This is a genomic window from Paenibacillus sp. J5C2022, from assembly GCF_025567625.1.
GTDB lineage: Bacteria > Bacillota > Bacilli > Paenibacillales > Paenibacillaceae > Pristimantibacillus.
Window position 1 is genome coordinate 1 of record NZ_JAOQJC010000009.1, and the last position, 115,343, is coordinate 115,343.

Genomic DNA, 115,343 nt, shown 5'->3' on the forward strand with positions numbered 1-115,343 from the left:
TTTATTATTATTTAAAGTTGAACATAAGCTGTCGCAGCTTTTGACCAATTACTCTCCACAGTGGTAGTATTAACTTGATAGTTTACTCCAATCGCTGCCGGTTGTCCCCAAGTTCAAGATGCATTTCCAGAATAGGTTGTTCTCGTTTTCGTTTTATCATACGTATGCGTATACTTTACAGCAGTAGATGTATTGACATTGCTCTGCAGTTTGTTAACAATCACCCAACTTGATGTGAAAAAACCAAAATTATCTTTTAATGAAAATAAAACCGTTCCGTCTAATCTGTTAGACACATCTTGAAGCCAATTAGAATTACTATCCAAAGTCATGCTTGCAACGTATTGAAACACTGATGGGTCCCAACTTATACCGACCACATCATAAGAGGCTGGATACTCTTCCCCCCATGCTGTTCCAGGAGCAGATCCTTCAGCTCTTTCTTGTTCAGCATAAATAGCATATTTTCCTGCATAGGTGCCTTGCTCTAAATAATCAACCCAATTAGTAACAGTGTGATAACCTGGATTGAGAGCCAGAATTGAGAATTGGTCCGGACTAACCTCATTACCATAGCGATCAACAGTTACCGTTTCTTTTGAGATTGTCTGAATTCCATGTTGCGATTTGAAGCTAATTACTTCATCATCGGTGGCTCCAGCTTCTCTAAGATCATCAACTGCTTGGTAGATTTCTTCAATTGTTAATTCAGCCGAAGGGGTCGCACTCATTTGTTGTCCGACAATTACTAATTATACATAAATTATCCAAATGTGTACATTGCTACTATGTTGCAGTTTCATTACAATTCATTACAATCATTTTCGTAACATCTATCCTGAATTACGAAAGCAACGCCTCATAAAAAATAGAAAATTGTCCAAATATTCGGTAGAGTGGTAATTGACTAGAACAACAACAACATCACCCGTTTGGAACATGTAATATCTGTTTATCACAACGCTGAAAGCCCTTCAGAAAAAAACGAACTACTTCGTTCCATATTGGACAAAGTTGTATACTCCAAGGAAAAAGAAGGTAGATGAGGCAATGTTCAAGACAAATTCAATTTAGTGCTATACCCGAAAACCCTTGATACTGCGGCAATTTCTAATTACTGATACCTATAGAGAACTAAGGAATCAGTTCATTTTAGTTATGGGTAATATTTAATCTATATATCAATCATTCTCCTGGAACCCCAGTTTGAGATCTACTAATAACACAATTCTGCTTTGAAACCGAACCTATAAGTTTGACTGGGTTTCGGTTTTTTGCAATTCACTCACTCACTATAGAATCATGATTTCCTCAATCATATTCCCCCACAAATCTGCCTTCTGTATATGAAAATACTCGATGTTGCAACGCGAGACGATAATTAATAACTAAAGCATTTTGTGAAGTGCTCCTTCGATGGCTGTTCAACCTTGATCATTTTCACTTCAAAAATTAGTTTACTGAATAAACGTTCTTCAATAACGCCTTGATTACACGCAACTCTATTATCACTTATTTACATATAAAATATTTTTTCAACAATTTCATTCTTATTTCCATTATTAGAGTTTATCATTGTGGGTGAATAAATCTATTCACCCACATTCAAAATAGGTAGGCCTCTTACTCATTCGCGTTCGATTACTTGCCGCTTTCGCCGAGTTCTTGCACATCTCGGCCGGTTGCTGTGTCCTCACTGCCCCTCCAGTAGAACTCCTCGTTCTGTTCATACACGGCTTTCCAGTCCGCAGGCAGTTTGAAATCGCTTAAATTTTTTACGTTCTTGACGGGAGACAGCAGGGTTGCCTCTCCGTTCGCATTCGTAAGCGCGCTGCCGAGCCTCAAACTGGAGATGAAGAACGAAATCGACTGTCCCTCGATTCCTGTACCGTTGCTGTCCGTCAGTCTTGCCTTTAATGCGATTCCCCCCTGCTTCAGGTGCAACTCCGGCTTTACAAGCTGAAGAACGGTGCTTCCATAAATACGGAAGGTTGCCTCGGCCGCCGACGCATTGCCGGCATAATCCTCCGCATACACTCGCAAGCGGTAGGCGCCATTGGCAGTAATCGGGGAAGCGCCGATCCATTCCGCTTCATTGAGGAGAAAAGAGCGAAGCTTAAGTCCGCTCCCCGCATCTGTCACCTCAATGACAGGCATCGCCTGATCCGTGTAATCTCCGCCGTCTTCCACCCCTGTAATACTAATCAGCGGCTCGTCTAGATCGGGCGGCTGCAGCTCCATAGGCTTGAATAAGGAGGCTTGCTTGCTTGATCCGATCCCGCTTCCCCACTCTACGTAACCTCTGCGCAAGCCGCTGTCATTCTCGTTTACAACTATGGAGAGACTGAGCAATCCGTCGTCAGGAACAATCGGTCCGAGCTCCTCCCACGGCAACGCTAATTGATAGAGCGTATCCTTGTTCTCCTCGTCTCTGACAATCGTCACATCGCCGCTCTCCACGGGACCGGTTACATGCCCCTGCGGAGCAAGCCATCTGTACAGCACCGTGCCTTGATCCGTTAACGACATTCCGTATTCATACCACTGGGATTCCTCCCCCGGCATACCTGCGGAGACGGCGAATTGAATGCTGTCGCCCGCCCATATTCTATCATCTTGATTCGGCTGCGAGTACACGTCATCATGCACGCGCGCGTACAAGTAGAATTGTTCATCGTCGTAAGCTACCCACAGTTTGCCGCTGAAATCTTCTGCATCCCCTTGATCCGCTATGCGCGAATGCACATCCGCTACCAGATCAATGCTCGCCAGACCTTCGATATCGGACATCGTCTCCAAGCTGCGATAAGGCAATTGTACTCTGTCCGCGGCCGGCACATGCTGCACTGTGCCGCTTGTCGTCAGGATGGCTCCATCCCCCATCTGCAGAGTGAATTGATACGGCAACAGCGAATCCTGCGGAACTTCTGCAAGCAGGAAGTTGATCTCCATCTCGCCTCCGCCCTCGATGCTGTCGTCATAATCGATGGAGCCGGTTGCCGTTCCGATCTCCCAGTCCATATGGGTAAGTGTGCGCTCCAGCTCTCTCTCGTTCTTCAGCGTGATGGCGATCACATCCTCGCCGCCGCGCAGCACATGCTTCGACGACACATTCTCGGAGTCGAGTACAGCGACCTTGGCCGTCAATCTTCCGACTGCCACTCCGTTCACGGTTAACAGTGAGCTCGCCTGCCACTCCCCTGGCTGGGCCTTCGCCTGGAATTCGACTTCATAGGAGCCTGCCGCCGGGATATTCACGGATCTTATTTCGCCCTGGAAGCTTGTCGAAGCGACCACCTCGTCCTCCAGACTATTCACTTGAAGCGTCAGCCGAATCGGATCGCGGGTAAGGACGGTTGCGTCCGATAAGGAGAAGGGGCTGCCGCCCGCGACCGCATCGAGATTTCCCTGCACGAATTGCGGTTCCCCGCTCAGGTTCAGATAGATCTTCCCGTTCCAAGGCGAATATATCTGGGTACGCCCCATCATGTCGGTCACCGCGAGCGGCTCCCCGCTGGAGAGAACGACATCCCTCTTCTGCAGCGACCAGAGAACATGCAGAGGTTCGCCATCCTTCGTATAGCTGTAATGATAGATGCCATCTTGCTCGCTGTGCGCCACCGGCTCTGCGCCCGCAAGCTGCCTGGTCAACGTGGACAAGGCGACATAACCGGGCTTCGGCGTATACGCTCCCAGCGCGTCTCCCGTATGGTGAACGATGCCGAAGTTATCTTCATTCGACAGCTTATCGGTTCCCGAATTCATCAGGTTGTACCAATAGATTTGCTCCACGCCTTCGAAGATGCTGATTAAATAGCTGCGTATCAAATAAGCCGCCTGCGTCATCTCGTCCACGCCCGTCGGATTGTTATGGGTCGGCCAGCCGATCTCCGAGAAGCGGATGGGCACCTGCTTTCCATTGCCGTACGTCTCGATCAAACTCTGTAAACCTTCTATTTCTGCAATCAGTCCTTCCGGGGTGTCCGGATACCGATATGGATGGACGGACAAGCTGTCCATGTAGGCAAGGCCGCCCAGCTGGAACAGCTCTTCCAGCCAATCGAGCGGAACGCCCGCTGTTGCGCCTCCGACAACCTCGAAATCCGGATGAGACGATTTGATGGCTTCATAGCTCTTCTTCAGAAGTTCGAAGTAGACCTCCGCTCTGGAGGCAGCGGGTCCCGATCCGCCGAAATAGGGCAGATTGAATTCGTTCCAAATCTCCCCCTCGTGAAGCTGCGAACCGAATTTCTGCAACATCGCCATCACATAATTCGCATAGGCAAGATGCGCTTCCTCGGTGTAAGGCGTTAAGCCGCTGTCGTAATAGGGATTGCCGAAGGCGAATACAAGAAAGGGATTGAGTCCGAACTCCTGAAAAGATTGCATGGGCAGCGATGTCTTGGGCGTGAAGGTGTATTGCCCTTGATTCAGCTCCACCTCCGACCAGTAGAAGGAATCCCGCACATTGCTGACGCCTGTCGAGCTTAGAAGCGGAATCATCTCCTTGTTCCAATTGATGCCGAAATGCGTCTGAATGCCGAACGGAGAATCTCCCGCTGCGCCGGAATCGAATTCTGGAAGCACCGCGAAAGTTGTGTCCATCTTCTTAATGGCGTCTCCCCCTTCCAAAGCCGTTAGATGCAGCTTGTAATAGCCATCCTCCGGTACGGTAACTGCAATCTGCTGCGAACCGCCGGATATTGCCGCATCGCCCTCGGCCGCAATATCGCCCCACGCATTCTCCGCACTCCAATGCACGGCATCGCCTCGGGTTAGAACCTTGAACAGAGCGGTCCGATTTCCGGTGAATACATTGCCGACCTGCTGCTGAGAAATCTCCAGATCGGGCGGAGTGACGAGCGCGTGAAGATTGTCAAAGCGTATCGTCCCCTCTTTATTGCTGGTTTTCATCGAAGCGCCTGTCAGCTTGATCGTTATTTTCTTCAACGGCCCATGCCATACCCCGTCATTGCTGCCGCCCCATTTCGTATAGCCCGTTCCCGACGTGAAGGAATCCACTGTTACTTTCTGCCACTCGGAGGAAGCGGCAAGCTGAATGGTCTGTTGATGATTCTGATTCGAATGATCAAGCAGCACGATATCGAACTTGGAGACATCCTCTGTCTTTACCCAGAAGGATATCACATTCGCGTCAACTGGGAGGATCCGCTTGAACAAGTATTTCTCCAGAGTGGCATAGCTGTAGCGATACCAGGAATTCACCCCGAAATTCAGCTGCAGCTTGCCCGACTGATTGCCGGACTGCGCATCCTCGGCGTCTCTCGTGAATTCGCCGTTGCCAAGCGATCCGCCGCTGCCAATCAAGAAATCCCAGGTTTCGTTCGTGCTTTCGAAGTCGCCGAGCGTAATCTCGGCATCCCCCGTTCCATCGGCATGCGCAATAGGCAACGAAGCTTTCGCAGCCCGCGGCAAGGACATGAGGCCAAGCAGCAAGCATACGCTAAGCAATAGACTGAATAGCGCTTTCCACTTTATGTTCATATCAAACGCTCCTTTCCCTTATTCGTTCATTGTCTCAGCAAAAAAACGCGTACGAAGGGTGCACTCGTCTCCGATGGGTAGAGTGTCCTGTACGCGTCCATTGCATCAATATGCTGTTTCAAATAAGATCCGTTTATGCTTATTTCAAATACCCCAGCTCCTTCAATTGAGCTTCTGCCGCGTCGACCAGCATATGGTTTTTGAAGGTTTCGTCGAGTGTCTTCAAGAAATCATCGTATTCGCCAAGCGGTCTCTTGCCGTAGACGAACTTGGTCACTTCCTCCTGCGCGAATTTGTCGGCATCCACTCCGCTGAAGCCCTCCGGAATGGAGATGAAGGAATTGTAGATTTCGATGCGTGGCTGGTTGATGCCGGTATCGATCTCAGCTCCTTGCTTCGCGAATTTCACCTTGAGATAGGTCAGCTCCGGCCGGCCGATGATCTGATAAGGCCATACATAGCCTGCTTCCTTGCCCATCAGCTCCGTCGCGACGACCTTATCTCCATCCAACGTATAATGTCTGTCCTCGATCCCGAATTGCACCAGCCTCAGACCTTCATCCGAGCCGATATAATTGATCAGTTTCAACACAGCCTCCAGCTTCTCTGGATTCTTCTCCAGCGACTTCGGCAAAGTAACATATCCGCTCGTGCGGCCGATATCGTTGTTGCCTGCGAACTGGGTGCCGTCAGGCCCCTTCAGTGCGCCAAGCTGCACCCACTCCGCATTCGGATTCGCCGACTTCATCGCGGTGATCTTATCATCCTTGGCCATCTGCGACCAGTCCGTGAAGACGATGCCGGAGAAGCCTTGGTAGATGCGATCATAGTTCTTGTTCACCAGCAGATCGGGATCGACAACTCCCGCGTCGAAGAACTTCTTCACGAATTCCAGCGCGTCCTTCGTGCGAGAATCGTAGAGTCCGTTGATCAATTGATTATTTTCGATCGAGAACGTGTTCCACGCTCCCGTCGATCCGAATGCCGAGAAGATGCCCTGGAAGTTGCCGACTACTCCCGCGCCTCCAATGCCGGACACGCCATACGTATCCTTCTTCCCGTTCCCGTCCGGATCATCCTCGCGAAATGCAATAGCCGTCTGCAGCAATTGCTCGGCAGTCGTCGGAACCTCGAGCTTCAGGTGGTCGAGCCAATCCTTGCGGACCCAGAAGTTGGACGCGGTCGGGTTAGGCTCCTTCACGATCGCGTACACCTTGCCGTCGATCGTGCCCTTCTTCACATTGTTCTCCCCCACGAACGCAATCGCATTCGATAGCTGATCGAGATACGGCGTCAAATCCAGAAGCAAATTGCTGTCCTCGTATTGCTCGAACATGCTCTTGTCGGGCAGCTCCATCACATCGGGGAAGTTGGCCGCCGCGACGCGTGTATTGAGCTGGTTCTTCATATCGTCCTTATTCGCGGGCAGGCTTAGATTCATATTCACATTCGTCGCTTTCAGGATTTCATCTTTGACGAAATCTTCTTCCGGCAGCGTCGCCCCCGAACCGACCTTGAACACTTCCACTTCGACCGGCTTAGGCGCCTCCGTTTCTACGGGAGCGGCAGTGCTATTCCCGTCGCTCGGCTGGTTCGTCTCAGCCGGTGTCGTTGCGCTTCCGTTGCTCGTGCCCGAATTTCCATTCGAGCATGCCGCTAAAGCAGTCATCAATACCGTAACAAGCAGCAGCAACGTCAACCTTTTCAACCCATGCCTCTTTTCCATAGCTTCACCCCTCGTTTTTAGTTAACGATAACATTGCCCCTGGCTCATCCCTTGATTGAACCCAGCAGCATACCCTTGGTAAGATGCTTCTGGAAGAAGGGATAGACGAGCACGATCGGAAGGCTCGCCGTCACGACCGCCGCCATCTGCAGCGTCGCCGTTGGAAGCGTCACATCCACATTCGTCTCCACGGAGGAGGCCGAGATAAGCATATTGCGCACCACCAGCTGCAGCGGGAACAGATCTGTATTCTGGATATACAGGACCCCGAGGAAGAACTGATTCCAATGCCCCACCAGATAAAACAATCCAATCGTCACCAACGACGGAATCGACAGCGGCATGACTAGCCTTAGCAGTATGACCCCCTCTCCGGCGCCGTCCATGCGGGCCGATTCGAACAATTCCTCCGGCAGACCTTCCAGGAAGGTCTTCATGACGAGGATATTGAATGCCCAGATCAGGCTTGGAATGATCATCGCCCAGATCGTGTTCAACAGATAGGTTTCTTTGACGATCAGATAGGTTGGAATGAGTCCTCCGTTGAACAGCATGGTGAACACGACGAACAGCAGCAGGGACGTTCGCCCCGGAAGCTTCTTGCGGCTGAGCGGATATGCCATGAGCAGCGTCAGCGCAAGATTCATCGCCGTTCCCGCAATGGAGAGAAACAGCGTAACGCCGAATGCTCTCGGGATAATCGGACGATCGAACAGTTGGCGATAGGCATCCATCGTGAATTCATGCGGTATTAGCACAAATCCCCCATTGCGAACCACCTCGGAATAAGGCGTCAGTGACACGCTGATCACATACATGAACGGCAGCAGCGTGAGCAGTCCCACAGTCAGCAGTATCGCGTATACCACAACATCGAATGTCGTAAACCTCGCCTTCACCATATGCCACCGCCTCCCCAGCGCTTCGCCGCTCCGTTGGCGCTCAGAATCAGGAACATGCCGATCAGCGATTTGAACAATCCGACTGCGGTCGCGAGACCGAAATTCAGCTGCTCCAGCCCCGTTCGATAGACCCATGTATCGATAATATCCGCCACCTGATACACCTGAATGTTGTACATCACATAGATCTGCTCGAAGCCCGCATCCATCATATGACCAAGCCTCAGAATCAGCAGCAAAATAATGACATGGCGAATGCCCGGAAGCGTAATATGCCAGATCTGCCTCAGTCGTCCCGCACCGTCAACGTGCGCTGCTTCGTATAGAGTCGTATCGATAGAAGACATCGCCGCAAGATAGATGATTGCTCCCCAGCCGATATTTTGCCATATGTCGCTTCCTGCCAGCACGCTTCTGAACCATTCATTGGAAGTAAGGAACGGAATCGTATGGCCGGTCAGCTTCAGCAGCATGCGGTTGACGATCCCGCTGCTTTCCGAGAACATGGCGATGCTGATGCCGTAGATGATCACCCAGGAGAAAAAATGCGGCATATAGCTGAGCGTTTGCACCCAGCGCTTGAACCATTGCAGGCGGCATTCATGAAGCAGGATCGCCATCAGGATCGGAGGAAGCATGCCGAATATAAGTTTATAGAGGCTGATCAACAGGGTGTTAGTGAGCAATTGGCTGAAATAGGGGGATTCGAAGAAAAACTGAAAATATTTATACCAAGGATCGGCCCATGGACTTTGGAAGATGCCGGAAGCGAGATCGTAGTTTTTAAAGGCAAGCAGTGCGCCGTACATCGGCAGGTATCGGTAAATGACGAACCAGATGATGCCGGGGAGCAGCATCAGATAGAGCGCCTTCATTTGCCATGCTGCATGCAGACGCCGCTGCTTCCTATGGATATACGTCCGCATATGAACCTGCGGCAGCGTTGGCAGCTGCATCCGCGTCCGAGTTTTCTTCTGCGTCTGCGTCACTTTCACGTTTACACCCCCTTCGTCTGCTTTAACTATACCAAGAACGAAGGCGAGGGTTTACGAACATAATTATGGATTTGCTTGCACATTTTTATGGGGGTGGAAATGAAGTGGTGACAACAGCGATCGGAGGATTGATGCACCAATGATGATAAGACAGTAAGTGCCCGCTTACCCTCCTTGCCTCTTCCGAAAGTCACCCGGGGTCTGCCCATACTCGCGCTTGAACAAGCGAATAAAATAATGATCCGAGCCCAATCCCACCTTAGCCGCAACCTTATTCATTCCAAAATCCGTTTCCTTTAGCAGTACCTTCGCATGCTCGAGCCTGATTTTTTGCAGCAACCGATTGAAATTTTCCCCCGTCTTCTTCTTGAACAACGCACTGAAATAATGCTCCTCCATAGCCGCACGCTTCGCCATCGACTTCAGCGTAATGTCCTCCGCGTAATGCAGCTGCATATAGTGGAGCACCTCATTGACCTGAGGATGATTCGTCGAATAAGGCTTGTGCAGCTCATGCTGTTCGAGCTGACTGACCAGCCGTTTCTTGAGACTGTCATTCATCAGATCCTCAGACACTTTCTTGAGCGAAGCCCGCAGCTTATCAATGTCCATCGACAGCTTGAGAATATAACTGCTTGCTCCATATTCCAAAGCTTGCTGAGCGTATTCAAATTCATTCATGCAGGTAAGCATGATAAATTTGGCAGCGCTGCCTTCCTCCCGCGCCTGCTTCAGCAGGTGAATTCCGTCCATCCGGGGCATCACGATATCCGTAATGACGAGATCGGGCCTTTCCCTGCGAATGAGTTCCAAAGCTGGAATGCCGTCGGAAGCGACGCCAACCAGTTGAAAGCCTTCTTCCTCCCAAGGGATAAGCTTAATGATTGCATCCCGCACATAATCCTCATCTTCGACCACAATGACGGACCAAGTCATCTTAACCACTTCCTTTCCGATAAGGCGGCGCGATCAGAAGCGGAATCTCGACCGTCACGATAGTCCCCGATGCGCTTGATTCGATCGTCAGACATCCCTCTCCTCTGAACAACAGCTCCAATCTCTCTCTCAAATTCGCGAGCCCAATGCCCTTGCGCTTGCGAATTACCTTCAGGCTGGCAGACTCGGCTAGACCGATGCCGGTATCGGCTACTTCGAGTCGAAGCGACTCCCCTTGACGATAGGCTCGAATCCGAATCGTGCCTGCTCCTGCAAGAGGAACAATACCATGCTGTACAGCATTCTCCACAAGCGGCTGAAGACTGAACTTCGGAACAAGCGCATATTCGATCTCGCGTTCCACCGTGGTCTCATCATGAATTTTGTCCAGGTAACGATATTGCTGCAAGCGGAGATACGAATGGGCGAGCTCCAGCTCAGATTCCAGATGAACCAATTCCACGTCCATTTGCAGACTTGCCTCCAGAAGATGACCAAGACGAATACAGATGTCCGCAATCTCCGGTTGTTCTCTCGACATGGCCATCCACTTCATCGTATTCAGCGTGTTCAGAAGCAAATGCGGATTCATCTGAGATAACAGCAACTGGAATTGCGCCGCTTCCTTCTGCCTTTCTTGCGCCTTGAGCTGCTCAATCAGCGTCTGGCTATTGCCGGTCATCGTATTGAATGTTCTAGCCAGGAACAGCACTTCGCCATCAAGCCCCTTCTCATCCAATTGCACCTGAAAGGTCCTGTCGACCAGTTGTCCCATCTTCTTCTGCAGAAGGGCAAGCGGACGGGTAATACGAAGGAGAAGAAGATATGTAATGAAGGTGAAGAACAAGCAGCAGGCCAGTAATTGCAGCCAAGAGTTCCTCTCCTGCTCCTTCATATCTCCAAGAAACAGTCCCATCGGGAATTGGCTGACGATACGCCATTGCAGCAACGGATCATGAATATAATTAATGAGCACGGATGATTCCTGGTCCAGATAAGGCTTCTCCGCAGGCAATTCCCCACTCATAATCCTCGATAGCAAGGCGCTTCTAATGGGAAAGTAAGGCTTCGTCTGAGCCAGTACCTCACCATCGTCAATTACGATAAAGTTCTGCAAGGCGCCGATCGAGCTTGACAGGGAAGTATACCAATCCCCGAATCGGAACAAGATGCGATAATAGCCGGCAAGTTGCCCTTCTTCTGTCAGCAGCTGATTCATATACACGATTTGGAATTGGCCGTTCTTCCTCTGCACTGTCCAATGCATGAATGGCGTAGAATCAAGATTATTCCGGATTTCGCAATCTTCCGCCTGCGGGTCGCTATCCGACAAGTAGAGGCAACGCCCTTCAATATCGAACAGCTCTCCTTCAATCCAGTCGCCATTAGGCTTGCTGTCCTCGCGAATCAGAGCCATTCTGCTCTCGAATCTTGATACGGCAAGAGCTCTTGCTTCTTCGATCAGAGAATTCTCTTCATCCCCATCTGTTGCCGCTTGGTTAATCCGCCTACTCTCCTGCTGCGCCTTCCCTCCTATCGTGAACAGCGCATTAATCGCTTCATAATCCTCCTCCCAACCGAAGGTTGCCGAGAAAATGTTCCCGCGAATGTCCAACAAGGTTGTTTTGAGCAAATTAAGCTGCTGAAGGTTCTGGAAGGAAGTATTCGCGACGAAGGTGTCCTTCAACCTGGACTGATTATGCGTCTGAAGAATGAAGAGAGGCAGGAGAATAACGACTAAAAAGGCAAGAAACAACTTTGACTTAATGGATTTCGGTCTGATTCCGTTCCAAAGCTTGCGAGCCATGTCTCATCCTCCCTTGCTTTGTTTTATGTATATGCTTGTTCTCGTTTCGAACTTTCCCAATTCCAATCGATCGGTTGCAACCTGACTATCAGCATAACAGCCAAGCCCCTCAGCATATATTGTGTGGAGAAATGATCAGCAGGCGCATCAGAAGCCTCGGCTCTCTGGAATGGAAAGGAGGCAGCACATGTGGGTATATGAGAAGAAACTGCAATATCCGGTACGTGTCAGCAAGTGCGATCCGCTGATGGCGAAATTTCTGCTGGAGCAATATGGCGGCGCAGACGGCGAGCTGGCCGCTGCGCTGCGCTATCTGAATCAGCGGTACACGATTCCGGATAAGGTCATCGGCTTGCTTACCGATATCGGGACGGAGGAATTCGCCCATCTCGAGATGATCGCTACGATGGTATACAAGCTGACAAAGGATGCAACGCCTGAGCAGATGAAAGCTGCGGGACTTGGCGCTCACTTCGCATCCCATGACAGCGCCCTGTTCTACGCGAACGCATCCGGCGTTCCCTGGACGGCATCCTACATACAGGCGAAAGGCGATCCGATCGCCGACCTCTATGAGGATATTGCCGCCGAGGAGAAGGCGCGTGCAACCTATCAATGGCTCATCGACATGACGGACGATGTAGATCTGCAGGACAGCCTCAAGTTTCTGCGCGAGCGCGAGATTGTGCACTCTCTGCGCTTCCGCGAGGCAGTAGAAATATTGAAGGAGCAGCGAGATCAGCGAACTTTCTTCTAACGTGCAATGGCCCCCTCTCACGAGGGGGCCATTGCACGTATGCGCCATTCTGGAAAGCGAACATATATAGTGTAACGTTATCGCTCAACCGATACGCTGAGCGTTCCGCTGGATGTGATGCCTGCATCATTGACAAGCTCTACGCGATATTCGTATGTGCCGACTTCCCGGCCGCTTATCTCCGTCCAGGCTGTCTGAGCGCCCGGCGTGGCTGACGCAAGCGGCTGCTCGTCTATCAGCACATTGTTCTCATACAGACGATACGCAGTCCCGTTTGTACCCCACCACATATTCATGGTGACGCGGTAGTTGCCATCGCCATCCCAATTGTCATGCGACAATACAGGCACTCCGGGCGCTGCATCGGTCACTGTAACAGTGAGCGGATCGCTCGCCGTCACACCGTACCCGTTGATCAGCTCTGCACGATACGTGTAGACGCCGTTCCCCCGGCTGCTGATCGCGGTCTCCGTTGATTGCTCCCCGGGCGAACCGTCGCTCAGCACCTTCGTATCGATCAGCACATCATTCTCGTACAGGCGGTATACAGAGCCATTATTGCCCCACCACATGTTCATCGTCACCGTGTAGTCGCCGTCGCGCAAGCCGGTGTCATGGCCGTTGTTGCCGGACAGTGTCGGCTTGCCCGGCGCACCTGTACTCGCCGCCGTACCGGTCACTTCAATCGTGAGCGGCTCGGCCTGGAGTGAGCCGTATGTCGCGCCGATGACCGTCGTACCCGCTGCCTTGTACATGATTACGCCTCCAGACAACACTTCCGCCACTGAGTTGTCCGAGCTGGAGTAGACGGCATACCCGGTCACATCTTCCCTTATGCCGCCACCGTTCACCACTTTAACCGCGATCTGGCCCGAGCTTCCGGCGTGCAGCGGTGAATCCAATCCGGTTAATTCTACGATCGGCTCTACTTCATAAGTTAGCGGAATTCGAAATGCTGCCCCTTCGGCTACATCGTATACATACCCTTTCGAGTAATCGGATGTGTCCACATAAGACCTGATCAGTGTAGTATCGCCAATTCCAAGGCGATAGCGGTTACTGTCGAGCGCTTCGACTTCCTCAATTTCATATGCGGCGTTGCGTTCGCCGTCATGATCAACATAGATCCATTCGCCGATCAGCTCCTGCGGATTCAGGCCGTTAAGCTCCATCTGCACTTCAATCGAATTGTCCAGTGCCAATTCCTTCGTATAATTCATTACCGTTCCCGACAGCTTGTCCAGAACAGTTCCCGAAGTTTCGCTAATGGGTTTGAGCCACGAACCTTCATGGATATACCGGTAGACGTTCTGACCATTCATTTCCGAATAAACGCCGAACGTTCCCTTGAAGGTCAGCTTATCGTCAATTGTATAAACTGCACTGGAATCAAGTGCGGTAACGATATAGTCGACTCTTCCGTTCAGTAACGTTACTTTTACAGCTTTCACAGCCACTTCGTCTTCTCCGACAATCACACCATCCCGTTCGACCACGGCTGCTTCTATCGATTCTACCAAGCTCTGCCCCTTGTAAGGTTCGATGACTGATGTAAACAAGCTGTTCAACTGTTGACCTTGGCGATGAGCGATCATATAACGCAGCGCTTCAGGATTTCCAGGCCGATTCCGAGGCGGAATTCCGTCAGCCAGCGCAACATCGTCCGCCCCCCCTAACATTGTCAGCCTGAGATGGACGTCTGTAGGCTCGTTCCTGCCATTTCCATACACATTCCACGTATCTTGCACATTCCAATCGATACTGAATCCGTCTCCGGGATTCAGATCGCGCTCGACATTTTTCAAATAATGATAACCGGGACCGGTATAACCAGATCCTGCAACACTGTCGTCTTCCGGACGAACTCCGTATTCCACATCCTCTCCGGCATAAGTGCCTGACAATTGCTGTTGCAGATTCAGCCCTTCCGTTGTTACAGTTCCTTCGGCACCATGGAAGCTGAACCGATGGTCGCTTCCTCCTTTCACCCGAAAGAAATCAACGAGATAGGAATTTTCATCATCCACCTGTATCATCGCACTGGTTCTCTTGTACAATTCCGTTTGCGGATACACATGCGGCGCTTCGACATCGATCAGCTTCACTTTTTCTCCGTCATTGAATTGCTTCGGAACTCCGACAATTTGAGGTTGCTGCATTTGGTCGTCCACTACAACGGTGTTGTGAGAGATCGTGTTTTTAACCCATTCATGAGCATTATAGGCATGCGCTCCTGTTGTCTCCGGGTAACCCAGATCCGGAGACAAGTCCAGATCGTAAGCGATCATGCCCAGATTTAAAGTATCGCGATGCCCATGCCCCGAATTGCGGCCATAATAAAGCCACATATCCCGCAACGTGTTCATTTGCTCGGCTTGATCGCGCTCATCCTGCTCCTCCGGATTCAATAGTACAAGCTCGTAAAGGCCCATCGTATATCCGTTTGACACAGACTGCTTACCGGTACTTTCGAACGTAATCTCATGCTCCCCGGCATCCAGATACATGCTGTGCAAATGCTCCAACTCATACTTGACCCCGTAAAAATCAAGCTCGCTTACTTTCTGACCGTCGAACTTCACATCGAATTGTCCGTATCCCTTCCCTAACGTGGTCCGATACGGCTTGATCATTATTTCATAGTCGTCAGGGTCGGTAATGTGGAATGAAAATGTAATCGCATCTCCGACTTCTGTTGCCAGAAATTCCAGCGCTCCGTTGCCCTCTAATACTCCAATCTCCTTCGTCTTAGCCGTTATTGGCATATGATGAAAAGGATAACGCCGTCCATACTGAACTGTTTCTTTACTGCCGTCCCTTAATGCCGCAAAGCCATACCCGCTCATATTGACGCTTTCCTGACTTAACGGCCCGTACGCATTGATGACTGCCTGAATATCCTCCGCCAGCTTATTGGGGTCTTGCGAATAGATCCCGCCGTTGATTCCGACCAAGCTGTTATTGTTGCGGAAGTACGCTAATTGCGCGTAAATGGGATCGCCGTAATGCTGGAACGCCTTAAGCGCATGATTCATGTTGATCACGATTGAAGGGGTACCGGTCGAAGATGAATCTCCCACGTTTGCCGTATATTTCTCCGCCAGCAATAACGGGTAGAAAGCTGAGAACATTTTGCGAAATTTGACATGCTGATATAAATCGGCGTTGGGATAAAGATCATAACCCGATAAAATATCTGCCGTCTCCAGGTAGGAATTGAGCCATGTCGTATTGTATCCGACCGAAGTTTCATTCCCGGCCCCATCTCGATCGACATCGTTGACGAACGTAACGCCCATATTCCCGCCGGTTACTTTCCCGGACGACAATCCGCCGCTGGCAAAGTTAAAGTCCAGCCATTCCTTCGTCTCTGGCAGCTTATCGTATACAACGGCCGCCAAAGCCAATGCGCTTTGATGCATCCCGTTATTTCCGCGGATTTGCGCTGCTTTTATGGCCGGATACACTTGCTTGACAATGCCGTCCTCGATGTTTTTCCGAATACCCGCTCCGGAAGATTTGAACGGTCCCAGATGATAAGCCTGAGCTTTATTCTGAAGGAAATCAATCGCCACCGGATCGTCCATGACGGGATAAAAGGCATCATAAGCATAGATGAAGTCTTTCACAAGGAAGGTTTCCCAAATACTCCCCAATGCTTTCCCCTTCCCTGTCCCTCCATGCGAATTCGAATACTGGCCGGAATGCTGGGCGATATCCAGGCTGGGATAGACATCGGCAATGCGGTCCAGCATCACCGTTCCCGCCCGGGCATACTTCGTCTCTCCTGTATAAATATAGGCATCGATCAATGATCGTAAAGACTTCTGCACGAAGCTTTTTCCGGTATACCCCCAGATCCCCCAGTGGATGTAATAAGCAATGAATGGAAATCGGTTTCCATCGTCATCGATCCAGCCGAAGCCATCGTCCACTCCCCACGTTTCTCCCATCTCCGGATATAACGTATTCACAAGCAATGATCTATCAGCCAGGGACGGGTCGAAAATGCCATTTTCATTTAAACCGCTTTCATAATAGGCGCCAAAATCATTCGTCGGGAAGCGATAACCGCTGCTGGGATCGGTAATCTTCCATGGATCGTTTACGACATCAATTTTATAGGGATAACCGCCATAGTTGTCAATTTCTCTGCCTGTGACCGGACTGCCCATCTCCCGATTAACCGAGCTGCTTCTTGGCAAGCTTTGCGGTGGGATGATAGACCATAAGCGATCAAGCCCCAGCGCCACATATTGATCCGCTTCCGCAACCGCGTTGTCTCTCATCTGCTGCGCCCAGTCGTGGGCGGCGATGTTGTTGCGTGCGATCTGGATTTTATCCTCTGTAAATATCGTCCGTCTGCTCTTGGCAACCTCTATCTCCCGAACTTCCAGCACCAGTTCCGCACTCAAGCTCTCACCATAATAATCAAGTATGGCGGTCACAGTCGCTGCACCGACAGCTACTGCATGTATATGCCCAGTCGAGGCATCCACCTCTATAATCTGTTCATCGCTGGATAGATACTGGATATCCACGCCGGGGAAATCATCCGTTATCCAGGCACCGATCGCTTCGTCTGTCATCGCCCATATATGAACATCCGTCTCGGAGGAAGGATAGAGCTCTGTCTCCTTCGCTTCGACCATTACTTCACTGAAAGGAAGAGGCTCCTCTTGTCTTTCCAGAACAAACTGGGAGGGACGGAGACGGTATCCGGTGGAACTGGTGGATTCCGGCGACTTCCCGATAACTTCCATCGTCAGAGTATGTGTGCCTTCCGTCAAATGCATCATGCTTAACTGCTGCATCTCCAAGTATCCGGACGGATCGCTATAATAGTCATATTGACCGATCGGCACGCCGTCGATGCGGAACTCGCCTATACCTCCCACCGAAGCCCCGTGTCCATTAGTTTTCATCAAGTATATGCCGGTCTCGGGTACCTCGAAATGAAAATCGCGGCGTTGACCGACAGAAGTGGCCTCAATATTCGCTCCGAACGATTGATAGGATATGTTGGGCGGTCCGCTGCGTTCGCCAATCCACCCCCATCCCGGCAGAGTCGGTCTGTCGTCGAATCCAAGATGGGTGAACGGGTAGACGATGGGTTCCACAGGAGGCTTATATACGTGAAGCAGAAGCTGTACGGCTATCATCTCCCCATTGTAGTCACCGCTAACCGTAATTGTAGCTGGCCCGCTTCCAACGGCCTCGAAGCTGCCCGAACTCGCATTTACAGCAATGACTTGCACATCGTCCGACGAGAATTGGACATTGACTTGCTGCATGTCTACCGACAACATAACGGGAATCCCGTCTGATGTCTGCCCCCATAACTGCATGTCTCCTTGATCTCCCATGAACAGCTCCTCAACGTTCGACTTCAGTGCAAGCTCTTGAACGGCGATCGGCTCCTCTTGTCTTTCCAGAACAAACTGGGAGGGACGGAGACGGTATCCGGTGGAGCTGGTGGATTCCGGCGACTTCCCGATAACCTCCATCGTTAGAGTATGTGTGCCTTCCGTCAAGTACATCATGCTTAACTGCCGCATCTCCAAGTATCCGGACGGATCGCTATAATAGTCATATTGACCGATCGGCACGCCGTCGATGCGGAACTCGCCTATACCTCCCACCGAAGCCCCGTGTCCATTAGTTCTCATCAAGTATAAGCCGCTCTCGGGTACCTCGAAATGAAAATCGCGGCGTTGACCGACAGAAGTGGCCTCAATATTCGCGCCGAACGATTGATAGGATATGTTGGGCGGTCCGCTGCGTTCGCCAACCCATCCCCATCCCGGCAGAGTCGGTCTGCCGTCGAATCCAAGATGGGTGAACGGGTAGACGATGGGCTCCGATATCGTATCAGTGATGGTAGTCTGTTCCTCCAATGCTGTTGCAACAGGTAGGTGAAAGGAAGTAACAAACATAGAGAAAACAATCAGAAAAATGACGATCTTTGATCGGCTAAATTTGCTTTTCAAATCCCGGTTATGAGACATCCCGAGTAGACCTCCTATACAAAATATGATGATTATCGGACGACTGGCACGCTTAGAGTAAGCGCTTACCAAAACAATAGCGCAAATGAATAAGCCGACACGTTATTGGGCAACCGTCACACTTAGCACTGCACTGAAAGTAGTGCCCGCATCACGGTCAAGCGTTATGTGGGCAAGCTCTGAGGGCATCTTACGCAAAATAAGCTCGGTAGGAAACATATATGGTGTTCCAGCCGAATTGCTAATCGTCGTAAATGTAACAGTATGTGTGCCGGCAGTCAGATTTATTTTGTTCAATTCAACAGTAGGGCCAGCTTGACTGGATGCCGCGTAAAAATTGTAATTTCCAATGAATTCATCATTCATCTCTAGTTTGCCAAGACCGCCTGATGATGCCGTAAATCCGCTGAATAATACTTGATATGTGCCGGGTGTCGGCACTGGAATATGAAAGGAGCGATTGTTGTACTCATTCAATGGATTTGTTTCCAGTCTCACGCCATAACTTTGTTTGATCACTCTTGGAACGGTGTCAGACGAAGCGCCAGTCAATACAAATCCTGATGGAGTGCCCGGCGCTCCATCCAACCCCACGTTCTTGAAGTGATACTTGTATTCAATCGTCTCTGCTGCACTTAGCCCGGGATACCAAGCAGCAGAACTCAAAATCAAACTGAAATAAGTGACCATAAAACCAGTTTACTCGGCATGAAAGGTTTCGTCATTGTATCTCCTCCCAACTTTTGGTAATATATTTCTAGAAACAATATCGCACATGAACAACCTCATCGGGTATCGAAGTAACCTACCTTTAATTCGTATTCAAATAGTTTAATGCAGTCTCTGCCAGCAAGCAGGCGCCTATCGGCAGAGCCTCTTCATCAAGGTCGAACAACGGATGATGCAGACCGTGCACGATTCCTCTCTGCTCATTGCGAACCCCCAACCAGAAGAACAAGGAAGGTACTAGCTCCGTATAATAGGAGAAATCTTCGCCTGCTGTTGACGGTTCCGTCATTTGCAGCGCAGCAGTTCCGGGTACATGCTGTACGGCTTCCCTTAAATGCGGGATCAATGACTCATCATTAAGGACGGGACGCGCCCCCGGAATAATGTCCAGATACGAATTCGCGCCGTATGCCTCGCATATACCGGTAATTATTTTTGTAATGGCGCTATGAACCTGCTTACGCACAGCTGCGTCATGTGTCCGAATGGTCCCCTCCATTACAACTTGCGGCGCAATCACATTGCGAGCATGTCCGGCATGGAATTTGCCTATTGTAACAACGGCTGATGCGAGCGGATTCGTCATTCGACTAACGACCTGCTGCAGTGCGGTCACCACTTGGGTGGCAATCGCAATCGAATCGATACCCTGATGCGGATAGGCGGCATGTCCCGCTTTCCCTTCGATCGTCACATTCAGCGCGTCCGAATAGGCATAAGACGGTCCCGGACATACCGCGATCTGGCCGACTGAATAATTCGGAGAAACATGCAGACCGAAAGCGGCCTCAACTTTGGGTTGTTCCAAGACTCCTTCAGCGATTAACGCTTTGGCTCCCCTCAATATCTCCTCCGCAGGCTGAAATACCAGCTTGACATTGCCGCGCGCAATGCCTCGTTGCTTCAGCAATTTGGCGGCTCCCAGCAGCATGGCCGTATGGCCGTCATGACCGCATAAATGGGCGCGGCCTGCGATCGTCGAAGCGTATTCCACCGCCTTGCCGTCTCCAATCGGAAGCGCATCCATATCCGCTCGCAGCATGACAGTCGGCCCTTCTGAAGTTCCTCGCAACAGTGCAACTTTGCCCGTACCAGCCATCGTGATGATGTCGTCGACGCCGATCTCCCGCAGCCTTTCCTCAATGAATGCCGAAGTTCGCCATTCTTCCATACCTAGCTCCGGGTGCTGATGAAGCTCTCGCCTCCAGCGAATAAGATCTTGCGCCAATTCGCGGTTCGTCATTAGCTGCTTAGGTTTATTCAAATTTCGAATCCTCCTCCATCGCTTAGACCTCCTGTATACTCGAGTATACAGGAGATCGTTGCTGTAACTACGGCTTACTACGTCTCTACTTTAGCCTGAAATAAAGAAAGGATGTTAGCCTCAAAATAAATGAATTTATTCAAAAGTAAAGTTTAAATTTAGCGAATTACTTTTCGAGTGAAGAATAATCCGACACGTTATTGGGCAACCGTCACACTTAGCACTGTACTGAAAGTAGTGCCCGCATCATTGACAAGCTCAACGCGATACTCATATGTGCCGACTTCCCGGCCACTTATCTCCGTCCATGCTTTTTGCGCGCCTGGCGTTGCCGCAGTAAGAGGCTGCTCGTCAATTAGCACATTGTTCTCATACAGACGATACGCAGTCCCGTTTGTGCCCCACCACATATTCATGGTGACGCGGTAGTTGCCATCGCCATCCCAATTGTCATGCGATAATACTGGCATACCCGGCGCTGCGTCAGTCACTGTGATACTAATCGGATCGCTCGTCGTCACGCCGTACCCGTTGATCAGCTCTGCACGATACGTGTAGACGCCGTTCCCCCGGCTGCTGATCGCGGTCTCCTCAGTTTGCGCCCCAGGTGAATCGTCGCTTAGCAGCTTCGTATCGATCAGCACATCATTCTCGTACAGGCGGTATACAGAGCCATTATTGCCCCACCACATGTTCATCGTCACCGTGTAGTCGCCGTCGCGCAAGCCGGTGTCATGGCCGTTGTTGCCGGACAGTGTCGGCTTGCCCGGCGCACCTGTACTCGCCGCCGTACCGGTCACTTCAATCGTGAGCGGCTCGGCCTGGAGTGAGCCGTATGTTGCGCCGATGACCGTTGTTCCAGCTTCCTTGTACATGATCACGCCGTCGGCCAGCACTTCTGCCACGCTGTCGTCCGAGCTTGAATAAACGGCATGCCCGCTCACATTTTCCCTGGTGCCGTCTCCATATATCGCTTCCACCGCGATCTGGCCAGAGCTACCCGCGAGCAGCGGTGAATGCAATCCGTTTATTTCAATCGATTTCAAGCCCATATCTGCCAACGAGATATGGTTTTCAATTTGAAAGCTGTGGCTGCCAGACCATTTCGTGAACGGCGTAAACAACAGCTCAGCCGTTCCGTCTTGATGAATGGTGAAGCCGGGATCCATCTGATCCAACTCGATTAATGTATACTCCCCTTGTATTCTAACATCTTTAATCGGATAGCCATGTGTCTTGCCGTCGGGATGAGTAACTACAACAGTCTGACCGATCATATCGGCAGATACAGATGAGGCAGTCAGAAATCCGTTCACGCCGTCCCCATCGGCCAAGCGCAATACTTCCGTAAGTTGGCCTGTAGCAGAACCTGGGCCAATCAATTGCTCGGCCCCTTTCTGCAGCAGTGTTCCACCGAACAATTGCATGTCTATTACGACACCGTCTTTCATCCGAATGAGTCCCATCTTGCCGACCAGCTTCATATCATCCACAATTAATGGTTCATCAGGGTTGAGCGAGCTTAGAATAATGTCAGTGACATTTCCATAAGAAACGGCGACAGCAATATCGCCGGGTTGCCCAGCAGCTGGTTCCAATTTTACAATCTGTTCAATTAGTGGCTGCTCATCTGCGGCGTACGGTTCCATAACATGAACAAAGTTGCTTTGCAGGTTTACGCCTTCGCGTCTCAGCACCATTTTCGGCATAAAGTATTTGACGGCTTCATTGTTGTTATCCATGGATGTACCTAGCGTACGTGTAGCTTTCACCGATGGCGATTTGCCGATAAATAATTGATTGGCGGCACCGGACTCCAGCAATCCAGTAATTTTTAATTTGGCAAGCTGTTCATTGCCTTGCTTTGTAGACAATGTCAACTCATACTGCTCGTCTTCCAGCGTAGTCCGCTGCACATCGCGTACGCCAATATAGCCATAATAATGACCTTCGGCACTTCCTTTGTCATCTTCAATCGTGGCTTCTTGCACATTCACGCCTGCCGGCAGCAAATACGGGCCATACGCAGCGAAGTTCAAATCCGATTCAAACTCGGCATCACGGTTCGCATCGCCTTGCAGCGTATATTCATGGCGATTGCCGCCATAAACCCGGAACAAGTCAAGCACATAGCCGCCTTGATCGTCTAGATCTCCCAGGAATGGTATTAGCCATGGCTCACGGCTGTACTCATCCGTCTGGTTATAAGCAGTCAGCTGGCTTGCTCGCAACAATTGAACACCATCGGAATTATCTATGAATGAATCAATATTTCCGCCATGAATCGCTTGACCGGAAGATGAAGCGTCCATACTGTCGACGACTACGGTATTATGACCCAATGTCGACCTTGTCCACTGCCGATGCAAGCTGTGGGTATATCCGATGTCCGGAAGCAATTCCTGTTCTTTGGCATACAAGCTTAAATTGAGCGCATCATGATGATGATGTCCGTATTTTGTTTGGAATGCTGTATAAAGCTGCATTGGTTCCGCTTGAGCCTCCGGAACTTCTTCACTCGCATTTTCACGCTGCTGCAAGTCTTCCTCGTTCAACAGAGCAAGTTGGATAATGCCCATTTTGTAATTTGTTGAAGCAGGATCTTTCCCTACTCCCTTAAAAGAAATGACATGATTCCCTGCTGTCAGCTGCATATTGCCAAGTTGTTCAAATTCTCCCACACCGCGTTCTTCGCCGGGCGGACTATAAAACTCCACTTCGCTTAGCTCATAGCTGTCAATTGAAGCAGTGTAGCGCCCATAACTGCCGGCCCGAAATGGCTTTAACTCAATCGTATAGTTGTCCGCTTCAGGTACAAAAAATTCATAAGCCACCTCATCGCCCACTGCTATCGATTCCAGCTGCAATGTCCCGCTGTCCGGGAACAGCCGGGAAGCTACGGTTTCCATCACTCTATCCAGATTAGCGAAGTTATACACGATGCCGAATGTTTGATCGGCTTCCACAGGCACAGTTCCTCTCGCCAGTCTGGCCAGACCGGTGGCAGGAAGCAGGAACGAACCAGCGTTCAAATCAGGGCGGTGCGATTTCTCGGCAGCCCAAGTATCGTGTGTAGGAAAATATTTTCCATCAGGATAGATCAGCTTCGTTGGAATTTCAGTTGCCTTCTTTAACGCTGTCAGATTCGCCATTAGATCAAGCTGATCGTATCTCGTCCCTGTTCGCGGAGAGATGTAGCCTTCCGGGTCTGTCCAACCATTCAATTCATTGGCTACAGCATGGATTCCGTTGGTGGATTGATTGTGATAGGATAATGTGGTTTCTTTGAAAAAACCATCAAACAGATAAGTACTCATCACAAAATGTTCAGCCCATTCTACCGCTTCGTGAATATAGCTTGGCTCATTCAGCGCCTTGCCCAGTGCAATCAAACCAAGTGCGTTATTATACTCCATATTGTGATAAAGAAGTGGAAACGTTCTATAAAACTCAACGGAAGGTTCGAACATATCATGGACAATTTTGCTTCTAGCATCTTCATTAATCTCGGCGCTTAATACTTCAAATGCATCGGTTTGATTGACAATGCGATAGGCGTCCGCCAGAAATCCTACATTTAAAAGTTCAGACGCAGCCCACCGATTCCACATACCGCCCCACCAATGATAGGGAGGACCTGATTCGAGAGGCATCAGATTATTTTTCCAAAGATAGTCGTTGGTCGGAACATACCCTTCATAGACTTGAGCGAACCGATACAATAATCGAGCCGCGCCGAGCGGGTCTTCTATCGCGATACGCTTAACTTGTTTAACGGCATATTCTCTTTGTTTATACCACCGATGGGCAGAAACGAAGTATTGATTGCCTTGCGCATCTTCATAGTAGGGATACTCCACCCATTCGCCTAAACGATTTTGCACTCGAATTTGCTTATCCTCCGGGTACAGATCATTAGGATATGTCAAGCTGCTGTGTGACGATGTCAACACATCCGGCTGCTCCGGACTCCAGTTGAATAGATTTGTTGAAGGCTTCAGATGAGGTTGGTCCGGAAGTCCCGAAAATATAAACCCGGTTTGCTCCGGAATCAGTTCCAGCAATGTTTGCACCTCAGCGGAAGGAGAAGTCAATTCCACATGTTCAATCTCATCAGGCGCAAGCGGCAGGTTATATTGAGCGTCGCCCGCCTGTATCAATGCATGTCGATCAAAAGAAACGATGGAACTATAGGCAACAGCCTCTTCATCCTGTGCTTTAATCTGTAACTGGTATAAGCCATTCTTCTTGGGATCAGGATGCTGGAAGCTGATCTCCACGTAACCTTGATTGCTGTTTATTTGTGGTTGCTCTATCGCTTCCCATATACCATTTGGTTCTTTCCACAATAATTGAACAGAATTCGGATTAATGGTCAATTCTTTGAATACAAGCTGTTTTTCATTATAGCCGGTATATTTCAAATGTACTTCTTCCGGCTGCCATGGTTGGGACAAGTCCGGCAGCTGTCCGGTAAAGATTGATCCAAGCCTTCCTTCATTCACGATATCGGCATAGAAATTACTTACATTACTCTCACCGAAATGCACACTTGATGTACGGAACGGAAGCCAGGAGCCCGTTGGTAGCGCATACATTTTATGCTGTGTCAGCAGATTGAAGCGCCATTCCTCACCATGCGTTATTTCTGAAATTCCGAACAATGAAAGCGGAAGGGACAGTTCAACGGTAACGGTATTATGATCTCGTACTATTTTGTGCTGGCTCGAACTTGGAGCAATCGTACTTGCTCCCGCAAAGATGTTGTTATAGTTCGGATCGGACGGTGCTATTTTTACAGGAATTCTAAAAATGGATTCTGCAGAAGAAGAGGGACTTAGAAATAGTTCGAAGTTAGCCAATGTCTCATCCGGATCAAACTGGCTTATTGCAATAAATAGGCGACTTTGATTAAAGGCGAGCTTTACTTCTGCGCTATTGCTGACCGGGACATTATGATAGGCGGTAACAAAGTTCTGCAGACCTTGAACATTGCTCCAAATGTTATCATCAAGTAATCCATCAATTAGCGGCGCTTCTTCAGCTTCAGTGATCAAACCCCATTTCTCTGTATAAATAGCAATATCATCTGTTGTCCGAATAGACAGCGCGGCTTCCTTTACTCCCCCCCTGAATGTTGCTGACACTCTTATTGTAGTGGTGCCTAAGCCTGTACCGCGTATTTTTCCGGTTGCGGAGACAAGGGCAATAGAAGGATCGTCACTACTGAATTGCAATTGTGAATTGTTCAGATTAATCTCCATTCCATCGTCAAGAATTCCTGTTGCTTGCAGGTCTGCTGTTCCCCCAAGCAATACGGTTTCCCTGTTCATCGTTAATTCAACCCTGTCAAGCACTGCATCCTCTGAAGGTACCTTGCGCAAGATAAGCTGGGTAGGATACATATAGGGGGTTGAAGACGACTCGCTAATCGTGGTGAGCTTAAGCGTATGCGTTCCTCCCGTGAGATTTATTGCATTCAATTCAACGATTGGGCCTGCCTGATTGGATTCTGCGTTAAAATCGTAATTTCCTACGAATATATCATCAATTTCCAGTTTGCTTAACCCGCCCACTTTATCCCGAAAGCCGCTGAACGACACCTGATAGGTACCGGATGCCGGCACCGGAATATGAAATGAACGATTGTTGTTTGCATTAAATGGGTGTGTCTCCAGCCGTACGCCATAGCCTGTTTTAATCACTCGAGGACGCGTGGTGGACGGAGCGCCGGTTAATACAAATTGTTCCGGAATACCCGTCTCCCCATCCAAGCCAACATTTTTAAATTCGTACCTATATTCAGCGGACTGCGCCGCGCTCGGTTCGGGACATAAAACAACCATACTAAAAATCAAACTGAAAACAAGCGACCATACAACTGTTTTGTTCCACATGAAGGGTTGAGTCATGGCATTCATTACCTCCCAAATATTGATCTGCGATAGTTCAAACCCCCCGCAAGATGATGCGGGAGGCGTTGCTGTCGAGGCTGCTGCTTACTCAAAATCCTTTACTTCATAACCTGCCGCGCGAATTTGTTCGACGTAACCTTGGAAGTTTTCATGCCCGCCATAGGTGGTCATGATTTCTTTACGATATTGCGGCCAATTGCTGCCTGATTTATCGTCGAATATCATCTTCTGCTGGTACTCATACATCTTGGCCCGGAAATCAGCCAGATTGAAGCCTGCCGGAGGGCTTACGTTAACCCCTTTATAGTGGTTGTCATGAAGATAGGATGCAATTGTAGCGACAATTTCCCGATCGCGATCACTCATGCTTGGCTCGATGATTTCCAAACCTAGCACTTCAGGATCTCCTGCAGTGAAAAATTGGTATACGTCAAGGAAATTCCCTTTATCCATAACATCTTTTTGATAGGCTTCCTGATTCAATGTGATCTTATTTCCATCACGTGTATAATGCTTTCCTTCGAGGCCATACTGAGCCATCAGGAATCCTTCTTCGCTTGCCAGCCAGTCCAATATTTCAACCGTGCGTTTAATTTTCTCCGGTTCATTATCGGCTACAGTTTTGGAGAATAGAAACGGACTTCCCGGCGCTCCTTCTCTCCACATTGGCTTGTCGGGAATCGGGTTGAATGGCACCCATTCCGCCTCAGGAATAACACTTTTCGTTCTGACTTGCAAGCTGTTTGCATTGGAATCAAAGGCAAAGTCTCTTGTATTTCCAACGACAACACCAACCTTACCTTGGGCAGCTTTGTCTACATTTGCCAAGCCCTTGTTCAGGAACCAATCGGGATCAACAATGCCAGCGTCTATCCACTCTAATACTTCATCTACAATTTTACCTACTAATGGATCGGAAGCATTATCGTGAAAAACCTGATCATCCTTGCCTACAAACGAACCGTGGAACAACCCGTTGTTATACCACTGTGGGAAGTCATACGGAAGCCCGGTGCCTCCGGAGGATGCCGAGAAGCCGTAAGTATCGTTTTTGTTATTGCGGTCCGGATCGTCTGTTGTAAAGGCTTTCAACACGCTGGTCAATTCCTCATAAGAGGTTGGTACATCTAGACCAAGATTGTCGAGCCAGTCTTGACGAATATAATAGGAACGGTAAACTTTTCTTGAGAATGGAATAGGCGCTCTTTCAAATACGCCTTCCACCTGATAGCGGTTCAGTTCTTCCTGTGTGACCCACTTGAAATAATTCGGCATTGTTTCAGGAGAAACGAACGGCGTCATGTCCGCGGTCAAACCCTGTATAATATATTCTAGCGATGTGCGTCCATCAATGTAGAACATATCCGGCACATCTTTGCCTGCCAGCAACAGATTCAGCCTGTTCTTGTAATCTGCTCCTGCTGGCATATAAGTCATATTTAAAGTAACATTGAATTTTTCTTCAATCGCCTGCTTGACAAAGTCTTCGCTTGCGTCAGGCAAATTGCTTGTCGCTTGTTTCACGAAAGTGAACCATTCCAATGTCAAATGCTCTTTTTTATCTTCACTGCTTGGCTCTTCGCCAGTCGTCTTGTTCGCTGGAGCGCTGGCGCTTGGCGTTCCGCCTTCCGAACCATTGTTTGCCGGCGCATTCGAGCAAGCACTTAGTAACAGGGCCAGCGTCATCCCTGCCAATAACATCGATTTCCATCTGCTTTTCATTTGTTCTGCCTCCCTTTTGTAAATGAATACACCTGTTTATTATTGCATCTTCCGGCCTTGCTTGTCTCCTTGCCAGGCCTCACCTCCTTAGCATCATGGCAATCGCCATTGCGATATAAATTTGGCAACTATTCTTATCCCTTCACAGACCCAAGTAAGAAGCCTTTCACAAAATACTTCTGCAAGAAGGGGTATACTGCAATAACAGGAACGATGGTTACGACGACGGCAGCCATTTTCATCGTTTCCGGCGGCAGCTGCTGCACTAGAGCCGGATTTTGCACCATCAATTCCTGGCTGACATTTTGCGCTTGCAGCATATTTCTTAAGACAACCTGGATTGGCTTTAAATCCTGATTGTTAATGTACATGATGCCGGCGAAATACGTATTCCAGTGGTTTACGCCATAGAATAGCCCCAATGTTGCCATGATCGGTTTTGAGAGCGGCAGAATAATGCGAAACAGTGTAGTAAATTCGCCGCTGCCATCCACTTTAGCAGCTTCTTCCAGATCATCCGGCAAATTATCGAAAAAGGTTTTCATAATGAGCACATTAAAAGCAGTGATAAGTCCCGGAATGAGCAGCGCCCAAATCGTATCCATCAATCCGGTTGCATTCACAGTCAAATATAGCGGGATTAATCCGCCTGAGAATAACATCGTGAACACGATCAGGAATAATACTATATTTTTTCCTGGCAATTGTTTTCTGGATAGTGGATAAGCGGTTAAAGCAGTTACGATCAAATTGAAGGCTGTGCCTACAATTGTTACAATGACTGTTATTTTCAAAGCTTGGGGCAGCACTTTGCTTGCAAAGATGGCGGCAAAGCCTTCGAAAGTAATCTTCGTAGGAAAAAGCACGAAGCCGCCTTTCTGCAATACGACTTCAATTGGCGTGACGGACATGACAAACACGTAATAGATCGGGAATAATGTGGCCAGTCCGAACAAAGTAAGGAATATATACAAGAATGTATCGATAACGCGATCGCTTTTTGTTTTATGAAGCACGAATGACATGTTACTCCTCCTCTACCATATCCCTGATCCGCTAACTCGTTTGGCCAGTTTATTCGCTCCGATGACCAGAATCAGGCCAATGGCGCCTTTGAATAAACCGACGGCTGTTGCCAGACTGAACTCCAGATTTTCCAGCCCTCGCCGGAATACCCAGGTATCAATAATATCTCCGGTTTCATATACTCTCGCATTGAGGAAGATGTACACTTGTTCGAAGCCGGCGTCCATAATATGACCGATACGGATAATGAGCAGCACGATGAATACATTGCGAATGCCAGGCAGCGTAATATGCCAGATTTGACGCCAGCGGCTTGCTCCGTCCACAACGGAAGCTTCATACAGATGAGGATCGATAGCGGATAGTGAAGCCAAATAAATAATGGCCCCGTACCCGGTGCTTTTCCACAAATCTGTCGATATCAGAATGGTACGGAAATACTCCTTCGCCGTCAGAAAGTCGATCGCTTGACCTCCGCCTTGTGTAATCCAGTTGTTAATGAGCCCGGAGCCTGGAGCCATGAAAGCAAACGCCAAGGCGTACACAATCACCCATGATAAAAAGTGCGGGCCATACGAAATGGTCTGTACCGTTCGCTTGAACCATTGCACGCGAATTTCATTGAGTATAATGGCGAATATAACGTCGGGAAACATGCCGAAGACAATTCTGTATACGCTCAATATAAGCGTGTTTTTAATCGTCCGGGATATTTCCGGAGTAGAGAAGATCGTCTCGAAATGCTTGAAGCCGGCCCATGGGCTGCCCCAAATTCCTTTCATCAAGTTGTAATCTTTAAAAGCAATCATTGCTCCGCCCATCGGCAAATAGTGATAAATAATAAAATACAGCACCCCGGGCAGCAGCATGACATAATACCAGCGTTGACGATAAACCGTTTTCATCAGACGACGCTTTCTAGTCATGTTCGACTTATCAGGTGTAATGGCCGTAGGCGGCACAGTTGTGTTGGACATATGCGCGATAACTCCTCTCTTTCATCCTCTCAATCCATCAATCGATCCATTCTGCCTTCGCAATACTTCCGATGATAATATCTTCGATTTCCGGAATGAATGAAGCGCGGAACTTGTGCGCTTTCGGCGCGCGGTCTGCTTCATAGCCGCCCTCGGCAATCATTTTTCGAGTGGAGATGTAAGTGGACACCCCATTGCTGTAGCCCAATACAATGGTGGTATAGTTCCTCAGTAATTGCTTGATCATTAACGAATACTTTGTCGATATTTCTCCTTCCAGCGCAACCAGCCTTGTCGTGTCATCCAGCTGCCATATCGCGATATACATTGGAAGCCGCTCTTTGGCTGTCCCGGTTTGAATCCAATGGATTAATTGGCGCAAGATATCTTTCTTCACTTCATGAACATCGGGATCATTCAATTCTCTCTCATAATCTGCAATATTCGCTTCCTCGGTATAGAGCAAGACATCCAATAATTTGGTCTGGAAACTGGGTTCTATCGTTCGGAAATCGGCATGAGCGATCATATCGGAAACTTCCAGCGCGAAGGTTTGTCCTGCCAGCTCCATTTCTTCGAACGTACATAGCTTGAATACCGTGCCATCCACACTTGCCACCGGCTTGATTTCTGCACCGCAGCCCTGCAGGAATATGGCTGTGGCCCCTTCATATTGCTTCTCGAGACATACGCACGCGTGACCGACGAATTCAGCGGATATCTCCCGATTATTCATCGATGTCGGATGACAGCCATGGCTGAACAGAATACCGCGCAGCTTGCCCTCTGCATTGATCAGCTTCATCACTGTCAGTTCCTTGTCAATCTCCTCGGCGAAGTTCGGCGCCCATTGAATGCCGTTATCCGTAGGCAGTCTCCTGCTAACCGACAGTTCAGTTGTCCCGACAGCCAGCTGCAACTCGCCCTCTTCCAGCCCCTCGTAACATTTCCGGACAAGACCAACCAGCGTTTCTTTTAACATATGGTAGTAGGCAATATCTTCCGAGTAGTGATCGGGATTGTGAATATCCAGATCAATGCCGACTCCGTTCCCCATACTGTAACGTCCCTTTCGAAGCTCCGGATAATGCTCCCCCGTCGCATAGACCGAACCGTGAGTATGAGAGAAATTAATTAAAATTTGCTCCGCTTTCAGTTCGAATAATGCATACAGCGTTTCTTTAATGCCATGAATAAAGCTTCGATCTCCGCCAAGCATATCCAGCGTCAATAGTAGCAACGGCTGATTGGCTACGAGCAATACGGCTTTCGCATAGATATCATCGTGAACACCTGTACTTTTCTCCGTTCTGTTTCCGAAGCCGGCCATATACACAGGCTCGTTCGGAGTAATCACCATTTTTGAAACAGCGAACTGCATCTTCAGATATCCTCCTCGCAAATCTTGATTAGTTGTCTGGCTTAAGATTAATGGAGTACTTGCTGTCCGTATAGGCAAAAAAAACGCTTTTTTGTCTCAATGGCAGGTTTAAAATTCGTGAAATAGTCAGATTTAAACGATTGTACTCAAAAAAGATTGACACTGATCAGGCCTGTGCCCGACAATAAAACATACATTGCGCCGCAATTGATGTACATTCTACGAGCAGAGGTTGATCGGGACATGAAAAAAAGCTATCTACACGGTCTGTTTATTCAAATCACTTTGTTCACGACGATTATTGTGCTGATTCTAACCTTGTTTCTTTATTTCAGTTTTCGAAATATTCAGCTGGAGTTGCTTAATTCTTCCAACGAAAAGCTGATGAATCATGTATTTGAACATGCCATGCAGGTGAACGCCTATGTTGAAAACTTCGCGGTATACACGACGAACAGCCCTGAAGCGACAGAGCTGATGTATGAGAACGATATCCCCATGATTGAAGTTTTAAATAACATCGAAGTATTGGACGCCTCCTTGTCCAGCACACCATTTCTGGTCTCTGCCTACATTTACAATGGAGAAACGAGCACATATTATACCATTGGACCCAATCCTACCATTCGCCAAGGCTCCTTCTACGATCGGGAAATCGAACAATTGCTGGCCAAGCCGGGTTTTCATGCGTTCACGCCGCTTCCTAGAAAAATGCCCTATACCGAATGGGATTCACAGCAGCTTATTCACACGTACACATATGTGTATCCGAAATACTCCAACAACGGCTCGAAAATTAGAAGCGCTCTCATTCTGAACGTCCAGGTAGAGTGGCTCTTCAATACGTTGCTCTCCTATGCCGAATCGCCTTCCTTGAACGGGAACAATATGATGATTATCGATCCTGCCGGTCAGGTCATCGGGCATTCGGACAACGACTTGTTCCTGCAGGATTTGTCCGACAAGCCATATGTGCAGAGCGTAATGGCATCCGGGCAGCCCTCCGGTTATTTCATGGCCGAAGTGGATGGCGTGCCATCTGTTGTGACGTATGCTTCCTACGAGTATCCGGAATGGAAGATGATTAGCGTTACGCCATATTCCTATGTCGCAAGTGCGATTCAGAAGGTTCGCACCATCACGCTGACCATTACGTCAATCGTTCTGGCCATAGGCTTGCTCGCTACCTTCCTGTTAGCAAGAAGACTGTATTCGCCCATTGCTACATTGCGGAAGCAGGTCGGCGCATTAACCGGCAAGACCAATCCAAGCCTGTCAGACGGCAAGGCAGGCAATGAGCTGGAGTATATTTCTCAATCATTATCTTTTACTCACCATAAGCTGGAATCATTGGAGGCGTTCAAGAAGGAGCATATGTTTCAGATCAATCAAATTTTTTTGAAAAAGATCCTCTCCAGCGAAACCGGTGCAACGAGCGGCCAAGAGAAGCAGTTTAAAGTGTTCAATGTCAATGTCCAGCCGGAGGAACCGCTTGCCGCCATTTTGCTGCGACTGGACCGGTACCATTCCTTCTGCGCCCAATATTCCGAAACGGATCGCTCGTTATTGAAATACGCGCTATTGAACATTTCCAATGAAGTTCTTCGTCCGTATGTTGCGTCCGATGCGGTCGATATGGGAGGAGATCACGTCGTTGTGCTGGTTAATGTGAAGGGACGCGAAGAAAGTGAAAGCGGAGCTTCGGGGGAATTGGATACGCTTACACAACAAATACAGCAGCAATATGAACAATACAGCGGATTAACGATATCCGCTGCAATCACCGAACCGATATCCGATATTCATCAGCTGTCGTCTATGTATAAGCAAGCGCTGCTCATATCCAATTACAGAATGGTGTACGGCCATGGCTGCCTGATCAAGCAAGAAGAGACTGGACAGTTTGTACAGGAGGAGATGAATGCCGACGACAGCCAGATCGAAGAATTGCTGAACGGCGTTAAAACCGCGAACTGGATGATCATTGTGCAGCATGTCAACGCCATAATGAGCCAGTTGTACAAGTATCAGTACAGCAATATGATGTTTTACTTGTCGCTGTTGACCTCCTCCGTCTTCCATACGTTAAATGCGATTGAGCGGAACAGCTCTCTTGATTTCGGGATCGACTTTATTACTTTCCATAACAAGATTCAATCGCTGGAGACATTAGAGGAGATCAAGGAAGAATACCTGGCTTTGTTCAAGCAAATTATCGAGAAAATGCAAAAGCAAAAAAACGAGAAGACAGAGCTCATCGTCTCGAACGCCATGAAATATGTCGAAATCCATTATCGAGACAACAACTTGTCTCCGCAAGTTATTGCCAATTATATTAATCTGACTCCGGCTTACTTGAACAAGCTGTTCCGGGAACATACCGCTGAATCGTTGTCCAATTATATAACCAAAGTACGTATGGACAAGGCGAAGCAGCTGTTGCTGGAAAGCGACTACAACGTGGATGAAATCATAGACAAGGTCGGGTGGGAAAATAAAAAGTACTTCTATACCGTATTTAAAAGAAACCACGGTGTAACGCCATCTGAATACCGTCTCACCGCCAAAGTGAAAACATTAGGCTGATGCAAGCGAGGGAGCGCGGCCGTCCACAGCGAAGCGGCCTGCTCCTTTGACAGGACAGGCCGCTTCGCGGGCTAGAATAGCTTCCCTTGGCGATACAGTGCGGTAGACAACTTCATCACTGCATGCTTGTAGCAATTTTGACGCAGCGTGAGACCATCGGCGAAGTAAGCGGGCAGTATGTTGTTCATGGTGTCTCTCATTTTGTCATATAGCAAGCTGTAAACCTGGTCCTCGCGGTAGAATTGTGTCTCTCGGTCTTGCAACCATTCAAAGTAAGAGACGATAACCCCGCCTGCATTGGCCAGAATGTCGGGAATGACAATGACGTCCCGTTCAGCCAGTGCCTTATCCGCTCCTCCAGTAATTGGCGCATTGGCGCCTTCAACAATGAATCGAGCCTTCACCCCATCAACATTGTCGTCGCGTACTTGATCCTGCAACGCAGCCAGGAACAATACATCGACGTCCAAATGCAGCACAGCTTCCCGCTCCAAAATTTGCGCATCTACGTCTAACGAAGCCAGTTCTTCGGCAGTCCCGGGCAAATCTCCCCAATGCCGGGCCGAATACTGCTGCAGGATGGGAACGGGAAGCCCCTCCGCATTGTACAGCGTGATATTGCGGTCGCTTACAGCGACAACCTTTCCGTTCATACGGGAGCAGCGATGCGCCTCCAAAGCGGCAACTGCACCGACGTTGCCGAAGCCTTGAACAGCTACAGAAAGCTGTCGGGGCAGATCGGCTAATGCAAGCAACGATCTGGCGAAGCGGTTGTCGGTGCCAGCCAGCCATTCACGCTGTTCTTTTGCATATTGATGCAGCATATAGCGGAATGCGAAATATACGCCTTTGCCGGTAGCTTCCTTGCGCCCCAACGACCCGCCACTAATAATACTTTTCCCCGTAAAGCTGCCCAGATAAGGCTTGCCTGGATTGACGCTCTTGTATTCCGCCATCATCCAGTCCATTTCGCGCTCGCTGCTGCCCATATCGGGAGCGGGGATATCCTTGTCCGGGCCCAGCACGTCGTTAAAGTATTGCACATACTTTTTGCAGATCAGATTCAGCTCTTTGGCGGTATAGTCATGAGGATTGATAATAATGCCGCCTTTGCCGCCGCCGAACGGAATATCATGGATCGCGTTCTTTAACGTCATTAGAGCAGCCAGATTCGTTACTTCCGCTTCATTAACCGATTCGTGAAAGCGAACGCCGCCTTTATAAGGACCGAGCGTATCGTTATGCTGAATACGGTAGGCCGGAATGCGTCTTACACGGCCATTCTCAAGCGGGATGCGCAGAAATGCTTTGTGCACTTTGTTGGGAGTAGACAGAATGGCAGCCAATGATTGAAAGACTTGTTCCCTCTGATTGCCGGCAACATCCGGCAGAAAGGCTGGCGTATCGCCAAGCGCTTGCAGTGACTGCCTAATAATTTCATCTGTTTGCGTTTCCATCAACAGGAATATCTCCTTATCGTATGATCGATATCATCGCTCATCTATACGTGCTGACGTTCCAGCCACGCTTCCAGCACACGCAGCGCTTGTCGTTGCTCAGGAGACGTTAAGCCGTAGAAAAATCCGTGCTCCGCTCCTTCGATCAAGACTGTCTCTGCTGCTCCCCCATGGCGTCGAATGCTCTCGCTCATCGCGTAAACATGCGCATGGGGAAAGTATTGCTCGTGTTCAGCCAGCAGGAACAAGAAGGAGGGACAGCCTTGCCCGACGTATGCTATCGGAGAAGCTTCGGCGAAAGCCTCTCCGCGATCGGAATCGGCATAGGAACAGCCGACCGCTTGCTCGATGCAATCCCTGATGCGTTCGTTCATATCCGGCCATTCCTCAAGCGTCCCGGGACCGTTGATCGATACGCATGCATCCGGCTGTCTCCACACAGCATGGCGATCCGTACGCTGCACAGGCAATCTGTCCGGAGGCATCATCGCCAATAATGAGGCCAGATGGGCTCCCGCCGAGCTGCCCAGAACAATAACGCGCTGCACCGGTTGACCCTGGCATTCCAAATCATGAAGAAAAGCCATATACGCCTCGGACGCATCCGAGAGCTGTTGCTTCCAGTCGGCCGCCGGCGCCAGACGATAGCCTGCGCTGCCGCACCAGTATCCGCGTGAAGAGAAGTAAGCCAGATGGCTATGGAATTGATCGCGGCTTCCGCCGTTCCAGCCGCCGCCATGGACGTAGAATAAAGCGGTAGACTTGGCAGCTCCGGATGGCTTGGCGATATCGACTGCCCTTTTCAATACAAGCGGCTCATCTACATACAACGTCGTTAATTCCACTTATCCCCGACTCCTTGTTCATCAAATTAATAGGCCGAAATCACCTTTTTAACGGCATCCGCAATGTCCGTCATATCTTTTTCATCCGCCAGCAAAACATGATGAGGCAGCCAAAACACTTCACTTTCCGCAGCTTCGCTGATCGGACAGAAGTCATGCCTTTCCTTGCCGCTCCATTTCTGAATGCTTCGAATGATCGCTTTGTTCCTGTTTAGCGATACATATCCCGGCGATACTGGAATACCTTCGGCGTGGAACTTTTTAACCACTTCCGATTTCTCGTCTTTCGTTATGCCCGAAGCGATTCTGAACAAATACAAGTGATGAGCGTGTCTCGTTATCCGGGCATCTCTGTTCATCACACTAACGCCGTCGATATCCGCCAGAAGCTCCGTCAGGATGCGGCTATTGCTTTCCCGTTTGCGCATCTGCTCGTCGAGCCGCGTCATTTGCGCCAGCAGAATTGCCGCCTGGAACTCTGTCATTCGCAAATTCCAGCCGATTTCCTCGTGCTGATACCAGCCGCCATTACGAACTCTGCCTACGTTAACTAGCGACCATGCCCGATTGGCTATTGTCTCGTCATTGGTCAGAATGATGCCGCCTTCACCGGCGTTTATATTTTTGCTCGACTGGAAGCTGAACGTTCCGGCATCACCGATCGCCCCTACCGGGGTTCCTTCCCACTCCGCCCCTACTGCTTGAGCAGAGTCTTCAATCAATTTCAATTGATGCTTGTCGGCTATTTCCTTCAGCCTGGTCATATTGGCCGGCGAGCCCGCAATATGCACCGCTACGATCGCTTTTGTCCTTGGCGTAATCGCCGCTTCCACTTTCTCGGGATCAAGCAGCAGCGTATCCCTTTCCACATCGACAAATACCGGTATAGCCCCGAACATAAGAGCAGAGGTTGCAGTGGCAATAAACGTATAAGGCGGCATAATGACTTCATCGCCCGATTCAACGCCTGCCGCCATTAAAGCGATCGTAATCGCGATCGTACCGTTTACAACCGTTATGCCATATTTTGCATTTTGCAGAGCGGCGAATTTCTCTTCCAGCTCCTGCAGCTTGATTCTGCCGGTTCCTCCCCATTTTCCTGATCGCACGACTTCCAGAATCAATTTTTCCTCCAGCTCGTCCCAGTGCGGCCATTCCGGGAATGGCTGCGTTCTTACCGCTGTTCCCCCATTAATCGCTAGCTTATTCATATCCGCTTCCTCCTTCGCTTAATACTGATACGTCTCTACCTTAGCCCGAGAAAAGGGCGGTATGCAGCCTCAAAATAAATGAATTTACTCAAAAATTGAGTTCAAATTTAGCGAATTACTTCCCCTGTGAAGAATAAACCCCAAGCCGTGCAAGCCATTTCAATTGAGGCGTCTAAAACAGGAAAAAGACGCCCGGAGGCGCCTGCGATTGAGATCAACGATATGAAGCAAAATCAAAAGTGAGCCGCCTGCTCAGGCGACTCGCTGCTATTAACGTTAATTGGCTTTTAAACCTCGCATTACTCTCTTTAATGCTTCTTCATAAAGAGCCCGGTTATTTTGAACCCACCGAACTTTACAGGCATCTTCCCGATTGAAGAAGCCTCTTCCCTTTGTTTCGCTTGTGCCATGGAAATCATCAAGCCTTTCAATTCTGGCGCAATAAAATACCATATAGCTGTCCGGATAGGGGTATTTATACTTCTCCGGTTTATGAAACAATCGGATTAATTCATAACCCAGGAGCTGAGGAGATGCAATCAAAGCGCCCGTTTCTTCATAAAGCTCTCTTCTCATAGCTTCTTCCGGGCTTTCCCCATGCTCAATATGACCTCCGGGAATATCCCAGCCTCTTTCATTCAAGTTCGTCAACAATAGCGTATTTTCCTGAAACGCCAGCACGAATGAACTCGTTATTAATTCCTGTTGAGGAAGAAACTCAGACAATACCAATCGCGTTTCATTGGGCAAAGGAAGACCCGCTACATTTTCATGCGATCTTATGACTTGCATTCTTCCGCTCTCTCCTCTTTCAACCCAAGAACAAATCCAGCCCGCTACTGAATTCGCCTTGCTTGCGGTTCCGAAGCACATTGGGATCGTAGATTTTCACCGTGCCGCAATTCAGGCATGATACGAACCAGTAGTGATGATGCTGAATGTCCAGCAACTTGCTTATACCCGGTCCCGTCATGGCTACCTCCTGCACCCTGCACTCCTTATGGTCGCAATCCGAGCAGGAATACTCGCTTTCCAACTGAGCCAGCACATCCGCCGCCTCTTCCTCTTCTGCGGCAGGCACATGCCGGAAGTCATCCGGCTGATCGTTATCGCCGGATTCCAGATGGGATGGGAATACTTCGTGCATGCACTCCGGACAAATATCCTTGTCCAGAATAACCTCGTTCTCGCACCAAGGACATACCACGGTCTCCGCCATCGTCAACCCCCTCCTTCGTTTGTCCTCATTGTATCATGATTTCCATGCCTTGGAGGGGGAAATTATTGATGGCCTGCGGGCCATTCCGTCAAATTCAGCTTCCGCTCCCCCGCTTATGGGCAGCGTTGTAGATATCCTTCAGCTCATAGGCTCCAAGCTTCTTGCATTGCTCCAGAAAGTCCTGCAGATTCTCGTCGGTAATCGGGCTTCTCCCCGTCACGAACTCCGTCATTTTCTCTTCGATATATACGGTCAAGTTGTCCAGCTTCTCCTTGCGCAGCTCATTCTCTTCTTCCGTCAGCACCAGCAGGTTAGGCGCAGGCACGACATACGGCATATACTGCTCTTCAATCCGCTGTGCCTTCTCCGTCAATCGGTCGGCCAGACGGGATTTCCCATTGTCCAGATTCACATCGGTGTACCATATCCCCCATTCGCCCCGAAGCTGATCATAAGGAGCGGGTCCAAGCGATTCCAGGAACTTGGGCTCCCCTTCGGAACGGTCATACGTCTTGCCCTCAATGCCAAGCGCCAGGTAATCGGACCCTTCTTCACCCAGCAGATAATCAAGGAATTTCACTGCCGTCACTTTGTCCTTCACTCCTGCGGATATAGCGAGGCCGTTTTGGCCAATCAGTTCTCTGGAGAATAAATACGGCTTAATGCCATCGGCCGCCGGCAGTGGTATGACGTCTACTTCATAACCCGGAATCATTCCCGCTTCGGCGGCGCGGTTCGTCAACTGCTCGTTCCTCGTCTTCCAATGATAAGTAACGAACGACTTGCCCGTCAGCATCCGCTCTTCCCACTGCGCGCCGGTCAAGATCGCATACTCCTTGTCAAGCAGCTCCTCCGCATACAATTTGTTCATATACTGAAGCGCTTCTTTGAAGCCGGGATGATCCCCCGCGAATTGATACTCCCCGCTATCGGGCTCCATTTGGAGGTACCCTTCGATTCCCGTGAACATTCTCAGCATAATCGTATAAAGCCCTATTGGCCCGCTAACGTTTGGCGTAATGAACGGATAAGAATCGGGATGCTCTTTTTTAAGCGTCTTCAGCATCTCGTACAGCTCCTCCGGATTTTTGGGAGCCTCCAGATTATACTTGTCCATCAAGTCTTGACGTGCGATCCAGGTGTAATTGAAGCCGATTCCTTCCACGATAGGAATGGAATAGATTCCGCCATCCGCCCCCGTGACGACATGCTTCACATGCGGATAAGTTTCGAACAGCTTTTTCATATTGGGAGCATGCTCTTCAATATAGGGAGCCAGATCCAGGAATACGCCTTCCTGTCCGTACAAGCGAGCATCCGCATGCGGCACTGGCATGAAGTCGGTCACGGAATTGGTAGCAATCAATATTTGTCTCTTCTCCTGCAATCCTTCCTGAGGCACCGCTTCGAATTTCACCTTTACATTCGTCTTCTGGAATATTTCCTGGAAAATTTGCCAATCGTCCCGAATAGGCGCTTCCCTTCGCTCGCCGACGAACCATTTGAATGTGACCGGCTTCTCCGATAGCCAAGTCGATGTGCCGCTTGACTCCGCCTTCGGCGCCGCGCTCGGGCTCTGATCCGGCTTGGCGCTGCCGCCATTCCCGTTAGAGCAAGCTGCAGTCGCCATGCTTAAACATGCTAACAGTGATAATCCGAAGCCCATCTTGCGAAACGTTCTGTTCATATATAATCCCCCTTGTTATGATTTCAACCTTTAATGCCGCCGATCATGCTGCCCTGTACGAAATACTTCTGAATAAACGGATAAATGCACAGAATAGGCAACGTCGCAATCATGATAGTGGAATATTTCACAGTCTCTACAAACGTCGCCCCGCCGTCCTCCATATACGTCTCGGACCCGGAACCTGCAATAATGATGTTGCGCAGCAATATTTGCAGCGGGTATTTGTCCCGGTCGCTCAGATAGATTAACGCATCGAAGAAGGAGTTCCACTGCCCGACAGCGGTGAACAACCCTATAGTAAGCATAACGGGCAGAGATAGCGGCATGACGATTCGCAGCAGCACTCCCATCGTACTGCAGCCGTCCATCGTCGCTGCGTCCTCCAGCTCCTTTGGAAGCGCTTCGAAAAATGTGCGCATAATAAACAAGTACCAGGTATTGACCAATGTCGGCAGCACAATCGCCCAAATGGAATTCAACAGCCCCAGATGTTGAACGACTAGAAAAGTCGGGATAAGTCCGCCGTTGAACAGCAGCGTGAATGCCGCCATCAACAGGATCGCACGTCGGCCCGGCAGCCAGCGCTTCGCAAGCGGGTACGCCATCATAGCCGTCACAATTAACGTCAGCACAGTCTGAACGACCGTGTACCGAATCGTATTCCAGTAGCTGATCCATAAATCCGGCAGAAACAGAATCCGTTCATAAGCGATCCAGGTCCAATCCTGCGGAAGCAGCCGGACTTGACCGCTTGCCACCAGGGCAGGATTGCTGAAGGAAGCCGAGAACACGAATACGATAGGATAAAGCATCACTGCAATCAATACTAGCATAAGCGCTGTATTCGCACTGTCAAAAATGCGGGAGCCGAGGCTTGCTTTCATATCTTTTCCCCCTTACCACAGACTGGTGTCCGAATATTTTCGCGCCACGCGATTCGCCATGACTACCAATACGAATCCCACTGCGGACTGAGACAACCCGACTGCTGTAGCAAAGCTGAAGTCCGCTCCCAGAATGCCTCTTCGATACACAAATGTATTGATGACATCGGCCGTCTCGTAAATCATGGGATTGTACAGCAAGATGATCTTCTGATAGCCGATCTCCATCATATTCCCCAAGTTCAACACGAACAAGATAATAATAACCGGCATCATGCCCGCCAAGGTGATATGGCGTATTTGCTGGAACCGGTTCGCGCCATCCATTTTGGCCGCCTCATATAGCGTCGGATCGATGCCTGCGATCGCCGCCAAGTACAGAATCGTGCCCCACCCCAGCTTCTGCCACAGCTCCGAGCCGATGTAGATACTTCGGAACCATTCCGGTATGCCAAGGAACATAATGGGATCAATGCCGAACCAAGCCTGGAGCAGGTGATTGACGATTCCGCTCTGCGGCGACAGGAAATTGACAACCATGCCGACAATGATGACCGTGGACAGGAAGTGCGGCATATAGCTGATCGTCTGAACGATTCTTTTGAACATAGCGTTCTTCAGCTCATTCAACAGCAAGGCCAGCACAATCGGTGCCGGAAAGTGAAACAATAAATCATACACATTAAGCAGCAAAGTATTGCGGATCAAACGCCAAGCTTCCGGTGTGTCATAAAAAAATTGTACAAAATGCTCCAGTCCCACCCACTTGCTTCCCCAGATGCCCTTGACTACCGAATAATCCTGAAATCCCATCAGAACACCGTACATCGGGGCATATTTGAAGATAATGTAATACAGAATGCCCGGCAGCATCAACAAGTACAAAGCCTTGTGTTTCGAAATCATGCGCAGCAGCTCGATACCGGGCTTGGCCTGCTTCAAGTGGGCGGGTCCCGACTTGGACACCCAGACCGCTTGCTTCATGCATATTCACCCTTTCTTCATGCCCCTCCCGGGAAGAGGCGATTTGTCATGTCCTGCCCATCATAAGGGAGAGGCAAAAGCAGGGTAAAGAGATCATTTTTCTGCCAGTCAATCCCTTTAGCGGCTGGGCTCAGGGACCTTCCTCGCTGTGACAAGTGTCCTGATTTTCCTTTTTTTATAGGAGTGTCCTCATCTGCGATCGCTTTGAAATGCTTGATTCTCGGGGAAAGTGATCATTTTTGCATCCGATGTACAGCACACAACAAAAAAAAGCACCGCCGATGTTCAAGCGATGCTTCTTGCCGGTCTTCCGCTCGGGGGAATAAAGGAGCTGGCTGCATTTTAACCGCTCAAGCTTTCCCGGTATTTGCCCGGCGTCACTCCCTCGTGCTTGCGGAATGCCTTGATGAATGAATTACGGCTAAGATAGCCGACTTGCAGGGCAATGTCGTCCAGCTTCAGCTCGGTGTCGGCCAATAAGCGCTTGGCCGCCTTCATCCGGCAGCGCAGAAGATATTCCACGTACTTCTCCCCTACCGCTTCCTTGAAGCTGCGGCTGAAGTGACCGATAGACATATTCAGCTCGCGCGCGAATTGTTCGATCGATATGTCGCTATGGAAATTTCCCTTTATATAGGAAAGAACGGCCTCGAAGCGCTCCGGCAATATCTCCTGATCAGTGAATAATTCCGCATGAGCCGACTCAAAAAATCGCTTCAGCTCCTCGATCGTGGCGCATTCATGCAGCCTCTGAAATAATGAAGAGTATTTCTCGATGCTGAAGTCATGCCTGCTATCCGTCGCCGCCGCTCTCAGCCAAGTGTTCAAGCTGTCAATGCATAGCTGCTTGACCCGCTCAGCCGGAGCGCCGTCCAGCCTGTCACTGTCCAGCATCCCATGAACGAGCTGCAGCATCTCTTCCCGTTGACCCGACTCGTACATCTGCAGCATTTGATTGACTTTCTGAGTCGACAGGAAGCTTTCAATCGTAGAACGCTCTCCCCAATCGTCCAGGTCCGTGCATATTTCCGCGCCGCTGTACAGCTTCTTCCCTTTCAACAATCGCAGCGCCAATCGATACGATTCATGCAGATGCCACAGCCCATCGACTGCACACCCCAGTCCAATAGCCGAATAGTAATAGGCCGTATTCTCCTCACACACGTTGCGTATCGCTTCTCCAGCAACGAGAATTTGGCTTTCCGCCGCTCCCGGGTTCAGATGCACGATACATACGAGCAGATCCTTGCTGACAAGACAGAAGCGGACATCCGTCTCCATCGCCTTGACGATTCCATCCTTCAGCTCTACGATCAGGAAGGATTTGTCGGTCTCCGTCAGTTTGCGGCTCCCATACTCGCGGTACTGCAGATCGATACAGATCGCAGAGAACGCACCGGACACATCGACATCCAAGCCGATCTCCTTCGCATAATACTGCACGGACAGATCATCATTCAGCTCGCCGTACAGCACTTTGCCCAGGAAGTGTTCCTGGACAACTGGCGATACGCCGGAAATTAGCGTTGACATATCTTTATTTTCGGTAATGAGCAGCTTGGACCAATGTTTAATAAGATCGAACTCATTGCCTGATTGCGGCGGCAAGTGGGCTGAGGTGCGGCGCGTGCGTTCCAGCTGCCGTTTAATGTCCTTAATGGGCATATACATTCTGCGGCTTAAGTAATAAGAGATAACCGTGCCTACGATTAAGAAGAAGGACAGGAAGATCAAGCTGCCCAGCCTGATCGTCTCGGCCGGCTTGCGGAGCTCCTTCAAATCGGTCAGGCTCACATAGATCCACTTGTAAGAATTGGACGGCTCGAAGGCTACACGATAACGCCGCCCCTGCACCGTCATGCTCGCCGTTCCCGCATCGCTCTTCCGATAAGCTTCGAGCAAGGCGGGACTGTCTATTGCATGCTGGCCGGCATGCGCGAGCAGATCACCTTGCTCGTTCATGATAGCGGTTTCAATATAATGCTGATCGATAATTTTTATGTTTTGGCTCAGCTGCTCCTGATTGATATTCACCACCAGGTACACTTTGGGCGAATCTGTGTTGTACGGATAGCTTATCATCGCAGACACATATTGTCCTGACATCGTGGTGTGCTTCGACAATAGCGGCTTCTTCTGAATCTGCATGGAGCGGGTCATAGCCATCATTTTGCGCCCGCTGAACAGCTCGTCCCGCTCCGACGATGCCAACTCCGGCATAAAGTTCGTGTATTGGAAAAACATCTCCGGCGAAAAATGGCCGCTCGAGCTGTCGATGATCAACTGCTTGTCGGGGAGATACATGTAAGCGGAGCTGGCGAGCGGGTGCTCAATCAACGTCTGCAGCCTGTCGTACAAGCCGGTCATAATCTCGTTGCGTCGATACTGCTCCATCCCGTCGCCCGAGCGAATAAAGCTGTCCAAGCCGGAATAATCCAGCAGCTTGATCATCTCATTCTGCATGGAATGAATCAGCTTGTTCGTCTCTCCGGCGAATTGGCCGATGACAACCTCGCTAGACTTGTCCACTTCCCGTTCCATAACCTTGACCACATGCGTATAAACCAGAAGGCTGGCAATAATGGCAGGCACCATGATCAACAGAAAGAAGATGGCGTAGAACTGCTTGAATAACGAGAACCGCATAGTACGGTTGTTGAACACCCTATCCATCATCGATAAACTTGCTCCCCCCTGCGGATTATTTCCGGACTATGTCACTGCCGTTGCGAATGCTTTCATATGACTGCTGTGTCCCGGAGACAACTTCGCGCCGGGATCTATGTATACCTTCGCATTATTGATCGCGGTGGGAGCCTCCCCGAAGCCGACGGCAATCAGCCCCAGCTTGCCTGGATAAGTTGTAATATCGCCTGCCGCGAATATGCCGGAGATATTCGTCTCCATGCGGCTGTCCACCGGTATCGCCCCACCCTTCACGTGCACGCCCCACTGCTCGATAGGCCCAAGTGAGGAGACGAAGCCATAACTGATAATGACCTCGTCCGCCGCAATGCACTGTTCCTCCCCCGTTTTAACGTCCTTCAGCGTAAGCGACTCGATGCCGCCGTCGCCCTCCAGCGCTGTCACCTCCATCGGGGTCAACACATGGACGCCGGACTGCTTCAAACGCGCTATGCTGTGCTCATGCGCCCGGAATTTGTCGCGGCGATGGACTAATGTCACTCGGCTCGCGATCGGTTCCAGCATAAGAGACCAATCCACTGCGGAATCTCCGCCTCCGCAAATAACGACTTCCCTTCCCTGGAAGCGGCTCATATCGTCGACGAAGTAATGCAGATTCAACTCCTCATACCGCCAAGCGTCGGGAAGATCCAGTCTCCTTGGTTGGAAAGCCCCCGCGCCTCCCGTAATAACAACGGATTTGGCGTATGTCTCTCCCCGATCCGTCATCAGCCGGAACAAGCGCTCCTCCAGCTTCTCGACATGGAGAACCCGCTCTTCCAGTCCGATATCCGTCTCGAACTGCGCCAATTGCTCCTTCAGCCTGTCGATCAGCTCCTGTGCGGTCACTTTCGGAAATCCCGCTATATCGTAAATATACTTCTCGGGATATAATGCCGACAGCTGACCACCCAGCTGCGGCATGCTCTCGAACAGCTTCACCGAGGCATTCCTCATCCCCCCGTAGAAAGCCGCGAACAGCCCCGCCGGTCCCCCTCCTATTATCGCAATGTCTACCGGCGTTGTCATCGAATACTTCTCGTTCATGCCGTGCCCCCCCATTCTGATGTCTCTATACGAAAACATACAGCTCGCCGTCCGTCTCTTCTACGCGGTATCCTCTTAGACGGACACTCTCGTCTGCCAGATGACGGCCGGTCAGCAGATCGAACTCCCAGCCGTGCCAAGGACAACGCACAATCTCTCGGTCCCTGCCGTAGCGGTATTCGTATACGAGAGAAGGAAGTCTCGTGCCGCACACCACTCCTTCGCATACCGGCGCTCCTCCGTGCGGGCAAATATTGCGCCAGGCGTAATAAGCGCCGTTCACGAGAAAGATGCCGATCTCCATGCCGTTCACCGTTGCGACCAGTCGCCCCTTGTTCTTCAGCTCCTGCACAGTTCCTGCGAAGTGCTTCTGTTCAGTCTTGGGCATCGACTTCCGCCTCCTTCACGACATCCCCGGAATTCTCAGAGGCAGAGATGGATGCTGGCGCTTCATAGAGCCCATACAGCTCCATGGCATTGTCCACAAGAATCCTTCCTCTCAATTCCTTCTGAACCGGCGCCAATGCCAGCTTCGGATTGTCGAAGTCCCAGTGCGGATAATCCGAAGAGAACATGACCGTGCGCCCCGCATCTACCATATGAAGAATCTGGTTGAGATGCTCTCTCTCGGACGGCTCTTCGATCGGCTGCGTCGTTAATCGAATATGCTGCTTAATATATTCGGATGGAAGGCGCTTGAGCCACGGAACCAAATCTCTTAATCCCTTATAGTTTTTGTCCATACGCCACATGAGATGCGGCAGCCAGGCGATGCCGCCTTCAATTGCCACGAAAGTCAGCTGCGGGTATTTCTCGAACACACCCTCGCACACCAGCGAATTCACTTGCGCCATGTAATTGGCAGGCAGAATATTATGCCACTCCAGATAAGTCGTCGGGTACCCCGACGGAGTCGGCGCTCCGGATATGCCCCTTCCCTCCGTCCCGGGGTGAACGGCCACAGGCAGCCCGTTCCGCTCCGCCGCCTCGTAGATGGGATGATAGAAGCGTTGACCGTACAGCATGCGCGAGCCGCTGCACATAATGACCTGCACCATACCCTTGTTCACCGCCATGCGATCGATCTCCTTGGCCGCCGCCTGCGGATCGGAATGATTGATCAGAATCGAGCCTTTGTAGACGGGGCTGGCCTTCAGCCATGTCTCTGCCAGCCAGTCGTTATAGGCGCTTGCCACCGCATTGGCATAGTCCGGGCTGGGATTCAGGGAGATGCCGAGTATGCCGGAGCCTGTCAGTATGCCGTAATCGATGCCGTACTTGCGGAAGTGATGCTCCAGCATATGGGCAGGATCGCTTCCCGGCAAGCCGCCTCCCGGCGGCACGGCATCCGAGCGGAGTACGCCGATCGGCGAGTACCACCCTCCCCCGTATCCCGCTCCGACGGACAGCCATTGCTCATGCCATACACGCGGCAGGAATGGTAGCAAGTCCCTCGGATTTGCAATTGCATTGTGGACGTCTGCATCAATAATATTCGGTTTTGCCATCATAATCGCTCCTTCGACAAAGTTTGAATGCTGCTTTCGTTCCACTTTATCAAGGAGACCCTGCTTCGGTACATACAGAATCGTTCGAACAATATGGACATTTGTTTGATGCGGACGTTCGGTGAAAATAAAGTGTTAGACTGATCCATGAAAAGAAGCAGCGGCGGTCCAAGACTTGATAAACTAAGTCTTGAACTGCCGCCGTTGTCATCTAGTTAACGTCTCACGTTAGAATAGTCTTATGTTTTAATTAGAGTCGCTGCTTATAGTTGTGAGGCTTGCCGAACACCTAAAGCTGTGACGTCCCGACCGGCTTAGGGACTGGATGAGGTCACTCGCTTCTCAGAGTGACCCGGAGCGTCAATATGATGTTAGTCGAAGGAAGTTCTGGAAGCAGCCATTGTATTTAAGGCTTTCTCAAAATAGCTATATACTTCATTTGCAATTCCCAGAAACTCTTCAACAAGTACATTACTATCCAAGTAACAAGCATACAGATAATCAACTAAAGCGGAGTCAATCTCGCAATAGTTTAATATGGCATTCTTCATCTTAATAATGTCATCTTGCCATACACCTGTATCTTCTAAAACTAAAGAGTATAATGCACGAATTAATCTCTTAGAATAACCTTTAATATATCTAGTTTTCATTGTGTTATCACTAGCATTAGAAAGTAAACTATGTATACGATCTACTTCCTCCTTGGTCTCTGTATTTAAGTCTAAGATGAACTCTGGAGAAATAATTATCGGTGGTACTTTTTCACCAACGTCATGACCATATATGCAAACACTAATTATCTTTACCCAAAAACCCCAATCATTTGGTTTACTTAATACATCGTCAATCGAGCAAATTGTCGTATCAATCTTAGTTACTACTGGATATTCTTCCAAAAGCCTGTCTTTAATATTTGACAATCTTTCGTAATCAATATCTTTGGGATTTACACATACAATAGTAAAGTCTGCATCTGACTTAAAAGGTTTAGCAGTTCCTTTTGGAATCGAGCCACACATATAAATGCTATGAATCTTACCTTTAAATTCGGTAAGTATATTATCTGTATACTTATCAACAAAATCCTTATATTCACTTTGTATTACAATTCTATGTATAACTTTTTCTAATATCATATAGACTCCTCCTAAACTAAGAACTTCTTTCGGCTAACGTTTTTGTATTCACGAACCTTCACTGCCTTAAGTGACCGAAGGGAACGGCCGCGACGCGGTTAGGCTGTGCAAGGTTGTCCGGCTGAATTGGCTTCCCTGCTACTGAATCCTCTTCTTCTGAACCAACTTCTTACTGCTTCGGCCCAATGAGCCGCAGGTGACGCTGCGTGAATACGGTGTTATGTGAAGTTCCCAACTTCTTGAATAAGCCTTCACTTTATTCTGCATTCTAATTCTTTCATTGCCTCTATCCAGTTTTCAAAGTTTTCAGATTCTTCCCATAACTCTTTTAGTTCTGATTCTAATTGTATTCTTTCTAATGCTTTTTGAGCTTTTAATAATAACTCTTTCCCTTGACCTTTATGTCGGTTTATCCATTCTTCAAGTTCATCATCGTATTTTTCATTTCCAAGTTTATTCTGCAAGGCTGCCAGTATTTCTACTGATCCAATTGCTATAGATGCCGTGTCTGCATCTAAATATCTATCATCTAGGGCCATCTCAATTGACTCAGAAATTAAACTCAAATCTTCTGTCTCTAAAAGTTCTTCAACCCAATCTAAAACAGTATCATTCTCAAGACTTCCGTATCCCCAAGCTCCCATGAAAATCATCCTCGCATTCATTTTTAGTTTAGTTTTATATTTGCATTTCGGGAATTTCACATAACGTTCTTGTATTCACGAACCCGAAAGGCTTAAGCAGCAAAACTGGTCAAGCGCAGCGACCAGATTGCCGGGTGGCTCCTTGCAAGGTTGTCCGGCTGACTATTCTTCACTGCTACTGAATCAACCTCAATCGAATCTACTTCTTCTGCTTCAGCCGGACCAAGGAGCGATAGTGACGCTGCGTGAATACGGTGTTATATGATGCCTACGCCTTCTTCGAGTTTCTTTCAAAATTATTGTTATTAGAATTCTCTATATATGGGTTGTCCTTCTAGGTTTAGACAGGCTTCTATTCTTTCTCTAAAGTTTTTCCATGTTACCTTTTTTAAAGCCTCATCTATTGGAAAGAATCCAGTCTCAAGACTTTCGTTTGTAATGATCGGTTTTCCTCCTACTGGTTTTGCTAAAAACAAAGTTCCGGTATTGCACGACTCTTGCTGTTATTGGTTGCTACTCCGATCTCAATTTTTCGTAGATTCAAATCATTAAACGCATGATCAACGAAGGCTTTACATGCGTTTGTCATTAGACCGATACCCTCAAACTTAGAACCTAACCAGTAACCCATTTCTGTACGCTTGGCATCCCAGTCAATCATTAAAAAACCTATGGATCCATCAATTTGTCCTTATACCATATCCCCGCCCAGTAACCATTATTATTTGCAAACCTAATTAAAGACCGACTGATAAAGGCTTTCGTATCATCAACAGAGTTGGTTTTATCAGGAAATTCGAGCCACTTTCTTATGGAATTGCGGCTACTTACTATTAACTTAAATAATTCTTGAGAATGCCTCTCTTCAAAAATAGAAATGTATGTATCCTCATTAAGAATTGCCTTATACAAATGAACAAACCTCCTTGTCAACACGCCACCAAATACTGGATGAAATATATCATAACAAAACATTCTGACAATAGCCATTATTAGGAGGAATATACTTTTAATGAATCATCGTCGGTCTAGAACTTTATTTTGTAACTACTTGGATACTAGAACAAGTAGGGGTAGGGTTTATCGCTCAAAATGGTTACATAGACTCGGAAAAGAACTGGGAATTGTGCGCAGTCGCTCATTTTGGTCACATAGCCCCGCCAAGCGTGCCTCGTACCGCCAAAAGTAGGAGCTATCGCTCAAAATGGTCACATAGACTCGGAAAAGTAGAGGAAAGCGTGCGCTATCGCTCATTTTGGTCACATAGCCCCGCCAAGCGTGCCTCGTACTGCCAAAAAGTAGGAGCTATCGCTCAAAATGGTCACATAGACTCGGAAAAGTAGAGGAAAGCGTGCGCTATCGCTCATTTTGGTCACATAGCCCCGCCAAGCGTGCCTCGTACCGCCAAAAAGTAGGAGCTATCGCTCAAAATGGTCACATAGACTCGGAAAAGTAGAGGAAAGCGTGCGCTATCGCTCATTTTGATCACATAGCCCCGCCAAGCCCATCTCACCTTATCGCCTGACAAGTGATGCGATTTAACTGTCACATTTGCAAATGTACATCACTTGATCGGGGCTTTATTTCAAGTCGTGAATGAACCTAAGTAGTAACTTTATTTTCTTCTAACAGCCGATGCCAATACGCCCGATGCCCCTGCTACGGGACAACGGGCTCTTTCTGCCTCCTTCATTACGGCTGCGGCGGCTGGCCGCTTACTCTTCGCAGCTCGTTGGCAAGACGGTTGAATTCCTTGCGCGCCTCTTCCACCGTCGTGGACATATACGCCGCGCTAAGGAATCGGATAATATTGTTGGCGTCATCCGGGTCCAGCATCGGTTCCTGAGGTTTCTTCTCCTCCATCTTCTCACCCACCATCTTCACAAAGCTGTTCCAGCCGTCCCAATCCCCGTCTTCATTCATCAGGCGCGGGCAGTTTTTGCCGCTCCAGTCATAATGCCGACGCAATCGGTCCGTCCCCCACTTCCTCTCCAGCAGCATATTGGCGACCAGATCGGCTGCATTGTCCCGTGTAGTCTCGTAATCGCCGCTCTCGCATATCTCGATGCCGATAGAGGTGCGATTCCCGCTCTTCTCCCCACTGCCGTCCCCCGCATGCCAAGCGTTCTCGTTCAATGGAATGCACTCGATCGCTTCCTTCTGGTCGATGACAATATGATAGGAGGCCGTTCTCGTATTGAGCGAATTCGTCAGCCAATCCCGTTCATTGCTCGCTGTGCTGGAAGGATTGGCTGTATTATGAATGGTGATCGTGGTCGCATCCATGGGATAGCCGGGCCGCCTGTTGTACGGCGTAGACCGAGGGATATGATCGATTTTGTACGTATACATCACTTTTTCTCCCCTTTCCCTGCTACATCCTATTCCGGCAATTCCTCGTCAGTCAGGGCGGTCCCAGCCCGCTACCCCAGCATGACCACCCTTGCTTTGCCGTCCCACTCCAGCTCTATACCTGCCGCGTCTGCCAGCTCTCGCACCTTCACCAGACGCAAGGCGCCCGCTTTTACCGACTGCAGCTCCATGCCGTTCACCGTCACGCCCTGCACGACGCAGCTGCCCACAGTCGCCCCCAGACTCCCGCCAATTTCCTGCACCGGCACCCATGTCGTACCCTCCTTCAAATATCCCGTCCCTATGACTCCCCCCAGATAAAGGATGGGAATGACGGACGAGCCTTCGAAGCCCAGCGGCCTTACAGGAGCGCTCACTTCTATATCATATGCCTTCAGCCGGTAACGATTGATCAGGCTGATCAGCTTGGATGCATATGCCGGATCGGTCGCGTATCCGCACGACTGCAGCATAGTCGCCTGCTTCTCCGGAGAAGGCGCGCGGCGCACCGGTTCATAGCGGGGATACTCCAGCAGCCGGTCAAGATCCTTGTAGAAGTGATACAAGCTCCTGTACGCCCGGAATGCCGACTTGGTCGTCATGGAACGGCCGTCGACCACCTCCCATGTCCCTTTTACCACCGCCTCACCCTGCCAATACGCATTCGGCTTGCCGCTTCCCACCTTAATGCCGCCTAGATTGTTCCACGCATGAATGACGCCTCCCGTCTCCAGAATGCTCTGTGCAATGCGCAGCGAGGCATACATCGGCGAGCCTTCCAGCCGAACCTGCATGATCGTCGGCGCGATCGCTTTAATGAACTGTGCTCTTGTCAGCTTCGCCATCGGATCACCCCCTTTCATGCTTGTACGATTCCGCTTACGCAGCTATAGCTGCTTGCTAATCTTTCATTCTCTAATTCTATGTATGCAACAGCTTGGCAAAAGGAAACGGCCCCTTGTCCAGTAGAACAAGAGGCCGCCGCATTCACAGCGTATAAAATTGCTTCGTATTGCGGAGCAGCTGCTCCGCCGCTTCTTGAGCCTGCAATCCCTTCAGGACGGCGATATCCGCAACAACCTCTTTCGTCATCGACGGAATCGTGCGCTTGCCCGCATAAGGTCCTTCGAACGGCCAGGGACCGTCCGTCTCCGTCATCAGCTGTGTCAGCGGATATTGCCGAACGAGCGACTTGATCTCTTCCTCATAGGCTACATCTGGCGTGACAGACACATAATAGCCGGATGCCGCCATACGGCGTATGCTGTCTTCGCTTCCCTTGAACCAGTGGAAATGCGCCTTGCGCACCCCATGGCGCTCCAGCAAGCCGCACGCCTTGTCGGCGTCCTCGTATACCGCATGCAGGACGATCGGCCGGTCAAGCTCCGCTGCCAGCGCGACGAATCGATCCAGCAGCTCGATATAAGGCGCCTCGTCGAAGGGCTGCCCCACCGCTTCCGCCTCCGTCCGCATGTAATACGGGAGCCCGACCTCACCGATGGCGAACGGCTCCCCGGCAGCATGGCGCTCCCGAATCCATTCGATCAGCTGCCGGATGTCGTCGTCAGCAGGCAGCTCCTGCTCCGGATGGAAGCCGTATGCGGGATGCACGCCTTGCGGATACCGCTGTGCCAGCCCGTAGTTGACTAGCGCCGACTCCATATGACGGGATACGGCGACCACAGCCTTCACGCCTTCCCCCAGGGCTTCCTGCAGCATTGCTTCCCGCTCCTCCTCCGAATACATGTCGAGATGAATATGGGCGTCTATGCAGGATAGCGAGTCAAGGGAACTCCGTTCATCCCGTCTCTCCCCGTTATCCATGGCCGTCAGCCCCCTTCACTCCTTGAAGCTGATCGTAGATGCGTCCCTTCAGTTCATTGAACTGCGGCTCCTTCCACAGCGTCTCGCTGCGGGGACGCGGGAACGGAACGGCAATCTCGTCCAATACGACAGCGGGAGCGGCTGACAGCACAATAATCCGGTCGGACAGATAGAGCGCTTCTTCAATGCTGTGCGTCACCAGCAGCACCGACCTGCGGTTCTCTTCCCATATCGACAGCAGCCAATGCTGCATCTGCATTCTCGTCAGCGCATCCAGCGCCCCGAACGGCTCGTCCAGCAACATTAGCCGCTGCGGCGACAAGAGTGCCCGCAGGAAGGATACGCGCTGACTCATGCCGCCCGACAGCATATGGGGATACGCTGCCGCATAATCGGCAAGCCCGATCCGCGCGAGCCATTGCCGCGCCAGCGACAGCGCCTCGCGTTTCTCCATGCCGGCAATCGTCAGCGACAGCTCGATATTGGCCTCCACCGTTCGCCAGGGCAGCAGCGACGCTTGCTGCGGCATGTACGCGACATGTCCCCGCTCGCCCGTCGTCCGGCGCCCGTCGATCCATATATCGCCGCCATCGGGCTCTTCCAGGCCGCCGATGACGCCGAACAGCGTCGACTTGCCGCTGCCGGAAGGACCGACGACGGAGACGAATTCCCCTTCATCGACGTGCAGCGACAGCTGCTCCAGCACGCGCTTGCGCTCCTTCTTCCCTTGCAGGAAGCTCTTGCTGATATCCAGTACGTCAAGCATCGGCCGCACTCCCCTTCTCCCTCGGCCGCCAGCGCGTGAAGTAGCGCTCCACCAGCGTCACCAGACCGAATAAAGCTACACTGATCGTAATAATGAGAATAACCGATGCGAATACCCGCTCCGGCATGTACCCTCTGGAAGACAACACCATAAATCCGCCAAGTCCTGTTCTCGGAGACAGCCATTCCGCCACGACGGCGCTCATAACGCTGTAGGTCGCTCCGATCTTCAGGCCGCTGAACAGACCAGTGACCGCCCCCGGCAGCTCCAGCCGCCAGAACAGCTGCCACTTGCTGCAGCCGATCATGCGCAAGTAGTTGCGTTCCGCCTCATGACCGTGCGACAAGCCGTACAGCATCGTCACGCACACAGGGAAGAAGCAGACCATCATCAGCAACAGCACCTTGGGCAGCAGCCCGTAGCCGAATAGCATCGTCATGATCGGCGCCAGCACGATAATCGGCACGTTCTGCGACAAGATCAGGAGCGGCGACACGCCCAGTCTGACCCCCGGCAGCAGATGCAGCAAAGCGGCGAGCATAAAGCCCGCCGCCGATCCTCCGACATAGCCTAACAAGGTCAAGCCAAGCGTCGCCCGTGTATGCTCCATAAGACGCGGCCATACATCCGGCCTGATCGCCTCCTGCACAACTGCCAGCGGGGACGGAATCATCCAGTCGAACACGAGTCCGAAGGAGACCGCCGCCTGCCAGCATGCAACGAATGCGAGCATGACGATCGCGGGCAGACCGATCCTCGTCCACAGGCTTCGCTTATTGCCCATCGGGGTACTTCTCCAGCAGCCTGTCCATGGAAGCGCCGTGCTCCGGACAATAATAGATCTTCATTTGGGATATGACGGATTCGCAGCCCATCTCCGCCATCGCCTTGTTCATCTCTTGCACGATGCCGAGCAACTGATCCAGCTCGCCTTCCATCGTCGTCTCAAGCGGCGCTACCCGGTAGGGAACGCCGGATTGCTTGATCACTTCGATTGCGCGGTCCACGTAAGGAATCGCGCTCGCCCCTCCCGGCGTGCGAGGCAATATTTGAATGCTTACCAGTGCGTTAGCCATATTCGCTCACCTCTCTCCTTGTTGTTGCATGCTCAGCATGCCAGCGGTCGGAAGCCCCTCGTCCGGCATTATTGCGGCAGGAATTCGTTCGTGAACGCCTTCTCCGCATCCAGCTCGGCTTCCAGCAGCTTGTTCTCGAACAGCCATTCCGAGAAATTGCTCCATACGCTAAGCTTCTGCTCGCCCCAGCGTGGCGCATCGTCCTGATAGCGCGGGCTGAGCCACTGCTGGCTTGCGCGCACAAGCTCCGGGTTCAGATCCGGCTCCGCGGCAATCAACACCTCGGCCGCATCCGCCGGGTTGTCAATCGCATACTGATAGCCCTTCGATACCGCTGCGCTGAACGCTGTAACCACTTCAGGCGAGTTCGCAATCATATCCTCGCTTGTCACCAGAACCGGCGTATAATAATCCAGCTTGTCGCTGTAATCGGTCAAGTACAGCATGTTCATCTCTTCGTTGCGAAGCTCTGCTTCAATGCCGGTCCAACCGTAGAAGATCCATGCGAAGTCGATGTCCCGCTTCACTGCCGCGAAGAAGTCCGTATCGCCGATCGACAGCATATCCACCTTGCTTATGTCTCCGTCTACCGTGCGCATTATTGCATCGATGACGGCTTCTTCAATTGGTGCTCCCCATCCGCCGTATTTCATTCCTTCGAACTTCTTCGGTGAGTCAATGCCCTTGTCTACAGGCGAAGCAAAGCCGGATGTATTGTGCTGAAGAACAGCAGCAATGGACACGATAGGCACTCCTGCAATGCGGGCCATCGTCACCGTCTCCTGGACGCTTACTCCGAACTCCGACTTACCGGAGGCAACCATCGCATCAGAGCCCTCTTGACCGGGCTGAATAATGTCCACCTTCAGTCCCTGCTCCTCGAAGTATCCCTTGTCGCGCGCTACATACAGGCCGGTATGATTCGTATTGGGCGACCAGTCCAGCACGAGCTGCACTTCCTGAAGCGGCTTATCCTCCGCTTTATTGTCCTCTTTGGCATTGCCGCCGTCTGCCGCATTGCCTCCACTGGCGTTGTTGCTCACATTGTCAGACTTTCCTCCATTACCTCCATTGCCGCCGTTTCCGTCCGCGCCGCAGCCTGCAACCGCCAGCATAACGGCGAGCAGGACTGCCGCAATCCCCCATGAACGCTTCTTCCCCTTCACTTTCATACCTATCATCCTCTTCCGTCCCCTCTCCTACTGTTATCTGTTTTTTTGATGATGACTGGCATCCCGGAAGCTCAGTAACAGGTTTCCCTTGGCACAAGCGCTAACGGCTGACGCGGCCCCTTGGCGGCACGGCATCCGTCTCGCATTAAAAAAGCGCCCCTCCTGATTAGGAAAGGCGCCTTGAAGTTGGCCTCATGATCCCTCGCAGCGCCGCAGCATGGCAAAAAGCCATTGCGCGCTCGCTATGCGGAGCGGATCTTCGCATTCCTACGCCGGCATTACCCGGATCAGGTTATAAGGGTCGGAATTGTACTGCTATTCCCTCTCAGCCGGCCACACCAGCTCCCCCAGGATTGTTCAGTTTTCATCAATCGATTATTTATTATATCAAATACTTGCAAGAATGCCAGACTTATTTTTCCTGCCTGCACGTTTTTCAGCCTCCCGCTCCTTTATCCGACATCCGCTTGTACTTGCTGCGAATGCCGACGCAGAGCATCAACAGCGGCAAGACAATCTGAAAGATGGGCACAAACTTCAGCGTCACCTTCAAGCCCATCCAGATATGAAACGTGTAGTTCGGCTCCAGGAACGAGAGGCCGTAAATGATCAGCATGATCGGCAACAGCAAATAACGGTAAGACCAGCCGGTTATTTCGCTTATCATCGTGGCCGATGCGAACAGAAGCAGCGTTATTTTCACATACAGACCGATATACAGCAGAATGGTCACAACGATATCCAATCGTTCCAAAAAATTTGCCAGGCTGACCAGTTGCACGGCATGAAGCAGCGGCAACGCCGTCACGGCGGACAGCTGCGCCCCAAGCACGCACATGACCAGTACGTTCATAAAGATCAGGAACAGCGAGACAACCGTTTGCGAGCGGTAGGTTGTCTTCCCGATTTTCCCCCGTTCCTTCACATACCGCCATATGACGAGCATGACAACCATCTGGCCGAACGGAAAAGCAACCAGATCGGGAACGGCTTTCAAGACGGGGCCAAAGCCGTTCTCCAGCACCGGCTTAAGCCTGTCCAGACGGACAAGTCCGCTGGCGAACAGCAAGGAGATGACGATGCCGTAGCTGATGAATACGATCGGCATAAGCAGCTGGGCCACGCGGGCGAACACCTCGACCCCCTTGCTCGCCGTATAGCCCGCGACGAGCAGGATCAGCAGCATCGTCACCGACTTGGGCGTCTGATCCAATAGCGCCATGTAGGTCAGCTCGCCGACATCGCGAACGTTGCGCATGGATTCGTAAGCGAGCCATATCGCATGGATGAATGCAAGCGCCCCGCCGAGCCATCGTCCCAGATGATACTTGTACAGATCCGCCAGACCCGCGTCCGGGACCCGCCGCTGCAGCTTCAGGTACATGGCCGTCAGCAGCAGTCCCGCAGCGGCCGCCAGCGTCATCGCCATCCAGGCGTCCTGCTTCGCGCTGCTGCCCAATTGAAATAGCGGCGTGCTGCCGATCAGAAACAATACGACCAGTACCCCTAATTGATCTTTGCCGATTCGCTGCAAGCTCCTCACCTCTCATACCCGTTACTTGCTTCTGGCATCTTCCTGCATTTTTTTAAAGCTGCTGGCATTCCTGCCTCTGGATACGATGTTGGCCTTCACAGTCACGATCACATCCGTCTGCGGGAACAGCTCTCTCCATTCGCCGCGAATGTCCTTCCACTGACGGGGATGCTCCTTGCGGATGAGATCGCCGAACCCGACAACATCCGCCCGATGCTTGCTCACAGCCTTCCATCCATTCATGGCGATCTTGTGAATCTCCTGTTCGATTAATTTTTCGATCGCATCCATTTGCCTTGGCAGCTCCAGCTTCGTGCTGCAATTGTATTCCCGCAGCACCGCTTCTACCTTGATATCTACATACATGCGCCATTTCCCGTTATGCCACTCCGGCTTTCGGGCTGTCGTTGATTTCATAATCCGTACTGACGTCTGCTTCGGCGACGCCTTGTCCGGCTCGCAAGGAATGCCTATCGTTGTCTTCCCGATGTGATTGGACAGCCACATGATGCCCCGGCTCTGTTCCGTACTTGCCCAGCCTACCAGTTGATCGCCCACAATCAGTCCCAGCTGTTCAAGTCTGACTTTGGACGGCATCCACGTTCTTCCCAACTGCTTAATCGAATCCGTGCTCTCCCCCGTACCGGCAAGCGTCAAGCCGGGTATGCCGACAGCCTGCGCGCCTCCGAGCAGTCCCAGCATCGTCGTATGCATGCTCATCGGACGGAACGAGGAGCTTCCCTGCTCCTCATTTTTTGCCATACGCTGTACGGCGGTTCCCGGAATCTGCTCTGGCGGCACAAGCTGCTCCAGCATGCGTCTCGCCGTGCCCTTGGCCAGGAAGATATTCACCGTCTCCCGGGCGTCCGGATTGCGCAAGTATACTTCCATTACCGACCCCAGCCCTTTGCGCGCCGCTTCTTCGCCGACGACAATGATCTGATTATGGGCGAAGAACAGCTGTCTGCTCGTCTCCTGGCTGGCGCGGCTGACGGCTGTACGGTAAATATCCCCTTTCGTCGAGAACACATTGACAGCAGCCGTCTGGCTTCCTCCGGTCTGACTCGCAATCGCTTGCGGAATAATCGTCTGGAAGGACACCTCCCATATGCCGTCATGCCAATCCACTCCCGTTGCCGACACAATCGATATCTCATTCAGCTCCACCCGATTCCAGCAGCCGGTAAGCAGGAGCATCGCTCCCAGAAGCAATAGTGTTCCTGCACGATTCATGATGTTCCGTCCCCTCCCTGCGAGCCGCCGGCCAGCCGCTGCGCAGGCGGCTTCCTGCGATTCCGCTGCCTGATCGGATTGCGCAGCTTCAGGTCAAGCGGTCTCATCAGCACAGCCCACCACGGCACGCGAATGAATACGTCCCGCCACAGCCACTTGCCTTTGGAGCCCGGCGCAATAGGCGACATGTAAGGGACACCGAACGATCGCAGCGATACCATATGGACAAGCAGCACCAGCACCAGCACGAAGATGCCGAATAACCCGAGCAAGCCCGCCATAATCATGAATGCGAATCGGATCAGACGGGAAGTGGCCGCCAGATTGTAGTCCGGCAGCACGAAGTTGGAAATCGCCGTGAAGGAGACGACGATAACCATACCGGCGGATACGATGCCGGCTTGCACAGCCGCTTGACCCAGCACGAGCGCGCCGACGATCGAGATGGCCGGTCCGATTGCGCGCGGCATGCGCAGGCCCGCTTCCCGCAGCACCTCGAAGGTCAGCTCCATCAGCAGCGCCTCCACCAGACCGGGAAAGGGAACCCCTTCGCGCTGAGCGGCCAAGCTGATCAGCAGCGTCGTCGGCAGCATCTCCTGATGGTAAGTTGTGACGGCGATGTAGATGGAAGGCAGCAGCATAGAGAACGCATAGGCGAAATAGCGGATCATGCGGACGAATGTGGCAATGTCGAAGCGCTGGTAGTAATCCTCGGCGGACTGGAAAAAGGAGAAGAAAGTAGCGGGCGCCACAAGGACAATCGGCGTCCCGTCGACGATAATGGCCACTCTGCCTTCCGCCAGCGAAGCCGCCACCACATCCGGGCGCTCGGAATTCAGCATCGTAGGGAACAGTGTAAACGTCTCGTCCTGAATGTATTCCTCGATATAGCCGCTCTCCAGCACAACGTCGATATCGATTGCGGACAGACGCTTGAACACCTCCTTCACTACGCCTTCATCCGCTATCCCGTGCATGTAGAGCACAGCTACGTTCGTATTGGATTGCCGCCCGATCTTGCGGGTGCGGATATGGAGATCCGGCGAGCGGATAATGCGCCTGACGAGACTGACGTTCGTTGCAATGTTTTCCACGAACCCTTGCTGCGGCCCTCTTATAACCGTCTGCGTCTGCGGGATCGTAACCGCTCTCTGCTCTCCCCCGATGACATTCGCCGTCAGCGCGACACCGCTGCCATCGGCGAGAATGAGGCACAGCCCGTCCGTCACATGCTGCATCGCTTCCTCCAGCGTGCCTACGTCCTTCACAGAGCCTACGGCAATGATGCAATTGCGCAGCGCTTCCGCCAGCCTAGCCCCCTTCGCATTCATTCTCTCCGGTAGGCGCATGGCCATTATCGGCTCCAGCACGCTTTCCTGCACACTTTCCGCATCCACCAGACCGTCCAGATAGACGATCGCCAGCTGACGGTCGGGAGCGGCGTCGCCTCTGAACGGCCGGATGACCAGATCGCTGCTTCCTCCGAAGCGGGCATGAATGCGATGAAGATTAGCTTCCAGCGATGGACTCAGCGGCGTTAATTGTCGATGTTGTTTCATGCGCCACGCTCCATTTCCATGATGCTTTTATTGTTTCCGATTTATGGATGGAAATATGTATGGCACATTCCATGACTGACGCTAATAGAATGGTACTAATGATTTCGCAGGGGGGACGTACGCTATGATAAGCATCAGCTTATGCATGATTGTCCGGAATGAGGAGGATAGCCTTGGGCGCTGCCTGGCCTCGGCGAAGGACGTCGTGGATGAGATTGTCGTCGTGGACACCGGTTCAACGGATCGGACCAAAGAGATCGCCGCCTCCTTCGGTGCCGTCATCTACGACTTCGAATGGATCGACGACTTCGGCGCGGCTCGCAATTACTGCTTCCAGCAGGCCACCCGATCCTTCATTCTATGGCTGGACGCCGACGACGTCATCGAAGCTGACGACAGGCAGCGGCTGAAGGAGCTGAAGCAGAAGGAAGACTTTCCATACGACAGCGTGACGATGAAGTATCATCTGACCTTCGACGAAGAGGGCGAGCCGTTGTTCAGCTTGCGCCGCAACCGCCTTGTCCGCCGCAGCTGCGGCTTTCGCTGGCATGGTCCCGTGCACGAATATCTCGCTGTCGCCGGACGAATCTATCATAGCGATGTCGCCGTTACTCACCGGAAGGAGCGGCAGCATACCGACCGTAATTTGAACATTTACTTGAAGCGGCTGGAGAAGGGGGAGAAGTTCTCCCCGCGCGATCAGTATTACTTCGCCAATGAGCTGCGCGACAATTCCCGGCTGGAGGAGGCGATTGCCGCCTATGAGCTGTTCCTGGAAGGCGGGCGCGGCTGGGTCGAAGACGAGATTAACGCATGCCTGAAGCTGGCGAATTGCTATGAGAGGCTGAATAAGCGGGATAAGCAGATGGCCGCGCTGCTTCGCACACTTACTTATGATAAGCCGCGGGCGGAATTCTGCTATGAGATGGGCTGCTGCTTTACTGCGCAGGAGCGATTCGAGCAGGCCATCTACTGGTTCACGCAAGCAGTGCAGGCGGAGCGGCCTCACGACATGATGGGCTTCTCCGATCTGGCTACCTCCACCTGGCTGCCGCATCTCCAACTGACCGTCTGCTACGACCGGATCGGCAACCGTGCCAAGGCGCTGGAGCATCACGAGCTGGCCAAGGGATTCAATCCCAAGCATCCCAGCATTCTGTACAACGATCGTTACTTCTATGGCAAGGCGGGGGCTGGTTCCTCGTGATCTAGCTACTTTCGCCTGTAATTTCGGATGGCATAATGAAAAGCACAAGTTTCGGCGTTTAACAGCCTCAAAACTTGTGCTTTTATCATTAGCCCTGTATAGACTCCCTAGATCGCAGCCAGTATGAACATGGAAAGCTCATCGTAGCGCAAGCCATATCGCTTCCCCGCCGCTATTCCCTCATCGCTATCGTCCCATTCGTCACAGCATAGAATGCCGTAATCAAACCCGTTCAGTCCATGTTTTTCAAAAATTTCTTTGACCGTTTGAGCGCCTACGCCAAAATGCCATCTTGCTTTATCTCCCTTTTTATGAATGGCTGATTTGAATTTATACTTTCCAATATTTTTCTTAATCTCCAACGCAACTGCCCGTTCTTTATCGCTTATTTTTTGAATCGTTGTTTTTTCTCTCTCGTCCGAGGTCTGAATCGAACCCGTTACGGCATAGACCGTATCAAACCTTCCTGCTGGCTGACCTATATTCTGAACACCGTCAAGCTGAGGGTTCAGTGTGCCATAGAAGTAAACACCCGCCTGATTGTGTACTCCCCCAAGTATAATTTGACCTGGACCCGCCACCACGCCGCGACCTATTGCGATTCCGTCATCGCCTGTTGCCGCCGTGTAAGCTCCAATACAAATGCTTCCTGTCGAGTCTTCATAGTGGTTGCGGCTTTCTCCCAGACCGGACTCGTATCCGACGAATACATTAAGCTCCCCATTTTTCACGAAGACCCCTGCTTTTGCCCCTACGCCAACATTTTTGCCCGCTACCGATTTGTACAGAGCCTCATGCCCCATAGCAGTCGAGAACTGGGAGCCGCCAAAGAAAAGCGACTTCTCTCCAAAGGCGCAATTGTAACTGATGGATTTTTGATTGGATAAGCTTTCTTCCCCGCCTCTTAAAGCGTTCGCGCCGACGGCCGTATTCTGCCACCCGGTAACGTTATGATACAGCGATTGCGTTCCAATCGCGGTATTCAATTCCCCGCTAATATTGTATCTTAGAGCATCGGATCCGAAGGCGCTGTTGCCGCTTCCACTCTCATTCGCTCCCATCGTGTACGTTCCGTATGCGCTATTCGTAATACCGGACACATTGGCTTGCAACGCTAGCGGGCCAAAGGCGCAATTGTAATTTCCAGATCTATTGTTCTCCATCGTTTTCACGCCGTAGGCAACATTGGCGAATCCATTCACATTGGAAGATAAGACATCTACGCCAAATCCGATATTTTCGGCGCCAATCGTCGTGCCCGAACCGAATACGTTTTTTCCGAACCCTAAGCTCCTCGTACCGCCCTCCCTGAATAACGGCTGACCGCGAAGATCCATACCGTTCACATCAAGCCGCCTCAATGACTGATCCGTATATGCGATCCACCTATCTCCGTTGAAGTGGCCGGAAGTTCCTCTCCAGTGTACGAAAAGACCGGAAGAACCGAGTGCCTGAGGTGTCGTCGTAATCGTTAGCGGCAGCGTTACCAGTGTATCATCCGGCAGAACAACTTTCTCGTCCGCTATCCATGTCGCGCCATTGTCCGGCGACCATCGCCAGTTATTGCTTGATTCAGTTCCGATTTCAATCAGGAAGCTGCCTTCAAAACCGCCTGTATAGCTGCCAGTCACTACAGCATCATTATTGCCGCTGCCTGTAAAGGAGAGATCATACACACCCGTATAGTTAAGCAAGCTTCCATTTCCCGCAAAGCGGGATTTCAGCTTATGTCCGGATTGCGAATACACATACGCTTTTGTAAGCAGCACGATGCCGCCGTCAGCTTCATTGTCCGCCGCAATAATGGCTTGCGTGTCGTCTGCAACGCCGTCCCCTTGCGCTCCGAACCAGTCGACACGAACGGCCCCGTCATATACTCTCTTAAATCGCTTTCCTGAGATAGAGACCAAAACCGTTCCTGTGTTGTCCTCAGAAGCAGTGTCTGCAGAATCATAGTAAAAGACCCCTTCTTGACCAGCATCCACTACGAAATAAAACGTATGTTCATCCGGTTCGCTAATGGTCCGAAGCTCTTCAATCGTTGTCGTCACGAGAAAACTCATGCTCATTAACTTCTTGATGTTTTTCCATTTTTCATCATCACCATCATCAGAGTGCGCAAGTGCTTTTCCAGAGTTACTGTTGAGAACACCTAACGAGGCAAGGGTGACACCTGCCATTCCAAGTGAAGCAAGCACCTTCCTTCTGCTTATGAGATCGTCTCCCCGTTGCGGGGAATGCTGCGCGTTTTCTTCATTCATGAATCAATACCTCCTTCGTCGATTTGTCAACACATTTATAATGCTGATGCAATCAGACCCTGGATGTAGCCAATAGCGTGCCCTCGTGCACGATGTCCCCACTGCGTGTCGCCGGCGATCATCGGAACATGATCATCAAGAATGAATCCGTCGAAGCCCGTATCTTTTAAGAGCTGTATAATTTCCTTAACATTACAGTTGCCTTCACCCAGGAAGCATTCTTCGAACTTTGGTACGGTTCCCCGTACATCTCTTAAATGGACGTATGCGATTTTGCCTAAGGGACCAAAATAGGATATGAACTCCTTCACCGTGTTCGCCCCTCCGTCCATCGATGAGCAGCTGCCGCAGCAAAGATCTATTCCCCAAGCATCGCTGCTCGCCATGTTCATTGCTCTCACGAAGCTCTCTTTACTGCGAAATATCCGGGAGACGCCTCCAAGCATTTTTACTGGTGGATCGTCGGGGTGCAGCGCCAGCTTGACTCCCGATTCTTCTGCAACGGGAATAATGGCCTTTATGAAATACTCATAGTTTTGCCACATTCTTTCCTCTGAGATGATCTCGAGAGGTCCCGATTCGATCAGCCTTCTTACTTCCTCATTCCCGTCAGCAACAGCATTTCCTGCTGCGGAACGCGGCAGCTCCGGTTCAACCTTGGAGAGATCGAACGAAGAGACCCAGGCTCCTCCGCGACCTGGCGAAGAGAATGAAGTGCGCCATACCCCGTTCGGCATAAAATGATAGCCCCATACAGGAATGCCTGCCCGGCCCATATTGCGAATAGTCATCTGGAGTCGTTCAATTTGCTCATCCCTCCCTTCAAGGCCAAGTATCGCTTTGTTGTAAGAAGAAAGCGGTACATTCTCCAGCGCTTCCAGTCGAAGCCCATACCTTTCAACCGCATGCTTCAACTCCAGCAAATCCGCAAGCTCCCAACATCCTTGGCCGGGAAGAAGGGGGGTATTCAACTGTACCCCCGTTACGCCTAGTTGGCGGCCATATGCCAAAGTGACTTCATCCAGCTTGTTAAACTGGCCAATCGCCATTCGCAATGGAAGCCCCCCTCACTTTTCAGATTTCCTCCCTGTCCGCCGTCACCACGGATCGATGCCCAACAGCTTGCGTCCCAATGGGGTCAACTCTACCGGCCCGCAATTGTTCCGCTCCCAATTACGCGGGTCATTTAAATTACCGGGTCTCCCCTGATGCTTTCTAACGCTATCGATGTATCCTTCCGTTTCCTCACGCGTTATTTGATTTTCCGGAAACATTAGCACGTACTGTGCAAATCTCGGCTTATCGGATAAGTTATCTCCATTCCCATGCGGTAGCAGCACATCCCATATGAGCAGATCTCCAGCTTCGCCCGGAATCGGCTCGACCTCATAGCCGGATATATCCGGTTGTCGCGGATTACGATCTGCAGGCTGTGACTGTATGTACGCCTCCAAATCACGGTATATGCTCGGTACGCATTGGAACCCGCCTTGATTGTATGCCGTATCAGCCAAATAGACTACTCCTTGCAACGGTCGAGGCTGCTTAAGCGGGAACGTAAGGTTTGTCGTATCCTCGTCCCAATGAATAAAGTTCGCATTCAATCCGGGGTGATCATCGCGTTTGGGAGGTTTCATGCTTACCCGATCCAAGCTTACGCGAAGCTTCTCTTCCCCTATAAGTTCCGAGAATGCTCCATAAACATTGGGGTGCTGGCGAATATCCCACATCGCTTGATGATTATACAATGGCAGCATTCCGCCCGCTTGTCCTTCCCAATAGCTATCCATGCCTTTGGCAGGTGTGTACCAGCTATCCGGATCATTGGCATTTTTCCCCATGAAGTCCCAAATCACTTGAACCAATTGCTCGCAGTACGATTTTGGAACCGCGTTTTTAATAAGCACATATCCATTGGTATGAAAAAAATCTTTCATTTCTTTTGTTAGAATAGACATACCGCCTCATCCTTTCGAGAAATAAATCCTCTTCTATTTATTTTGTCTTGCAATTGCTGCCGATGACTTCATGTGCGCTCCATCTACTATTCGCTTGCACAATCCAGGAAATTCGCAGGGTTGTCGCGCATTAACGTTCTTATATGCCGGGCCAATATTCCTTCCTCCTCCATCATTGGTATGATGTTAGTCAGCAGGTGGTCATAACCCCAGCCTCCATAGCGATGCAGGCATGTTTTCAGACAGACGTCGTTGGATACCAGTATTTGCGACAAGAAACCGTCATCCATAAGCTCACTGATAGCCCTCACCCGTTCGATATCACGAGCAAACATCCCTCGCAGTACGCTATTGTGACTCTTGTCGGCATAATACTCCTTCCCGAAGTTGTCGAATTCAACATATACGCCCTCATGGAGCAAAGCCTTCAAATAATCCATTCGAATATCCACATCCATATGGTTGATGCATATTTTATTCGGCGACGCACCGTGTTCGGTTAAAATGCGTACGATTTCAAGTCCGTTCGCGCTCCACAAATCCGTATGAACATGTATGCCAAGCCCCGTTTCCTGTTGAACGATCGCTGCCGCAATTAGCGATTTTCTTTCGTTCGGATAAATCATTTCGCTTGTGCCAATTTCCCCGATTACGCCCGCTCTTATATTTGTGCCATCTATTCCGACGCAGATTTCCTGACGAAGCTCGTCAGCGATTTGATCAATTGTCTTATCGTTCATATCCGGTGGATGGGTGGCATGGATATAATAGCCGCAACCGGCAATGATATGGATTCCCAGCTCTCTGGACAGATCCGCCAGCGCGACCGGATCGCGACCGATATGCCGCAGCGTCAAATCAACAATCGTTTGGCCTCCGGCTTGCTTGAACGCCAGAAGCTCGGCTCTGGCTACTTCTTTTTCGTCCAGAATGGCATTATCCAGCACGGCGTACGGATTTCGCCGCAGCTGTCCTACCGTGGCAAGCGTCACATTTTCCTGCGCCAGCATGCTGGAAGCAAGACTGCATGGCGCTGGCACGAGCCCTCGCAGATCGATATATATATGCTCATGCGGCAATGTCCATCCAAGGTTGCCTTTTTCGACCTTGCCCGTTACAGTTGTCACCGACAACAGCTCTCACCTATCCCTTCACACTTCCTAGCACAATTCCTTTTGCAAAGTATTTTTGCAAGAACGGATAAAGCAGCAATACCGGTAATGCGCCGACAAATATTTGAGCGGATTTGAACGTTCTATCCGAGATTTGGGACAGTCGCATCACTTCCTGTGCAGTCATTTGACTAAAGTCTCTGCCGATGACGACAGTTTGCAAGTAGCTTGATAATGGATAATGCTCCGGACTATTCATCAGAATCAAGCCATCGAACCAGGAATTCCAATGACCGACTACACTGAATAAAGTCAACGTCGCAAGAGCGGGTTTTGAAAGCGGGATAAAAATTTTGAACAGTATCGTCCAGTGCTGCGCTCCGTCGACAAATGCCGATTCCTCCAATTCCTTTGGCAACCCGCGAAAGAAGTTCAACAGAATAATGATATTGAATACAGGAACAGCTCCAGGAAGTACTAAAGCCCAGATGGAATCCAGCAAGCCGGTCGCGCGAATTGTCATATACCATGGTATCAATCCGCCGGAAAATAGAATTGTAAATACGAAAATCCATGCGTACACCGTGCGAAACCTGAAGAAGCTTTTCTCTTTGGACAATGGATAGGCCGCCATAACCGTGAGCAGCATGCTAAGTGCTACGCCCAATATTACCCGCTGCAAGGTAATTCCGATGGATTGAAGAAATTGTGGCTTCGTAAACACAAATTCATAGGACTGAATCGTAAAATCAACCGGCCAAAATAATACATCTCCGCCTTCCGCCGCCCATGCCGCGCTGAATGAAACGGCCAAAATATGAACGAGCGGGGCGACGCAAAGCAAAGCGAGCGTGATGAGGAATGTGTAAATGAGCATCGTTGCGCTCCGTTCTAGCACATTCGAACGATATTTCATAGGCAAACTCCCTTATTTTCAAAAAATTCTGTAATTTGCAAACCGATAGGCCATCCAATAGGATATTGAAATCAGGATGAAAGAAATAACGGATTTAAGCAATCCTACTGCAGTAGAAAGCCCGTACTGCATTTCCACTAATCCCATTCGGTAAATCATGGTGTCAATAATGTCTCCTGTCTCGTATACGGCGGGGTTGTAAAGATTAAATACTTGGTCGAATCCTGCATTGAGCACATTCCCCAAGCTTAATGTCGCCAACAGTATGATGATCGGCAACATGCCGGGCAGTGTAATGTACAGCGCTTGCTTCCATCTGTTCGCGCCATCCATCATGGCGGATTCATACAAGGATGGATTTATTCCCGCTATGGCTGCCATATATACGATGGTGCTGAAGCCGAATTCCTTCCACACATCAGATACTACAAGCACATAGCGGAACCAATTGTTGTCTCCCAGGAAAAAAACAGGTTCGATTCCGAATATACTGGACAAAAAGCCGTTAACAATCCCTTGCGTCGATAAGATGTCGATAAGAATGCCGGACAATATAACCCACGATAAAAAATGAGGCAAATAGATAAGTGTCTGTATCCCTGCTCGAATCAGTTTTATACGTATTTCGTTCAGCAAGATCGCGACCGCAATAGGCACAACCGCTCCAATAATTATTTTCATAACGGCTATAATGATCGTATTCTTTACCGTCTGCAGCACGAAAGGAATTTCTAGCATATATTCGAAATTATCCCATCCGATAAACTTCGAATGAACAATGCCAAGCGACGGATAATATTTCTGGAATGCGATAATTACGCCAAACATCGGAATGTAACAAAATAAGAATAATAAAACCAGAGAAGGTATCATCATCAGATGAAGAGGCTTTTCTTGTATCCTTTTATTTGTCGCCATATCGATCCCTTTCATCTTCATTAGAGGCCGCGGGTTTCCATATTTGCGGCCCCTCCAATTCTCATCGCCCGTTATTTTACCGAGTTGCTCCATGCATTCACTTCTTTCGTAATTTGCTCTCCGCCAAGTTTATTCCAGTGATCTACGAATTTATCGAATTCATCAATCGGCGTTTCACCCATTATTATTTTTGTAAACGTTTCAAACTCCAGCTTGCTTAAAGTAGCCGCTTTATCCCTCATCGTATCTGTCGGCGCTCCATAGAATGCGTTGTTCACATACAGCTCATTATCCATCATATCGAAGAACAATTTCCATGCGGGGTAATATAGCGTCCATCCGTACAAGCTGTTTTCACCGTTTAACGCTTTTGTCGCATTTTCATAGATCGTCTTGGCATCCATCGCTTTTGCTTTGGCGGCGTCATTGGAATCAAACGCTTCTACCATTTGCTTGAACGCGACATCGGTTGCATCATTCGTATGGATCGGAGCCAGCGCTACATACTGAATAGATCCATCATCCTTGTCGTACATATATTTGTGATAATTTTCCTGGGTAGCCCTTTCGCCGACTGTAAGACTGTAATAGTAATTAAACATTTTAATCAGCGCTTCCGGGTGCTTGTATCCTTTTTTCACCACATAATACTCCAATACCGGAGATCTTAATGTAATTTTGCTGGGCTTGTCGTCAATGGAAGGAACGAGATAGGGCTTCCACTCCGCTTTCGAATCTCTGACTTTCAAGTTATGCACCAGTTGGCCGAACCAATGCGCAGCGAACGCAATGCCTACCTGCCCGGAAGTCAGCATTTCATTCCATTTGCCCCAGTCCTTCACCGCGAATTCGGGGTCAATCGCTCCATCCTTGTAGAGCTGCTGCATCTCTTCCAGCGCCTTCTTCATCTCCGGCTGGACACTGCCGTATACCAGCTTCCCTGACTCATTCTGAATCCAAGCGGAAGGATAGGCATGGAAGCCGTTATAGATGCCTAGATCTCCCACTTGTCCGTTCACAAAGGCAAGACCTACTGTATCCTTCTTCCCGTTGCCATCCGGATCGTTATTCGTAAACGCCTTGGCGATGTCAAATAAATCCTGCATGCTCTCGGGCTCCGACAAATTCAAGTGATCCAGCCAATCCGTACGAATCCAGAGAAGAGGCGATCCCGCTCCGGCAATCGCGGAAGCCGTATTCGGAATGGCATACAGCTTATCGCCGACCGAAGCCGCTTTCAATGCAATGCTGTCTCCGACTCCATACTGCTGCTTCGTGTCCGGAGATGCATACTTGTCGTACACCTCCGACAAATCTTCCAGGCTGTCCGACTCAATCAGTTGATTGAGCTGCTCCTGATTCACTCTCATAAAGTCCGGCAAGGAACCTGAAGCTATCGACATGTTCAATTTGTTATCGTATTGCGAAGCATCCGCTATCCATTCGGTTTTAATATGGATGCCCAGTTCAGCTGCTATGGATTGGGTCCAAATATTGTCCTCGTTCGTCTGTCCGTCCGGCAGCTTCAAATTGGCGTCGATTCGCTTGACGGTGCTAATGGAAATCGGCGGATCATATTGGCCAAGCGGATCATTATTCCCCGGCACTGCGGATGAATCATCGGAATCCGTCACGTTTCCGGCAGGCTCCTCTCCGCTCCCTCCAGACGAACATGCCCCCAACACCATCGTTATGGATAATATGAAGCACATTGTCAATAATAGTGTTCTTTTCCCCATCCTTGTTCCCCCTATTTCGTTTTTTTCCAACAATAGGCTGCCTACACTTGCAATTATACAAAGGGTTTGTAAGCGCAACCACTTTCCGATTTCCACTTTCGCTATCTTTTGTCCACCTGATCATTCAACCAAAGCCGGAAGGTTAGTCGTCTTCACCGCTGCCTCTGCGCTCTTCTCTGAATTTCTCTATACTCCTGCGGCGTATTACCGGTAGCATTACGAAAGAAACGATAAAAATAAGGTTCCGATAAAAATCCGACCGCCGCAGATATCTCATAGATTTTCATATCGGTCTCTTGCAAAAGTGTCTGTGCTCTGGAAAGCTTCATACTCGCGATATATTGCGACAGATCTTCTCCTGTAATCTTCTTGTATAATCTTGACAAGTATTTCGAATTATGACCGACAACATCTCCAATGCGCACCAGCGAAACATCCCCGTCCAAATGATCATGTATGTATTGATGAACCCTTCTCACAACATCGTGTTCTTCGAGCTGCATGCACGCTTTGCTGCTGGAGAAAACCGCGGTGGCCAGATCATAGAAATAAGCTGTCACCGCATCCCAGGAGGAATGGCTGTCCATTCTCGTCAACTTAATGATGTCCACTTCCGCAGCTTGATCGCCCAGCATATTACGGTTCATACAGGCGATGAATGAGGGAACAAGCGAATAATAGATCTCTTGTCGGATTCCTGATTCATCCGAGTATCGCGATCCTTCTTGCATCAATTCGAAATATACGCTATCGAATGATTCCATCTGTCCGCTTTCTAGCTGTTGCTTCAATCGTTCCAGCAGCTGTCTTATCTTGCTTGGATTGTGCGGAAGAGAAGCCCGTTCCGATTCTGTGTCGCGGTATGTCAATAACAACTCCGTCCCCATGCCTAGTCCTTGTGACAACAGGCGGTTGCACTTATCATACAGCTGCCATGCATCCCTCCAGCTTACCGGCTTCATGCCTATGACCAATGAAATCGTAGTGTCCAACAACTCTCTGCATGTCTGCTGGACACTCTCAAGACTCCCTTGAATGAAGCTTGCGCACGCTTCCCCGGAATTGCGGGCAATTGGCTGCAAGAACCACAGCATTCTTGCGGGCTGCTCCATTTCAACAGACACCACTCGGACAAAACTCTGCAAATACTCGCTTACCACATTCTGTATGGCATAAGCGAGCAGCCCGCGATCGTACACGCTGTAATCGGATTTATAACTGTCAATTCTAGCTAATACGAGGAACACTTCCCTCTCGACGTCCAGAGGAACGCTCAGTTCACGAAATTGCTCCTCCAGCCGATGAACGCCACCATTGTGATCGCCTCGAGCAATATTGCGAAGCAGTTCCTTCTGCAAGGCCGGCAACGCCAATCGCAGCTGCTTGTCCGCCTGCAACAGCAATTGTTCCCGCTGGATTTCTTCTTGGCTGTATGCTATTGCCCGCTCGACAGCCTTCACTATCGCATCATCGCCTTCCGCTTTCAGTACATAATCGACTCCGTTATAGCGCAACGCTTCCTGCACGAAATTAAAATCATTGTAGCCGGTCAAGAAAATCAGTTTGCAGCGGGGCCATTGCTCGACAATTTTCTTCTGCAATTGCAAGCCGTCCATATCCGGCATCCCAATGTCCGTAATGACTATATCCAGCCGCATCTGGAGCAACAGTTGCAAGGCTTCCTCAGCCGAATTAGCTCCGTATACCTCCAGCGGCCAATTGTCCTGTTGCGTGAAAAAATCAACTAGACCGTTCACAATAATCGGCTCGTCATCCACAATCAGCAGTCGGTACATATTCTCTCTCCTCCATTGACGGTATTTGAATGGTTACCTTCAGTCCGCCCAATTCGCTTCTTTCAAAGCTCAACCCTACACTTGATGCATAATGCAGCTGCAAGCGGCGATGCACATTCAGCAGCCCTGTCGTTTCCTTGCCGGCGCTGCCTTCTTTCAGCGAATCATTCAAAGCGTTGAGCATCTCATCCTTCAATTGCTCCCCGTTGTCTTCGATTTGAATACGCAGCCAGTTGCAATCGCTGTTCTCGATCATGGTTGATATACGAAGCATGCCATCCCGTTTTTTTCTTTCCAGCGCGTATTTATATGCATTTTCCAGCAGCGGCTGAATGATCATTCTAGGCACCTTTATGGAGTGGAATGACTCCGGCAGCTCCGGCCAAATCACCTCTATCCGATTCGAGAATCGTATTTTTTGAATTTCCGTGTAAATAACGGCATGACTCCATTCATCTCTCAAGCTGATTTGACTCGCCCCCGTTCTCGTCAAAAACAAGAAGTACTTGCCCAGATAATCTGTAAAACGCATAACATCCGACAAGCCATAGGATGCGACCATCCGATGCAGCACAAAAATTGTATTGTATAAAAAATGGGGATTGACCTGCGATTGCAATTGCTTCAGTTCGGCCTGCTGCGCATGAATACGCTGCTCGTATACTTCATGAATCAATTCCTTAAGCCTTCTTGACATCATATTGAATTGTCCGTAAACGAGCTGAAATTCATCATGTTTCCCATGTTTCAGATGGATGTCGTAATCTCCGTTTTCTACCTTCCTCAAGGCTCGAATCATAACCTGCAGCGGGCGGTGAATGAGAAGATATAACCGATAGGAGTATCCCAATACAAACACGATGGAAATCGCAGTCAATATCCAAAACAACTGGCTGTATTGATTAAGAAGGCCAAATACCTGACGATCGGGAACCGCAACAAGAAGTGTCGTATTCGAGTAATTGGAGCTGTGATAAGCGCTAAAAAACTTCTCGCCGTCCAAACTTAAATTGCCAAAGCCGCTCCTTTTCAAATTCGAGGATTCGTTCAAAAAACGTTGTATTTCACTATGCGGTTTATTTCCTACAGCACCGGTTGCATTTGAGATTGTCCAGGAATTCGCATTATCCGTCAGATAAAATCTGCCGTCTTCCCTGGCCGTTATATTCATTAAGCTTTCGATCATGAGAGAAGGGGAGAGTTCTATCTTGAAATAGAAGTTTGTTCTCGCTCCGGAATGAGGAGAATCCAGCAATGCTAAAATCAACTGGTTCCTCCACAGTACAATCCTTGGCTTATTATCGGTGTTCACTTCCCGAATCATGGCCATCTCTTCATCGTCCATTGGCTCCGAATAGTTCATGACGCCGATCGTCTTGTCAATATGAGGAATATACACTTGCACATCTTTTACTAATCGGCTGGAATCTTTGAACAGCTGAAGCTTGCGAGCTAACCGATTGATGGATGACAGGCGCTCGTAATCACTCAGAATAATCGAGACCGTGCTTAACTTCTGCAGATCTTCGTCGTACAAATACTCCGTCTTAAGCTTGGCTACATGATTAATTTCTGAATCGATCAACTCTGAATACGTACTTATACGCGACTCCATGGAGCTAGCTATTTCCCGATGCAGGATGACGCCGCTCGTGTGGATGATTGCAAGCACCAACACATTCATAGGGATAATGACAGCCAAAAAAAGGACAACGATTCTCTGAAAAATATTAGGTCTTTGCAAGTAGCGCAATGCTTTTCTCCCCCTTTTCACAATGCTGTCGCTTTTAATATGTAAGCGTTATCATTTATGATTCCCATTATTTTACCATACTTGTTTTGTCGAGCAACAGCCGCTTCCTGACCTGGGCAATATACTTTCTATCCTTTTCGACGATATTCCCCATCGTTTCCCTGCTAAAAAACGCTTCCTCCCTCCCACATTCATCCAAGCCATCCATGTCAATAATACCCATCGAAAAAAGAATGGAATACGATCACATGTTCCGTATATAATAATACAATATAAAGAACACCTATTCGCATTTGGAGGGATCACATGATGACCATCACTTCCGACAGAGCCATCATGTTAGCCGATTGTCAATCCTTCTACGCATCCGTGGAGAAAGCGGAGCAGCCGGAATACCGCGATATGCCGCTTGCCGTCGCCGGCGACCCGGAACGCAGGTCGGGCATCATTCTCGCCGCTTGCCCTATTGCCAAGGACCGTGGCGTCACAACGGCGGAGCGGCTGGGCGATGCGCTGGCGAAATGTCCCGAGCTCGTCATCATCAAGCCGCGCATGGGGCTGTACATCGACGTCTCGCTTATGATTACAGCCATCCATCAAAGCTACACGGATCTTGTAGAGCCTTACTCCATCGATGAACAATTTCTTGACGTGACGGGGAGCCTGCAGCGCTACGGCACACCCCAGCAGCTTGCGAAGCGGATACAAGCCCACATACTGGAGGAGACCGGCATCTATACCCGGTTCGGCATCGGCAACACCAAGATACTGGCCAAGACGGCCTGTGACAACTACGCGAAGAAAAACGATTCCGGCTTGTTCACGCTGACCAAGGAACAGCTGCCGGACACACTCTGGACGCTGCCCATTGCCAAAATGTTCATGGTCGGCAACCGCATGACCCGACACTTCAACGCCATGGGGCTGGAGACGATCGGACAGCTGGCCGCGACGCCGCTGGAGAAGCTGAAGCTGATGATGAGGCGCAAGTTCGGGCGCAACTCCGATATTCAGGCGGAGCTGTACTGGCGCATCGCCAACGGCATCGACGACAGTCCCGTCTTTCCCGGCACGCATGAAGCGGCGCCGACGACAATCGGACACATGATGACCCTTCCCCGCGATTACGGCACGCTGCAGGAGCTGAAGATCATTTTGCTGGAATTGACGGAGCTCGTCTGCCAGCGATGCCGCAGCAAGGGCTACATGGGACATGTCGTCTCCGTCGGCTGCATGGGCGCCGACTTCGACAGGCCGAGCGGATTCAATCGCCAGATGAAGATGGATGATCCCACCAATGTGACCAATCACGTCTACCGCTGCGCAGTCCAGTTGCTTCAGCAGCATTGGGACGGCCTGCCCGTCCGCAAGGTCGGCATCAGCCTGTCCACCCTGCTCCCGGGTAACGAGTACCAGTTATCCTTATTCGACGGCAACCGGGAGAAGTGGATGGCGCTGGAGAAAGCTACGGATGCCATCAAAGCGAAGTATGGCGCATCAAGCATATTAAGAGCGGTCTCCGTCACTGCAGCGGGGCAAGCGGTCGACCGCTCCAAGAAGATCGGAGGCCATTACAAGTGAGGAAGAAGCTGGAAGGAAACGGATTATGGGAATCCAGCCGGATGATGCTGCCGGAGCACAAAGCGGCTTATGTCGTCCATCAAGGAGAATTGTCCAATAAAACGCAGCCTCTGCTGGATGAGCAAGAGGTGGAGCGGATGGCGCGAATGATCGCGCATTCGCTGCAATTTCAACAGGCCATCACGCTCGTCACCTTCCACGAAGGCCGCGAGCGGGAGCAGTACGGCATCGTGACGGCTATCGATCAGCAGCTCCGCAGAATACGTCTTCGGCTGGGAATGGACGAAGAAGCGTGGCTGGACATGCGCCGGATGATCGGCGTCTCCGCCGCGGAGACGACAGACCCGTACGACTGATTGCATGGTATGCATGCACACAGCATAGCGCAAGTGTGCACACATGGCTATAGCGCATGTATGCATACACACGGCATAGCGCGAGTGTGCTTACACATACATGGCTATAGCGCATGCGAGCAAGCCCGCGTATATCCTCCCTTGATGTGCGCGAACAGTTCTGGCATATATCCTCTCTTGATGTGCGCGAACAGGCCGGCATATATCCTCTCTTGATGTGCGCGAACAGGCCGGCATATATCCTCTCTTGATGTGCGCGAACAGGCCGGCATATATCCTCTCTTGATGTGCGCGAACAGGCTGGCATATATCCTCTCTTGATGTGCGCGAACAGGCTGGCATATATCCTCTCTTGATGTGCGCGAACAGGCTGGCATATATCCTCTCTTGATGTGCGCGAACAGGCCGGCATATATCCTCTCTTGATGTGCGCGAACAGCCCCGCTCCTCTTGCCCGTTAAAACTTTTGACAGAAATTGCAGCGGGTTTTACGGCACTTTTGCAGCAATTTCCCGGCCGATTACGGCAGAACTACAACACTTTTATATCAGTTTTCCAGCGAGTTATGGCGGGTGGCACAACACTTTTACAGCAGTTTTCCAGCGAATTATCGCGGGGTTTACAACACTTTTACAGCAGTTTTCCAACGAGTTACGGTGGGCGGTCCAATAAATTTGTAAAATTCTTTTGCACCAAAGGTGTTGACAAAGCGCATCAATGCTGCCTATAATAACCAATAAATTTCAAAAGCCAAATGTGTTGATTAGAAATAGTAGAAGTGAGATGCCTTTCAGAGAGTCGCTGGTTGGTGCAAAGCGGCAGCGTTGAACACTTCGAACTCGTCTATGAACAGCCGCCTGACAATGTAGGGTGAGCCGGGATTCCGCCGTTACAAGGATAGATGGTGACGGCCATCGAAGGAGATCATTCCGCACGCGCATGCGTGAATGAATTAGAGTGGTACCGCGGGTTAGACCCCGTCTCTATAGCAGAGACGGGGTTTTTGTGTTGATTAAAGTCCGGGTTTAATCAACCCCGCTTCACATAAATCGCTAAATGCGTCAACGTTCACATACGAGGTGGAGAAGCACATTCTTGTATGAATTTTCGCGCAAAATCCACCCGCATACGGGCGAACATTCACCTTTTGTACGATTTTTCACACAAATCCACTCGCATACGAGGCGAACGTTCACCTTTTGTATGATTTATCGTACAAAACCCATCGTCAACGACGCGAACGTTCACCTTTTGTACGATTTTTCACACAAATCCACTCGCATACGAGGCGAACGTTCACCTTTTGTACGATTTATCGTACAAAACCCATCGTCAACGACGCGAATGCTTCACTTTTGTACGATTTTTCACACAAATCCACCCGCATACGAGGCGAACGTTCACCTTTTGTATGATTTATCGTACAAATTCTGGTTCTCTAAGTTAGTTGACAGCCCCATAGACATGAGAGCATCGAGGTTTGTTCACCGTTAAGCGATAAGCTCATTTCATAGTGGCCATCAAGGTGATCGTCGCGTTAGTCGGCGACCTCCTCTCTAGTGGCTACAAAGAGCTGTCCGCCGTTCATACGCGGTACGCAGCCTCTTCTCCAGTAGCTATAGAGAGTTGTTCGCCGTTAGTCGGCGACCTCTTCTCAAGTGGCCAGATAGAACGATTCGCCGTTAACCGGCAACAACTATACACGAATTAACCCAAGGAGGAACCTGCCAATGAATAACAATCGGAACATTATCGTACTGGACACCACATTGCGTGACGGCGAACAGGTGCCGGGAGCGAAATTGAACGTCTATCAGAAAGTGGAATTTGCCCGACAACTGCAGCGGCTCCGAGTGGACATCGTCGAAGCCGGCTTCCCCGCTTCCTCGCAGGGCGACTTTCTCGCCGTGCAAGAGATTGCCAAAGCCGTAGGCGACAGCATGTCCGTTACCGCGCTTGCCAGAGCCGTCAAGAACGATATCGACGCCGTATATGAGAGCATCAAGGCGGCGCACGATCCCTTCATCCATATCGTACTGGGCACTTCCAACGTCCATGTAGAGAAGAAGTTCAACCGCTCCAAGGACGCCGTAATGGAGATGGGCGTCGAAGCGGTGAAATACGCCAGGACGCTGCTCCCGCAGGTGCAGTATTCCACGGAAGACGCGTCCAGATCGGAATTCGAATACTTGTGGAAGACAATCGAAGCTGTGGTGAGAGCCGGAGCGACCATCATCAACGTTCCCGACACCGTCGGATACGCCGAGCCGGAGGAATTCGGCGACCTGATCCGGCGCATTAACGAACGATTGAAGAACGTCAATGATGAGGTCATTCTCAGTGTGCATTGCCACAACGATCTGGGCCTTGCGACGGCCAACACGCTCAGTGCAATCAAGAACGGCGCGGACAAAATCGAAGTGACGATTAACGGGCTGGGCGAAAGAGCCGGCAACACTTCCCTGGAGGAAGTCGTCATGGCGCTTAAAGTCAGACAAAACCGCTACGGCTGCACGACCAACATTCAAACCAGGGAGCTGCTTGCCACCTCCAGACTGTTAACACATCTGACAGGCCTGGACGTGCAGGTGAACAAGGCCATTACCGGGGACAACGCCTTCGCCCATTCTTCCGGCATTCATCAGGACGGATTGCTCAAGGATAAAAATGTGTATGAAATTATGTCCCCCGAGGAAGTGGGAGCGGAGAGCATGGAGCTTGTGCTGACCGCCCGCTCCGGACGGCATGCCTTCAAGCACGCCGTTGCCAAGCTGGGCTTCGATACCGGCAACGACGCCGGATTCGAAGAGCTGTTCCAGGAGTTCCTGAAGCTCGCGGATCTGAAGAAGGAAGTGTACGATCACGATGTATTCTACCTGGTGAACAGGCACCGGGAGCAAGCGGAGAACACTGTGCCATTGTATGAGCTGACGGCGTTCCGGGTCGTCACGGACGGGGAGCGGCCGCAAGCCGTCGTCGAGCTGAAGCGCGGCGGCGAAGCGCTCAGAGGAGAAGCGACCGGAGACGGGCCGATCGACGCGTTATACAGTGCGATCAAGACATTGACCGGTGTGGAAGTGACGCTGCAGCACTATAAGGTGAACAGCATCTCCCGGGGGAAAGAGGCCATCGGCCGCGCCGTCATCGGACTCCATTACAAGGGCAAGGCGTATATCGGCCGCGCTATGGAGACGGATATTTTGAAAGCAAGCGCGCTCGCGTTCCTGAACGCTCTTAATGCGGCGCTGCTGAACAAGGAGGAAGCGTAATGTCATTGAAAGCAAGCCCACAGCGCATACAAAACTTGCTGCACGAAGCAGGATACGCCCACACCGTTATCGAGCTGCCGGACAGCATGCGGACGGCCCAGGAAGCCGCCGACGCCATAGGCTGCGATGTCGCCCAGATTGCTAAATCAATTATTTTCCGCATGAGCGCGTCCGACGCTCCGCTCCTGGTCGTAGCCAGCGGCGTCAACCGCGTGAACGAGAAGGCAATATCCAGGCAGGTTCATGACAAGCTGCTGAAGGCGGATGCGGATTTCGTACGGGAACGAACGGGATTCCCTATTGGAGGCGTAGCCCCGATCGGCCATTCCGAGCCCGTCACGACGATTATTGACAAGGATCTGCTGCAATACCCCACCTTGTGGGCGGCAGCCGGTCATCCGAGGGCTGTATTCGAGCTGACGCCCGATGACTTGACGGCTATGACTCAAGGACAAGTCATGTCCATAAAATAAAAAAGCACCCCGCTCCTTGGATTGGAGGCTGCTCCGAGCGAAGGAGCGGGGACAATGGAACTCGCCACAACCTTATCGCCGCCCCTTGCTCTTCTCCCGATGAGCCGCCAATACGGCCAGCTCCAGCTTGTTCAGCATAAGCCGATATTCATTCGTCATCTGGAATTGCGGCGGGAACGGCAGATCCCGGAAGTACGGCTTTACTTGCTCTACGCTCCGGAACCAATCCCCTCTCTTCGGCTGCTTCAGCGATTGATCACGCCACGACGATTCCAGCGAAGGGCTGTATATGGGGGACACCCCCGGCTTCAAGCGACCTCCGATCAGCTTCTCCTTATAATAGCGGCCGGGCGGCGCCTTGCGGACGGAAGCGAACAGCATAGGTGCGTAATCCGCACGGGAGCCGGTATGCTTCACCGCTGCGGCGAAGCTTCTGGCTCCCTCATATACGGGGGCAATGCCGAACAGAACGGCATATAGCCGCTTGCCGAACTGAATCCGTTCATCGGGATCTCCGAACCGTTCCAGAATCAGTCCCGCGAGCTCCAGCTCCCCCTCAGCCTCCCCCTTGCCGCTTCCATAGGGGAACAGCACGGCGTTCAGCTGAAGCAGAGATTGCATGCCGAAGAACAACGTTCCCAGCACATGCTTCTGGAAGTAGCCATCCTCCACCACACGCTCTTGAATATATTGCTGCTCGTTCACGATGAGAGCGGTCGACAGCAGCGCGGAATCGCGTTCGCGCCAGAACTGCTTCCACACCGGGAGCATGAAGCGCGACACGCCTAAGGCGGGAAGCAGATGGAACAGGCTGCGTCCCTCGCGGATGCTCCATTGATACAGCAGCAGCTGCGGGTATGCATCGCCGAAAATAAGAGCATTGGCCCGCTCCAGAAACAGAAAGATGTCCTGTCGTTGCTTTGACGTCAGCAACCGGGGCAGCCATTCTCCCTGCAGATCCGTCATATTCCATCCCCCGTTGCGGGATACGAGATGGGCAAGCAGAGCCCAGTGCAGCTCGGGCATCTGAAAATACATGCTGCGATAAGCTTCCGTACGTGTCAGATTATTGCGGTTCAGCTCAGCCGTCTCCGACCGGATGCGCTCAATAAGCATAAGCTCATCCGCCTTCCATTGCCCGTGCAAACTATCGAAAGGCCCCGCAGCGTCCGCTGCGTCTTCCTCATCAGCCGAGCCGGCTTCCGACAGCTCCAGTCTGGCGCAGGCATCCATCAGCTTGGCCACGGCGGAAGGAGACAGCTTGAGCGGCTGCGCTTCGGCAATCAGTTCCTTCGCGGCATGCATGGACTTCCACTTGCCGATCGCGTAAGACAGCGCTGCTCCCGGCAACGCCGCCAGATGTGTGATGAAATGGCCTATCGCATGAATATAACGGCTTTTTTTCGCCATGACACCCCCTCCTTCCTACCTCTCTACAATCATTATCCACAACTGCCAATACTCGCATACTTATGGATACTGTATGCAGAAGGGTGGCACGATGCTTAACCGGCAGGGAAAGTGTATACTGAAGGTAGCGACGTCAAGCATAAGCGAGATTGCGGATGCAGTTGAAGGAGGAAGCGAGCATGTGCGGCCGATATACGATTACCATTACGCTGGAGGAGCTGATGACGCGATACGGGGTTATCGATACGAACGTGCCTTGGCATCGGCCCAGATACAATGTGGCGCCGGGGCAGCTTGTGCCGGCAGTCATCCATGATGGGGAGAAGTATCGGCTGGGTCAGCTGAAGTGGGGGCTTGTGCCGCCGTGGGCTCCCGATGCGAAGGTCGGCTTCAAAATGATCAATGCGCGAGCAGAGACGGCCGCTGGCAAGCCGGCGTTCCGCGAAGCGTTCCGCCGCAAGCGATGCATCATACCGGCTGACGGCTTCTACGAGTGGAAGAAGACCAAAAATGGCAAGCAGCCGATGCGCATCATTGCCAAGGAGCGCCCTCTCTTCAGCATGGCCGGGTTGTATGAGACGTGGATAGCGCCTGACGGCGGCAAGCTGGCTACATGCACCATCCTGACAACCGAGCCTAACGCTCTCGTTGCGCCGATCCACGACCGCATGCCTGTCATTCTGCAAGCGCAGGACGAAGCGCTCTGGCTCGATCGAGGAACCGGTCTTGAGCAGCTGTCCTTGCTGATGAAGCCCTATCCTGCGGAAGCGATGGAAGCTTATCCCGTCGGTCAGGCGGTAGGCAGCGTACGCAATGACGACGCCACGCTGATCGAGCCGCAGCACGAGGACGAGCAGTTGGGGTTGTGGTGAGAGGCCGCGATTTGCGGGACAAAAAGACCCCCACAAAGTAGGGCTCCGCTTCGAGGTTCATTCAGGTACTTTGCGGGGACCCCGGAACTTTTAATTTCTATATATAAAAAAACTGACCGCATGCGCGGTCAGCGAAACATTCCCCATAATTTAAGTAAATGAAAGGTGTTGTTGGGGTCGATCTTCTGGGCAAGCACAAAAGATACGATTTGCTCTTCTTGTACGTCCGTCAGCTTCTCGTGCAAAATAACAGCGGCTGATTTGACCAGCTTGCGCACTTTCATTCGATCCTGCAAATCATACTTCGTCACATGGGCAAGCAGTTGGCGCATTCGGTCCTTCACCACAGGGTTTTTCAGCTTCAGCTTGACCCGCTCCACCAGCTGCGGCCGAATGCCGTAACTTTGATAACTCATTGTCAGAAATGCACCTCCATCCGGCATAGGGTCTATTGAATCTATATGCCGGCGGAGGCCAATTATTGCCTAGTCCAGTTGTTCTCCTTGAAATAATGGGTCGCGGCGCAGCATGCTCCACAGCTTCGCATACGGATTGTCCGCGCCTGCCAGCCAGAATGCCTCACGCTCCGCCAGTTCGGCGGCATCGTCGCGCGCAAGCTCCAACACTTCATAGTCGCTGACCATATCCGCCACCCGAAATTCCGGCAAGCCGCTCTGCTTCGTGCCGAAGAAATCGCCGGGACCGCGCAACTCCAGATCGCGCCGGGCCACCTCGAAGCCGTCGTTCGTCTCCGTCATCACCTTCATCCGTTCCCGCCCCGTCTCCGACTTGGGATCGGCCACGAGTACGCAGTAGGACTGGTGCTCCCCCCGGCCGACGCGCCCCCGCAGCTGATGAAGCTGGGAGAGGCCGAACCGTTCTGCATCCATAATGATCATCACAGTAGCGTTAGGCACGTCCACTCCAACCTCGACAACGGTAGTCGATACCAGCACATGTGTATCGTTGACTGCGAAGCTGCCCATCACCTCATCCTTCTCGGAAGCCGTCATTCGCCCATGGAGCAATCCCACCCGCAAGTCCGGGAATGCTCCGGAGATCGCCATATGCAAGTCGATCGCATTCTGCACCTCCAGCTTCTCCGACTCCTCGATCAGCGGACAGATGACATAGGCTTGCCGCCCCGCCGCGACTTGCTTGCGGATGAAGCCAAGCGCGCGATCCAGAGCGTCATGCTTTACCCAATACGTTTTGATCGGCTTGCGCCCATGCGGCATCTCCTTGATCGTCGATACGTCCATATCGCCGAAGGCTGTAATGGCAAGCGTGCGCGGAATGGGCGTCGCCGTCATCGTCAACACATCCGGATTGCCGCCCTTGTGCCGCAGTATGCTCCGCTGGTTCACTCCGAATCGATGCTGCTCGTCCGTCACCACCAGTCCAAGATTGTGGAAGTACACATCGTCCTGAATAAGCGCGTGCGTGCCAACGATAACATTGATGATGCCCATCTGCAGCCCCGCCAGCAGATCCCGCCGCCTCTTCTCCGTCAGGCTGCCGGTCAACAAGCCGACCTGCAGGCCGGTGGTCTCGAACAATCGCTGCAGACTTCTCGCATGCTGCTCCGCCAGTATTTCCGTCGGGACCATCAGCGCCCCTTGATACCCTGCCTTGACGGTTCCATAGAGCGCAATGGCGGCGACGACCGTCTTGCCGGAGCCGACATCGCCCTGCAGCAGCCGGTTCATGCCGCTGGGACGGCGCATATCCACCAGAATCTCGTTCACGGCACGCTTCTGCCCGTCCGTCAATTGGAACGGAAGGGTGTCCGCGAAGCCTCGAATGACGTCGCTGTCCACCCGAATCGCGATCCCGTCCTGGCGCCGTCGGTTCATCGCACGGTAAGCCTGCAGCTTCAACTGGAACAGGAACAGCTCCTCATACACCATGCGCCTGCGCGCTTCCCCGCCTTCTTGCGTATCGCCGGGAAGATGAAGCCGCCGTACCGCCTCAGCCCTTGTCATGAGCCGATGCCTGTCCACCAGCTCATCGGGCAGATTCTCCTCAATCATGCTGCCATACTGCGTGAGAGCGGTCAGCATCGCCTTGCGCATCCAGCTCTGCGTAATGCTGCCCCCTACAGAATAGACCGGCTGAAGCGTATCTCGCTTGGCGGACTCCCGATCGTCGGGGAACTCCGAATCCGTCACCGTTATTTGCCTTCGCTGCTGATCCCACTTGCCCGTCAGCATCACTTCGCGTTCAAGCGCAAGCTGCTCGCGCAAGAAGTGGCGATTGAACCAGACGGCCGTTACGAGCAGGCCGCCCACCTCCACCTTGCAGCTTAATCTTGACTTGCCCCGTCCGTAGCGCTGCAGAACAGGCACACTGCACACCCGGCCAATGACGGTCGCCTTGTCCCCGTTCTTCACTTCCGTCAGCTCGCGAACCCGGTAATCCTCATAGCGGAACGGGAAGTAATCCAGCAAGTCGCTTATCGTATGAATGCCAAAGGCGTGAAGCTCCCCTTCCTTCAGAGCGCTCACGCCTTTCAATTGCCTGACAGGTATCTCATTCATGCTTACCATCGCTTCACACCCTGTACATAAATACGGCGGACGTGCCGGGACCGGTATGCGTGCCGATAACGGAACCTACCGTCGTATAACCCGTCTCTTGCACGTTCATTTCCGCTTTCAGCCGCTCTTCCAGCTCTGCAGCCGACCCGGGAACATCTGTCCAAGCCATGACCATGCCTACGGGATCGTCGCCGAACGAGTCCTTCAGCATGGCCACAATGCGGGAGACGGCCTTCTTGCTGCCCCTCACCTTGTCCACGGAATAGACGCCGCCATTCTCGTCCAACGAGAGGATTGGCTTAATATTGAGCAGAGATCCCAGCACGGCGGAGGCTCTTCCGATCCGGCCGCCCTTGTGCAAGTAATCCAGCGTATCTACCAGAAAATATAATTGCACACCGCTGCGCAGGCGCTCCAGCTCCGCCAGAATGACCTCCTTCGACTCCCCTGCAGCCGCAAGCTCCGCCGCCTTCACGACCTGCATGCCGATGCCGTAGGAAGCCGACTTCGAGTCCACCACGGCAATATCGCCGTCGCCATCCTCCAGCATGGACTGCGCGATCGTAGCGGATTGATAAGTCCCGCTCAAGATGGCCGCCAGATGAATGGAAATAATCGGCCCTTCCGGATCTTCCTCAAGCAGCCGCTCATAGACTTCGCTGAATTCCACAGGCGACGGCTGCGACGTAGTAGGCAGAGCGGATGAAGATTTCAATTTGCTGTAGAACTGCTCCGCTTCAATCGTCACCGCATCCTGATAGGTATCCTCCCCGAAGTGCACCTTGAGCGGTACCATCGTAATGCCAAGCCGTTCACGCACCTGCCGCGGAATATCGGACGTGCTGTCCGTCACGATACGAACGTTCCCCACCTTGTATCACCCTTCCCACACTTCAATCATTCGTTATTCCACAGCGAACAGATAAGGGTACATCGGTTGCCCGCCATGCTGCATGTCCAGATCCAGGTCCGGGTATTCCGCTTCCACCCACTCCATTAACGCGGCTGTAATCTCGGGCTGTGCATCCTCTCCCGCAAGCACCGTCAGCACATCGCCGTCATCCTCCAGCATACGGCTTAGCAAAGTCTGGCATACGGCCAGCAACTGCCCGTCGGAAGCCACAATCGTCTTCTCCCGGATGCCGATATAATCGCCTTCCTGAATGTCGATGCCATCCATCGTCGTATTGCGCACCGCCTTGGTAACTTGACCGGATACGACGCTGGCGGCCGCGGCCGTCATCCATTCCGCATTGCGCTCCGGCGCCTCCTCCTCCTTGAATGCCAGCATGGCGGACAAGCCTTGAGGGATCGTGCGCGTCGGAATGACGGAGACGCTTCGCTCGCTGAGTTCGGCGGCTTGCTCAGCAGCCAATATAATATTGCTGTTGTTCGGGAGCAAGAAGATATGATCAGCGGATAAGGCATCAATCGCCGTCAAGAAATCCTCCGTGCTTGGATTCATCGTCTGTCCGCCGGACAACACGGTGTCCACGTCATTGGAGCGAAACAGCTCCTTCGTGCCTTCCCCAAGCGCGACGGCAATGATGCCGTAAGGCGCTCGCTCGTACACTTGTCCGGGAGGCATGCCGTTCACAGCTTGGCCCGCCAGCAGCTGGGCCGAGGAGATATCCGCGCCGCTGACGCTTGCAGGGTCCTCCTGCAGCAGCTCCCGGTGCTGCTCGCGCATATTCAGAATATGAATATCCGTCAGTTCTCCGTATGGAAGAGCCAGATTGATCACATCTCCCGGCTTGCGGGAATGAACATGAACTTTAATGATATCGTCTTCTACGATAACCAGTATAGAGTCTCCATCCTTCTCCAGCGACCGTTTGAAAGCGGATTCATCAAAAAATACCGCTGAATGGCTGCCAAGCCTCCGATTTATAAAAAATTCCATATCGTATGGAAAGTGAATTTCGTCCGTGGACAGCCGCGCCTGGGCGTTATGATGGGCAGTTATCTGCGACAAGGCAGTTGGCACGGTCACCTGCTCCGGAGGAGCGGCTTCAGAAGGCATGAACACCATGTCCCCGTATTCTCCGGCTTCCCCTTCCTTCAAGTAGCGAAGGAACCCCTCATAAATATAGACAAGACCTTGTCCGCCGGAATCGACAACGCCCACTTGCTTCAACACGGGAAGAAGATCCGGTGTGCGCGCCAACGCTTCGTTCGCCTTGCGATGCACTTCCTCCATCAGTTCCTCCACGTTCGTGGAACGGCGGGCATACTGCACGGCATGCTTGGCCGCTTCTTTGGCAACGGTAAGAATCGTGCCTTCAACAGGCTTCACTACTGCCTTGTAAGCCAGATCCACTCCGTGCTGCAAGGCAGCCGCAAGCTCCATTGCCGTCGCTTCGTTCAAAGCTGACAACGACTTCGAGAAGCCTCTGAACAATTGGGACAAGATAACGCCGGAGTTGCCTCTCGCTCCCATCAGCAATCCTTTTGACAACGCCTCCGCGGTTTTGCCGATGTGCTCGGAAGCACGGCTTCTAAGCTCGCGAACGCCGGAGCTCATCGTCAAGTTCATATTCGTGCCGGTATCCCCATCCGGAACCGGAAATACGTTTAATGCATTCACCTTCTCAGCGTTGCGCTGCAGCAATTCAGCGCCAATCATCGCCATAGCGGCAAAGTCCGTTCCGTTAATAGAGCGCTTACCCAATGAAAATTCCCCTTCCTGCTAGCTGGATACCCTAACATCCTGTACAAATATATTAACCTCTTCCACCTGCAAGCCCGCAATCTCCCGCATCACATATCCTACCTTGGACTGAATATTATGTGCGACCTCTGAAATCCTGGTGCCGTAGCTCACGATAATGTGCAAGTCGATATGAAGTCGTTCGTTCTCCCTTCGAATCACGACGCCGCGCGTCCAGTTCTCTCTTCCAAGCAGCTCGGCGATTCCGTCCTTCAACTGCTTGCGCGAAGCCATCCCAACCAGTCCATAACATTCCATGGCGGCCGAGCCGGCAATGACGGCAAGGCAATGATCGGTAACAAATACGGAGCCTCTCTCCGAATCGATTTGAAGTGCCATGGTTACACACGCTCCTGTCATCTATATTATGGACTATGTACCATTGTACTATAAAAGATACCGATATTGAAGTCCGCGCCACAAAATCGCCCTGCCGAAATCAGATTAAGGTTGAACAGAACTGCAGTTTATGGTACGATATTCGAGTGTGTTTAATGATATTCTCTCTAATACAGAATGAGACGGCACACGCCGCAGGCCATAAGACCAGCGTGAGCTCATGAATCGAGATCGGAACCAGCAATACGTTAAGGAGGTGTAGTCATGTCCCGCAAATGTTATCTGACAGGCAAGTCGCCTAAGAAAGGCAACCATGTATCCCATGCCAACAACAAAACACGCCGCAATTGGGGCGTAAACGTTCAGAAGGTACGCATTCTCGTCGACGGTAAGCCAAAGCGCGTATACGTGAGCGCTCGCGCTCTGAAATCCGGCAAGGTTACCCGCGTATAGTGTGGCGCCGCCACCTGACAAAAGCACCTGAATATCAGGTGCTTTTTTTACATGAATTCATAAGCCTCGGAGTCCCCGCAAAGCACCTGTGCTAGCATCGCAGCAAAGCCTCGCTTCGTGGGATTATTTTGAATGCTGTTGCGGTCAGTTTTTTTGAAACGTATTCAGTATCGCTTTCACGAAACCACCCAAAAACTTAGGCAGCTTAATCGTATAAAATTTCATGTCCCATCCCTCCTCAGACACGCTCATGAAATATTTCCGTAGCCTATCCCGCGCTCATGTAACCATAGTATGCGGAGCCACATTGTCCTATTCCATGACAAGCGCCCTTTCTGAAGGATTACAACATGCTCGTCATCATGTCCGGATTCTCTCTCATATACTGATAGATGGCGAAAGCGATTGCAACAAGAAAGTAAAAAATAATAGCGGTAACGATAAAAGCCACCCGAAGCCCGATCGTGTCGTACAGACGGAAAAACCGTATTCCGATGACAAGCGCAAGCAGCGAAAAAGCGTAGCGGATAATCGGCGTAATCTGGGCGAACAAGGCGAGCGCGAAGCCCGCCAGAAATGCGTATAAAACGACCCAGAACGCCGTCTTCAACGAACTGTTCAAAGGTGATCCTCCTTAGCGCAAAGATAGAATAGCTTGCTGTCGGTCGTCTTCGCCGAACACGGCATTGCCTGCGACGAGCACATTCGCGCCCGCCTCTCTGACCTGACGCGCCGTGTCCCCGTTAATGCCGCCGTCCACCTGCACATGTACGCCGGACAATCCGCGCTCCTGCAGCATCGCTTGCAGACTGCGCAGCTTGTTCAGCGAATACGGGATGAAGGACTGGCCTCCGAAGCCGGGATTGACTGTCATGATCAGGACAAGGTCCACGTCATGCAGCATCGGCTCCAGCACGGAGACGGGCGTTGCGGGATTGATGGCCACGCCTGCCGGCAAGCCCTTGTCCTTGATGTAATGAATCGTTCTGTGCAAGTGCGTACACGCTTCATAGTGCACCGTAATCCGATCCGCTCCGGCAGCGATATATGCGTCGAGTGACAGCTCGGGCCGCTCAATCATAAGATGCACATCGAATGGCAGCTTCGTCGCAGGACGAACCGCGGAGATAACGGGCGGTCCGAACGTCAGATTGGGAACGAATGCTCCGTCCATGACATCGACGTGAATCCAATCCGCCCCGGCGGTCTCGGCTGCCGTTATCTCTTCACCCAGACGGGAAAAATCCGCAGAAAGAATGGATGGCGCAATTATGGTCATGGTTAATCAGTACCTCCGTTTTTTATCGTTCAATTCCGCAAGGAACAGCCGGTAATGCTCATAGCGGCTCTGTTCCATCTCGCCGCGCTCCAGCGCAGCTATTATCGCGCAGCCCGGCTCATGGGAATGGGTGCAGCCGCGGAACTTGCAATCGCCCGACAGCTCCCGTATTTCCACGAATCCGTAGCCCAGATCTTCAATGCCAAGCTCCTCGAAGTCCAGTTGGCTGAAGCCAGGCGTATCCGCCACATATCCTCCGCCGATATCGATCAGCTCAACATGCCGCGTCGTATGCTTGCCCCGCCCCAGCTTGTTGCTGATCGCATTGGTCGCCAGCGACAGCCCCGGTACGATGGCGTTAAGCAAGGAGGACTTGCCTACCCCGGATTGCCCGGCGAACACGGCGACGTGCCCGCTCAGCCGCTCCTGCAGCTGCTGAACGCCTTCGCCTCTATTGGAGCTTGTACCGAATATATCGTAACCGAGGCCGCCATAGATGCGGCGTACCGAAGAGATCGCTTGCGCGATCTCTTCGGCATCTTCCTCATCTTGCAAGTCCTGCTTGCTTAAGCATAGCACGGCCGGAATGTCCGCATATTCAATGTGCAGCAGGAATTTGTCCAACAGCTGCAGATTGAGCTCCGGCTCCGAGACGGAGAACACAAGAACAGCCAGATCGACATTGGCGACGGGCGGTCTTATCAGCTCGGAAGTACGGGGCAGCAGCTCTTCGACGGTGCCTTCGCCGTTCTCCGTCACGCTGTAGACGACGCGATCGCCTACGAGCGGCGTCAATCCCCGCTTCTTGAAGATGCCGCGCGCCCGACACTGCAGCGTCTCTCCGTGCTGCGAATCGTCGGGCTTGACATAATAGAATCCACTGAGCGCCTTGACGATCAATCCCTGCTGCTTATGGCTGCTGCTCTTGCTCATTCGCTTCTCCTACTCCTTCATTATCCGGCTGGCTGCCGTCTCCGGCTTCATCATCGGCGACTTCCGCTTGCACCGGCGCTTCCGTAGGCTCCTGGGAAGGCGGCGGAGTCTCCTCTCCGGGAATGGAGACATCGGAGTTCCCGCCCGACTTCGCATCCTCATACGAGATCGACAGCACTTCCATAAGCTCCTTGTCGCGGTAGATCATAATGCGCGCAGTCGTATCCGGCGCCAGGATGACCGTGACCGGAATCGTGATGCCATCCGTAATGTTGTATGTGCCCCCGTCCAAATTCTCGCCGGAAGCATCGGAATACTCGATTCTCACTTCGCTCGTTTTATTGAAATTGGCAGGGTAGATCGTAAATCTCGCCTGATGTGTGATCGCATCCTCCGGCGGTCCCGTACTGACGCTAATCTTGACCTTAGATTCCTTCGAAACCTCGTCGTTCACTTCGTTGCCCACAATTTCAATGACATTGCCCTTCTTGATTACATAGCTCGGCACGTACTGGATATCCTCTTCGTTCAGCACGAGGAAGTGCGACTTCAGAAGCTGCCTCGCCACCTTCAGCTCCACATCGATAATATCCGGAATCGTCGTCGGCTCCGGCCCCAGACTGACGACGAAGGAGACGCTGGCCGTCTCAGGGTCGATCCGCGTGCCTGCGGCAGGTACCTGTTCCAGTATTATGCCCGCTTCCTCGTCTTCGTTGTTCACTTCTTCAATGCGAATCCGCTTCTCGTCGATTCCCATGGCGATCAGCTCATCCAGCACATCTTGCTTGTCCTTGCCGACATACGGCCCCATCTCTTTCATCTCCGGGCCGTCGCTGACGAACAGTTCAATGAATGAGCCTTCCTTCACCTTCATATTCTTCTTCGTCTGGTCGAATACCTGATCAAGCGGTATATCCTTCCGGAATTCCCGCGTCACCGGCTCCTTCACCTTCAGGCCGGCCGCTTCAATCTCCTTCCTCGCCTCAGTCAAGCTCTTATCGACGACGTTAGGCACTTCGACCTCTTCCGGATTCAGCTTATCCAGCAGAATGAAGAAGCCCCAGACCATGAGCGCGAGAAGCAGCAGCGTCGTACTTACGACGGCGACCGGCTTCTTCCAGCCCCTCTTCTTGCTCGCCACGCCAGTATCCTCCCAGTGAGTGCCGGTGTGGGAAATGGTCGCATGCTTGCTGGTCGTGTCAGATGCGTGCGCCGTCGTGCCCTTCGGCATAACCGCATCGCCGCGAATGGCGGGCATGATCTTCGTCTCATCCAGATCACCAGACGATTGAAATGCAATTTTCGGTTCGTTCAGCCGTCCCGGCGCCAAGCAGTTCTCCAGGTCTTGCTGCATCTGCTTCGCCGATTCATAACGCTCGGACGGATTTTTGCGCATCGCCTTCAGGATGACGTTCTCCACGCTTTGCGGAATATGCGGATTGACGGCGCGCGGTTCGTCGAACGTCTCCTGCAGATGCTTCAGCGCGACGCTGATGGGACTCTCGCCCAGGAACGGCAGCTTGCCGGTCAGCATCTGGTAGAGCACGATGCCCAGCGAATACAGATCCGACTTCTCCCCGGCGTTGATGCCCTTGGCATGCTCCGGCGAGAAGTAGTGCACAGAGCCTACGACAGACCCCGTATGCGTAATGGTGGAAGCCGTCACCGCGCGCGCAATCCCGAAGTCCGTCACTTTCACGCGGCCGTTGTTGCCGATCAGAATATTGTGGGGCTTGATGTCGCGATGGATAATGTGATTATGATGCGCGTGATCCAATGCGTCGCATATTTGCTGGGCGATGCGCACAGCTTCATCTGCTTGCAGAGGAGCGCGCTCGGCGATAATTTCATTAAGATTATGGCCTTCCACGTATTCCATGACGATATAGTGCGTGTCGTCCTCTTGGCCGACATCGTATATGCTGACTACGTTGGGATGAGACAATGAAGCTGCGGATTGCGCCTCGCGGTTGAAGCGGCGAATGAACTCATCGTCATTGACGAACTGCTGGCGCAGCACCTTCACCGCTACGTGACGGTTCAGCAGCACATCGTGCGCCTTGTAGACCAAGGCCATGCCGCCTCCGCCTATTCGAGACAGTATCTCGTACCGTCCGCCCAGGTTATGTCCTATCATAGCTCATTCTCCTCCCGTTCGCCTGCGGATAGACGCAAGAGCACGACCGTGACATTGTCGTCTCCTCCCGCCTCCAGCGCAAGCTGGATGAGGTGCTCCGCGCCGGCCTCCAATTCCCAGCCGGAGGATGCCATCGTCACCAGCATCTGGCCTTCGTTCACCAGATTGCTGAGACCGTCGCTGCAGAGCAGCAATACATCGTCCGATGCCCATGTCATGGACTTGACGTCGATGTCGACGCGAGCATCCGTCCCGACCGCTCTCGTAAGCACATTGCGGCGCGGATGATGGGCCGCCTCCTCAGGACTCAGCTGACCGGATCGAAGCAGCTCGTTCACAAGGGAGTGGTCCTCCGTCAGCAGCGTGATGGAGTCCTTCCCCAGCTTGTAAGCCCGGCTGTCCCCGACATGGCCGACGATTGCCCTGCCCCTCTGCAGCAGCGCGGCTACGATCGTCGTCCCCATGTTATGATACTTCTCATCCTTGGAGGCCATCGCGTGAATCGATTCGTTCGCCGTGCTGATCGCTTGGCGCATCAGCATCTTCGCTTCTTCTTCGGAGAACGCGGACTTCTCCGCGCTCTGCTCCAACGTGCTGCGGAACGCCTCCACGGCCATCCTGCTCGCCACATCGCCGGCCAGATGGCCGCCCATGCCGTCGGCCACGATCGCCAGCGCGATGCTGTCGCCGAGCCGGCCGACCCAGGCATGGTCTTCATTGACATGACGGACTCGTCCGACATGCGTTCGATAAGCTGTTAACATAACGTCCTCACCTCGCCGTGGACTCCATATGCTTGGCCCTTAATTGGCCGCAAGCGGCCGCAATGTCATGCCCCTGCTCCCTGCGGATCGTCACGTTAACTCCCTTGTTCTCCAGAATGCGCGCGAATTCGAATATATCGTTGCGCGGCGTTCGCACATAGTTGCGTTCGGGCACATGATTGACAGGGATCAGATTCACATGGCATAACAGATCCTTCAACACTTCCGCAAGCTCTTCGGCATGCTCGGGGCGGTCGTTCACCCCGCCGATCAGAGCGTATTCGAACGTGATCCTTCTTCCTGTCTTGGCCAGGTAATAGCGGCACGCTTCCATGACGTCCTCGAACGGGAAGCGCCGGTTGACCGGCATCAGCTTGGAGCGCAGCTTGTCGTTCGGCGCATGGATGGACAACGCCAGATTAATCTGCGTATTCTCATCCGCGAATTTGTACATGCTCGGCACGATGCCGCTGGTGGACACCGTGATGTGCCTCTGACCGATGTGAAGCCCCTTCTCGTGTATCATGATTCGGAGGAACGCCATCGTCGCGTCATAGTTCTCGAACGGCTCGCCGGAGCCCATAATGACGATGCTGGACACGCGCTCTTCCGTCGCGTCGAGCATCTGCTGGGCCGTCACCACCTGCGCCACAATCTCGCCCGCCGTCAGATTCCGCTTCAGACCGCCCAGCGTCGATGCGCAGAACGTGCAGCCGATCCGGCAGCCGACCTGCGTCGTCACGCATATGCTATTGCCGTAGCTGTGCCGCATAATGACCGTCTCGATCGCATGGGCGTCATGCAGACCGAACAGGAACTTGACCGTTCCATCCTTGGACTCCAGCTTCGTAATCTCCTCCAGCGTGACGAACTGAAAGCTTTCCTCCAGCTTCTGCCTCAGTTCCTTGGACAGATTCGTCATCTCGCCGAAGTCCTTCACTCGCTTCACGTAGATCCATTGGAACAACTGTTCCGCGCGGAAGGCCGGCTCGCCGTTGTCCTTCATCCATTCCTTCAACTGCTCGTACGTATAGTCATAAATAAAAGGTTTCATCTCATCACACCTATATTTCAAAGTAGCATTGTCGATTCATTTTACCACAAACGTCCATCCGGAGCGAACCAAGCCGCTTATGCGCGCCTGATCAAGCGGGCGATATAGAACCCGTCGCTATCGAAGTGCTGCGGCAGCAGCTGGAGCTGACCGTCGAACTGCGCGCCGATAACCCCCTTCTCCTCCAGCTTGCGCAACAGCGGCTGCGGCCAGCCGGCATCCAGCGCGTATTCCGGATGCTCCTTCAGGAATGCTGCGATCTGATGCTCGTTCTCTTCCTTCTCCACCGTGCATGTGCTGTACAAGAGGACGCCGCCGGGACGCACGAGCCCGCTTGCAGCATGAAGCAGCCTGCGCTGCAGCGCGGCGATGGAGGCGATGTCCGACTCCTCCTTCGTCCACCGTATCTCCGGCTTGCGGCGAATGACGCCGAAGCCGGAGCATGGCGCATCCAGCAGCACCGCATCCATGGAGCCTGCCGGGAACCGTTCCGCCAATGCTCCCGCATCGCCGGTGATCGCCTCCACATTGCCAAGCCGAAGCCGCTCCGCTCCTTGCTGAATCAGCTTCCGCTTATGCTCGTGCAGATCGTTGGCCCACACCTTGCCCGTCCCCTTCATCAGCTCCGCGATATGGAGCGCCTTGCCGCCCGGAGCCGCGCAGCAATCCAGCACCGTCATGCCCTCCTCCGGCGACAGCACCTCTGCGACGAGCATCGAGCTTTCGTCCTGCATGGACCACTTCCCGGCCCGGTAGCCGTCCGAATCCACCAGATTGCCGCCCTTCCTGACGATAATGCCCGAAGCGGCAATCGGGGAAGCCTCTGCGGCAAGCCCCTCCCGCTGCAGCTCCTGCAGCAGATCCGACGGATCTTGCAGCATGCCGTTCGCCCGGATGCTGCCGTGCGGCGGCTCATTGCCCGCAGCGCATATCGCTTCCGCCGTCTCCATGCCGTAGACGTCCGCCCAGCGCCGCACCAGCCATTCCGGGTAGGAATGGCGGACGGCGACGGTCGCCATCGGCTCACCCGCATCGATGCGGGCTTCCGTCAAGTCGCTCAGACGGCGAACCATGTTGCGCAGGACGCCGTTCACCATGCCCGCAATGCCGCGATGGCTGCGCCGCTTCGCTATATCGACCGCTTCGTTGACCGCGGCATGGGAGGGCACTCGCTCCAGATAGAGCAGCTGATAGGCGCTCATGCGCAGCAGCTGCAGCACCCAAGGCTCTATACCGTGCAGCCCCTTCGCCCGGAAGCCCGCGATCCAGTAATCCAGCGTCTTCTTGCGGGCGATCGTGCCGTACACCAGCTCCGTCGCCAGCGCGGCATCCGCACGGGACAGCTCCGCCTCCTGCAGCATCCGGTTCAACTGAATGTTGCTGTATGCGCCGCTCTGCTCCACCTTGACCAGCGCGTCAAGCGCCAGCTCCCTGGGCGAGCGCGCCGCTTGCCGCCGCTTCATTGCGGGCTCCCGGAGCGGAAGCTTGCGCCAGGCTCCAGGCGAGCCCCTTTCAGCCAGTCGGCGGCCTGCATCGCCTTCTTGCCCGCCGGCTGAATCTCCGTCAGCAGCAGCGTTCCGTCTCCCGTCTGCACCGCTATGCCGTTCTTGTCCGCGGCGATAATCGTGCCCGGAGTGCAATCGCCGGATGCTTGTCCCCCGTCCGGACATGAGCACGCCCGCACCTTGAACACTTCGTCGTTCAAATAAGTGAATGCCCCTGCCATCGGGGAGAGCCCTCTCACCTGATTGCGAATGGCATGAGCGGAGCGTCCCCAATCTATTCTTTCGTCCTCGCGCGTCAGATTGGGGGCGTAGGTCGCTTCTTCCTCGACCTGCGGAATGCCCTTCGCCTCTCCGGAGATAATCGCCGGCAGAGTATTCTTGAGCAGCTCCGCTCCTGCAAGGCTCAGCTTCTGGAACAGAGTGCCTGAAGTGTCGTCCTCCTCAATCGGAACTTCAACCCTGCTGATCATGTCGCCCGTGTCGAGTCCTTCCGCCATATACATAATGGTGACGCCCGTTACGGATTCCCCTTCCATAATGGAGCGTTGTATCGGCGCACCGCCGCGGTACTTCGGCAGCAGGGAGCCGTGCACGTTAATGCAGCCGAATCGCGGGATATCCAGCACCGCTTTCGGCAATATCTGCCCGTATGCCGCCGTCACGATCAAGTCCGGCTTCAGCTCCGCGATGGCTTCGACCGCTTCCGGCCGCCTCATCCGCTCGGGCTGCAGGACAGGCAGTCCATACGACAACGCCGCTTCCTTGAGAGGCGGCGGCGTAAGCACTTTTTTCCGGCCTTGCGGACGATCCGGCTGCGTCACGACCGCAGCGATCTCATAGCCTTGTTCCATCAGCATCGCAAGAGAAGGGACGGCGAATGTCGGCGTCCCCATGAATACAATACGCATCCTTCTATTCGTCTCCCCTTTCCGGTCTGTCCGTTACTTCGTAGACGCTATCGGCAATTTCGGTGAACAATATGCCGTTCAGGTGATCGATCTCATGCTGGAACGCTCGCGCGAAGTAGCCCTTCGCTTCAATCGTGAAGCGTTCGCCGGCAGCGTCCTGCCCTTCCACCACGATGCGTTCCGCTCGTCTCACTTCCCCGTTGATGCCGGGAATGCTGAGGCAGCCTTCAGGACCGATCTGCTCGCCTTCCCGCTCGGTAATGACGGGATTGACCATCTTCACCAGTCCGTTCTCGTCTCCCACATCCACCACGATGACGCGCTTCAGAATGCCGATCTGCGGCGCGGCCAGCCCGACCCCGTTCGCATCGTACATCGTCTCCGCCATATCCTTCAGCAGCTTCTGCAGATTGGCGTTGAACTTGGTCACTTCCTTGGCCACTTCGTGAAGAACCGGGTCCGGCTCCTTGACAATCAATCGAATACTCATGCTTGTTCCCATCCTTTTATTCTTGATTAATCCCAATTTTATATAATCACTTGCGGGTCCACGTCGACGCTGAACTGAACGCCCCGGTGCGCGGTTTCCTTCAGCAGCGATTGCAGAACCCGCTGCACCATGCCGGATACGTCGACACTCCCCCGATATTTTATCACACATTGGAAGCGGTAGCGATCTTTCATTCTCGCGATCGAGGAAGCGACCGGCCCCAGCACCTCCACCGCTCTCGGCCGGCCGCTCGATAACGGGACCAGCACCCCTTCATGCTGAGCGAGCTCCCTTATCTCCGCCGCGAACCTGTCGCTGGCGGCGATTACCGCCGGCAGCTGCTCGTGCGACATCAGCACGAGCGCCAAGCGGCAATACGGCGGGTAGGCCATCACACTTCGATGCCGGAGCTCCTCCCGGACGAATCCGGCATAATCATGCTGCTGCGACATGGCGATGGCGTAATGCTCGGGACTGTACGTCTGAATGATAACCTCCCCTTCAAGGTGATGCCGCCCGGCCCGGCCGGCCACCTGCGTGAGAAGCTGGAAGGTTCGCTCCGCGGCGCGGAAGTCCGGCAAGTTGAGCGACGTATCCGCCGCAATGACGCCTACGAGGGTGACGTAGGGGAAATCCAGTCCCTTCGCAACCATCTGTGTGCCGAGCAGCACATCCGCCTTGCGCTCACCGAATTGCGACAGCAGCCGCTCATGGGCATGCTTGCCGGAAGTTGTGTCCACATCCATTCGAATGACTCGAATGCCGGGGAACAGCTTCGCCAGTTCTTCCTCCACCTTCTGCGTGCCGGTGCCGAAGTAGCGGATATGCTCGCTCTCGCAGGAAGGACATTGCGCCGGCGCGGCTTCCGCGTGACCGCAGTAATGACAGCGGACAAGCCTCGTCTTCTGGTGATAGGTAAGCGAGATGTCGCAATGCGGACAAGCCGCCGTATAGCCGCATGAGCGGCACATGACGAACGTGGAGTAGCCGCGCCTGTTCAGCAGCAGCACGGACTGCTCGCCCCGCTCCAGACGGCGCAGCAGCTCCCCGTGCAGCTTGCGGCTGAACATGGAGCGGTTGCCGTCCCGCAGCTCCGAGCGCATATCAACCACTTCCACCTCCGGCAAGGGCCTTCCGCTGACGCGGCTTGGCATCGGCAGCAGAGGAGAAGGCGCTCCAGGCGGCATATCCCGGCTGGCGGCGGCGAACGATTCCAGCGACGGCGTCGCGGAGCCCAGCACGACCGCAGCCCCATGCTGCTTTGCGCGGCGCACAGCGACATCCCTGGCATGGTACTTCGGGCTTTCCTCCTGCTTGTACGAGGATTCGTGCTCCTCGTCGATAATAATTAATCCGATATGCCGGAAGGGGGCGAATATGGCGGAGCGGGCGCCGATAGCCACAACGGCGCGCCCGCTCCGTATTTTCCGCCACTCGTCATAACGCTCCCCATCCGAAAGCCTGCTGTGCAGCACAGCTACCGCCGCCCCGAATCTCCCTTTGAATCGCTCCACCATCTGCGGGGTAAGCGAAATTTCCGGCACAAGCACGATCGCCTGTTTTCCTTGCTCCAGACAGTATTGAATCGATTGCAGATACACCTCAGTCTTGCCGCTGCCGGTCACGCCATGCAGCAGCATCGTGAAGTGATGTTCGGAGCGAATGACATCGGCAATGCGGCTGTATACGGCTTCCTGCTCCTCCGTCAAGGCAAGCGGCACAGTGCGCTCATAAGAACGGTCGCCGTATGGATCACGCTCCTTCTCCACCTCACGGATCGACACGAGCCCTTTCTTCTCCAGCGCGCGAATCGTGGATGCCGCCACATTCAGCTCCTTGGCCAGCTGCGCCATGGCAACGGGATAGGGATGCTCCAGCAAGCGCTCCAGCACGGCTATCTGCTTGGCGGCGCTACGCGGCATCGCCTCTTTGGCGGCGGCCGCAGCCGCCGTGTCCTCCAAAGGGAATACCGTAAGCACCGTGCGGACCGCCAGCCGGTCCTTAATCGACGAACGAACGGCCAGCATGCCGCTGCGCAGCCCTTCCTTGACCGCTTCGACATGGTCGGGGAAGCTTCGCAGCAGCTTCTCCAGCTTGATCCAGCCGCCGTTGTCCCTGATCTCCTCCTTCAGCGCCTCCGGCAGAAGGACAGTCTCCACTTCATCCTCAATCCCGATATATCGTTCTTCCTTCCCCTTCAAGGCAGCGGGGATCATCACGCCAAGCGCTTGGGTGCGGGAGCAGCAATACTTGGCGCAGAGCCACTCCGACAGCTCCACCATATCCGGCAGCAGAGGGGGCACGGGATCAAGCAGCTCCGCTACCGCCTTCAGCTTCGCGCTGTCCACAGCCGCCGTCTCCGACAGCCCGACCACGAATCCCTGCAATACCCTGCCGCCGAAGGGAACGCCGACACGACTGCCGACTTCAATCCAATCCCTGATTGCTTCCGGCACCTTATAATCAAAAGGCCGATCCGTCTGGCGGCTCGGCACATCGACAATCACTTTGGCAATCATTCCGGCTCCCCTCCACGGGAAGAGACGGCAGCAGCGGCAAGCTCCATCAGACGTTCCGCGGCACTGCGCTTGGACATCAGCGGCAGTGCTTCGACCAACCCGTCCGGACCGTATACGGACAGGATATTCGTATCTCCGTCGAAGCCGGCTCCTTCCGCACTGACATCGTTAGCCACAATCCAATCGCAGTTTTTGCGCCGCAGCTTGTCCATCGCATAGCGCTCCACCTGCTCCGTCTCCGCGGCGAAGCCGATCAGGAACTGATGCTCCTTCCGCTCGCCCAGCGTCTCCAGAATATCCGTCGTCCGCTCCAGCTCTAGCAGCAGCCGATCGCCCTTCTTCTTGATCTTCTGATCCGCCACGACGACCGGGCGGTAATCGGCAACCGCGGCCGCTTTCACCACAATGTCGCAGTTTGGATACAAGGCTGTCGCCTGTTCAAGCATCTGCTCCGCGGACTCCACCTGGATGACGCGCACGCCTGCAGGTGCAGCAACGGAGGTTCTTCCCTTGATGACAGTCACCTCGGCCCCCATCGTCCTGGCCGCCTCCGCGATGGCGAAGCCCATCTTGCCGGAGGAGTCGTTCGTCAGATAACGGACCGGATCGAGCCTTTCCATCGTGCCTCCGGCGGTGACAAGAACCCGCTTCCCCTTCAGAAGTTCCTTCCTGCCGAACCATCTCGACGCAGCCGCCATAATATCCTCCGGCTCCGCCAGCCGTCCCTTCGCTACATAGCCGCATGCCAGTTGCCCTGTGCCGGGCTCGATGAACATGACTCCGCGATCCGCCAGCAGCTTCATATTGTCGACGACGGCGGGATGCTCGTACATATGCACATTCATCGCCGGAGCGATCAGAATCGGGCAGGTAGCCGCCAGCAGCGTCGTACTGAGCATATCGTCCGCGAATCCGCCTGCTAGCTTCGCAATCGTGTTCGCCGTGGCCGGCGCGATGATGATCAGGTCGGCATGGTCAGCTAGATGGATATGAGAGACGACAGAAGGGTCCTGCTCGTCGAACGTATCGATATGTACCCGGTTGCGCGAGAGCGTCTGCAATGTTAGCGGAGTAATGAACCTGGCAGCGGATTCCGTCATGATAACGTCCACATGCGCTCCCGCCTGAACCATCTTGCTGGTCAACGCCGCGGCCTTATAAGCCGCAATTCCGCCTGTTACCCCCAGCAATATTCTCTTTCCATGCAATCCTTGCAACTTGCCGCCAACTCCTGTCCTGTATATTATCTTCCTTAATGCCTGTCAGTCTGTTATTCGTTACTCAATATGATGCGAATTCATGCATGCAGACAACGATGCTGCGCCCGGGAGGGGCGCAGCATCCGTTACCATCCCCGCTCTTCCCGGAGATTGCGAATATGTGCGAGATGATGCTTACCATGCCACGCGACGAAGCTGAGGAAGGCAGACAGCTTGATCTGGATGCCCTGCTCCGGATGATAGAACTGCTTCTCGAAGTCGGCTCTGCTCATGGACCGCAGCAGAATCGACCACCTTGGATGAACGCCGTCTATTATCGCCAGGCTATGCTCGGGAAGCGCCGTTACACTGTCCTTCAGCTCGGCCCAGCCGCCTTCATGGAATGGCTTGATGGTGGGATTGGATTCCGTCAACGCCCACTTGAAGCGCGAGTAGCAATGCATGGATGCGTCCGCCATATGATGCACAGTCTGCCTTACCGTCCAGCCTCCATGGCGGTACGGAGTATCCAGTTGCTCATCGTTTAGGCCGACTGCCGCCTCCCTGATAAGATGCGGGAACTGTTCCACCTCTGCAATCCACTGCTCCTGCTGAGCAGCCGTCATGCCTTCGAATAAGAATCTGCCGATCGGATAACGCTTCTGTTCCATCCATATCCCTCCCATTCATATTCTCCATCGCTCACGTCGCATGCTGCATATCACTAATCATATACATTCTATCGGCGCAAAAAAATTCCTCTTCTATCATACCATAACCGCCGGCAAAAAGTAGAGTGCGCCAATGCAAAGAAGCGAAGCATGCACTGTTGCCAGTGACGCTCCGCTTCGCCTTCGGTTGGTGTTATTCTTCGTTGGGGTCCCGCGATTCCAATTGAACGAAGTCGCCGTAAATCTCTTCAAGCGCAACGCCCACGAATTTGTGGGAACGCGGTTCCGCCAGATCGGATTTGTTGCCGTCGCGAAGCATCCGCGCCCGTCTGGAGGCGGCTACGACGAGCGTATACTTGCTGTCTACTTTCTTCACCATTTCATCTATCGAAGGATATAACATTGAACATTCTCCTCACTCATGCTTTCTCGATCGCATCCTTCATCCCCGTTACATAAGGGACGAATCTCTCTCTGCGGCAGTGCTCGGCGATGATGATGCTCCGTATCCGGTCACAAGCGGCATCGATCTCATCGTTCATAACCGCATAATCGTAATGCTGAAGAAGGCTCATCTCCTCCACAGCCACGTTCATGCGCGTATTGATCGTCTCCATCGTCTCCGTGCCTCTGCCTGTAATCCGCTGCTTCAGCTCCTCCAGGGAAGGCGGGAGCAGGAATACGAAGATCGCCTCCGGGAATTTCTCCTTCACCTTCAGCGCGCCCTGCACTTCAATCTCCAGAATGACGTCCTTGCCGCTCGCCAGCGTCTCTTTCACGAAGTCGCGGGGAGTGCCGTAGTAGTTGCCGACATATTCTGCATACTCCAGAAGCGCGTCCTGCGCGATCATCTCCTGGAATTGTGCTCTTGTCTTGAAGAAATAATTGACGCCATCAACCTCACCTTGTCTCGGCTGCCTGGTTGTGGCCGACACGGAATATACGAGCTCCGGCATCCGCCCGCGAAGCGCCGTGCACACCGTACCCTTTCCTACTCCGGCCGGACCGGACAAAACGATTAACAATCCCATTTGTTCAATGCTCCCTGTACCGTACTATTCGTCGTTATCGTCATCCTTCGTGGATAGACGGTGCGCAACCGTCTCCGGCTGCACCGCCGATAGAATAACATGATCGCTGTCTGTAATAATGACCGCACGCGTGCGGCGTCCATAAGTTGCGTCAATAAGCATATGCCTGTCGCGAGCTTCCTGAATAATGCGTTTGATCGGAGCCGATTCCGGACTTACGATAGATATAATGCGATTGGCCGAAACAATATTGCCAAATCCAATATTAATAAGCTTAATAGCCAAGCCAGATCCCCCTCACCTACGGTCTATCTCTGCGCATTATTGCACTATTGTTGACGAAAAAAGGAAAGAGCATACGTTTCTATTCCCTTCAGCCTACGCCCTATTCTAATTGATTTTAAAGCTCCGAACAAGCAAAAACAAGAAGAAATGATGAATTTATGCCGCAAGGCTCATTATTTTTTCGTTTTTTCCCATACGTATGACGTTAATTGCACAGCCATGTCGTAGTGCATGAACGGTGTAATCAAGTAGATGCCGTTGAAATGCGGAATGGCGCTGTCCAACAACTCCCGGGCGATCCGGACGCCCTCCGCGCGGCCGGCTTCTCCCTCCAGTCCCGACATGCGGCGGCGCACTTCATCCGACAGCTGAATGCCGGGCACCTCATTGTGCAAGTATTCCGCATTGCGTCCGTTCGCAAGCGGCATGATGCCGATAAATAGAGGGACATCCAGATGACTGGTAGACTCTGCGATCCGTTCCATAAGCGCGGCGTCGTATACCGGCTGCGTCATAATGTAGTCGGCGCCGGATGCGATCTTCCGCTCCAGTCGCTGCACCGCCTTGTCCAGATGCTTCACATTGGGATTGAACGCCGCCCCGACGACGAAATTGGCCTTCTGCTTGAGCGGCTTGCCGCTGAATGCCGTTCCTTCATTCAATTGCTTGATCATTCGAATCATCTCGAACGAGGTCAAGTCGTACACCGAGCTGGAATCCGGCAAGTCTCCGAAGCGGGCGGGATCTCCCGTCACCGCAAGCACATGGTCGATGCCCAGCGCGTCAAGTCCCATCATGTGCGACTGCGTACCGATCAGGTTGCGGTCGCGGCAAGCGATATGGATCAGAGGACGGATGCCGACGCGCTCGCGAAGCAGCGCCGCAAGCGCCAGATTGCTCATTCGGGTAACCGCAAGCGAGTTGTCCGCCATCGTCACCGCATCGGCCCCCACTGCCTTGAGCGCCTCCGCTCCGGCCATGAACTTGCTGATATCCAGATCGCGGGGCGGATCGAGCTCGACGATTACCGTATGACGCTGCTTCACCAGATCGACGATCGTCGGCGCAGCCTCGTCATGATCGGCGGTTGCTTCTGCCGTTGCCGGCTCGGCCTTCGCAGGCGCCTCCAATACGATCGCTTCCCGTCGTCCGGCGTTCTCTTCGAGCTGCGGTTCATAATTCGCCAGTGCCGCAGCCATCGCCGCCACATGCTGCGGCGTCGTGCCGCAGCAGCCGCCGATAATGCGGGCGCCGCGATCGGCGAAGCGCTTGGCGGATTCCGCGAAGTAGTCCGGCCCCGCGGAGTATACGTACTTGCCGTCCACATAATCCGGTATGCCGGCATTAGGGTAGACGGACATAGGCAGCGAAGTGCGCCCTCTGACGGAATCCATTGCGCGCATAATGCCGCTTGGACCGCTTCTGCAATTGAAGCCGGCTACATCCGCCCCCGCTTCCTGCAGCTGCAGGAATGCGTCGGCAAGCGCGATGCCGTCATGCGTGCGGCCCACATCCTCCGCTGCGAATTGGCAAATGACGGGGACGTCCGTCAGCTCGCGGGCGACGCGAAGCGCGATCGCCATCTCTTTCAGATCGTAGAACGTCTCCAGCAGCAAGCCGTCGACCCCCGCGTCCAGCAGCGCATGCATTTGTCTCCGGTACGCTTCCGTTACGGCCGCCGTTCTCACATTTTTCAGCTTGCCGGCGCGAATGGAGCCGACTGCGCCCACTACATACGCGTCGTTCCCGACCGCCTCGCGAGCCAATGCGACGCCGGCGCGGTTGATTGCCTCCATCTCGCCCTCCAGCCCGTACTTCGACAGCTTCTCCAGGTTGGCGGAGAATGTGTTGGTCTCGATCACTCTCGCGCCCGCCTCGTAGTATTGGCGGTGCACATTCCCGATCACGTCGGGCCGGGTGACATTGAATTCCTCATATGATATGCCGACAGGGAATCCCATCCCGTACAGATAAGTTCCCATCGCTCCGTCTCCGACCAATATGCGCTCTTGCAGAGCTTGTCTGAATGGAAGTCTTGCCTTGTCCTCTCTGCCCATCTCTATACTCCTTCCACCGAACCGCGGAATACTTCCTCGGCCGGTCCCGTCATATAGATGTGATTGTCGCTCTCGCTCCATTCGATCAGCAGATCGCCGCCCTTCAAGGAGATGGTGGCAATTCGCTCCGTCTCGCCCTTCAGTACGGAAGCGACGAGCGTAGCGCAAGCCCCCGTGCCGCATGCCAGCGTAGGTCCCGCTCCGCGTTCCCATACCCGCATGTCGACTTGGCTGCGGCTGTTGACCGTCGCGAATTCCACGTTCACCTTGCGCGGGAATAACGGATGCTTCTCCAGTTTGGGTCCCCACGTCTCCAGATCGAACGATACCGCATCCTCTACCGCAATAACACAGTGCGGATTGCCCATCGACACGGCTGTGAAGGCGAATGTGCGGCCTTCCACTTCAATGGGGTGCTCCACCACTCGCTCCGCGTCGATCGTAGTCGGGATGGCAAGCCCGTTCAAGATCGGAGCGCCCATGTCGACGCGAACCTTCTCCGCTTTGCCCCCGTTCACCGTCAATTGCACCTTCTGCACGCCCGCTCCGAGCGTCTCGATCGTAATCTCCTCTTGATCGGTCAAGCTGTTGTCGTATACATATTTGGCGACGCACCGGATCGCATTGCCGCATTGCTCCGCTTCCGTGCCGTCCGAATTCATAATGCGCATGCAAAAATCTGCCTTCTCGGAAGGCAGAATGTAGACGAGTCCGTCGGCACCGATGCCGAAGTAGCGGTTGCACAGGGAGAGCGCCAGCTCCGAAGCATTGTCCGGCAGCTTGCGCTCTCCCGCCACTACAATAAAATCATTGCCTAAGCCGTGCATTTTTGTGAATTTCATATATGCTCTCTCCCCTTGTAGAGGCTCAAACCTCAGCTTGTCATTTCTATATAGCATACCGCATGAGAGAGAGAAACGCTATTCATATTTTACACGATCGTTTGCATTATTCCGTCATCTGGACACGGTTTGAGGGCCGATCGGCCACTTCGATTTCTTGCTTTTGCTGCCCGGTTTCCCAAGAACACTGCCTATTCCCATCAGAAATGTCGGTATTCCCGCCGCTACAAACACCAGACACCATTCGCGGAAGCCGATCGGTACGGTCTTGAATATCGGCTGCATCGCTTCAATATAAATCACGCCCAGCATGAGCAGCAGCGACGAGAGAACGGCCAGCACCAAATACTTGTTCTGCAGCGGATTGCGGTGGAAGATCGAGCGGGAGCTGCGGCAGTCGAACACATGAATGAGCTGGGCCATGACAAGTGTGGTAAAAGCGACCGTCTGAGCCCGCGTCAGGCTTTCGGCGTCTCCGGCCCCTTCCTTGAGCGTAATCCAGAATGCGCCCAGCGTGCATATGCCGATCAGAATGCCTCGGCTAATAATTTTCCAGCCCAGCCGCCTTGCAAATATGTTCTCCTTCGCCGGTCTCGGCTTCTGCTGCATCAGATCCTTCTCCGCCTGATCGACACCCAGCGCCATGGCAGGCAGACCGTCCGTCACCAGATTGACCCACAGAATCTGAATCGGCACAAGCGGCAAGGGCAGTCCCGCCATCATCGCCAGGAACATGACGAGTATCTCGCCCACATTGGACGCCAGCAAGTAACGGATGAACTTGCGGATGTTCTCGTAGATGCCTCTCCCCTCTTCGATCGCGGCGACAATGGTAGAGAAGTTATCGTCGCTCAGTACGAGCGCCGAAGCTTCCTTGGACACATCCGTTCCTGTTATACCCATCGCAATGCCGATATCCGACGCCTTAATCGCCGGAGCGTCGTTCACGCCGTCGCCCGTCATGGCGACGACATGCCCTCTCCGCTGCAGCGCCTTTACAATACGCAGTTTATGCTGCGGAGATACGCGGGAGTACACGTAGATATCATCCGCCTCGCGGTCAAGCTGCTCGTCGCTCATCTGCTCCAGCTGCTGGCCGCTTATCGAGCGCCCGCCCCGCGGAATAATCCCCAGATTCGCGGCGATAGCTTCCGCCGTCATGCCATGATCGCCCGTGATCATTACCGTCTTGATGCCGGCGCGGCGGCACTTCACAATCGCATCCTTCACTTCGCGGCGCGGCGGATCGATCATGCCTGCCAGTCCCACGAATACAAGCGTATTCTCCGCTTCCCGCTCGGATTCACAGGAGTCCGCGCTGCGCAAGTCGCGGTAAGCGAAGCCCAGCACGCGCAGCGCCGAATGCGCCATGCCTTCCGCCGCTTCCCTGCACTTCCGCTTCAGGGAGGCGGTGAATGGAAGCACCTTGCCGTCCCACAGTACATAAGCGCAATGCTCCATGAGGATGTCTGGCGCCCCCTTCGTGCAGAGCAACCGACCGCCCTGATGGGAGACGACGACCGACATCCGCTTCCGCTCAGAATCGAACGGGAACTCCTTCACGCGTGAATACAGCATTTCCAGCGACTTGGCCGATGAGCCCAGCTTGGCCGCCAGCACGGCCAACGCCCCTTCTGTGGGATCGCCCTTGAGCGACCATTCCTCCGGGGCAGTCTCCCCCCGCTTGCGCCGCTTCGGCTCTTCCTGCTCATTCCTTACCAATTGGGCGTTGTTGCACAACGCGCTAATCTGCAGCAGCCGCTTCAGCGGCAAATCATGCTTGCAGTCGACCGACCGGCCGTTCTCGGTAATGTCTCCTTCCGGCGCATAGCCCTCTCCGCTTACTTTCAGCGCTCTGCCGCTAATCCATACATCGGTAACGGTCATCTTGTTCTGCGTCAGCGTGCCCGTCTTGTCCGAGCAGATGACGGACGCGCAGCCCAGCGTCTCGACGGAAGGCAGCTTGCGTACGATAGCCTTGCGCTTGATCATGCGCTGCACCCCCAGCGCCAGCGCAATCGTCACGATGGCAGGCAGCCCCTCCGGAATGGCGGCTACGGCCAGGCTCACGCCGGCCAGGAACATGCCGTATGCCGGCTGTCCGTGAAGAATCCCCGCGACTACGACCATAATCGTCAGGCCGATCGCCACCAGTATAAGCAGCTTGCCGAGTTGCTCCAGGCGATGCTGCAGCGGCGTCTCCATCGCTTCCGTCTCCTGGATCAGTCCCGCGATCTTCCCCATCTCCGTCCGCATTCCGGTGCGAACGACGACGCCTTTGGCTGTGCCGCGAGTAACCATCGTTCCCATGAAGGCCAGATTGCGCTGATCGCCGAGAGGCAGCTCCTCCTCCTGAATCGCGCCTGCATGCTTGCCGACGGGAACGGACTCGCCGGTGAGCGCGGACTCCTCCGTGTACAGGCTGCTGGCCTCCATCAGCCGAATATCGGCCGGCACACGGTCTCCGCTTTCCAGCACGATCATGTCGCCCGCGACCAGTTCCTTCGCCGCCACAGTCAGCAGTTGGCCGCCGCGCATCACTTTCGCCGACGGTGCGGACAAGGCTTTAAGCGCTCTTAGCGAACGTTCAGCCCGGAATTCCTGGATGAATCCAAGCACGGCGTTGATCACGATGATCGCGACGATCGTAATGGCATCCAAATATTCGCCAAGCAGTCCCGATATGAGCGTGGCGCCCATCAAGATGAGCACCATGAAATCCTTGAACTGATTCAGGAACAGCACGATCGGCGACAAGCGAGCGCCTTCGGTCAATTCATTGTAGCCCTGCGTCTCCAGCCGCTTCTCGGCCTCGGATGCATGCAGCCCTCCGTCCGGATAGCAATCCAGCGCCTCCTGCAGCTCGCTTAGTCCCATCTGGTGCCATTTCATTTGTTCCATACTGACTCCCTCCCGTAATATACCCATCCAGACTTCGGACAGCCCCGATACTTCACTCTATTCGGACAGCCTATAAAATATCCCGGAAGCACTTAAGTTTTTGTCCCGATTATGGCATGATAGAATCATACTGCTGGAAGAGAGGTACTTATATCATATGGCACTAGACGGCATCGTTACCGGCGCCATCGTCCGCGATTTGCAGCGGGCGGTCGGAGCGCGCATTCATAAAATTCACCAGCCCGCAGAACACGATCTCGTTCTCGGCATCAGGGGCGCGGGCATGAACGGCAGACTGCTCCTGTCCGCCAACCCGACCTATCCGCGCGTTCACTGGACGACGGGGAGCTACGTCAATCCGCTTGAACCGCCCATGTTCTGCATGCTGCTCCGCAAGCATTGCGAAGGCGGGGTCATCGAATCCGTCCGGCAGATCGGGCGCGAGCGGATCATCTATATCGAGGTCAAGCATCGCGATGAGCTGGGAGATCAGACGAACAAAGCGATTATCGTAGAAATTATGGGGCGTCACAGCAACATCATATTGTCAGATCCGGCCACCGGTCTGATTCACGACGGCATCCATCATGTCACGCCGGCGATCAGCAGCCACAGAATTGTGCTTCCGGGCAGCGCCTATACGCCTCCGCCGGAGCAGGACAAGATCGACCCGCTGTCCGTCGGCAGCAAGGAAGCGTTCGGCAAGCTGATCGCTTCGCGTATCGCTGCCGAAGAAGCTCCCGTCCCGGTGCATCGCGCGCTCGTGCACACTTTCAGCGGCATCAGCCCTCTGCTCGCGAAGGAGATTGCATACCGGGCCAGCGGCGGCGCGGCGGAGCAGCCATGCTTGCAGCCTGAGGGGATGACCGCTGAAGCGGGGATTGACGGTTCGCTGATTGAGACGGAGGCACTATGGTCCAGCTTCAGTCAAGTAATGAAGGAAGCGGAGCAAGGGAGCTACGAGCCTGTCATCGTAACGGATGCGGCCAACGGCAAAGCCAGCTTCTCGATTACGCCGCTCACACATATCCAGGGAGAACGCGACAATTACGATACGATAAGCGAATGTCTGGAAGCCTTCTACGGCGACAAGGCCGAGCGCGATACGGTTAAGCAGCGTGCGGCCGACCTGATTCGCTTCGTCGGCAACGAGAAAGCGAAGAACGTAACCAAGATCAAGAAATTGCAAGAAACGCTGCACGAAGCACGCGATGCGGAGAAATACCGGATTATGGGCGAACTGTTGACGGCATACATGCATCAGATGAAGCGGGGCGACGAGTCGGTCACGCTTCTGAACTTCTATGAGGAGGATCAGCCGGAGCTGACGATAAGGCTGGACGCGAGACTAACGCCGTCGGAGAATGCGCAGAGCTACTTCCGCCGCTATACGAAGCATCGCAATAGCCTAAGCATCGTCGCGGAGCAGATGGAGCTGGCAGAGGAGGAGATCCGGTACTTCGATACGCTGCTGCAGCAGTTGGATAGCGCATCTCTGGCGGATATTGAGGAAATACGCGACGAACTGGTCGCGCAAGGATACATGAGGGAGCGCAGCCGCAAGGGGCCTCGCAAGAAGAAGCCGCAGCGGCCTTCCGTTCTTGTCTACACATCCTCGGAGGGCATTCCGATCTATGTCGGCAAGAACAATACGCAGAACGAATATGTGACCAACCGGCTGGGCGCTTCCTCCGATACGTGGCTGCACACGAAGGATATTCCCGGCTCGCACGTTCTGATCAAGAGCTCGCAGTACAGCGACGCTACGCTGGAGGAAGCGGCAATGCTGGCAGCACATTACAGCCAGGCACGAGCTTCCAGCATGGTTCCGGTCGACTATACCCTCATTCGCCATGTACGCAAGCCTAGCGGCGCGAAGCCCGGTTTTGTCATTTACGACAACCAGAAGACGCTGTTTATCACCCCTGACGAGCAGCGGCTGAAGGCTCTCCCGTCGGAAGTGAAGTAGCAGGTCAGCTGGACGAAGCCATTAGGCTTCGCTAACGATCTATGCCCGCAACAAGAAAAAAAAACCTCTGCTTCCACTCTTTTCGTGGATACAGAGGTTTTTCCCTTCGTTACTCCCAACTGCTAATCTGCCACTTTTATACGATAAATCGTACAAAGTCGCCACTTTCCACTGTCGGTCTGCCACTTTTGTACGATAAATCGTACAAAGCCGCCGCTTTCCATTGTCGGTCTGCCACTTTTGTACGATAAATCGTATAAAGCCGCCGCTTTCCACTGTCGGTCTGCCACTTTTGTACGATAAATCGTACAAAGCCGCCGCTTTCCATTGTCGGTCTGCCACTTTTATACGATAAATCGTACAAAGCCGCCGCTTTCCATTGTCGGTCTGCCACTTTTGTACGATAAATCGTACAAAGATGAGGGTTACCTGTCTCTCAGACCAGCCTTCGCCTTCAGCTCCTCAAGCACGGACACAGGCACCGACCTTGCCCCCAGCGCTCCGTGATAGGTCGAGCCAAGCCGCTCGCCGTGAAAGTCGGAGCCTCCCGTCGCAATCAAGCCGCGCTCGCTTGCCATCGCCATATACTTGTTCTGTTCCTCCGGACCATGGTCGGAGTGGAACGCCTCCACGCCATGAATGCCGCAAGCGAGCACCTCGCGCACAAGTTCGTCATTCCGGTACAAGCCGGGATGAGCGAGCACGCTTGCCCCTCCTGCATCGGCAATCCACTTGACAGCCGTCTGTGGCGTTATCCGGACCGGCTTGACATAAGCCGCCGCGCCGGAGGCCAGATAACGATCGAAGGCGTCCCTGACCGACTCCGCCGCACCTGCAGCGACAAGCGCCTCTGCTATATGCGGACGCCCGATGCTTCGTGCCGATCGCTTCCCGGCGTCCTCTCCATTGCCGCCAGCGGCGTTGCCAGCAACATTGCGATCGTCCGCTCCCGCCGCTGCTCGCACTTCATTCATCGTAATCGGTACGCCGAGCTCGTTCAGCCGGCTTATAATCTGCTCGTTGCGCCTGTCCCTGACGCCCTGCAGCTCCGCCAGCCTGTTCAGCCACAAGGCGTCCTCGTTGCGGGTGTAATAAGCCAGAATATGCACGTCGATGCCATGCAGCTCCGTGCTCAGCTCCGCTCCCGGAACGACCTCGATGCCGAGGCGCCGCCCTTCCGCTAGCGCTTCCCCGATTCCCGCCACCGTATCATGGTCCGTTATCGCCACAGCCCGCAAGCCGACTTCAAGAGCCAGCCGTACCACTTGCGCCGGCGGGTAACGGCCGTCAGAGGCCGTCGTATGCGTATGCAGATCCGCCCTATCCCTTGTAGTCATAGCCATTGCTGAAGATCCTTCTCTCGCAAAAATGTTAAAAACGTCACGGCCGATATCGGCAGCAAGGCCGACTTCAAATAAATAGAGTAAAACTGGCGCTTGAAGGTCATATCCGCCACCTTCACCTTCTTGATCAGTCCAAGCGCAGCTTCATGCTTAATGGAGGAAGCAGACAGAAAGGAGACGCCGAGTCCCGCTTCGACCGCAGACTTCACAGCCCCCGTGCTCCCCAGCTCCATGACGATGTTCAAGGAAGCCGGCTCAATCCCCCTCTGCTGCAGCTGCTGCTCCATCACCTGCCGCGTTCCCGACCCTTGCTCCCGCAAGACGAACGGATACTTCAGCACCTCCTCCATCGTTGCCGTTTCCTTCTCCGCCAGCGGATGGCCGCATGGAACAATCAGTATCAGTTCGTCGCTCATGACCGGCTCCATATGCATGTCGGGATGGTTGACGGGCGCTTCAATCAATCCGAAGTTGAGCTGGTGATTCGATATTTCTTCCACGATCTGCGACGTATTAATCACCTTCAGACTAATGGAGACATGGGGATACTCTGCTCCGAAAGGCCCGAGAAGTCTCGGCAATATGTACTCAGCGATCGTCAGACTGGCTCCGAGCTGAAGTTTCCCTTTCAGCTGCTTGGTGAATGCCGACATCGCCTTGTCGGTATCGCGAATAAGGTCTATGCTTCGCCTCGCGTAAGGCAGCAGCGCCCTCCCTGCATCGGTCAGTTCAATCTTCTTGGTCGAGCGCTGCAGCAGCTTCGTGCCGAAGTAATCTTCCAGCGACTGCACCTGCATCGTGACGGCCGGCTGCGTCATGTGGAGCGCCTGCGCTGCAGCGGAGAAGCTTCCCCGTTCAGACACGGTATAGAATATATGCAATTGATGGAAATTAAGTGCCATTGTGCAATCACCCCTTCTCTTTCATTACATTATACTATATCGCCGAATGGGCAAAAAGAAGAAGCAATCTCAACAGTCTCAACAGTCTCAACACTCCCAACAGCGCAGGCTGCTTCATGAAAAAGGAAAGGGACCTCATCCTCCGCCATATCCGGGGGTAGGAATGAGGTCCTACTTAACATATACTGAGTAACGAGATTATTTCCGTTTACGGCTGTTCTTCACCAGCGTCATACGTCTGGAATGCCTGAGCCAGGAGTAATAGGACTTCAAGTCTCTCAGCTCGATTGTCTCGGACATCCGGCCCAAAAAAGTAACAACGATCATCTTTTGCAACGGGTTGCCGAGGAGGTCCGTTTCAGTTAAGGAATCCGCAAATTCGGCTACAAACACCAAGTCGTCGTCTATTAAATATACATCCTGTTCATTGCGGTAGTACGGCTCGATCCGTCCTCGCTTCAAGCAGTCCCATACATACTCCGCAATATCCTCGTAGCCGGTTTTCTCGGATTCAATCCGATCCATCCAGCGGCTTTTGGCGTGGTTGGTGATGATTACATCTACGACCTTTTTGTCACCCAATTCCACATAAAACGACTCGTATGTACTCCATCTTCTCGTCATTCTATCCTTCATTTTCCAACCCACTCCTCCCAAGGAACCAGGGCTTTTATCCTATGTGCTAGTTTCATTCTACCATGATTGTCCGATTTTTCAACAATAAAATAAAGTCGGGCCAAATATGTAAATATAAGTAAATTTTATGGTGAGTAAACTTCTATCGTTCCTTTTCGAAGATGCGTGATCACGTTCAAACGTTGGTATTATTGTGGAATAGAATTTCTTGCTATCTCTATCTCGGTAAACTTAACTAATTTATTATTGACGGTGAGAAAACCTCTATCGAAGCTTTTCGAAGATGATCGACCTAAAGTTTGCAAAGCAAACTCGCTTCGGAAGGATAAGGCTGGTTTTATCGTCAATAAGAATTTTGGATGTCGAGCATCTCGAAAATTTATACGCATATGCGGCAAAAAAAAGCTTCCGCCGCAAAAATGCAGCAGAAGCTTCCTAACTGATTACCTCGTTATAACGAGTAAAATCTTGTTTTATCTTCAATATCCTTGCTGTATTCCGTTCTGATCTCATTGCGGAAAGATCGCTCCACCTTGCGGACATAGGAGAGCTTGTTCAATTGCTTCAGCGCCTCTTCCGCACGCTCGCTGTTCGTGTAGAGAACGACGTAATGCAGCTTTCTCGACATATAGTGTACCGTGCCGAACCTCTCCAAATTTTTAGCCGCTTTCATATCCTTCACCCATACAATATATCCCGTTCGCTCCGGTAACATCCTCTTCGCTCCCCTCCTTGCCGTCCGTTCATTCCCGGGAACCGACCTAGCCGCAGCCGCCGCTTCCGCAGCCGCAAGCCCCGCCGCTTCCACAGCCTCCTGCCGCCTTCTCATTGCCCGGCACCTTGATCGTCTCGGATACCGATCTGGCGATCAGCTCCGACACCTCATGCAGCATCTCGTCGACAATCTGCTCCGCCGCCTTATAGCGCCGTACGCTTTCCAGCTCGTTCAGCCTGCCCTCGGCTTCCTTCATCGCATCCTTGGCGGCATGATAATCCGGATGGAAGCGGCCGAATCGCTGGCACTCCTCGAAGGTCTCCCTCACTTTCAAAAAGTGCTTCTGGCGTTCCGCAGCCTCCTGATCTCCCCATACCTGCTGCTTCCAATATAAATAATCGGCAACCTCTGCCGAAGCGTTAATCCAATCACCCAGTTCATAAGCACACAGCATCAATGATGCCATGTCAAGCGA

The 115,343-nt window shown here is 52.4% G+C and carries 89 protein-coding genes, 3 pseudogenes, 1 riboswitch and 1 other annotated feature (1 of these 94 running past the window's edge); of the genes and pseudogenes, 10 read left to right on the forward strand and 82 right to left on the reverse strand.

What is annotated here, in order from left to right; all coding sequences use genetic code 11:
* Positions 1-113: 113 nt before the first annotated feature.
* From M6D81_RS09055 to M6D81_RS09085, 7 genes are all read right to left on the reverse strand, one after another.
* Positions 114-731, reverse strand: a complete 618-nt coding sequence (locus M6D81_RS09055) for a hypothetical protein (RefSeq protein WP_262676550.1) — start codon at positions 729-731, stop codon at positions 114-116.
* 910 nt (positions 732-1,641) lie between these two features.
* Positions 1,642-5,505, reverse strand: coding sequence for a sugar-binding protein (locus M6D81_RS09060; protein ID WP_262676551.1), 3,864 nt, complete (start codon positions 5,503-5,505; stop codon positions 1,642-1,644).
* A gap of 139 nt (positions 5,506-5,644) precedes the next feature.
* Entirely contained in the window at positions 5,645-7,213 is a 1,569-nt protein-coding gene (locus tag M6D81_RS09065) for a type 2 periplasmic-binding domain-containing protein (protein ID WP_262676552.1), read from the reverse strand.
* A 62-nt stretch (positions 7,214-7,275) separates the two neighbouring features.
* Positions 7,276-8,133, reverse strand: a complete 858-nt coding sequence (locus tag M6D81_RS09070; RefSeq protein WP_262676553.1) for a carbohydrate ABC transporter permease — start codon at positions 8,131-8,133, stop codon at positions 7,276-7,278.
* Entirely contained in the window at positions 8,127-9,059 is a 933-nt protein-coding gene (locus tag M6D81_RS09075) for an ABC transporter permease (protein WP_262676704.1), read from the reverse strand. The genes M6D81_RS09070 and M6D81_RS09075 overlap by 7 nt, the downstream gene beginning before the upstream one ends.
* Positions 9,060-9,293: 234 nt before the next feature.
* Positions 9,294-10,064 carry a response regulator gene (locus tag M6D81_RS09080; protein ID WP_262676554.1) on the reverse strand — a complete coding sequence of 257 codons (771 nt, stop codon included), beginning with the start codon at positions 10,062-10,064 and terminating at the stop codon, positions 9,294-9,296.
* Between the two features lies 1 nt (position 10,065).
* Positions 10,066-11,871 carry a sensor histidine kinase gene (locus tag M6D81_RS09085; protein ID WP_262676555.1) on the reverse strand — a complete coding sequence of 602 codons (1,806 nt, stop codon included), beginning with the start codon at positions 11,869-11,871 and terminating at the stop codon, positions 10,066-10,068.
* A 187-nt stretch (positions 11,872-12,058) separates the two neighbouring features.
* Here M6D81_RS09085 and M6D81_RS09090 point away from each other — a divergent pair, with 187 nt between their 5' ends.
* On the forward strand, positions 12,059-12,628 hold the full coding sequence (locus M6D81_RS09090) for a manganese catalase family protein (RefSeq protein WP_262676556.1): 570 nt from the start codon (positions 12,059-12,061) through the stop codon (positions 12,626-12,628).
* Between the two features lie 77 nt (positions 12,629-12,705).
* On the opposite strand, the pseudogene M6D81_RS31980 reads toward M6D81_RS09090, so the two are convergent.
* The 9 genes and pseudogenes from M6D81_RS31980 to M6D81_RS09130 form a co-directional block, all read right to left on the reverse strand.
* Positions 12,706-13,278 (reverse strand): annotated as a pseudogene (locus tag M6D81_RS31980) (chitinase N-terminal domain-containing protein); the annotation flags it as partial.
* A gap of 1,311 nt (positions 13,279-14,589) precedes the next feature.
* A pseudogene (locus tag M6D81_RS09095) lies at positions 14,590-18,636 on the reverse strand (heparinase II/III domain-containing protein); the annotation flags it as partial.
* A gap of 102 nt (positions 18,637-18,738) precedes the next feature.
* Positions 18,739-19,326, reverse strand: coding sequence for a carbohydrate-binding protein (locus M6D81_RS09100; RefSeq protein ID WP_262676558.1), 588 nt, complete (start codon positions 19,324-19,326; stop codon positions 18,739-18,741).
* A 121-nt stretch (positions 19,327-19,447) separates the two neighbouring features.
* Positions 19,448-20,629, reverse strand: a complete 1,182-nt coding sequence (locus M6D81_RS09105) for a M20 metallopeptidase family protein (RefSeq protein ID WP_262676560.1) — start codon at positions 20,627-20,629, stop codon at positions 19,448-19,450.
* A gap of 197 nt (positions 20,630-20,826) precedes the next feature.
* Positions 20,827-26,541: a chitinase N-terminal domain-containing protein gene (locus M6D81_RS09110; RefSeq protein WP_262676561.1), complete on the reverse strand. Its 5,715-nt coding sequence runs from the start codon at positions 26,539-26,541 to the stop codon at positions 20,827-20,829.
* Between the two features lie 87 nt (positions 26,542-26,628).
* Complete coding sequence (locus M6D81_RS09115) at positions 26,629-28,266, reverse strand: extracellular solute-binding protein (protein WP_262676562.1); 1,638 nt, start codon at positions 28,264-28,266, stop codon at positions 26,629-26,631.
* 134 nt (positions 28,267-28,400) lie between these two features.
* A complete protein-coding gene (locus M6D81_RS09120) occupies positions 28,401-29,291 on the reverse strand; it encodes a carbohydrate ABC transporter permease (protein WP_262676563.1) in 891 nt (296 codons plus the stop codon).
* A gap of 12 nt (positions 29,292-29,303) precedes the next feature.
* Positions 29,304-30,269, reverse strand: coding sequence for an ABC transporter permease (locus M6D81_RS09125; protein WP_262676564.1), 966 nt, complete (start codon positions 30,267-30,269; stop codon positions 29,304-29,306).
* Positions 30,270-30,306: 37 nt separating this feature from the next.
* Positions 30,307-31,650: a hypothetical protein gene (locus tag M6D81_RS09130; protein ID WP_262676566.1), complete on the reverse strand. Its 1,344-nt coding sequence runs from the start codon at positions 31,648-31,650 to the stop codon at positions 30,307-30,309.
* 243 nt (positions 31,651-31,893) lie between these two features.
* Here M6D81_RS09130 and M6D81_RS09135 point away from each other — a divergent pair, with 243 nt between their 5' ends.
* A complete protein-coding gene (locus tag M6D81_RS09135) occupies positions 31,894-34,236 on the forward strand; it encodes a helix-turn-helix domain-containing protein (RefSeq protein WP_262676567.1) in 2,343 nt (780 codons plus the stop codon).
* Positions 34,237-34,307: 71 nt separating this feature from the next.
* Here the strand turns inward: M6D81_RS09135 and M6D81_RS09140 are convergent, their stop codons facing one another.
* The 27 genes and pseudogenes from M6D81_RS09140 to M6D81_RS09265 form a co-directional block, all read right to left on the reverse strand.
* Positions 34,308-35,693 carry a Glu/Leu/Phe/Val family dehydrogenase gene (locus M6D81_RS09140; RefSeq protein WP_262676568.1) on the reverse strand — a complete coding sequence of 462 codons (1,386 nt, stop codon included), beginning with the start codon at positions 35,691-35,693 and terminating at the stop codon, positions 34,308-34,310.
* A 44-nt stretch (positions 35,694-35,737) separates the two neighbouring features.
* Positions 35,738-36,538 carry an alpha/beta hydrolase gene (locus M6D81_RS09145; RefSeq protein WP_262676569.1) on the reverse strand — a complete coding sequence of 267 codons (801 nt, stop codon included), beginning with the start codon at positions 36,536-36,538 and terminating at the stop codon, positions 35,738-35,740.
* 26 nt (positions 36,539-36,564) lie between these two features.
* The gene (locus tag M6D81_RS09150) at positions 36,565-37,749 is read right to left on the reverse strand and encodes a DegT/DnrJ/EryC1/StrS family aminotransferase (RefSeq protein WP_262676570.1); all 1,185 of its coding nucleotides are present in this window, start codon (positions 37,747-37,749) and stop codon (positions 36,565-36,567) included.
* Positions 37,750-38,025: 276 nt separating this feature from the next.
* Positions 38,026-38,541, reverse strand: a complete 516-nt coding sequence (locus M6D81_RS09155; protein WP_262676571.1) for an NUDIX domain-containing protein — start codon at positions 38,539-38,541, stop codon at positions 38,026-38,028.
* A 19-nt stretch (positions 38,542-38,560) separates the two neighbouring features.
* The gene (locus M6D81_RS09160) at positions 38,561-38,968 is read right to left on the reverse strand and encodes a zinc ribbon domain-containing protein (protein ID WP_262676572.1); all 408 of its coding nucleotides are present in this window, start codon (positions 38,966-38,968) and stop codon (positions 38,561-38,563) included.
* 94 nt (positions 38,969-39,062) lie between these two features.
* Positions 39,063-40,655, reverse strand: coding sequence for an extracellular solute-binding protein (locus tag M6D81_RS09165; RefSeq protein ID WP_262676573.1), 1,593 nt, complete (start codon positions 40,653-40,655; stop codon positions 39,063-39,065).
* Positions 40,656-40,678: 23 nt separating this feature from the next.
* The gene (locus M6D81_RS09170) at positions 40,679-41,542 is read right to left on the reverse strand and encodes a carbohydrate ABC transporter permease (RefSeq protein WP_262676574.1); all 864 of its coding nucleotides are present in this window, start codon (positions 41,540-41,542) and stop codon (positions 40,679-40,681) included.
* A 12-nt stretch (positions 41,543-41,554) separates the two neighbouring features.
* Complete coding sequence (locus M6D81_RS09175) at positions 41,555-42,448, reverse strand: ABC transporter permease (RefSeq protein ID WP_262676705.1); 894 nt, start codon at positions 42,446-42,448, stop codon at positions 41,555-41,557.
* 420 nt (positions 42,449-42,868) lie between these two features.
* The gene (locus tag M6D81_RS09180) at positions 42,869-45,202 is read right to left on the reverse strand and encodes a helix-turn-helix domain-containing protein (RefSeq protein ID WP_262676575.1); all 2,334 of its coding nucleotides are present in this window, start codon (positions 45,200-45,202) and stop codon (positions 42,869-42,871) included.
* 36 nt (positions 45,203-45,238) lie between these two features.
* Complete coding sequence (locus tag M6D81_RS09185) at positions 45,239-46,258, reverse strand: NAD(P)/FAD-dependent oxidoreductase (RefSeq protein ID WP_410795709.1); 1,020 nt, start codon at positions 46,256-46,258, stop codon at positions 45,239-45,241.
* Between the two features lie 25 nt (positions 46,259-46,283).
* Positions 46,284-46,646 (reverse strand): Rieske (2Fe-2S) protein, encoded by a 363-nt coding sequence (locus M6D81_RS09190; protein WP_262676576.1) that lies wholly within the window; start codon positions 46,644-46,646, stop codon positions 46,284-46,286.
* The gene (locus tag M6D81_RS09195) at positions 46,633-47,766 is read right to left on the reverse strand and encodes an amidohydrolase family protein (protein WP_410795714.1); all 1,134 of its coding nucleotides are present in this window, start codon (positions 47,764-47,766) and stop codon (positions 46,633-46,635) included. Before M6D81_RS09195 ends, M6D81_RS09190 begins: the two co-directional genes overlap by 14 nt.
* 371 nt (positions 47,767-48,137) lie before the next feature.
* The gene (locus tag M6D81_RS09200) at positions 48,138-48,905 is read right to left on the reverse strand and encodes a nucleotidyltransferase domain-containing protein (RefSeq protein WP_262676578.1); all 768 of its coding nucleotides are present in this window, start codon (positions 48,903-48,905) and stop codon (positions 48,138-48,140) included.
* Between the two features lie 251 nt (positions 48,906-49,156).
* Positions 49,157-49,549: a DUF4259 domain-containing protein gene (locus M6D81_RS09205; RefSeq protein WP_262676579.1), complete on the reverse strand. Its 393-nt coding sequence runs from the start codon at positions 49,547-49,549 to the stop codon at positions 49,157-49,159.
* 305 nt (positions 49,550-49,854) lie between these two features.
* Positions 49,855-50,028, reverse strand: a pseudogene (locus M6D81_RS09210) (NUDIX hydrolase); the annotation flags it as partial.
* Positions 50,016-50,210 (reverse strand): GNAT family N-acetyltransferase, encoded by a 195-nt coding sequence (locus M6D81_RS31790; protein WP_410795710.1) that lies wholly within the window; start codon positions 50,208-50,210, stop codon positions 50,016-50,018. The gene M6D81_RS31790 and the pseudogene M6D81_RS09210, both read right to left, overlap by 13 nt.
* Positions 50,211-50,218: 8 nt before the next feature.
* Positions 50,219-50,461 (reverse strand): hypothetical protein, encoded by a 243-nt coding sequence (locus M6D81_RS09215; RefSeq protein WP_262676580.1) that lies wholly within the window; start codon positions 50,459-50,461, stop codon positions 50,219-50,221.
* Positions 50,462-51,241: 780 nt separating this feature from the next.
* Complete coding sequence (locus M6D81_RS09220) at positions 51,242-51,901, reverse strand: peptidoglycan recognition protein family protein (RefSeq protein ID WP_262676581.1); 660 nt, start codon at positions 51,899-51,901, stop codon at positions 51,242-51,244.
* Between the two features lie 71 nt (positions 51,902-51,972).
* Positions 51,973-52,746, reverse strand: coding sequence for a glycoside hydrolase family 73 protein (locus M6D81_RS09225; protein WP_262676582.1), 774 nt, complete (start codon positions 52,744-52,746; stop codon positions 51,973-51,975).
* Between the two features lie 142 nt (positions 52,747-52,888).
* The gene (locus M6D81_RS09230; protein ID WP_262676583.1) at positions 52,889-53,725 is read right to left on the reverse strand and encodes a TatD family hydrolase; all 837 of its coding nucleotides are present in this window, start codon (positions 53,723-53,725) and stop codon (positions 52,889-52,891) included.
* Positions 53,718-54,491, reverse strand: a complete 774-nt coding sequence (locus M6D81_RS09235; RefSeq protein ID WP_262676584.1) for an ABC transporter ATP-binding protein — start codon at positions 54,489-54,491, stop codon at positions 53,718-53,720. Before M6D81_RS09235 ends, M6D81_RS09230 begins: the two co-directional genes overlap by 8 nt.
* Positions 54,484-55,275, reverse strand: a complete 792-nt coding sequence (locus tag M6D81_RS09240; protein ID WP_262676585.1) for an ABC transporter permease — start codon at positions 55,273-55,275, stop codon at positions 54,484-54,486. The genes M6D81_RS09235 and M6D81_RS09240 overlap by 8 nt, the downstream gene beginning before the upstream one ends.
* On the reverse strand, positions 55,265-55,567 hold the full coding sequence (locus M6D81_RS09245; protein WP_262676586.1) for a thiamine-binding protein: 303 nt from the start codon (positions 55,565-55,567) through the stop codon (positions 55,265-55,267). The genes M6D81_RS09240 and M6D81_RS09245 overlap by 11 nt, the downstream gene beginning before the upstream one ends.
* A 68-nt stretch (positions 55,568-55,635) precedes the next feature.
* Positions 55,636-56,748 carry an ABC transporter substrate-binding protein gene (locus tag M6D81_RS09250; protein ID WP_410795711.1) on the reverse strand — a complete coding sequence of 371 codons (1,113 nt, stop codon included), beginning with the start codon at positions 56,746-56,748 and terminating at the stop codon, positions 55,636-55,638.
* A gap of 238 nt (positions 56,749-56,986) precedes the next feature.
* A riboswitch (TPP riboswitch) is annotated at positions 56,987-57,098 on the reverse strand.
* A 77-nt stretch (positions 57,099-57,175) separates the two neighbouring features.
* Complete coding sequence (locus M6D81_RS09255; protein ID WP_262676587.1) at positions 57,176-58,273, reverse strand: GerAB/ArcD/ProY family transporter; 1,098 nt, start codon at positions 58,271-58,273, stop codon at positions 57,176-57,178.
* Positions 58,274-58,294: 21 nt separating this feature from the next.
* Positions 58,295-59,506: a Ger(x)C family spore germination protein gene (locus M6D81_RS09260; protein WP_262676589.1), complete on the reverse strand. Its 1,212-nt coding sequence runs from the start codon at positions 59,504-59,506 to the stop codon at positions 58,295-58,297.
* On the reverse strand, positions 59,503-61,065 hold the full coding sequence (locus M6D81_RS09265; protein ID WP_262676590.1) for a spore germination protein: 1,563 nt from the start codon (positions 61,063-61,065) through the stop codon (positions 59,503-59,505). Before M6D81_RS09265 ends, M6D81_RS09260 begins: the two co-directional genes overlap by 4 nt.
* 124 nt (positions 61,066-61,189) lie before the next feature.
* Between M6D81_RS09265 and M6D81_RS09270 the strand changes: the two genes are divergently transcribed.
* Complete coding sequence (locus M6D81_RS09270; protein WP_262676591.1) at positions 61,190-62,272, forward strand: glycosyltransferase; 1,083 nt, start codon at positions 61,190-61,192, stop codon at positions 62,270-62,272.
* A 107-nt stretch (positions 62,273-62,379) separates the two neighbouring features.
* Here the strand turns inward: M6D81_RS09270 and M6D81_RS09275 are convergent, their stop codons facing one another.
* The 9 genes from M6D81_RS09275 to M6D81_RS09315 all read right to left on the reverse strand — a co-directional run bounded on the left by M6D81_RS09275 (position 62,380) and on the right by M6D81_RS09315 (position 74,725).
* The gene (locus tag M6D81_RS09275) at positions 62,380-64,533 is read right to left on the reverse strand and encodes a tail fiber domain-containing protein (protein WP_262676592.1); all 2,154 of its coding nucleotides are present in this window, start codon (positions 64,531-64,533) and stop codon (positions 62,380-62,382) included.
* A gap of 35 nt (positions 64,534-64,568) precedes the next feature.
* Complete coding sequence (locus M6D81_RS09280; protein WP_262676708.1) at positions 64,569-65,582, reverse strand: mannonate dehydratase; 1,014 nt, start codon at positions 65,580-65,582, stop codon at positions 64,569-64,571.
* Positions 65,583-65,630: 48 nt separating this feature from the next.
* Positions 65,631-66,491, reverse strand: a complete 861-nt coding sequence (locus M6D81_RS09285) for a phytanoyl-CoA dioxygenase family protein (protein ID WP_262676593.1) — start codon at positions 66,489-66,491, stop codon at positions 65,631-65,633.
* Between the two features lie 86 nt (positions 66,492-66,577).
* Positions 66,578-67,618, reverse strand: coding sequence for a phosphotriesterase family protein (locus tag M6D81_RS09290; RefSeq protein WP_262676594.1), 1,041 nt, complete (start codon positions 67,616-67,618; stop codon positions 66,578-66,580).
* A 16-nt stretch (positions 67,619-67,634) separates the two neighbouring features.
* On the reverse strand, positions 67,635-68,519 hold the full coding sequence (locus tag M6D81_RS09295) for a carbohydrate ABC transporter permease (protein WP_262676595.1): 885 nt from the start codon (positions 68,517-68,519) through the stop codon (positions 67,635-67,637).
* A gap of 18 nt (positions 68,520-68,537) precedes the next feature.
* Positions 68,538-69,257: an ABC transporter permease subunit gene (locus M6D81_RS09300; RefSeq protein WP_317259108.1), complete on the reverse strand. Its 720-nt coding sequence runs from the start codon at positions 69,255-69,257 to the stop codon at positions 68,538-68,540.
* Between the two features lie 251 nt (positions 69,258-69,508).
* Complete coding sequence (locus tag M6D81_RS09305; RefSeq protein WP_262676596.1) at positions 69,509-71,176, reverse strand: extracellular solute-binding protein; 1,668 nt, start codon at positions 71,174-71,176, stop codon at positions 69,509-69,511.
* 152 nt (positions 71,177-71,328) lie between these two features.
* Positions 71,329-72,972 carry a response regulator transcription factor gene (locus tag M6D81_RS09310; protein WP_262676597.1) on the reverse strand — a complete coding sequence of 548 codons (1,644 nt, stop codon included), beginning with the start codon at positions 72,970-72,972 and terminating at the stop codon, positions 71,329-71,331.
* The gene (locus M6D81_RS09315; RefSeq protein WP_262676598.1) at positions 72,947-74,725 is read right to left on the reverse strand and encodes a sensor histidine kinase; all 1,779 of its coding nucleotides are present in this window, start codon (positions 74,723-74,725) and stop codon (positions 72,947-72,949) included. The genes M6D81_RS09310 and M6D81_RS09315 overlap by 26 nt, the downstream gene beginning before the upstream one ends.
* Before the next feature lie 309 nt (positions 74,726-75,034).
* Here M6D81_RS09315 and M6D81_RS09320 point away from each other — a divergent pair, with 309 nt between their 5' ends.
* The 4 genes from M6D81_RS09320 to M6D81_RS09335 all read left to right on the forward strand — a co-directional run bounded on the left by M6D81_RS09320 (position 75,035) and on the right by M6D81_RS09335 (position 80,404).
* Positions 75,035-76,306 carry a DNA polymerase IV gene (locus tag M6D81_RS09320; RefSeq protein WP_262676710.1) on the forward strand — a complete coding sequence of 424 codons (1,272 nt, stop codon included), beginning with the start codon at positions 75,035-75,037 and terminating at the stop codon, positions 76,304-76,306.
* Positions 76,303-76,662 (forward strand): YolD-like family protein, encoded by a 360-nt coding sequence (locus M6D81_RS09325; protein WP_262676599.1) that lies wholly within the window; start codon positions 76,303-76,305, stop codon positions 76,660-76,662. The genes M6D81_RS09320 and M6D81_RS09325 overlap by 4 nt, the downstream gene beginning before the upstream one ends.
* 750 nt (positions 76,663-77,412) lie before the next feature.
* Positions 77,413-77,650, forward strand: a binding site (T-box leader).
* Positions 77,651-78,392: 742 nt separating this feature from the next.
* A complete protein-coding gene (locus tag M6D81_RS09330; protein WP_262676600.1) occupies positions 78,393-79,931 on the forward strand; it encodes a 2-isopropylmalate synthase in 1,539 nt (512 codons plus the stop codon).
* A complete protein-coding gene (locus M6D81_RS09335) occupies positions 79,931-80,404 on the forward strand; it encodes a YbaK/EbsC family protein (protein ID WP_262676601.1) in 474 nt (157 codons plus the stop codon). The genes M6D81_RS09330 and M6D81_RS09335 overlap by 1 nt, the downstream gene beginning before the upstream one ends.
* Positions 80,405-80,476: 72 nt before the next feature.
* On the opposite strand, the gene M6D81_RS09340 is transcribed toward M6D81_RS09335, so the two are convergent.
* Entirely contained in the window at positions 80,477-81,814 is a 1,338-nt protein-coding gene (locus M6D81_RS09340) for a DUF2515 domain-containing protein (protein WP_262676602.1), read from the reverse strand.
* A gap of 179 nt (positions 81,815-81,993) precedes the next feature.
* Between M6D81_RS09340 and M6D81_RS09345 the strand changes: the two genes are divergently transcribed.
* Complete coding sequence (locus tag M6D81_RS09345; RefSeq protein ID WP_262676603.1) at positions 81,994-82,686, forward strand: SOS response-associated peptidase; 693 nt, start codon at positions 81,994-81,996, stop codon at positions 82,684-82,686.
* 128 nt (positions 82,687-82,814) lie between these two features.
* Here M6D81_RS09345 and M6D81_RS09350 read toward each other — a convergent pair whose 3' ends face one another.
* The 5 genes from M6D81_RS09350 to M6D81_RS09370 all read right to left on the reverse strand — a co-directional run bounded on the left by M6D81_RS09350 (position 82,815) and on the right by M6D81_RS09370 (position 88,275).
* Entirely contained in the window at positions 82,815-83,102 is a 288-nt protein-coding gene (locus M6D81_RS09350; protein ID WP_262676604.1) for a stage VI sporulation protein F, read from the reverse strand.
* Positions 83,103-83,171: 69 nt separating this feature from the next.
* On the reverse strand, positions 83,172-85,235 hold the full coding sequence (gene recG, locus M6D81_RS09355; protein WP_262676605.1) for an ATP-dependent DNA helicase RecG: 2,064 nt from the start codon (positions 85,233-85,235) through the stop codon (positions 83,172-83,174).
* Positions 85,236-85,239: 4 nt separating this feature from the next.
* Positions 85,240-86,097: a DegV family protein gene (locus M6D81_RS09360; protein ID WP_262676606.1), complete on the reverse strand. Its 858-nt coding sequence runs from the start codon at positions 86,095-86,097 to the stop codon at positions 85,240-85,242.
* A gap of 33 nt (positions 86,098-86,130) precedes the next feature.
* The gene (locus M6D81_RS09365; protein ID WP_262676607.1) at positions 86,131-87,897 is read right to left on the reverse strand and encodes a DAK2 domain-containing protein; all 1,767 of its coding nucleotides are present in this window, start codon (positions 87,895-87,897) and stop codon (positions 86,131-86,133) included.
* An 18-nt stretch (positions 87,898-87,915) separates the two neighbouring features.
* A complete protein-coding gene (locus M6D81_RS09370; protein ID WP_262676608.1) occupies positions 87,916-88,275 on the reverse strand; it encodes an Asp23/Gls24 family envelope stress response protein in 360 nt (119 codons plus the stop codon).
* Positions 88,276-88,539: 264 nt separating this feature from the next.
* Between M6D81_RS09370 and rpmB the strand changes: the two genes are divergently transcribed.
* Positions 88,540-88,728 carry a 50S ribosomal protein L28 gene (rpmB, locus tag M6D81_RS09375; RefSeq protein WP_262676609.1) on the forward strand — a complete coding sequence of 63 codons (189 nt, stop codon included), beginning with the start codon at positions 88,540-88,542 and terminating at the stop codon, positions 88,726-88,728.
* Positions 88,729-88,872: 144 nt separating this feature from the next.
* Here the strand turns inward: rpmB and spoVM are convergent, their stop codons facing one another.
* The 19 genes from spoVM to M6D81_RS09470 all read right to left on the reverse strand — a co-directional run bounded on the left by spoVM (position 88,873) and on the right by M6D81_RS09470 (position 109,303).
* Positions 88,873-88,953 carry a stage V sporulation protein SpoVM gene (gene spoVM, locus M6D81_RS09380; RefSeq protein WP_010345573.1) on the reverse strand — a complete coding sequence of 27 codons (81 nt, stop codon included), beginning with the start codon at positions 88,951-88,953 and terminating at the stop codon, positions 88,873-88,875.
* Positions 88,954-89,071: 118 nt separating this feature from the next.
* Complete coding sequence (locus M6D81_RS09385; protein WP_262676610.1) at positions 89,072-89,350, reverse strand: hypothetical protein; 279 nt, start codon at positions 89,348-89,350, stop codon at positions 89,072-89,074.
* A gap of 12 nt (positions 89,351-89,362) precedes the next feature.
* Positions 89,363-90,007 (reverse strand): ribulose-phosphate 3-epimerase, encoded by a 645-nt coding sequence (gene rpe / locus M6D81_RS09390; protein WP_262676611.1) that lies wholly within the window; start codon positions 90,005-90,007, stop codon positions 89,363-89,365.
* A 6-nt stretch (positions 90,008-90,013) separates the two neighbouring features.
* Complete coding sequence (rsgA, locus tag M6D81_RS09395; RefSeq protein ID WP_262676612.1) at positions 90,014-90,940, reverse strand: ribosome small subunit-dependent GTPase A; 927 nt, start codon at positions 90,938-90,940, stop codon at positions 90,014-90,016.
* Positions 90,918-93,077 carry a Stk1 family PASTA domain-containing Ser/Thr kinase gene (pknB, locus tag M6D81_RS09400; protein WP_262676613.1) on the reverse strand — a complete coding sequence of 720 codons (2,160 nt, stop codon included), beginning with the start codon at positions 93,075-93,077 and terminating at the stop codon, positions 90,918-90,920. Before pknB ends, rsgA begins: the two co-directional genes overlap by 23 nt.
* Complete coding sequence (locus M6D81_RS09405; protein ID WP_262676614.1) at positions 93,074-93,841, reverse strand: Stp1/IreP family PP2C-type Ser/Thr phosphatase; 768 nt, start codon at positions 93,839-93,841, stop codon at positions 93,074-93,076. The genes pknB and M6D81_RS09405 overlap by 4 nt, the downstream gene beginning before the upstream one ends.
* 7 nt (positions 93,842-93,848) lie before the next feature.
* On the reverse strand, positions 93,849-94,895 hold the full coding sequence (rlmN, locus tag M6D81_RS09410) for a dual-specificity RNA methyltransferase RlmN (RefSeq protein ID WP_262676615.1): 1,047 nt from the start codon (positions 94,893-94,895) through the stop codon (positions 93,849-93,851).
* A gap of 77 nt (positions 94,896-94,972) precedes the next feature.
* A complete protein-coding gene (rsmB, locus tag M6D81_RS09415; protein ID WP_262676616.1) occupies positions 94,973-96,358 on the reverse strand; it encodes a 16S rRNA (cytosine(967)-C(5))-methyltransferase RsmB in 1,386 nt (461 codons plus the stop codon).
* Positions 96,355-97,308 (reverse strand): methionyl-tRNA formyltransferase, encoded by a 954-nt coding sequence (gene fmt / locus M6D81_RS09420; RefSeq protein ID WP_262676617.1) that lies wholly within the window; start codon positions 97,306-97,308, stop codon positions 96,355-96,357. Before fmt ends, rsmB begins: the two co-directional genes overlap by 4 nt.
* Before the next feature lie 4 nt (positions 97,309-97,312).
* Positions 97,313-97,798, reverse strand: coding sequence for a peptide deformylase (gene def, locus M6D81_RS09425; protein ID WP_262676618.1), 486 nt, complete (start codon positions 97,796-97,798; stop codon positions 97,313-97,315).
* Between the two features lie 38 nt (positions 97,799-97,836).
* A complete protein-coding gene (gene priA / locus M6D81_RS09430) occupies positions 97,837-100,317 on the reverse strand; it encodes a primosomal protein N' (protein WP_262676619.1) in 2,481 nt (826 codons plus the stop codon).
* Entirely contained in the window at positions 100,314-101,525 is a 1,212-nt protein-coding gene (gene coaBC / locus M6D81_RS09435) for a bifunctional phosphopantothenoylcysteine decarboxylase/phosphopantothenate--cysteine ligase CoaBC (protein WP_262676712.1), read from the reverse strand. Before coaBC ends, priA begins: the two co-directional genes overlap by 4 nt.
* 137 nt (positions 101,526-101,662) lie before the next feature.
* Entirely contained in the window at positions 101,663-102,187 is a 525-nt protein-coding gene (locus M6D81_RS09440; protein WP_262676620.1) for a YfiT family bacillithiol transferase, read from the reverse strand.
* A 193-nt stretch (positions 102,188-102,380) separates the two neighbouring features.
* Positions 102,381-102,590, reverse strand: a complete 210-nt coding sequence (gene rpoZ, locus M6D81_RS09445) for a DNA-directed RNA polymerase subunit omega (RefSeq protein WP_262676621.1) — start codon at positions 102,588-102,590, stop codon at positions 102,381-102,383.
* 16 nt (positions 102,591-102,606) lie between these two features.
* Complete coding sequence (gene gmk / locus M6D81_RS09450) at positions 102,607-103,218, reverse strand: guanylate kinase (RefSeq protein WP_262676622.1); 612 nt, start codon at positions 103,216-103,218, stop codon at positions 102,607-102,609.
* Between the two features lie 24 nt (positions 103,219-103,242).
* On the reverse strand, positions 103,243-103,503 hold the full coding sequence (gene remA / locus M6D81_RS09455) for an extracellular matrix/biofilm regulator RemA (RefSeq protein WP_005548256.1): 261 nt from the start codon (positions 103,501-103,503) through the stop codon (positions 103,243-103,245).
* Between the two features lie 173 nt (positions 103,504-103,676).
* Positions 103,677-105,560 carry a bifunctional homocysteine S-methyltransferase/methylenetetrahydrofolate reductase gene (locus M6D81_RS09460; RefSeq protein WP_262676624.1) on the reverse strand — a complete coding sequence of 628 codons (1,884 nt, stop codon included), beginning with the start codon at positions 105,558-105,560 and terminating at the stop codon, positions 103,677-103,679.
* A gap of 2 nt (positions 105,561-105,562) precedes the next feature.
* A complete protein-coding gene (gene dapF, locus M6D81_RS09465) occupies positions 105,563-106,402 on the reverse strand; it encodes a diaminopimelate epimerase (protein ID WP_262676625.1) in 840 nt (279 codons plus the stop codon).
* Between the two features lie 114 nt (positions 106,403-106,516).
* Positions 106,517-109,303 (reverse strand): calcium-translocating P-type ATPase, SERCA-type, encoded by a 2,787-nt coding sequence (locus tag M6D81_RS09470; protein ID WP_262676626.1) that lies wholly within the window; start codon positions 109,301-109,303, stop codon positions 106,517-106,519.
* Between the two features lie 157 nt (positions 109,304-109,460).
* Here M6D81_RS09470 and M6D81_RS09475 point away from each other — a divergent pair, with 157 nt between their 5' ends.
* Positions 109,461-111,272 (forward strand): Rqc2 family fibronectin-binding protein, encoded by a 1,812-nt coding sequence (locus M6D81_RS09475; protein WP_262676627.1) that lies wholly within the window; start codon positions 109,461-109,463, stop codon positions 111,270-111,272.
* A gap of 425 nt (positions 111,273-111,697) precedes the next feature.
* Here M6D81_RS09475 and M6D81_RS09480 read toward each other — a convergent pair whose 3' ends face one another.
* The 5 genes from M6D81_RS09480 to M6D81_RS09500 all read right to left on the reverse strand — a co-directional run.
* Positions 111,698-112,615, reverse strand: a complete 918-nt coding sequence (locus M6D81_RS09480) for a PHP domain-containing protein (RefSeq protein WP_262676628.1) — start codon at positions 112,613-112,615, stop codon at positions 111,698-111,700.
* Entirely contained in the window at positions 112,606-113,517 is a 912-nt protein-coding gene (locus tag M6D81_RS09485) for a selenium metabolism-associated LysR family transcriptional regulator (protein ID WP_262676629.1), read from the reverse strand. Before M6D81_RS09485 ends, M6D81_RS09480 begins: the two co-directional genes overlap by 10 nt.
* 198 nt (positions 113,518-113,715) lie before the next feature.
* The gene (locus tag M6D81_RS09490; RefSeq protein WP_262676630.1) at positions 113,716-114,153 is read right to left on the reverse strand and encodes a hypothetical protein; all 438 of its coding nucleotides are present in this window, start codon (positions 114,151-114,153) and stop codon (positions 113,716-113,718) included.
* Between the two features lie 451 nt (positions 114,154-114,604).
* Positions 114,605-114,868 (reverse strand): YlbG family protein, encoded by a 264-nt coding sequence (locus M6D81_RS09495; RefSeq protein WP_262676713.1) that lies wholly within the window; start codon positions 114,866-114,868, stop codon positions 114,605-114,607.
* A 46-nt stretch (positions 114,869-114,914) separates the two neighbouring features.
* Positions 114,915-115,343 carry the 3' portion of a YlbF/YmcA family competence regulator gene (locus tag M6D81_RS09500; RefSeq protein WP_262676631.1) on the reverse strand. The gene runs 60 nt beyond the window's last position, so only the last 429 of its 489 coding nucleotides appear in the window; its start codon lies off the right edge, out of view — the gene reads right to left on this strand; it ends in the stop codon at positions 114,915-114,917.

Coding starts and splice junctions, on each gene's coding strand:
- dapF (WP_262676625.1), bottom strand. CDS start 106,402: ATGAAATTCACAAAAATGCACGGCTTAGGCAATGATTTTATTGTAGTG.
- M6D81_RS09320 (WP_262676710.1), top strand. CDS start 75,035: ATGACCATCACTTCCGACAGAGCCATCATGTTAGCCGATTGTCAATCC.
- M6D81_RS09340 (WP_262676602.1), bottom strand. CDS start 81,814: ATGGCGAAAAAAAGCCGTTATATTCATGCGATAGGCCATTTCATCACA.
- M6D81_RS09150 (WP_262676570.1), bottom strand. CDS start 37,749: ATGAATAAGCTAGCGATTAATGGGGGAACAGCGGTAAGAACGCAGCCA.
- rpoZ (WP_262676621.1), bottom strand. CDS start 102,590: ATGTTATATCCTTCGATAGATGAAATGGTGAAGAAAGTAGACAGCAAG.
- M6D81_RS09335 (WP_262676601.1), top strand. CDS start 79,931: ATGTCATTGAAAGCAAGCCCACAGCGCATACAAAACTTGCTGCACGAA.
- M6D81_RS09120 (WP_262676563.1), bottom strand. CDS start 29,291: ATGTCATTCGTGCTTCATAAAACAAAAAGCGATCGCGTTATCGATACA.
- M6D81_RS09230 (WP_262676583.1), bottom strand. CDS start 53,725: ATGGATAACGGGGAGAGACGGGATGAACGGAGTTCCCTTGACTCGCTA.
- M6D81_RS09205 (WP_262676579.1), bottom strand. CDS start 49,549: ATGGGAGCTTGGGGATACGGAAGTCTTGAGAATGATACTGTTTTAGAT.
- rlmN (WP_262676615.1), bottom strand. CDS start 94,895: ATGAAACCTTTTATTTATGACTATACGTACGAGCAGTTGAAGGAATGG.
- spoVM (WP_010345573.1), bottom strand. CDS start 88,953: ATGAAATTTTATACGATTAAGCTGCCTAAGTTTTTGGGTGGTTTCGTG.
- M6D81_RS09125 (WP_262676564.1), bottom strand. CDS start 30,269: ATGTCCAACACAACTGTGCCGCCTACGGCCATTACACCTGATAAGTCG.
- rpmB (WP_262676609.1), top strand. CDS start 88,540: ATGTCCCGCAAATGTTATCTGACAGGCAAGTCGCCTAAGAAAGGCAAC.
- M6D81_RS09280 (WP_262676708.1), bottom strand. CDS start 65,582: ATGGCGATTGGCCAGTTTAACAAGCTGGATGAAGTCACTTTGGCATAT.
- rsmB (WP_262676616.1), bottom strand. CDS start 96,358: ATGAAGCGGCGGCAAGCGGCGCGCTCGCCCAGGGAGCTGGCGCTTGAC.
- M6D81_RS31790 (WP_410795710.1), bottom strand. CDS start 50,210: ATGATTGACTGGGATGCCAAGCGTACAGAAATGGGTTACTGGTTAGGT.
- M6D81_RS09240 (WP_262676585.1), bottom strand. CDS start 55,275: ATGGGCAATAAGCGAAGCCTGTGGACGAGGATCGGTCTGCCCGCGATC.
- def (WP_262676618.1), bottom strand. CDS start 97,798: ATGAGTATTCGATTGATTGTCAAGGAGCCGGACCCGGTTCTTCACGAA.
- M6D81_RS09260 (WP_262676589.1), bottom strand. CDS start 59,506: ATGAATCGTGCAGGAACACTATTGCTTCTGGGAGCGATGCTCCTGCTT.
- M6D81_RS09115 (WP_262676562.1), bottom strand. CDS start 28,266: ATGAAAAGCAGATGGAAATCGATGTTATTGGCAGGGATGACGCTGGCC.
- pknB (WP_262676613.1), bottom strand. CDS start 93,077: ATGATAGGACATAACCTGGGCGGACGGTACGAGATACTGTCTCGAATA.
- recG (WP_262676605.1), bottom strand. CDS start 85,235: ATGGTAAGCATGAATGAGATACCTGTCAGGCAATTGAAAGGCGTGAGC.
- M6D81_RS09160 (WP_262676572.1), bottom strand. CDS start 38,968: ATGGCGGAGACCGTGGTATGTCCTTGGTGCGAGAACGAGGTTATTCTG.
- rsgA (WP_262676612.1), bottom strand. CDS start 90,940: ATGAGCAAGAGCAGCAGCCATAAGCAGCAGGGATTGATCGTCAAGGCG.
- M6D81_RS09070 (WP_262676553.1), bottom strand. CDS start 8,133: ATGGTGAAGGCGAGGTTTACGACATTCGATGTTGTGGTATACGCGATA.
- priA (WP_262676619.1), bottom strand. CDS start 100,317: ATGATTGCCAAAGTGATTGTCGATGTGCCGAGCCGCCAGACGGATCGG.
- M6D81_RS09100 (WP_262676558.1), bottom strand. CDS start 19,326: ATGGTCACTTATTTCAGTTTGATTTTGAGTTCTGCTGCTTGGTATCCC.
- M6D81_RS09195 (WP_410795714.1), bottom strand. CDS start 47,766: ATGGCAAAACCGAATATTATTGATGCAGACGTCCACAATGCAATTGCA.
- M6D81_RS09130 (WP_262676566.1), bottom strand. CDS start 31,650: ATGCAGTTCGCTGTTTCAAAAATGGTGATTACTCCGAACGAGCCTGTG.
- M6D81_RS09180 (WP_262676575.1), bottom strand. CDS start 45,202: ATGATGGATAGGGTGTTCAACAACCGTACTATGCGGTTCTCGTTATTC.
- M6D81_RS09170 (WP_262676574.1), bottom strand. CDS start 41,542: ATGAAAGCAAGCCTCGGCTCCCGCATTTTTGACAGTGCGAATACAGCG.
- M6D81_RS09185 (WP_410795709.1), bottom strand. CDS start 46,258: ATGAACGAGAAGTATTCGATGACAACGCCGGTAGACATTGCGATAATA.
- M6D81_RS09060 (WP_262676551.1), bottom strand. CDS start 5,505: ATGAACATAAAGTGGAAAGCGCTATTCAGTCTATTGCTTAGCGTATGC.
- M6D81_RS09350 (WP_262676604.1), bottom strand. CDS start 83,102: ATGAGTTATCAAAGTTACGGCATTCGGCCGCAGCTGGTGGAGCGGGTC.
- M6D81_RS09305 (WP_262676596.1), bottom strand. CDS start 71,176: ATGGGGAAAAGAACACTATTATTGACAATGTGCTTCATATTATCCATA.
- M6D81_RS09075 (WP_262676704.1), bottom strand. CDS start 9,059: ATGCGGACGTATATCCATAGGAAGCAGCGGCGTCTGCATGCAGCATGG.
- gmk (WP_262676622.1), bottom strand. CDS start 103,218: ATGGGATTGTTAATCGTTTTGTCCGGTCCGGCCGGAGTAGGAAAGGGT.
- M6D81_RS09265 (WP_262676590.1), bottom strand. CDS start 61,065: ATGAAACAACATCGACAATTAACGCCGCTGAGTCCATCGCTGGAAGCT.
- M6D81_RS09405 (WP_262676614.1), bottom strand. CDS start 93,841: ATGTTAACAGCTTATCGAACGCATGTCGGACGAGTCCGTCATGTCAAT.
- M6D81_RS09055 (WP_262676550.1), bottom strand. CDS start 731: ATGAGTGCGACCCCTTCGGCTGAATTAACAATTGAAGAAATCTACCAA.
- M6D81_RS09175 (WP_262676705.1), bottom strand. CDS start 42,448: ATGATTTCGAAACACAAGGCTTTGTACTTGTTGATGCTGCCGGGCATT.
- M6D81_RS09475 (WP_262676627.1), top strand. CDS start 109,461: ATGGCACTAGACGGCATCGTTACCGGCGCCATCGTCCGCGATTTGCAG.
- M6D81_RS09470 (WP_262676626.1), bottom strand. CDS start 109,303: ATGGAACAAATGAAATGGCACCAGATGGGACTAAGCGAGCTGCAGGAG.
- M6D81_RS09370 (WP_262676608.1), bottom strand. CDS start 88,275: ATGGCACTTCAAATCGATTCGGAGAGAGGCTCCGTATTTGTTACCGAT.
- M6D81_RS09270 (WP_262676591.1), top strand. CDS start 61,190: ATGATAAGCATCAGCTTATGCATGATTGTCCGGAATGAGGAGGATAGC.
- M6D81_RS09250 (WP_410795711.1), bottom strand. CDS start 56,748: ATGATAGGTATGAAAGTGAAGGGGAAGAAGCGTTCATGGGGGATTGCG.
- M6D81_RS09085 (WP_262676555.1), bottom strand. CDS start 11,871: ATGGCTCGCAAGCTTTGGAACGGAATCAGACCGAAATCCATTAAGTCA.
- M6D81_RS09485 (WP_262676629.1), bottom strand. CDS start 113,517: ATGGCACTTAATTTCCATCAATTGCATATATTCTATACCGTGTCTGAA.
- M6D81_RS09310 (WP_262676597.1), bottom strand. CDS start 72,972: ATGTACCGACTGCTGATTGTGGATGACGAGCCGATTATTGTGAACGGT.
- M6D81_RS09155 (WP_262676571.1), bottom strand. CDS start 38,541: ATGCAAGTCATAAGATCGCATGAAAATGTAGCGGGTCTTCCTTTGCCC.
- M6D81_RS09440 (WP_262676620.1), bottom strand. CDS start 102,187: ATGGAACAGAAGCGTTATCCGATCGGCAGATTCTTATTCGAAGGCATG.
- M6D81_RS09285 (WP_262676593.1), bottom strand. CDS start 66,491: ATGTCTATTCTAACAAAAGAAATGAAAGATTTTTTTCATACCAATGGA.
- M6D81_RS09165 (WP_262676573.1), bottom strand. CDS start 40,655: ATGAACAGAACGTTTCGCAAGATGGGCTTCGGATTATCACTGTTAGCA.
- M6D81_RS09140 (WP_262676568.1), bottom strand. CDS start 35,693: ATGGAAACGCAAACAGATGAAATTATTAGGCAGTCACTGCAAGCGCTT.
- M6D81_RS09190 (WP_262676576.1), bottom strand. CDS start 46,646: ATGCCCAAGACTGAACAGAAGCACTTCGCAGGAACTGTGCAGGAGCTG.
- M6D81_RS09135 (WP_262676567.1), top strand. CDS start 31,894: ATGAAAAAAAGCTATCTACACGGTCTGTTTATTCAAATCACTTTGTTC.
- M6D81_RS09200 (WP_262676578.1), bottom strand. CDS start 48,905: ATGATATTAGAAAAAGTTATACATAGAATTGTAATACAAAGTGAATAT.
- M6D81_RS09110 (WP_262676561.1), bottom strand. CDS start 26,541: ATGACTCAACCCTTCATGTGGAACAAAACAGTTGTATGGTCGCTTGTT.
- M6D81_RS09080 (WP_262676554.1), bottom strand. CDS start 10,064: ATGACTTGGTCCGTCATTGTGGTCGAAGATGAGGATTATGTGCGGGAT.
- fmt (WP_262676617.1), bottom strand. CDS start 97,308: ATGCGTATTGTATTCATGGGGACGCCGACATTCGCCGTCCCTTCTCTT.
- M6D81_RS09090 (WP_262676556.1), top strand. CDS start 12,059: ATGTGGGTATATGAGAAGAAACTGCAATATCCGGTACGTGTCAGCAAG.
- M6D81_RS09460 (WP_262676624.1), bottom strand. CDS start 105,560: ATGGGCAGAGAGGACAAGGCAAGACTTCCATTCAGACAAGCTCTGCAA.
- M6D81_RS09275 (WP_262676592.1), bottom strand. CDS start 64,533: ATGAATGAAGAAAACGCGCAGCATTCCCCGCAACGGGGAGACGATCTC.
- M6D81_RS09225 (WP_262676582.1), bottom strand. CDS start 52,746: ATGGCGAAGCTGACAAGAGCACAGTTCATTAAAGCGATCGCGCCGACG.
- M6D81_RS09300 (WP_317259108.1), bottom strand. CDS start 69,257: ATGCTAGAAATTCCTTTCGTGCTGCAGACGGTAAAGAATACGATCATT.
- rpe (WP_262676611.1), bottom strand. CDS start 90,007: ATGACCATAATTGCGCCATCCATTCTTTCTGCGGATTTTTCCCGTCTG.
- M6D81_RS09495 (WP_262676713.1), bottom strand. CDS start 114,868: ATGTTACCGGAGCGAACGGGATATATTGTATGGGTGAAGGATATGAAA.
- M6D81_RS09235 (WP_262676584.1), bottom strand. CDS start 54,491: ATGCTTGACGTACTGGATATCAGCAAGAGCTTCCTGCAAGGGAAGAAG.
- M6D81_RS09480 (WP_262676628.1), bottom strand. CDS start 112,615: ATGGCTATGACTACAAGGGATAGGGCGGATCTGCATACGCATACGACG.
- M6D81_RS09245 (WP_262676586.1), bottom strand. CDS start 55,567: ATGGCTAACGCACTGGTAAGCATTCAAATATTGCCTCGCACGCCGGGA.
- M6D81_RS09490 (WP_262676630.1), bottom strand. CDS start 114,153: ATGAAGGATAGAATGACGAGAAGATGGAGTACATACGAGTCGTTTTAT.
- M6D81_RS09295 (WP_262676595.1), bottom strand. CDS start 68,519: ATGAAATATCGTTCGAATGTGCTAGAACGGAGCGCAACGATGCTCATT.
- M6D81_RS09330 (WP_262676600.1), top strand. CDS start 78,393: ATGAATAACAATCGGAACATTATCGTACTGGACACCACATTGCGTGAC.
- M6D81_RS09220 (WP_262676581.1), bottom strand. CDS start 51,901: ATGTATACGTACAAAATCGATCATATCCCTCGGTCTACGCCGTACAAC.
- M6D81_RS09345 (WP_262676603.1), top strand. CDS start 81,994: ATGTGCGGCCGATATACGATTACCATTACGCTGGAGGAGCTGATGACG.